The following is a 107,193-nucleotide window of genomic DNA, read 5'->3' as shown; positions in this document are numbered from 1 at the left end:
CTTGTCTTCTTTATGTAGCATGGTGGCCTCCTTTTTTTCTATTTTACTATAATTGAGGCGGATGCTGTTTGATGACACAAAAAAGAGGGGGAATCGGATGATTCTCCCTCCTTTGTCATCACTCTGAAAGCGGCCCGAAAGCCGCTTTCTATATTATTCGTCGTAGGAATCGGGAAGGTCGTTTTCGAAGAGCACCACGTCGCCCACTGCGGCCACATGGCCCAAGGAAGCCGTGGCCTCATCGAGATTTTTCGCCACGATCATCTTCTCTTCGCTGAAGCCCGCGTCCATCAGGCCCTTTTGAATGGGCGCCGTGCGCTTTTTGCCCACGAGAATGGCCACGTCGCAGACCCCTGCGATTTCCTTACCCAGTTTGTAATTTTCTTCCTCTTCCATATCGCCGAGTTCCACCATGCCCGGCGTGACGATGATCTTCTTGCCCTTTTCGAATTGACTCAGCACATCCAACGCCGCCCGTGCGCCCACGGGATTGGAGTTAAAGGCGTCGTCGATGACGATGATCCCCGTGCCCCCGTCCACGATGTTCAGGCGGTGTTCCACCGGCTCTACTTTGCCGATGCCCCTAGCCACGGCCTCAGGCTCCATGCCGAGCACGTAGCCCACGCTTGCGGCAGCGAGGAGATTGGAAATATTGTGCTTGCCTAAAAGCTTCGTTTCCGCCTTCACTTCGCCCTTGTCCTTAAAGCCCAGGGTGAAGGAGCTGCCCCGTTCGTGAACGGCAATGTCCTTGGCATAGACGTCGAGCTTTTCGATGGCTTCCATGCCGTAGCGAATGGTGCGTTTTTTCGTCTTGTCCGCCAAGGGCTTCACGTAGTCGTTGTCGTAATTAAAAATGGCGATGTCGTCGTCGGCCAAGGCTTCGATGAGCTCGTACTTGGTCTTTTGAATGTTTTCGATGGTCTTAAACAGATGCATGTGGGTGGGCCCGATGGCGGTAATGATCCCGATGGAAGGCTGCACCAGCTCCGCCACTTCGGCAATTTCCCCGGGCTCTTTGGCGCCCAGCTCGGCGAGGAAGATCTCGTCTTTCTCGTCCAATTCGTTGTTGATGACCTTGGAAAGGCCCATGGGCGTGTTGTAAGAAGAGGGCGTGTTTTGCACGACAAAGGCCTCTTCAAGGACGGTGGAGGTGATGAATTTCGTGGAAGTCTTGCCGAAACTTCCCGTAATGCCCACGACCTGCAGGCCCTTTTCCTTCAGATCCCGCACCTTTTTCTGCGCCGCGTCGTAAAAGCCCTGATTGATCTTCATTTCCTTGGGATAATTGATCCGATTGGCATAAATCAATATCACGTATTGGAAATAGTAAATCCCCATGCAGATGAGGGCGAAGACCACCGTCGCCAAGGTCGGCGATGCGCCGTAAGCGGCCACGGAGGCGAGAAGGGCCACGAGAAGGAGCAGGCGATTCAATAAGCGGTGCACATTGAAGAGCCGCGTGGCCCGATCCGTCATTACCAGAGGCGTCTTTTCCGAGGTAGGGGCGTAGCGGAAGGCTTTAATCTTGTCGCCGTTTGCGCGGATCCACGCCTTGTACTCCCCTTCGTTGTAGCCTTCCAACTGAAGCATGTGCAGGGGATAGAGGGCCCGCTCGTTAAACACCTTGTAGAGCGCGAAGCTCAGGGCCAGGTAAATGGCGAAAAACATCACGAAAGAAACTGAATGATACATAGAGACTCCTTATAAAAATGAACGCAACACGGCGTCGAATTGGCCGTAGGCGTCGAGATAACTGTAGTGCCCGCCTTTTAGGACCACGAGGCCCGCTTCGGGAATTTTTTCTTCAAACACCTTCCCCATGGACAGGGGCGTGGCGTCGTCTTCGTCGCCCCAGATCAACAGAGTGTCCGCCTGAATCTTCGGGAAGTATTCTTCCGTGGACTCGTTTACCACCTTCACGAAGACCTTGCGCATAATCCCATCCGCCGCTTTGTAGTCGTCGGAACCGAATTTCTTGTAAAAACGCGCCATGGCCGCATCCGTATCCTGCCAGAAAAACAGCAGTTTGTAGAGCTTCTTCAAAAACTTAAAGGTGTAAACCTTCCTATAATAAGTAAAGGACCGCTTGGGCAGCACGCCCGAGGCGTCCACCAATACCAGCTTGTCCACCTTTTCGGGATAGAGGGCGGCGAAGACGGTCAATGTCTTTCCGCCGAAGGAATGGCCGACGCAGGTGGCCCGGGCGATACCGTAGTAATCGTAGATCTTCTTCAACAGATCCACGTAATCGTCGCCGCCGATCACCTCATCCGGTTCGTCGCTATCCCCGTGGCCCAAGCTGTCGTAGGCGATGACCCGGTAGCGATCCTTCAGGCTGCCCACAATGGGCACGACCGATTCGATGTTTGCGCCCCAGCCGTGCAAGACAAAGGCCACATTATCTCCCACCTTCGTGTCCAGGACGGCAATCTTTTTCCCGTCGATAACGATAAATTCTTTCTCCATGGCTTCCCCCTTAAAAACTGATTATACCATAGGAGCCGCCGCGGGCCGAGGCCGTCGACGCATTTTTATAAAATTGCGGTCCTTGAAACCCTTTGCTTAATACATATTGTATACAGTAGTGAAAATTGTAGACATTGTTTTTTCCTGATGTTATGATTGTATTCAAAGAAATGTCTCTTAAGGAGGTTACAGAATGGAATTTTTATCTTTAAAAGACCACGTTTATAATTTTATTGCCGAACAGATCCGTCTCGGCAAACTAAACTCCAACGAAAAAGTAAACGAACAAGACATATGCCAGCAATTAAACATCTCCCGTACGCCGGTTCGCGAAGCGTTGATTCAATTAGCCGCCGACGGCTTCTTGGACTCCGCTCCCCGCAGAGGCTTTCGGGTAAAGCCCCTCACGAGAAAAGAAAGCGAAGACATCTACCGCATTCTCGCGCCCTTGGATGCCCTGGCCGCGAAGCTCGCCGCCAACTACCTAACCCCGGAAGATTTAAAATCCATGGACGATTTAGTTGAGCTTATGGACTTTCACATCGATCGCTTCCAATTCGACGAGTATTTTATTTTGCAAGAGCGCTTCCACGATATCTACATCGAAAAGTCCCACAACGAAACCCTGATTAACACCATCGACCGACTCCAACGGCGCTTCATTCGCCAAGGCCACGACATGGGCAGCAACGAAGAGTTTCAAAAGCTTTTGCACGACACCAATCAACAACACTCCCACATTACGGATCTTTTCCGAGAAAACAAAATTGAAGAGCTGGAAGATTTCCTCGCCCACACCCATTGGACCTATCACTTTTCCGAAGTGGGTCAGACAGCCACAGACGACTAAGTAAAATACAGGGCGAGTCCCTGTATTTTTTTATGGAGGATGACATGACCATTTACATGAACACCATCGCCTACGATTCGCCGGCCCACGAGGCAGCCATCGCCCTGAGAAAACACATCCTTTTTAATCCCTACGACGAAGCCTTCGACGACGCCCGAAAAACCTGGGACCGGGACAAGATCCTCTACGGCCTTTTCGACGACGACGATTTAATCGGCGCCGCCGTGACGAAAACGACGGAGGAAGGCCTCCACGTGGAGGAAATTCTCGTGGCCTACGACAAACAGCGCCAAGGTCTGGGTAAGCAGATGCTGGCCTTTTTGGAAAACCGCCTGGAAAAAGATCAGGTCCTCACCGCCGAAGGCCCCCTCTCCGCCCGCGCCTTCTACGAAGCCTGCGGCTTTCAACCGAAATCCAAATACCGCGGCCCGAAAGACCGTATGCGTTTGGATTTCGAGAAAAAGGTGACGGGAAAGACGAAAAATCCCATTCCCCTTTTCGAGCATCGCCAAAACCTGCCCCTCATGTATTTCACCATGGGCACGAGAGATTTCGAACTGATTCCCGTGATTCGCAACCACTTCCCCAAGGAGCACCTTTTCGTCGTCGATCTGTTAAGAGACGACGCCCCCTGGCTGGATCTTGCCAAAGAAACCAAGCGCCGCACGGGGAAATACACCTTTATCGCCCCGGCCCTCTACGGCAAACGCGCCTTTCGCCCGCTCGACGACTTCGACCTACCGGCGAAATGTGCCGCCGAAGCCGATCGCCTGAGCAAGAGCAAAACCGCCCTTTTAATCGGCACCGCCGATGAATTTTCCGCCAATGCTTATCGGGCGGTCTTCGACTCCCAAAGCGCATCCCTCTCCACGGTGGAAATGGTTCTGGAAGCGGAAGATCTGCGGGGGGCCCACAATCTGGATGCGGATTTCTACAACAGCTTCGCCGAAAAAATCGACGCCTTAAAGGAAAATCCCTTCGACACCCTGGCCGTCATCGACGTGCCCTTCTCCACCCAGGCCGACGCCATGGAAAAGTTTTTAGAAGAAACCCTTGCGAGAAAGCTCGCAAAAATCGACGTCTTCGACCTCTTCGTCACAGGCCTTCGTCGCGATTTGTTGGAGAGAAACCTTTTGCGCCACGACGCCACGCCGGGACAGCTGGTGATCTTCTCCGAAACGCCGGATCGGGCGCGGGCGGAACTAAAACGCGTCCACCCGACGGAATTGAGCGCGAAAATCGAGACCATTCGATGATTCTCTTGATTCTCGCCGATCTAGATAACGCCATCGCAAAAGACGGCGAGCAGATCACCTTTATCCCGGAAGATCTGGCCCGCTTCAAGGCCCGCACCACAGGCCAAGTGATCCTTATGGGCAGAAAGACTTTGGAAAATGCGGGAAAGCTTCCCCATCGCATCACCGGCGTCATGACGCGGAAAAATTTGTCCGACGAAGAAGATGTCTTTTACTTTTCCTCGGAAGAAGAGCTGGACGAAAAACTCGAGGCCTGCGGCGACAGAAAAATCTATCTCGTCGGCGGCGCCGGGATCATTAAAGCCCTCTTTCACCGCATCGAAGAGGCCTACATCACGCGGGTCAATTACCGCTCCGGTGGCGATGTAAAGATCCCCTCCTTGGAAGATGATTTCGATTTGGTGGAGACCACACCCATCACCGAAAAGGCCGCAGAAGAACATTGGATACGGAAAAAATAAACGCAAGAAAGGCAGAGAACCGAATCGTTCCCTGCCTCTTTTTATGCTTCGCAACATCCCTCCCGAATCGAATCATAAAAGACCGTCCTGTCGATCATTTTTGTATTCCATTATAAAAATACAGGTAAAAGCGTTTAAAACTATTCGGTTTTCCAGTATACTTAGATATGAATTAGGAGGTATACATACGATGAAAGAATACTCTGTCCGCGAACTGGTGTTCACGGCCCTATTTATCGCCCTGGTCTACGTCTTTACGTGGCTCGTGAAAATCCAATTGCCCTTCGCCCCCAACGGCGGCCTGATCCACCTGGGGAATGTGCCCTTTTTTATCGCCTGCATCTTTTTTTCCAAGCGGGTGGGCATGCTTTCAGGCGCACTAGGCATGGGCCTCTTCGATCTGACCAGCGGTTGGGTGGCTTGGTCGCCGATGACGGTGATCTCCGCACTGATTATGGGTTATATTATGGCCACCTTAAACACACGGGACTTCCGCTTAAGCCGCTACGTCCTCGCCGCCGTTTTGGTCACCGTCGTGAAAGTGCTCACCTACTACATCGGCGAAGCCATCATGTTCAAATCCCTCTTGGTCCCCTTGGCCAATATTCCGGGAAATGTGCTGCAAATCACCGTTTCCGCCATTATCGTCGGCGTCCTTATTCCGCCCATGAGCCGAATCTTAAAAGACGTCAAGCTGTAATTTCATCCATCGAATAAGGCAGAGAACGTAATCGTTCCCTGCCTCTTTTTATTCCCCCTTCTTTTTTCTATCTACGATCCCGCTTAGAAGCAGAAGCACAGCGAGAAACGAAAATCTACAAATCGCGCACCCGATCAACTAAGGTCTTTTTGCTTTTGCTTTCGTAATAAGCCAACACAAAAACCACCCCGATTAAGGCGTTTACGCCATGCACAAGGAATAATGGCCACCACGTACTCTGAACGTCAAGCCACATCGCCTGCTTCATCGCACGTTTTAGTAGAGAATTGCCCACACAGGCCATGAAGAAAGATGCCATAAAAAAGCTGCAAACAGAATAGATAGCTGTCTTCGCCGCCAAATAGACCTTGAGCTTTTTTCGGGTCATTCCTACGGCTTCCAAAATCGCCAAATTACGCCGGCTTTTCAGTACCTCTGTGGCAATGATGTTGATAAAATTTAAGATGGAGATGAGGAAAAGAACGAAAGCAAGACTGTAACCGGCAAGCTCGATTAAATGCTTCGTGTCTTCAAATGACTTTTCTTGCTTCGCTCTGGAATCGTAAGAAAAATCCGCTTTCTTCTCCATTTTATCCAATGCGTCATCAAAGTCTTTTTTCGACTGCTTCTCAATGTCAAATCCGTAAGACATCAAACTTGAATCCTTCATCCATGCCCTATAGCTTTTTGGAGCGATGTATAAATATACGCGATCACGCGCAGGATTCGTTTCACTCACGGGGAGATCTTTCTCTTTCCCCACTTCCATGAAATAACGTAGCCCGTTGGAAAAGTTATAGGGAATTTTTCCCATGACCGTCAATACCCTCTCTTCGCCCTTTACCGTCACATGGATTTTTTCTCCAACGGAAAAGGGGCTTTCGCCGCCTTGCTCAATCCCGAGAATAACGCTGTCTCCCTCATTCCAGCTTTTTTCATCGAAGTGACCTTCCAAAAAGGACTGTTTTTTCACTAAATACGGATCCATGCCGAAGAGTACGGAAAAAACAGTTTCTCCCTTTATATTTACCTCCGGATAGGCACTCTCGTAACCTGCCCCGTAAATGCCTCCGCCGCCGACAAATCCGGGCTGTAGCTCAATTTTCCTGCAATACTCCGGGTCCAACGCTGCGTCCATACCAAGATACTCGTACCGAAAATAGGCGGGGCTCGCCACATTGTAGTCGGTCGTAATCGTATCGGAGAGGCCTTTTTTTATGTCCATATTTGTCGTATAGGTCAATACAGATGTAAAGATGATTGATGCCAATGCCATGGACAATACCACGGATGTAAATCGCCCTTTTCTATGAAAGACTTCCCGAACAGCCAAACGTACGAGCGAAAAACTGTGACGGCTTTTATAATTTCCCATGACCGTATCAGTATACTGCGCCCCGTGAATCGGAGGAACTTTCTCCGCCAAACGCGCCGGCCTGAAGATGGAGAGATATACAGTACACACGGTGACGACGGCGGAAACAATGCCCACGCCTGCGAAAAACGCAACATCGGGTCGAACGTTCGCCAGCATCGCATTTTGTTCAAAGAGGCGATTTAAAATCATCGCACTGATTGCAAATCCTCCGAATTCACCGACGATCGTCGCGGGCAAATCGAGCATCAGGCCTTGAAAATATAAGAGCTGCCTCGTCTGCTTTTTCGTCATTCCCAAGGTTTTTAACAAACCGATCAGGCGCACGTCTTCGGCAACGGATAACTCAAATACTGTGTGGATAATGAGATAGGCGGATAAAAAAATCAAAGACACCATGGCGAGCGCAGGCAGAAAAATCGTGTAGTCAAAATTTTCATCGTTTGAAAAATAGGCGACATTGACGCCTAAACGCAGAGTCTTTTCCCCCGCCGCTCCGGGACTTCCGCCGATCTCATAGCCGGCATCCTTGGCGATGGCACTCAATTGCCGTCGAATACGCCAGGAATGCTTTAAACGAACTTCCATTTCCTGATTATTTGAAGGAATCCCTTGCTCGTCGGCGTAGGCTTTCGATACATAGATTTGCCCGACACCCACATTGGATTCCACAGGACTTTTGTACGTTCCAACGATGACAAAATCATCGTTTTTTCGAGCCAATACTTCCGAAGAAGAACGATCGATCACATGATAGGCCACGTGGATTTTCTCACCGATCTGTCCTTTGTATCCCATCTTCTCCACGGCTTGTTTTTCAACAACGATTTCGTTCTTTTTTCTCGGTAAATGACCGTCCATGTCCTCCATAAGTGCCCACTGAAAGCCCTTTTCATCCAAGTAGCTTATTTCCAAAGGGATCTTCTGATCTTGCGAGACACCAATGAATTGCCTCACGGCGTAGTCGACGATACGCGAATCTCGGGCCAAGGTGCGAATGGCTTTGTCATCGACCTCTTTAAAGCTGCCATGACTTGTGGTGCCAATGGTGCGCATGGTTTGAATTTCCATGCTCTTCACGATGCCAAAAACGATTGAAAAAACAGCTGTAAATAGAAGGGCGCTTAAGGCAATGGATAGGAAGAGGACCCGTCTGCGCCCGGCATTTTCCCTTAGCCGACTAATCGCAATTTTTCTCAGCCACATCCGATTCTTTACCCGCATGGCTTCACACCAACTTCCCATCGGCGACGCGAAGGATTTTACCGGCTCGTTGCGCCACGTCGTCGTCATGTGTAATCATGACGATGGTATGCCCCATCTCGCGATTTATGCTTTGAAACAAGGCCACCACTTCCGCCGAGGATTTCGAATCTAAATTGCCGGTGGGCTCATCCGCCAAAATAAGCGCCGGTTTTCTCACCAATGCCCTGGCGATGGCCACCCGCTGCTGTTGACCACCGGAAAGGGCATTGGGCATTTTATCCAACTGTTCTTCCAAACCTAAACGAGAAACGATGCCTTGCATATAATCCAAGGAAGGCTTTTCGCCGTCTAAACCGAATGGCAAAAGGATGTTTTCATAAACCGTGAGCATGGGAAGTAAATTATATGCCTGAAAGACGAAGCCCACGTGTCTCCGCCTAAAAATTGTTCGCTCATCCTCTTTTAATGCATAGAGGTCCACCCCGTCGATGACGACCTTCCCCTCCGTGGGCATATCCAGGCCGCCTATTAAGTGCAACAAGGTTGATTTTCCCGAACCCGATGCTCCAACTACGGCGACGAAATCGCCACTGTCAATTTGAAAGGACACATCGTCCAGTGCCTTCACGGTGACATTTTCTCCTTCGTAATATCTTTTTAAGTTTTCGACAATTAACATAGCTTCACCTCCCTCTCAGTGTACCAAAGGGATCTTACAAAGGTTTTGCACGCGCTCTTACGATTTTGTAAGAAGGGAAAAGCTTAAAAAGGAATTGTCACTTGAAAGCAAATACGGTTCTCTTCGCACAAGGCTTTCACCGAACCGCCTTCTTGCTCCACAATCTCCCGGGCAATAAACAGACCAAGCCCCAATCCCGGCTTACCAATGGCATTTTTTCCGCGATAAAAACGTGTAAACAGCACTGCCGGGTCTTCATCCGCCATCATTGCCTCATTTTCAACGGTCAAGTGATAGGATAACGTTGTGGGATAGAGGTTTATCCGCACCGAACTACCCTCGGGCGCATATTTTACGGCATTCTCCACCAGATTATGGATCGCTTCTTTCATCCATCGCGCATCCAATTCGACCTTTACATTTTCCAAGGCAAGATCAAAGTCCACCCCTTTCTCCTCTGCCTGTGCTTGAAGCCCCATACATACCTCGCGAACCATCGCATCCATATGGACCGGCTGTTTCTGCAATTTAATCATGCCGCCTTCCAAGCGAGAAGATTTCATTAAATTATCGATTAAGAACTTCAGTTTATGTAATTCTTCATCCATTACGGACAGATATTGGCTTTCGACCTCTTTCTTCAGAAGCTCGTTATAGAGCATTAAATTGGCCAGCGGTGTCTTGGTCTGATGGGAAATATCGGCAACAAGTCTTTCGGTCTTTTCTTTTTCTTCGGCGAGTTTTCTCTCCCGAACGTGATTGGCGCGCAGATAAGCTGCAAGCTTGGATTGTGCCTTGGATCGTTCCTTTTCATCGAATGCGGGCGACTCTTCCACGCCTTCTTCTAAAGCCTCAATCCACCGAGAAAAAGCGCGAAACTCTCGCCGCACACGCCAATCGTCGAAAGCAAAGCACGCGAGAAATAGAATCAAAATACAAATTAGAAAGACCATCGGTAACCTACTCCGAACACCGTTTCAATAGGTTCATGGGGTTTTAGTTTTCCTCGAAGACGACTTATATTGACCGCCAAGGTATTTCCGTCCACAAAATCCCCATCCGCTCCCCAAACTTTATTCATCAATGCCTCTTTGGTAAGAATGCCGCCATCGGATGCCACGAGAAAATAGAGAATGCGCGCTTCGATGGGTGTAAGAACCAATCTCTGCCCCTCATTGGAATAAAGATGCTTCGAAAAATCGAAAGAGAACGGTCCTTTTCCAAAAACCGTCTTCTTCATGCCTTCATCCTTATTTACCCAATGATTGATTTTCGCCTGTAAAATCCCCAGCGAAAAAGGCTTCGTCAAATAATCGTCGGCACCCAATTTTATCGCGGAAATGATATGCGTCTCCATGTCGATGGCAGATACGATAAGCACGGGCACTTGAGAGCGAAGGCGAATTTCTCTGAGAAAATCCAATCCATCCCCGTCAGGCAAATTCAAATCCAAAAGCACTAAATCTGCCCGATCCACCAGACTTCGCCCCTCTGCCAGCGTGGCGGCGGATAGAATCTCCCCCTCATCTGCCAGTGCAATGGCCAGTCCCTTATTTAAGTGTTTGTCGTCTTCTATAATTAAAATCTTTTTCATTCACTCTCTCCTTGTGCCCATATTATAGCAAATGCCTTTTCTGTCCTCGGCTTTTTCTTGCGCAATTTATACACAAAAAGCCCCTATTCCATATAGAATAAGGGCTTTTTCTTACACATTCATCGCCGGTCCATGGTATTCGTTGCTTCCGAAGGCGGGGAAGAGCAAGAAGAAGGGGAAGAAGATGGCGAGAACGGCGAGGAGTGTGCTGCACTCAAAGTATTTCATCATTTTGTAATTGAGGACGGCGGCGTAAACGACATTGACGACGGGCACGGCGAAGAGCAGGGTGTACCAGTAGCTGTCGAAGACGATTTTCGACGCCACGGCCAAATTCACCACGGGAATAATGGCAAGAATACCGGCGTATCTCGCTTTGGAGAAGAGTTTCCACCAGGCGATGGCGGTGATGATGCCGATGCCGGCGAAGAGCGCCGTATTCGACGAGGAGTTCGCGAATTGTTCCATATTGTTCATGATTTCATCCTTTATTTTAAGAGATCTTTGATCACGTCGGATAAGAGCCGGCGCTCTCGTAGGGTAATGCCTTCGATTTTTTGATCGGCGGTGAGGGGCGGCGTGTAGATGGTTTCAAAGCCCATGCGCACGGCCTCTTTGATGCGGCTCGTCATGGCCGGCACTTGTTTCAGCTCGCCGGTAAGGCCCACATCGCCGATAAATAACACATTGGCCGGGATGGGGCGATTGGCCACCGCCGATGCGATGGAAAGGAGGGTGCCTAAATTGGCGGCGCCTTCTTTTAGTCGCAGATTCCCCGTGGTCTTCACCACGACGTTTTTGTCGTAGAGGCCCATGCCGCCCCGCTCTTCCAAAATGGAGAGGAGGACGCCGAGCTGTTCTCTGCGCAAACATTCGGAGATACGCTGGGGATAGGGGGTGAAGCTTTTCGACACCAGGCTTTCGACTTCCACGATCATGCTTCTGGTGCCTTCCCGTACGATGCACATGGCGCTGCCCGGCACTTCGCTCCCCGTCGCCCGCGCGGTCATAAAGTGGGCGGAGGGATTGTCGATGGAGACCATGCCCGCCTCGGTCATTTTGAAAAAGCCCATTTCTCCCGTGGAGCCGAAGCGATTTTTCGTGGCCTGAAGGATGCGCAGCTCGTCTTGCATTTCGTGGTCGATGAACAGCACCGTGTCCACTAAATGCTCCAAGGCCCGCACGCCGGCGAGAGAATCCTGCTTCGTGAGCTGGCCCACGATAAATACGGCCTTCGGGTTTTTCGCGTTTTTCGCCAGGTCCACCAGGCGATTGGCGCACTCCATTGTTTGGGTGGGGGTGCCGGCCCGGGCGGGAAATTCCTCCAAGGTGAAGGTCTGGATGCTGTCCAAAATAATGATGTCGGCGTCCACATCGTCGATCCAGTGGCACACATCGTCCATGGAGGTGCCGGAATAGATCCAGATGTTTTCGGCGATGGCCGGGGCGATGCGCTCCGCACGCATTTTGATCTGGCTCTCGCTCTCTTCCCCGGAGGCGTAGAGCACCCGGTGGCCCTCCTCGGCCAGGGCGTTTGCGATTTGAAAGAGGATGGTGGATTTTCCGGCGCCGGGTTTCGCCGCCAGTATGCTCACCCCGTCTTCCACGATGCCGCCGCCCATGACCCGGTCGAATTCTTCCATGCCGCTTTTCAGTCGCCGCTTGTTTTCGCCGGATACATCTTTCAGCCGCCGGGCTGTGCGATGGGCTTTCGTCCGCCCGCCGGATTTCTTTTCCTCCGACACTTCCTCGAAGGTGTTCCACTCGCCGCAGTTCGGGCACTTGCTGAAGTAGCCGGCGCTTTTGTAGCCGCAGCTCGTGCAGCAATAGGCCTTATGCTTCATTGCCTACGGTCTCCGCCACTTTTTCTTCTTCGAAGGTGAGTCCGCCCTCTTCCACGTCGATGTGAATGGCCTTTTCCTTATGCACCTTGCCGGAGAGGATCTCGTCGGCCAGACGATCTTCGATATTCTTGCGAATGGAGCGCACCAAGGGACGGGCGCCGTATTCTTCGTCGAAGCCCTCCTTGCCGATGTAGTCCACCACGGCGTCGGCGAAGGTGACGGAAAAGTCGTTATCTTCCAGGCGGGTTTGAAGGTCACGAAGCATAAGCTTCACGATTTCTTTCACCTGTTCTTTTTCCAGATACTTGAAGACGATGATTTCGTCGATGCGGTTCAAAAATTCCGGACGGAAGGTTTCCTTCAGGCGGCCCTGAATGGTTTCCACCATTTTGTCGTAGCCCTTCACGTTGCCTTCATCCGGCGCGCCGAAGCCCATGGTGTTTTGCTTTTTCAGCAAGGTGGCGCCCACATTGCTGGTCATAATCAAGACGGTGTTTTTGAAATCAACCGTGCGACCCTGACCGTCGGTGAGGCGGCCGTCGTCTAAAATTTGAAGGAGGATGTTAAACACGTCGGGATGGGCCTTTTCGATTTCATCGAAGAGCACGACGGAGTAGGGCTTTCTGCGCACAGCTTCCGTGAGCTGGCCCCCTTCGTCGTAGCCCACATAGCCCGGAGGCGAGCCGACCAATCGGGAGACGCTGTGTTTTTCCATGTACTCGCTCATGTCCACGCGAATCATGGCGCTCTCATCCCCGAAGAGGGACTTCGCCAAGCTCTTGGCCAAATAAGTCTTGCCCACGCCGGTGGGGCCGACGAAGATAAAGCTGCCGATGGGTTTGTCGGCGCTCTTCAACCCCACGCGGGCCCGCTTAATGGCCCGGGAGACGGCTTCCACCGCTTGGGGTTGGCCGATGACTTGGCCGTTTAACTCGTCTTCCAAATGCACCAGTCGTTCGCTTTCTTCCGCATTCATGGTGGTGACGGGCACGCCGCTCCACTTGCTCACGATTTCCGCAATTTCTTCCTCGTCCACGGTCATGTTTTGGCTGTGTTTTTCCTTGTCCCAATGCTTCTTTTCATCGTCCAGGGCTTCTTTTACCTTTTTCTCCTGATCCCGCACCTTCGCCGCTTCTTCGAAGTTTTGCGACGTGACCGCCTCTTCCTTTTCCTTGGAGAGCTTCTTCAGCTCGTCTTCCAATTCCTTTAAGGCGTTGGGGCTCTTGAAATTTTCCACCCTGAGTTTGCTCGCCGCTTCGTCGATTAAGTCGATGGCCTTGTCCGGCAGGAAGCGATCGTTAATGTAGCGATGGGAAAGTTCCGCGGCCGCCACCAGAGCTTCGTCGGTGATCTTCACATTGTGGTGGGCTTCGTACTTATCTCGAAGGCCCTTTAAAATCAGAATCGTGTCTTCCACCGAGGGCTCTTCCACCATTATGGGCATGAGCCGGCGCTCGAAGGCCGTGTCTTTTTCGATGTGCTTGCGGTACTCGTCGATGGTGGTGGCGCCGATGATTTGCAGCTCGCCCTTGGTGAGGGTGGGCTTTAAAATATTGGAGGCGTCCATGGCCCCTTCCGCGCCGCCGGCCCCGATGACCACGTGAATTTCGTCGATAAAGAGAATCACATCTTCCCGGTCTTCCACTTCGGCGATGACATCTTTCAGCCGCTCTTCGAAGTCGCCTCGGTACTTGGCCCCGGCGATTAAAGCGGAGACATCCAGGGTGTAGATCTCCTTGTCCTTAATAATCTCCGGCACATTGCCTTCCACGATGCGCTGGGCCAGGCCTTCGGCGATGGCGGTTTTCCCCACGCCGGGCTCCCCGATTAAGACAGGATTGTTTTTCGTGCGGCGCACCAAGACTTGAATGATGCGCTCGATTTCGTCTTTTCTTCCGATCACGGGATCGATATTTCCCTGGCGGGCCCGGTCGTTCAAATTGTAGCCGAACTCTTCCAAGGCGCTTTCCGTTTCCAAGGCCTCGGCGTCGGGGTTTTTCCCTTCCACCTTTCGAATGGCCATGTAGATGCTTCGCTCCAAGACCGTAATGTCGATGCCTAAATTTCTAAGGGCCAACACGGCCACGCCCTTACCTTCCCGCAAGATGGCGAGAAGCAAGTGTTCCGTGCCGATGTAATTGTGGCCGAGCTCGTTGGCGATCTCAAGGGCCAGCTCGAAGATTTTTTTCGTGCGTGGCGTGTAGGTGAGGGAGGTTACCGTCGTATCTTCCGGCGCCACGATTTCCGCAATGGCGTCTTTCGCCCGCTCGTAGTTGACGGCCACCTGGCCTAAAATGGACGAGGCGCCTCCCGGTTCTTTTAAAATGCCGAGCAAAATGTGCTCGCTTCCTATATATGAATGGCCTTGTTCCCTGGCTTCCGACTGGGCGAAAACCATGGCCCGTTGACTTTTTTCGGTGAATTTTCCGAACATCGCCATTAAAATACCTCCTTTATAAATCGACGCACCTTGTTAGCGCGGTAAATATTGCTGCTCCTGTCGTCGAGAAAACTTTCCCGCTCCATTTGCAAATGGGCCTTGCCCATGTGGATCACCGCATCGTAAAGATCGAAATCCTGCATGGGTTTTAAGACGGACAGATCGATCCCGAGCTTCATGTGGCTCAAGTGGAGCATGGTCTCTTCGAAGGTGATGATGCGGGCGTTGCGCAAAATGCCGTAGCTGCGCCGCGCCATGTCCTCCAGCTCGATTAAGTGATCCAGATACATTTCCTTGCGCTTAATGCGCTCGAGGGCCGCCACTTCCTGAGAAATGGACTTGGCCCGCTTTAAAAATTCCTCTTCGCTGAGGCCCAATGTGCGCTCGTTTGAAAGCTGATACATGTGCCCCACGATTTTCGAGCCTTCGCCGCGCATGCCCCGAAGGACAAAGCCCATGCGGGTAATGGAGCGCTCGATTTTATCCATGCCCAAGGTGTCCAGGGCCGGGAGATGCAACATGCATCCGGCCCTGAGGCCCGTGCCCACATTGCTCGGGCAGGCTGTCAGATAGCCCAGGGTCTCGTGAAAAGACACGGGGAGCTTTTCCTCGAAGAAGCGGGCCAGTGCGGCCACGGCGTCGTATTCTTCGTCTAAATGGAAGCCCTTTTTCATGGCCTGAATCCGCAGGTGATCTTCCTCCATCATCATGACGGAGCGGTGATCGTCTGCGAGGAAATAGGCGCCGCGGTCTCTGTTTTTTAATAGGGCCATGCTGATTAAATTTTCTTCCAAATCGTAGAGATTTTTCAGGGACCCGTCTTTTAATTCGTAAAGGGTCCAAAGATCCTCGTGTTCGTGAAGGGCGCCTGTGATCTTCTCCCGAAGGTCCTCGGCCTGATCCAAGGTCATGGCGCCGGGATAGGGATAGCCCTCGATGTTTCGCGCCAGGCGAATGCGGGATGTGAGTAAAATTTGATCTTTATCCATGGCGCTCATCCTTTATGGCCTTGATTTCATCGCGCAAGATAGCCGCATCTTCGTAGCGCTCTTCCGCCACGGCGGCCTCCAGGCGTTCTTTCAAAGCCTGTTCCTTTTGAGATGCTTCCCGATCTTTTCTGAAGGCTTCGGGCATGGCCCCCTCGTGGCGTTCGGCCCCCTGCATGCGGGGCAGGAGGGCCTTGAGTTCTTCGGCGAAGGTGTCGTAGCAGCTGTCGCAGCCGAACATCCCCGTCTTTCGAAACTCTTTTAAACTGCGTCCGCACACCGGGCAGCTCCGATCGTCTTCCGCGCCCTCGTTTTTTCCGTGAAACAGAGAGAGCAGCTCCTGAATCATGGGCTGAATGTCCATGGGCGGAATTTGCGAGGACGGAAATTGCTTCGCCAAAAATTCCTGGAAGCAAGAGGGGCACACGTGCTTTTGTCCCACGTCGTTTCCTTCCACCACGGTGTAGGTTATTTTCGCTTCATTTTCATGACAGTGTTCACAAAGCATGGTGCACCTCCTTATGAAAAGATACCCAATAGGATATTTTGTAAAAGATCGGCCCGCACGCCGTTGCGCTTGTCTCCGGCCGCTGCCAAGGCCCGGTCGGAAAGGGTGAGCCCCAAGAGGTGGCGCTCATTTTCCGTCACATAGTTCATCTCCTCCAGGGTGTCCAAAATCTGATTGGCTTTGGACTGGGTAATGCTTTTGCCCACGGCTTCCGTGAGCCGGTCGTAGAACTCGGCGTCGCTCTTGATTTCCACCTGGACGATGCGAATAAAACCGCCGCCGCCCCGCCGGGACTCCACAAAAAATCCCTGCACCGGCGTAAAGCGGGTGGTGAGGACGTAATTTATTTGGCTGGGGGCACAATTAAAATGCTCCGCCAAAACATTTCGCTTTATTTCGATCTGCCCTTCCCTTTCCAGCAAAAGGGCGCGCAGATAATCTTCGATATGATTGCTAAGACGTGCCATAACTGCCTCCTATCTGTTTTCAGTATACGTTTATAGTCAAAGAATGTCAAGATCAGGAGACGCGTCGCGTTTTCTTTCGGCTTACATAAAAACGCCCTCTCGGCGAGAGGGCGTCGCGTTTATTTGTTTAACTCAGGGTCACGTACCCACCCATCCTTCGACACGTCGTATTTGTAAATGACGCTCTCGTTTAAATCCAGGTGGTAGCGGTCAATGGTGACGATATGATCCGGATAATCTTCGATCAAATCGTAGGCGTAGATGTGTTTCTCCGCCAAACCGTTGCGTTTAGGCGATAAAGATTTGATCAATTTAAAGGGCGGCTTCTTGTATTCCGCCGGCAGTTTGTTATACAACCATGCCCCGGCAATTTCATCGTCGGTCTTGGCCACATCGCCTACGATAGATACCGTGGAGGTCGCGTCGTCCCAGGAAATGTTTTGATCGAAAAGTTCCACCACGGCCCGCAGAGGAATGAAGGTTCGGTCCTCTTTAATGATGGGCTTTAATTCCAAGTTCACAACCTTGGCCCGATTCAGATACCCGTCCACATCGGTCATGGTAAAAGTATCCTTCGTCGTCGCTTCATAGAAAGCGGACACGTCCTTTTTTTCGATGACCAGCGCCCGGGGCGCGTCCGTTTTCAAAACGAGGGCTTGCTCCGGCTTGTTTGTATCGAAATTCATCTTCGTCAGCAGAATGTCGCGGCTACCTTCATTCCACAGCACTTGATAGTCCAGGGCTTCGGCGACAAAGCGCACAGGCACCATGGTGCGATCGGAGGCAATAAAGGCAGCGGGCTTCGACACCACCGGCTTTCCGTTTACCGTGAGTTTCACATCTCTTTGGGCATAAGCCATAGAAGGCAGGACCATAAGGGCCAGAGCTAAAACCAACAGATTTCTCTTTTTCATCGTCCACCTCTTTCTTTATTCCTGCATTTATACTTATATTCGGTATACCCATCGCGCACCGTTTCACGCACAAAAAAACAACTCGCCGAAGCGAGTTGTCCAATAATTTGATCGAGTTGGATCGACTACATAAAGATGCCGCCGAATTGTACAAAGAGCGGTGCGAAGACCAAGGAAACGATGGTGATCAGTTTGATCAAGATGTTCAAACTCGGACCGGACGTATCCTTGAAGGGGTCGCCGACGGTGTCGCCGGTAACGGCCGCTTTGTGTGCATCGGAGCCTTTACCGCCGTGGGCGCCGCCTTCGATGAATTTCTTGGCATTGTCCCAAGCGCCGCCGGCATTACTCATAAAGATAGCCATTAAGACGCCGGTAACCAGTGCACCTGCTTGCAAGCCGCCTAAAGCTTCCGTACCTAAGAAGAAGCCGACGACTAAGGGAACGATAACGGCGATGATGCCGGGAACGATCATTTCTCTTAATGCGGCGGTGGTAGAAATGTCGACGCATTTTGCATATTCCGGAGTCGCTTTTCCTTCCATGATGCCGGGGATGTCTTTAAATTGACGACGGACTTCTTCGATCATGGCCGTAGCCGCGTTGCCGACTGCGCTCATGGTTAAAGCGGAGAAGGCGAAGGGCAACATGCCGCCGATGAAGGTCCCTGCGATGACGCCGGGCTTGGAAATGTCGATGCCTGCAAGGCCCGTGGCTTGAATGTAGGAAACGAACAGAGAAAGTGCCGTGAGGGCTGCGGAACCGATGGCGAAGCCCTTGCCGATGGCGGCCGTGGTGTTACCGACGGAGTCTAAGGAGTCGGTAATGTCGCGGACTTCTTCGGGGAGTTCGCACATTTCGGCGATACCGCCGGCGTTGTCGGCGATGGGGCCGTAAGCGTCGACGGCGATAGTGGATGCGGTGGTAGCCAACATACCCACAGCGGCCAGTGCAATACTATACAGGCCGAAGACCGGGTTGGTGTGGCCGCCGCCTAAAGCGTATGCGGCGATGATGCCGATAGCCAATACGATGATCGGGCCTACGGTGGACATCATGCCCACGGAGAGGCCGGCGATAATGTTTGTGGATGCGCCGGTTTCGGATTCGTGTGCGATCCGTTGAACGGGCTTATATTCGTCGGCGGTGTAGTATTCGGTGATCTTGGAAATAATCAAGCCGACGCAGACGCCGATGATGACGGGCCAGAACAAGGTGAATTCGCCGAAAATCATGTTTGCGATAATGCCGGAGACGACGATGGTGACGCCGGATGCAATATAGGTGCCCATGTTCAATGCTTTTTGCGGGTTCTTGTCCCCTTTTACGAAGAACATGGAAATAATCGATGCAATAATACCGATGACGGCGATGGAAAGGCCGTATTGGATCCCCTTGTCTTGAGCAGCCAAGAAGCCTAAGGTAATAACGGAAAGAAGTGCGCCGACATAGGATTCGAACAAGTCGGCACCCATACCTGCTACGTCGCCGACATTGTCGCCGACGTTATCGGCGATAACGGCCGGGTTTCTCGGGTCGTCTTCCGGAATACCCGCTTCGACTTTACCGACCAGGTCGGCACCGACGTCTGCGGCTTTGGTGTAGATACCGCCGCCGACACGGGCGAAGAGGGCGATGGACGATGCCCCCAAGGAGAAGCCGGTGATGATTTCAGCATCGCCGAACCACAGGTAGAAGACAGAAATCCCTAAAATACCTAAACCGACGACGACAAGGCCCATAACGGCACCGCCGGAGAAGGCGATATCCAGAGCTGCCGCCATGCCCTTTTTGTGGGCGGCGTTGGCGGTACGAACATTGGCTTTGGTGGCCGTGTTCATGCCGATGTAGCCGGCGGTTACGGAGAAGATGGCGCCGACGATAAAGCAGATCGCGGTGCGCCAACCGATAGCGAATGTTAAAACAGCGGCCAATACGACGACGAAGACGACCAGCGCCTTGTATTCCCGTTGTAAAAAGGCCATGGCTCCTTCGTGGATATAGCCGGAGATTTCTTTCATCCGATCGTTACCCGGATCTTGCTTTCCTACGTAGGAAGATTTCATAAGACCGAATAAAATAGCTATAATACCGACGATGGGAGCGATGAATAAAATATTAATATCCATGATTCCTCCTGATTATTTCGTAACTGCGACGAGTAAAATAGTGGCGACAAAAAAGATTGTCGACGAAACCATCGTAATGCGCTTGAGCATTTCCTTGCGGCTGGTCCCGCGATTGGATCCCCATTCCGACGACGGCGAGCTACCGTCTAAGGTACCCAGGCCCACTTGATTGGATTCCTGTACGACGATGGCGCAAATGGTTGCGATGGCCGACAGGGCGACTATAATGCTGATAAATGTAGTCAAACTAACACCTCCTCGATCCAAACTATCTATCAATAACATTACTATCCTAACATAATCCATTCTGTAATGCAATTAGAAGCTGCCGCGAAAAGGCTTGTTTTACGCATTTTACTGGTCAGTTTCGAATTAAAAGGCTATACTTTTCTTAAAGGAGTGAAGCCATTGAATCAAACCTATCCCTATACGTCGAAACGCAGTTTAACCTACGGCCGCGCCATGGCCCTGGCATCCAATCCCTCCGCTGCCGCGGCGGGCCGAAAGATTTTAGAAGCGGGGGGCAATGCCGTGGACGCCGCCATCGCCATGGCCGCCGCCCAGGTGGTGGTCGAGCCCACCTCCAACGGCCTCGGGAGCGATCTTTTCGCCATCGTCGCCATGAACGATGCGCTCTACGGCTACAACGGCAGCGGCAAAAGCCCCGCCGCCATTTCCCTCGCCGCCATGAAAGAAAAAGGCTACGACGCCATGCCGGATTTCGGCATCGAAGCCGCAGGGGTCCCCGGCGCCGTGCGCGCCTGGGCGAACATTCACAAAAAACACGGCCGCATGCCCTTTAAAGAGGTGCTTGCCCCTGCCATAGAATACGCCGAGAAGGGTTTCGTCCTCTCCCCCACCGTGGCGCGGCTATGGGCCATGGAGCTCGAAAAAAGAAAAGCCAATCGAGGTGCGCTTTACGACGGCTTTTGGGCGCAGTTTTCCTATGAAGGGGAGGCGCCGAAGGCGGGGGATGTGATTACTTTTCCGGACATGGCCCGCACATTAAAATCCATCGCAGAAGACGGTGGGCGCGATTTCTACGAAGGGCAAATCGCCGAAAAAATCGATGCCTTTATGAAAGCCCACGGGGGCTTTATGGGCAAAAGCGATCTCGCCGCACAGGAAACATTAGAGGTAACGCCCCTCTCCCTTTCTTTTGAAGGAGCGGAAGTGTGGGAGCTGCCCCCGAACGGCCAGGGCATTTCCGTTTTGATGGCTCTTGAGATCTTAAAGCATAAGCCCACGATCCCCGACGACGGAAAAAGCGCCCACCTCATCGCCGAGGCCATCAAGCGTGCCATGACCGATGCGGCGAAATACGTGGCCGATCCCGAATACATGTCCCTCTCTCCGGAGGATCTCTTAAATCCCGAATATCTGAAAAAATCGAGCGACGCAATCGGCGATGCGGCGGAAATCGTGCGCTACGGCAATCCATTGGACCACTCCACGGTCTATTTCTGCGCGGGCGACAAGGATGGCAACATGGTCTCCATGATTCAGTCCAATTACGACGGCTTCGGCGCGGGCATCGTCGTACCGGAGACGGGAATCTCTTTAAACAACCGCCTCTTAAACTTCACTTTCGAAGAAGGCCACGACAATTGTTTGGCCGGGAGCAAGCGCCCCTACCACACGATTATCCCGGGCTTTTTGACGAAAGAGGGCAAGCCCTACGGTGCCTTCGGCGTTATGGGCGGCTTTATGCAGCCTCAGGGCCACGTGCAAACTCTCCTTCAACTCTTGCGCTACGGCCGAAATCCTCAAGCGGCTCTCGACGCGCCCCGCTTTATGTGGACGGGAGATAAAGACCTCGTCGTGGAAGAGGACTACGACGGGGATGCCGTGGAGGAATTATTTCGCCGGGGCCACCGGGTGATTCGCCCGCCCCACGATCTGGACATGGGACGGGGCCAATACATGCTCTACGACCGCGAGCGAAAAATCTACATCGGCGGCACGGAAAAGCGCTGCGACGGCACCATTTCCGTGACAGATTAATTTCTTTACACGCCTTTGTTCTGCTAATATAATAAGGATGAGAGGTGATATCATGAAAGAATGGAAAACGACGCTTTTGCTCATTGCTGAATACTTTATCGTCCTTCTCGCGGTAAACTACTTCGTTTCCAAGTGGCTCTACGGCCATTGGCAATTCAGAGATTTTTATACGAATATCTATTATTGGATCTTTTTGGGAGCCGCCTTCTTTTTCAAAATCCTCTTTTCCGCTATCCGCAACCATTTTAAGAAAAGCGACACAGGGAAAAAAAGTTAATTTGACGCATTCAAAAACCGGAGACAGTTTTTAGAGTGACCCCATAAAGTTGGACTTAATCGAGTAAGCATTTCCCTTACTCGATTTTGTTTTACATAACATTCGTTCTATGCAGATTGCATCTGTTCACGGTACTCTTTCGGACTCAAGCCTCCTAACTTTTCTTTGATTCGATCACTGTTTTATTTCTAGAGCGCAATAACCCTTCATCGCCAAAATATCTGTAATTATTCACCCATAGTCTAAGAACAGATTTTCAATTTGGTATTTCATTGCCAAGTCACGGTAACTTGACTTCCCGGATAAATATTCCTCGACAATTTTCTTTTTCAACTCATAACTGTATTTTGGCATTAAAAGACCCCCAAAGGTTGGATTTCTTGGTCCCACTTTTGGGGGTCAGCGCAAAAAGCAATGCTAGGATCGTTCTATAGGTAGCTGAAGTTTGAAACACAATGGACAGTACAGGAAAGTTTACATGATTTGGTATAGAAAATAAAGAGTATTTTCATTGCTAGGAACGTAAAGGAAATAAACATTTCCATCTTTTTTGTATTTGTAGCAGCTGGGATGGGAATCTTTTTCTATTTGAGGACCAAGAATAGGTTGAATTTTTTCCTTATAGTCTCTAAGAAAAGGAGTTTCTATTACTTGAGTTACAAATTCTTCAGGGGAGACGGGCTGAACCTTGGGATCCAAGTGTTCCGGGGTCCATTTTTTTATCTCCTCTTCTTCGTAATGGAGAAGGCTAAATCCGCTAGGTTCCCCGCCTTCTGTCCTGAAAATAACTTCTTCCTGGAATCCCTTAGGAAAAGCAAAAAAAGGATAGTTTGTCTGATAATACCTGTTTTTAGCTATATCTGTTTTTGGCCATATAAAAATGGAAAATAGGCAAGCAAAAACCAAGAAGCAAAGGATAAAAATCCAAAATCGAGATAGTTTATGTTTAGTCATCATATAAGAACCCCTCTCTTTTATATTAGTAACTTTTCCACCAGATATTATCGCTTGAATATTATATACTAAATAGTAGAAAGTTACAAAAAATGTATTTAGTCATGAAAGGAGATTTATTATGGAAAAAGTCAGAAGAAGGATCTTATCAATTTTATTAACGCTGCTGATCTTATTCTCAAATTCTGTGGTTACGTTTGCATATTCTCAAGAGGTTCCAGAACCTTTTATCAATGTAGGCACTGACAATATGTCAAACCAAGAACTCGAAATTTTAATTAAGGATATTAGAAATAGCTATTTACAAGAAGGTAAGACGATTGAGCAGGAGTTTGAAAAATATAAAACTCAGGTATTTTCTAGTGAGGAATACCCGAAACAATTGAAACGACTTTCAGATTCAGACATTGTTGAGATGATCGAAATGATTGACATAGAATTAAGCCAAGATGGTACATCAGTTGAACAGGAGTTGCAAGAATTTAAGGTCAATCTTATAAATAATACGAACCTATCTAGTACATCTATTAATCACAATATGACTAATAGATATGCTGTTAGTGCTGCGACAAATGATAACAATAAAGTTTATTTTGCCAATCCTTCTTAGCTTGACTCTCTGAACAGGTATTCTTCGACGATTTTCCTTTTTCATTCATAACTGTATTTTGCCATTAAAAGACCCCCAAAGGTTGGATTTCTTGGCCCAACTTTTGGGGGTCAGTGCATTTGTCTCCGGTTCTTTCTTTGCTCTTACCAAGTGCAAAGGCCCGTGACCTCCTGAAATTTCCATAGGGGCCGAATGAAGAAGCGTTCGTCTTTGTGCGCTTCGAAGGGCAAGGTGTACTCCCCGCCCTCGTTGGTCCAAATGCGGCGGAAGTAATCCTCCACGGCCCGATGCATGGCGGAATTGCGCGCCATTTCCACGACCACGTCCGTTTCCAAATTGTAGTTATCCAAATTGCGGCGAGTGAAATTGCCGCTCCCTAAAATTGCGAGAGGCTTTTCATCTTTGAAATCGAAAACAATCATTTTTGTATGGTATTGCTCGCCTTGGGTGTTGTACCAGCGGATCTGTGCGCTTGGTGCCTTCTCCTTCAGCTCGCTCAGTGCCGGGCGATTGGGGGCGCCGTTTTTTTCCAGACCGAAGGCGTCTTTATTTAAGTCGGCGACGATCTTCACATCCACGCCGCGATTGGCCGCCGCCTCCAAGTCCTTCAGCAGGCGAAATTCCGACAAATAGAAAATGCCGATGTTTATCTTATCGCCCTTTTCGCACTTATTGATGTTCTCCGAAATGGCGTCGTAGATCTTTCCCTCGGTAATCACCTTCAGCCGATCCGGCGACGAGACCTCCTCGGCCCTAAAATCTTTCACGACAGGGGGAAGTTCTTTATAAAAGATGCTTTCCGAGCGGATCAAATCCTCCATGGCCTTCCCGCGAAAGATCGCGGCCACATTGGAGTGGTAGGCGCTGGGATCGTGGGGATTGGCGGAGGCCACCATGGCTTCTTTTTCGGAGATCACCACTTTTCGGTGATTGCCCTTGAAATTCATAAGCTTTAAGACGGAGCGCACCGTCACCTTCTCCCCTTCTTTGGCGAAGAAATTTTTCACGCGGCCATTCCCCGCCGTGCCGAACCACTGAATGTAGGCGCGGTAGATGCCGGAAAACAGGGGATTGGAATCCCGCATGCGATTTAGATCCGTGACCACCACCTCGATGCCGGCCTCTTTCAGCCGCTTTATGTTGGCCTCTTCGTAGGCGCCGTAGAAGTTGTTAATGGGATCCGTCACAAACAAAATGGGCATATCGGGATTTTCTCTCTTCTTTTCGATTAAGAGGTCCGTCATGGCCGCCACCTGTTTCGGGCAGTCCACGTCCTGATCGCAGGTGGCGTTAAAGAGGAAAAAATCCACCATAAGAAATTCCTTGGCCTCGCGGATTATTTCCATCTCCCGATCGAAAATTTTCTGCTCGTGCACTTTCTTGCCGTCTTTTACATAGCTCAAATCGTAAATAAATTCCGCCTCCGCCGGGGCAAATTTGCCGGACACATTGGTTCCCTCGGGATTTTTCGTCGTGAAGCTATAAGCCGTGGGGATCAACCACATAAGAAGAAGAATCCACAGGACACGTTTTTTTCTCGATAATTTCTTCAAGAGGCCCCTCCTTTTTCATCATTATAACAAAAATGCACCGGCCCTCGGCGAAACAGTTTCCGCGGGGAGTCGGTGCATTCATTTATTTGCAGTGGGGATCCATGGGCGGTACCGCCGAGAGGAGCTTTTTCGTGTAGTCGTCTTGAGGATTTTCCATAATGCTGTCCCGGTCGTTGATCTCCACCAGTTGGCCGCGGTACATGACGCCGATGCGATCGGCGATGTGTTCCACCACGGCGATGTCGTGGGAGATGAAGAGGTAGCTTAGATTTCGCTCCTCCTGCAGCTCTTCCAATAAATTGATGATTTGGGCCTGAATGGACACGTCCAGTGCCGAGGTGGGCTCGTCGGCCAAGATCAATGTGGGCTCAACCACCAGGGCTCTGGCCACGCCGATGCGCTGCCGCTGGCCCCCGGAAAACTCGTGAGGGAAGCGACCGAAGTGGGCTTTGGACAGGCCGCAGAGGCTCAAGGTCTCCCGGGCTTTTTCGCGAATGTTTTCGCCGCCCAAATTCCTCAAAGGCTCCATGACGATTTCCTCGGCGGTCATTTGAGGATTCAGGGAACTGTACGGATCCTGAAAAATCATCTGCACGTCCCGGCGAATGGCCTTCAGCTCTTTGGCATCGGCCTTCAGCACGTCCCGACCCTTGTAGAGGATCTCTCCTTCGGCGTCGGGATAGAGGCCCAAGATGCAGCGGGCCAAAGTGGATTTGCCGCTGCCGCTTTCCCCGACGATGCCCAGGGTTTCCTTTTCGCCTAAGGTAAAGGACACGTCGTCGATGGCGGTAAACATCTTTCGTTCTTTGGAGAACAGGGCTTTTCTGCCCAAGGGAAATTTCTTTACTACGTGATTTAATGTTAACAGATCAGTCACAGCACGCCTCCCCTTCGTAGAGGAAACAGGCGACGCATTGGCCCGGCCTGTGTTCCCTCAAGCGCGGCACTTCTCTGCCGCAGATGTCCATGCGCTTGTCGCAGCGGGAGTAGAAGGGGCAGTGCCCTTCCATTTCCGACGGCGGCGGCACATTGCCTGGAATGTTGTAGAGTTTTTCCCCGCGGTTTTCCAGCGTGGGCCGCGCCCGCAATAGCCCGATGGTGTAGGGGTGGAGGGGTAGGTCGAAAATCGTGCAGACGTCGGATTTTTCCATGACCCTGCCCCCGTACATGACCACCACGTCATCGGCCATTTGGGCCACAACGCCTAGATCGTGGGTAATGAGCATAATGGCCGTGCCCATTTCCCGCTGAAGGCTCTCCATAAGCTCCAGCACTTCTTTTTGAATGGTGACATCCAGGGCCGTGGTGGGCTCGTCGGCGATTAAAAGTTTCGGCGAAGAGGCCAGGGCCATGGCGATCATGACCCGCTGCCGTTGGCCGCCTGAAAGTTCGTGGGGATAGGCGCGCGCCTTGTTTTCCGCGTCTTTAATTTCCACCATCTCCAGCATTTCCACGGCTTTTTTCTTCGCTTCCGCCTTGGAAAGGCCCATGATGCGGCGGTAGACTTCCTCGATTTGAAAGCCGATTTTCAGCGCCGGATTCAAACTGGTCATGGGCTCTTGGAAGATCATAGCCAGATCCCGGCTGCGGAGCATGCGCCGCTCTTCCTTTTCCATGGATAAAATGCTTTCGCCCTTGTAGAGGATGTCGCCCTCTTCGATCTTCCCGTAAGGCCTCGGCAAAAGCCCCATAAGGGACAGGGCCGTGACGCTCTTTCCGCTGCCGCTTTCTCCCACCACGGCGGTGGTGGAGCCTTCTTCGATGGAAAAGGTGACGCCGTTTACGGCGTGCACCGGGCCGGAATCGGTGAAAAAGGTCGTATGCAGATTGTTAAATTCAATGAGTTTCGACATATTAGCCCCTTTGCGTTGCATCCAGCGCGTCTCGCAAGCCGTCGCCGAAAAGATTAAGAGAAAAAATCGTGAGGGCGATGGCGAGACCCGGGAAAATGGTCATGTGCGGATAGTCTTGAATGTAGCTTCTGCCTTGGGAAAGCATGCCGCCCCATTCCGGCGTCGGCGGTTGCACGCCCAAGCCGATAAAGCTCAAGCTCGCCGCCTGCAAAATGGAGGTGCCCACGCCCAGTGTGGCCTGAACGATGATGGGACCCAAGCAGTTGGGCAGAATGTGGCGGAAGATCAGGCGGAAGTTGGAAGCGCCGCCGATTTTCGCCGCCTCCACGTATTCCTGCTCCTTCACCGAGAGCACGCTGGCTCGAACGATGCGGGCGTAATTCGTAATCCCCGACAGGGACACGGCGAGAATCAAATTGCGAATCCCCGTGCCCAGTACGGTGGAAATGGCGATGGCTAAGATCAAGGACGGGATGGAGAGAATAATATCCACGAGGCGCATAAGCACATTGTCCACGCCGCCGCCGAAAAAGCCCGCCACGGCGCCGATGACGGTGCCGAAGATCACGGAGAGGATCGTTGCGAGAAAGCCGATAAAGAGAGAAATCCGCGCCCCGTAAACCACATTGGAAAAAATGTCCCGGCCGAAATTATCCGTGCCGAAGAAATGTTGGCTCGAGGGCGACTGGAAGCGGTTGGCGAGATTTTGTTCGTAGGGCACCTGGGTGGCGATGAGGGGCGCAAAAATTGCCACGGCAATCATCACCGCGATAATCACAAAGCCCATGACGGCCATTTTATTTTTCTTAAACAGGCGAAGGAGGTCGTAGAACCTGGATTGTTTGGAAATCATAGGGCCTCCTTATTGGTACTGGCTGCGCACGCGGGGATCTAAAAAGCCGTAGAGAATGTCCACGATGAGATTGAGCACGCAGTAGGAAAGGGAAATCAAAAGCACCGCCCCTAAAATCATGGGGTAGTCCATGGCGGAAATACTTTGCACCATGTGGCGGCCGATGCCCGGGATGGAGAAGATGGTTTCCGTTAGTACGCTGCCGCCGATCAGGGAGCCGGTCAAAAGCCCGGCGCTGGTGAGCACGGGAATCATGGCGTTTTTCAAGGCGTGAACGAAGAGAATGTAGCGTTCCCTGAGCCCCTTGGAGCGGGCCGTGCGAATGTAATCCCTGCTCAGCACCTCCAACATGGAGGAGCGGGTTTGACGCATGATGACGGCCATGGATTGAAAGCCGAGAGCGAAGCCCGGCAAAATCAAATGTTTAAAGGAGCGTAGCCCCGAGGAGGGCAGCCAACCTAATTTTACGGAAAACAGGAGAATGAATAGCATTCCCGACCAGAAGATGGGCATGGAGAGGCCGATCATGCCGAAAAACATGGAGATCTTGTCGATCCATGAATACTTATACACGGCGCTTAAGACGCCGAATAAAATCCCGAAGATCACGGCCACGGCCAGAGAAAAGACCGTGAGCTTTACCGTGGCGGGAAAGTATTCCCGCAAGGTATCTCCCACGTCGGCGCCGGAGAGGTAGCTCTTGCCCAAATCCCCGTGAAGGGCGCCTTTCATGTAGCGGCCGTACTGTACGATAAAGGGATCGTTCAGCCCGAGCTTTTCCCGGTAGGCCTCGATGGCTTCCGGCGGCGCCTGTTGTCCCAACTTTGCCACTGCCGCGTCGCCGGGGGTCAGGTACAGGAGGCCGAAGATGATGAAGCTGACGCCCAACATGGTGGGCACCATGAGTAGGAGTCGTCGAAGGATAAATTTGCTCATGCTCTCCTCTTTCCATTCATTTATGTAATAAAGACTCCCGAAGGAGCCTTTATCGTCGTGGTTTATTCAAACGTAATGTGGTAAAACTCGTTGCTGCCGCAGGGATCGGGCTCGAAGTTTTTAATATACTTTTGCGCGCCGATAATTTGCTCGCCGTAAAGGGCAAAGATGGCAGGATGTTCTTTAACAACCAGTTCTTGCGCTTCTTTGTAGACCGCCGCCCGTTCATTTTCAGGCGCCCGGAGACCCTTTTCGATTAAAGCGTCAAGTTCCGGATTGCCGTAGAACATAAAGTTCGGGCCCACGCCTTTTTTCGCCGTGGCGTAGGTGGCGTAGAGAGGATAGTGGGGATCCACAATGGAAGGCGACCAACTCATAATGAACATATCGTGTTCGTGATCGGCCTTGCCCAGAGCGGACATGTAGGCGTTCCATTCCATGGCGTTGATTTCGACCTTCAGGCCGACTTCAGCCAATTGCGATTGAATGATCGTGGCCATGTCCTTGCGATCTTGTTGGTCGTGAACGTAGAGTTTGATCGTATCCCCTTCCTTGACCCCGGCTTCTTTCAAGAGGGCCTTGGCCTTTTCGATGTCACGCTTTTCGGGCTTAATGGAATCAGAAATGGAGTAGGGAATGTTCGGGTTCACAGGTCCCGTAGCGATCTTGCCGTGGCCCATGTATACGGCGTCGATAATGGCCTGCATATCCAAGGCGTAGGTCATGGCTTCTCTGGCCTTCGGATCCTTGAAAATGCCCCGATCCATGGTGAGGCCGATAAAGTGAACGGAGTTGTCCAGCTTCGTGTAGAGGGCGAGATCTTCATTTTCTTCCACTTTGGATGCGTCGTTGGGAGCAACTTCCATGGCGATGTCCGCCTGGCCGCTGTCCAATTCGATGACGCGGTTGGCGTCTTCCGGAATAATGCGGAAGACCATTTTCGTGAAGGCCGGCTTTTCGCCCCAGTAGTTTTCATTGTAGCTGAGGGCGGTGTTGTCCAGCTTCTTCCAGTCGTCAAGCTTAAAGGGGCCGGTGCCCACGGGATTGGTTCCGAGCGCTTCCGGATCTTTTTCCGTGGTGGTCTTATCGACCATGGATGCAGCCGGGTGGGACAGAGCCGCCGTGAAGGTGGCATCCGGTGCCTTCAGTTTGAATTTAATGACGTGGGGATCCGATGTGTCGTAGCTGTTCGGATCGATTTGGCCGAAAATATAACCGTAGGCGTCCGATTGGGCCACGCGGTTTAAGGTGTAGGCCACGTCTTCGGAGGTGAAGTCCTCGCCGTTCGAAAACTTCACGCCTTCTTTCAGCTTGATCACGTAAGTGACGTCGTCGGGCTGTTCGATGGATTCCGCCAGGCGATTTTCCATGGTGCCGTCAGGCTTACGAACCACCAGAGGATCGTAAATTTGCTTAATAATGTTTTCGGCGTAAATACTGTTTTGAATGGTCGGATCCATGGACTCGGCATCGGAGGCTTGGGCGATGACCAAGGTATCTTTGTCTTTTTCCGCCGTCTTCGTGCCGCCGCTACCGCCGCCACAGGCCGTGAGCAGCATGGTCATAGCCAGGGCAACTGCCACAAATTTTTTCTTCATAAGCGATCACTTCCCTTTCATCATGGTTTCGTTAAGACTGTACATGGTTTGAGTGAAGTATACCCGAAAGAAAAGTTAGGGAATCAAAATTTCTATTATATCTCTTCACTTTCCACGCGGGAAATGACGGCGCCGAGGTTTCTGAATTTCTCTTCGATGTCTTCGTAGCCCCGATCGATGTGGTAGATGTCGTGAATATGGGTCTTGCCTTCCGCCACGAGGCCCACGAGGATCAGTGCCGCACCGGCGCGCAAATCGCTGGCGCGGACGTGGGCGCCGTGAAGACGCTTCGGACCGATGACCACGGCGCTTCGGCCGTCGATTTTTATATCGGCCCCCATTTTTTCAAATTCTTCCACGTGCATAAAGCGGTTTTCAAACACCGTTTCGATGGCCACATTGCTGCCCTTGCACTGAGTCATATAGGCCATAAACTGGGCCTGCATGTCCGTGGGAAAGCCGGGATAGGGCAGGGTCTTAATGTCGATGGCCTCGGGAAGGGACCGACCGATGACACGGACGTTCTCCCCTTCTTCGATGACTTGGGCGCCGGATTCCTTGAGCTTGGCGATGACGGGCTTAATGTGATTGGTAATGACATTTTCCACGAGCACATCGCCGCCGGTAATGGCCGCCGCCACCATAAAGGTGCCCGCTTCGATGCGGTCGGGAATAATGGCGTGGCGGGCGCCGCCCAAGCGGTCCACGCCGACGATGCGAATGGTGGAGGTGCCGGCGCCGGTAACTTTCGCCCCGAGCTTTCGAAGGAAATTGGAAAGATCCACGATCTCCGGCTCCTTGGCCGCATTGTCGATGATCGTTTCACCCTTGGCCAAGACCGCCGCCATCATAATATTTTCTGTAGCTCCCACGGAGGGGAAGTCCAGATAGATCTTTTCGCCGACGAGTTCGTCGCAGGAGGCCGTAATGTTTCCGATGTCTTCGTAAATCTCCGCCCCCAATGCGCGGAAGCCCTTTAAGTGGTAGTCGATGGGCCTCGCGCCGATGGAGCATCCCCCCGGGAGGGAGTTTTCCGTCTTGCCCATGCGGGCGAGCAGTGGCCCCATGACGAGAAAAGAGGCCCGCATTTTATTCATCAATTCAAAAGGCGTCTTGTATTCCTTCAGATGCGCGGAATTTATCTTGAGCTTGCCTTTGCCCAAGACCTCCACTTCGCTGCCCAGGGCCTCCAGCACCTGACACATAATGTGCACGTCCTGAAGCTCAGGCACTTCTTCTAAATAAATGTCCTCCGTACCCAAAAGGCAGGCGGCCAAAATAGGCAGAGCCGCATTTTTCGCTCCGCTGATGCGCACGCGCCCCTTGAGGGCGGGACTTTTTTCCACGACGATTTTTTCCAAAAATATTCTCCCCTTACTTCTGCTGATTTATTTATAGGACCTACGTCCTCTATATACAAATAGAACGCCGGGAGCATACACTCCGAGCGTTCTTATTGTATCATATTTAAAGCCGTCGCAAACCACGGTTTGCGGCTTTTGTCCTTAAATCCCTCGGCGAATCACTTCCGTCTTGTAGCCGTCGGGATCCGTGACGAAAAAGTAGCGGGGCGCTTCGCCGGGCAGGCCCATGAGTTCCGTGACATCGAAGCCTTCCGCCTTCATGCGGGCATGGTCCGCCTCCAGATCGTCGCTTTCCACGGCCACGTGGCCGTAGCCGTCGCCGATGTCGTAGGCGCCGTGGCCGATGTTGTAGGTGAGCTCAAGCTCCGCCTTGTCCCCTTCAAGGGCCAAATACACCAGCTTAAAGCCGTCGGCGGAGTGGTCTTTTTCCCGCATCACCTTATAGCCCAGGGCCTTTTCGTAAAAGGCGATGGAAGCCTCCAGATCCTTTACCCGTATGCAGGTATGGGCGTAATTCACGATCTCACCCTTTCGATTTTGTCCACGTAAACGCCCTTGTCCACGATGGGATCGTATTCGATTTTGTGGAGGCTCGCTTTTCGCACGGCCACCACTTCACCGGTGATCTCTTCGATGGTATAACCCAGAGAAGGTTGATGGGCGATAAATAAAATGGGCTCGTCGGTAATATAGGTCTTCATGTTTCTCCAGCGGGTGGCGTCTTTGTAGCTCACGATCTTCACGTCGTGAACGCCCAGTTTTTCCGCCATGACTTCCGCCGTTTGAACGGCGCGCTTGTATTCCGAGGCGATGATTTTTTGAGGCAGGGGCCATTCCCGTCTCAAAAAGGCTTCCGCCGTGTCTTCCGCTTGAAAAATCCCTTCTTTGGTCAAGGCGCGCTCTTCGTCGCGGGAAGCCACATCTTCCGCCTTGCCGTGTCGCATTAAATATAAAATCATAATGTCCTCTTATCTAAACAGATTTTTTCCCTCGTAGCGGGCCAGTTCGCCCAGTTCATCTTCGATGCGAAGGAGTTGATTGTACTTGGCGACGCGATCGGTTCTCGCCGGCGCGCCGGTTTTAATTTGTCCCGTGTTTAAAGCGACGGCCAAATCGGCAATGGTGGCATCTTCCGTTTCGCCGCTTCGGTGACTGATTATCGCCGTCATGGAAGCTCTGTGGGCCATGTTCACGGCGTCGATGGTTTCGCTCAGGCTGCCGATTTGATTGAGCTTGATCAAAATGGAATTGCCCACGCCTTCTTCGATGCCCCGCGCCAGGCGTTTCACATTGGTGACGAACAAGTCGTCGCCCACCAATTGAATCTTCTCGCCCAGACGTTCGGTGAGCATTTTCCAGCCCTCCCAATCGTCTTCGTCCAGCCCGTCTTCGATGCTCTTCACGGGGAAGCGGCTCGTTATATCTTCGTACCAGGCCACCATTTCTTCCGCCGTGAGCTCCTTGCCTTCGCCCTTTAAGACGTAGACCTTTTTGTCTTTATCGTACATTTCCGATGCAGCCACATCCAGGGCAAAGACGATGTCTTCTCCCGGCACGAGACCCGCTTCTTTTACGGCTTCGACGATGAGTTCCAAAGCTTCCACATTGCTCTTTAAGTCGGGGGCGAAGCCGCCTTCGTCGCCGACGCCGGTGGATAGGCCCTTGGATTTAATGACCTTTTTCAGGTGGTGGTACACTTCAGCGCCCATGCGCAGGCCTTCTTTAAAGCTTTCAGCGCCTACGGGCATAATCATAAATTCCTGAATGTCCACATTGTTATCGGCGTGTTCCCCGCCATTTAAAATATTCATCATGGGCACGGGCAAGGTGCGTGCGCCGACGCCGCCGATGTATTGATACAGGGGTAGGCCCAATTCGTCTGCGGCGGCCTTGGCCACGGCGAGAGACACGCCTAAAATGGCATTGGCCCCGAGATTCGCCTTGTTTTCCGTGCCGTCCAAGTCCAAGAGGGCTTCGTCGATGCCCAATTGATCCAAGACGTCGTAGTCGAGAATTTCCTGTGCGATGACTTCGTTCACGTGGGTCACGGCGTTTTCCACGCCCTTGCCCATGTAGCGATCGTCGCCGTCGCGCAATTCAATGGCTTCGTAGGCGCCGGTGCTGGCGCCGGAGGGAACGATGGCCCGGCCGAAACCGCCGGCCGCCGTGTACACTTCCACTTCCACCGTAGGGTTTCCGCGGCTGTCTAAAACTTCGCGACCATAAACTTCAATAATGCTGCTCATATTTGCTCCTTATTTCCATAAACTGCGGCCGGTCATGGCCTCGGGTTGTTTTATATTCAGCTCCTCCAACATGGTGGGGGCGATGTCGGCGAGGACGCCGTCATTCAGTTCGCGTTCAAATCCCACGGGAATGAGGAACACGGGATTGGTGGTGTGGGAGGTGACGGGATTTCCCGCCCCGTCCTTCATCACGTCGCAATTGCCGTGATCCGCCGTAATCAAAGCCCGCCCGCCTTTTTTGCCAATAGCTTCCACCACGGATTCCAGACATTTGTCCACCACGCCCACGGCTTGAATGGCCGCGTCGAGATTTCCCGTGTGGCCAACCATGTCGGGATTGGCGTAGTTTACGATGTAAACATCGGCCAAATCTTTTTCGATGGCGTTGATTAAATGAGTACTCACCAGCTCCGCCCGCATCCCCGGTTCCAGATCGTAGGTGGCGACTTTCGGCGAGGGAATTAAAATGCGGTACTCCCCTTTCAGGGGATTTTCCCTGCCGCCGTTTAAAAAGAAGGTGACGTGGGCGTATTTTTCCGTCTCGGCGATGCGCAGTTGCTTCAGCCCTTCCCGCGACAGAACTTCGCCGAAGGTGTCTTTAATTTCTTCCTTGGGATAGATCACGTGGGTGTTGGGGATCGTGTCGTCGTAGTCGATCATGGTGACCACGTGCATGTGAGGATAGATCTTTCGCTCGAATTGGTCGAAGGCCTCGTCGGCAAAGGTGCGCACGATTTCTCTGGCCCGGTCCGGGCGGAAATTGTAGAACAGGAACACGTCGCCGTCTTCCATGCGGCCCACGGCCTTGCCGTCCCGCTCAAGATAAGCGGGCTCGAAAAATTCGTCGGTGTTGTCCGCCGCGTAGGACAGGGCGAAGACCGAATCAACATCGGCATAGGCGCGGCCCGCGCCCGATGTAAAGAGGTCGTAGGCTTTTTCCACCCGTTCCCAGCGATTGTCTCGGTCCATGGCGTAGTAGCGGCCCACGAGGCTCACCAGCTCCCCGGCGCCCCATTCATCCAGCTTGGCCTGAAGGGCCTTTACTTCTTCCCACGCCGCCGTAGGGGCCACGTCACGGCCGTCTAAGATCGCGTGGATATAGATTTTTTCCACACCCGCCGCCTTCGCCAATTGAATCAGAGCGTAGAGATGGTCCCGATGGGAGTGCACGCCGCCGTCGGAAAGCAGGCCCACCAAATGCAGGGCGCCCGCCTTCGCCTTTTCAAAGGCTTCTTTCAGCACCACGTTTTCGGCCAAGGTGCCGTCCTTCGCATCTTTCGTAATGCGGGTGAGCTCCTGATACACGATGCGGCCGGCGCCGATGTTCGTGTGGCCCACTTCGGAATTGCCCATTTGCCCCGCGGGGAGCCCCACGGCTTCGCCGGATGCCTCGAGCTTGCCGTAGCCTTTTTCCATGAGGTCGTCTAAAAAGGGCGTCTCAGCCATGTAAAAAGCATTGTTCGGCCCCGCGTCGGCGAGGCCCAAGCCGTCCAATATGGCCAAAAGCATGGGCTTAGGCATGGGACGCCTCCCGAACGATGGCCTTAAATTCGTCGGCCTTTAAGCTGGCGCCGCCGACGAGAACGCCGTCGATGTTTTCCTTCGCCACGAAGCCCGCCACATTGGACGACTTCACGCTTCCGCCGTAGAGAATCCGCACATCGTCGCGAATGGCGGGATCCAGAGCGGCCCGCACCTCGCCGATCACTGCGTCGGCATCGGCGGCATCGGCGGTCTTGCCCGTGCCGATGGCCCAAATGGGCTCGTAGGCCATAGTAATTTTATCTAAATCTTTAATTCCCGCAAGAGAAGCTTGTACTTGTTTCTTCAAAAAGTCGATTCGCTCACCGGATCCGTAAACTTCTTCGCTTTCGCCGAAGCAGATAATAGGAAGAAGGCCCGCCTCCAATGCGCGGGCGGCTTTTTTCGCCACGGTGGCGTCTTCTTCGCCGCGGCCCCGGCATTCGCTGTGGCCCACGATGACGTAGTCCACGGAAAGATCCGCGAGCATTTCCGCCGCGATCTCCCCGGTGTGGGCGCCGTAAGTGTCTTCGGAGACATTTTGCGCGCCGATGAATACCTCGGTTCCATTAAGTGCCCTCGCCACCCGGTCGATGTGGGTAAAGGGCGGGGCCACGAGCACGTCAACGGAATTTGTGTCCACGTCCCGAAGGGCTTCGGCCAAAGCTTCGCCTTCGCTTACCGTGGTGTTCATTTTCCAGTTTCCCGCAATTAACAAGCGTCTCATCTTACACCTCTTCCATGACGGCGATGGCGGGAAGGATTTTTCCTTCCAAAAATTCCAAGCTGGCGCCGCCGCCGGAGGAAATGTGGCTCATCTTATCTTCCAGGCCCGCCTGCTTAATGGCCGCCGCGGAATCGCCGCCGCCGATGACCACTTCGGCATCCAGATCGCCGAGAATTTTCGCCAGGGCCACGGTTCCCTTGTCGAAGGGCGCCGTTTCAAAGACCCCGGCCGGCCCGTTCCACACGACGGACTTGGCGGTTTTCAATCCTTCGCCGTAGGCCTTCACCGTTTCTTCGCCGATATCCAAAGCCATTTCGTCGGCCTTAATATCATCTAAAGATGCGGTGCGGGCGGTCTTCGGTTGGTCGATGCCCTTGGCAACGACCAAATCCACGGGGAGATTCAACGCCACGCCTTTTTTCTCGGCCTTGGCCATGAGTTCCTTGGCGTGATCCACTTCGTCGGCTTCCACGAGGGATGCGCCCATGTCGTGGCCCTTCGCCAAGAGGAAGGTATTGGCCATGGCGCCGACGATAAAGATTTCGTCCACCACATTCATTAAATTGTCGATGACGGAAATCTTATCGCTCACCTTCGCGCCGCCTAAGATGGCCATAAAGGGACGCTTGGGTTTTTCGATTAAATCGGAAAGCACCCGCACTTCCTTGCCCATTAAAAAGCCCAGTGCGGCGGGCAATTTCTTCACGATGCCCACATTGGATGCGTGGGCGCGATGGGCCGTGCCGAAGGCGTCGTTGACGTAGCAGTCGGCGAGAGAGGCCAGCTCTTCGGAAAAGCCATCGTCGTTTTTCTTTTCTTCATTTCTGAAGCGCAGATTTTCCAAAAGACCGATCTCACCCGGCTTCAATTCCCGGGCCATGCGGTGCACATTTTCGTCCACCACGGCGCCGGAGAACATGGGAATGATCTTGTGATCCAACACTTTTTCCGCCGCCTTCAACACGGGCTCCATGGAAAAAGCTTCGTCGTAGGTGCCCTTGGGGCGGCCTCGGTGGCTCATTAAAATCACCGCTGCGCCATTTTCCAACAGGTAGTCGATGGTGGGGCGGGCCGCTTCGATGCGGGTCACGTCCGTCACCTTGCCGTCTTTTACCGGCACATTAAAATCCACGCGCACCAAGACGCGCTTGCCCTGAACGTCCAATTGTTTTAAGTCCATAATTCCTCCAAAAAAATCGAGCCCCCGAAGAGCTCGACTTCCTATTACATCTTTTCTGCAACTAAGCTTGCCAAGTCGATGACTCTTTGGCTATAACCCCATTCATTGTCGTACCAGGAGAAGAGCTTCACGAAATTGCCGTGGGCCAAGGTAAGGGACGCGTCGAAAATCGAAGCGTGGGGATTGGCGATAATGTCGGAGGAGACGATGGGCTCTTCCGTGTATTCCAAAATTCCCTTCATGGGGCCTTCCGCCGCCTTCTTAATGGCCGCGTTGATTTCTTCTACCGTGGCGGGTTTTTTCAGTTCAAAAACCATGTCCGTAATGGATCCCGTGGGCACGGGCACGCGAAGGGCGTGGCCGTCAAGTTTGCCTGCAAGTTCCGGCAAGACCTGTGCCACGGCTTTGGCCGCGCCGGTGGAGGTGGGAATGATATTTTCCGCCGCCGCACGGGCTCTGCGCCAGTCTTTTTTGTGTTTTGCGTCGTGGATCTTTTGGTCGTTGGTATAGGCGTGGACCGTGGTCATCATGCCCTTTTCAATGCCGAAGGTATCCAGTATAATCTTTGTCACCGGTGCCATGCAGTTGGTGGTGCAGGACGCGTTGGACAGGAAGTGGTGTTTTTCGTTGTCATACAGATCGCTGTTGACGCCCATGACGATGGTAATGTCTTCGCCCTTGGTCGGTGCCGAGACGACGACCTTCTTTGCGCCGGCCTTAAAGTGTTTTTCCGCGCCTTCGCGGTCTTTAAACGCGCCGGTGGTGTCGATGACGATGTCCACCTTGTTTTCTTTCCAAGGAATGTTTTCAGGATCCCGTTCGTCGGAAATAATAATGTCTTTGCCGTCGATGTTAAAGCCCTTGTCCGTGACCTTCACGGTGCCGGGGTAGTTGCGGTAAATGGTGTCGTGGCGGAACAGATGGGCCATGAGCTCCCAGTCCCCACTGGCATTTAATTGAACCAACTCGAAGGGCAGGTCGTCTCGTAAGCAAATTCCGCGAACCACGTCGCGGCCGATGCGGCCAAACCCATTAACACCTACACGAATAGTCATTTTATCCTCCTTGTATCGATTGTTACCGAATGTTATCTGTTTAAATGATACCCAAAGGCGGGGATAATCACCGCCTTCGGTCATAAAAATCCATCCGTTTCATCATATCAGAAACTGCTCTTCATTGCGATATGCAATGGAAAATAGAAAGGACAAATTATGCTCTTCGTCCTCCAGGGCCCCTCCGGATCGGGAAAAACCACCCAGGCCAAGCGGCTTGCCCGGGAAAAAAACTTTGAAAAGATCATTACCGCCACCACCCGCCCGCCTCGGGCGGGAGAAATCCACGGCCGGGACTACTATTTTCTCGACGAAAAAACCTACGATGCCCGCCTGAAAAAGGGCGAGCTCTTGGCCCCTACCGCCATTCACGGCGCACGCTACGGCATCCCGAAGGCGGATCTCCTTTCGATTATCGGGAGCCATATGCGTCACGCCGTCGTGGTGTTAGACGACAAGGGGGCGGAGGAGCTTCGCGCCGAAGGGGCTTATGTCATCGGCCTTCGCCTGGATGAGGCCACCCGTCACGCCCGCCTCGTGAAGCGCCGGGAAGAAGATCGCTTCGACAAAGAACACTTCGATCTTCAATGCGACGCCACCCTCGACGCCTCGGGAAGCGAGGAAGCGATGTTCAGCGAATTGGTCGGAATCATAGAAAAAGCCATTCGGGAAAGAAAAAAGTAGCGCCCTTTCGAAAAAATTTTCGTTTCACCGAATTTTTCTTCTTTTTTTCCTCCGCTTTATGAAATTTTTGATAGAATGGGCTGGGGTGACATTATGAATTACTTATACGTGTTCGCAGCTGCATTCTTGTTTTCGTCCATGGAGGTCGCCATTAAATTTACCGGCGGCGCCTTTAATCCCGTCCAATTAAATTTCATCCGCTTTCTGGTGGCGGGGATACTGCTTTATCCCATTAGCCGCAAAGAGCTTTCAACGCTTACATACAAATTGGTGAAGAAAGACTACCTCCACTTCGCCTTTACGGGCTTTTTGTGCATCGTCGTGTCCATGACCTTCTACACCTTGTCCGTTTCCTTCCTCGACGCCCACGTGGCCGGCGTGCTCTTTTGCGCCAACACCTTTTTCTCCATGCTCCTGGCCCATTTCTTTACGTCGGAGAAAATGAACCAGCCCATGCTCTTCGCCGTGGGCCTTTCCTTCGTGGGCTTTCTCGTGCTCGTTAATCCCGCCCACTTCAAGGGCTCCCTCCTGGGCGTCGTCATCGTGTTGATCTCCGCCCTGAGCTTTTCCTTCTACGCCTTGGTGGGAAAAATCCTCTACAAAGACGCCCCCTTTAAGGCGCCCACCATTACCTCCCGCTCCTTCCTCTTCGGCGTGGCGGAGCTTTTCATCTTGATCATGGTCTCTCGCACCGCCCCGGTGGCCGGCGCGCTGAAATCCGCGGGTCTCGATGTCTTTGCGAATATTCCCATTCTGAGCGGCATCGCCTCGGACAACATCCTGATCCTTCTCTACATTTCCGTCTTCGTTACGGGCCTGGGCTTTGCCAGCCACCTTTTCGCCGTGGAAACCAATCCCGTGGCCGTGTCCTCCCTGGTCTTTTTCGTAAAACCCGTTCTCTCCCCGATTATGGCGGCGATCTTTCTCGGAGACATTATTTACAAACACGAAATCTTCGGCATCCTCCTCATCGCCGCGGCATCGAGCCTGATTATTTACGAACAGCACCGCCGGGAGCAAAAAGTCCTCGCGGAAAAATAATTGCATACAGCCTTTCGGGGCACGAAAAAACGGAGGCGCGAACCTCCGCTTTTTATTGCCCTTATTTGGCGATTTCTACCGTGGAAAGAATTTCCGGCAATTGATTCCGTGCGTCATTGTAGGCCTTTTGTAATTCCTTGTTTTCCAAACTGGTTTGCACATCGGAAGCGCAGATAAAGATCAGATACTTATCCCCGATCCGTCCCACAACGTAAGAGGGAATATCGCCTTCCGGTCTGTCGGCGATGTCGAAGCAGCCTAGCCAACCGATGATCTCGTCGAAAGCGTGGTTCTTCTTTTCGTACAGGCTCTTTCTCAAAAAGCCGTCATCCATTTTTTCTTCCTTGTACATGAACACGTCTTTCTTGTCTTCGGGAATGGTAACAGTGACGTTTTTATAGACCTGAATTTTTTCGCCCTTCACCTTTTTGCCGATGTCCATGTCGCCGAAAAGAGCCGTGCGATTCTTTTCGTCCCATTGAACCTTCACACCGAGTGCTTCCGAGACGAAGCGCATGGGAAGATAGGTGCGGTTTTTAGAAATCCGCGGCACCGTGTCCATGGTCTTCTTCACGCCGTTGACCGTGTAGGCTTTCTTGCCGATGGTCATGACCACCACGTTCTTGCCGTGGGTCAAGGTGACTTCTCGGGTCTTTTCGTTCCAGTCCGCTTTTCCGCCGAGCCCTTCGGCGACGACGCGAACGGGAAGGGTCACGCGATTGTCCTTCATTTCCACGCCGGTGAAGCTTTCGTACATGGCGGCTTGTTTACCCTTAATGTACACGTCGATGGGATATTCGTCGTCGTCATCCGGCCCGTTGGCAAAGGCCAAGGCGGGAATAAAGCACAGAGCCAGCAAAATAAGTACAAATTTTTTCATATTTTCTCCTTTCTACAACTGCATCTACATTAGTATTGTACCCCCCCGATAAAAATACAACCGTTTGCCTTCTTTTCTACGCTAAATGAATGGTGGCCTCGCTGAAAAGGGCGGCCTTGCCACGCAGGGTGATGCGATCGCCTTTCAAGGTGGCGAAGATTTCTCCTCCCCGTTCCGACGCCTGATAAGCTTTTAATTCGTCTTTTTTCAATACATCGGACCAGTAGGGCAGAATGTGGCAGTGCCCGGAGCCGCAGACGGGATCTTCCGCCACCTTCAACTTTGGCGCAAAGCTGCGGGAAACGCAGTCGTAATCTTTTCCCCCTGCACTTACGTGAAGGAGCAAGCCGTCCAGTTCCATGATCTTTGCCTGATCCGGATCCATGGTGCGCACCAGATTTTCGTCTTCGATGACGCACAAAAGGTCGCGCCCCATAAAGGCGGCAATGGGCTTTGCACCGATGACATCGGCCATGGCGTCCGTGACCTCCACGGGTTTCATATCATAGGCAGGGAAATCCATGGCGTAAAGATCCCCTTCTTTCGTTACCGTCAGGGTGCCGCTTAAAGTTTCAAATGAAACCACGTCAAGTCCCGGCTCGATGAAATTCATAATGACATAGGCGGTGCCCAAGGTGGCGTGGCCGCAGAGGTCGATTTCGCCGCCGGGCGTAAACCAACGCAGGCGGTAATTTTCTCCTTCTTTCACCGCAAAGGCGGTTTCCGACAGATTATTTTCTTTCGTGATTTTTTGTAAGAGAGCGTCGTCAAGCCACTCGTCCATGACGCAAACGGCGGCGGGGTTTCCGCCAAACACCTGATCGGTGAATGCGTCGACGACGTATTGTTTTAATGTCTTTTTCATAAGGCTCCTTTCATTCATTTTCATACTGCATTTCTGTTTCATTGTACCAAATAATTTTATGCGATACGCAAAAAACAGATTGTCAACGGCCTTTCGTCGGCGTATAGTATTTCCCGGAGATCGTATTTTTTTAAACGATACTCGCCCTTTCGAGGGCAGGAAGACGCAGCGGATTTTCCGCCGACAATTTTATAAGGAGAATTATGCAAGTAGAAATGTTACAGGGGAAAATTCACCGGGCGACGGTGACCCAAGCTGAACTTAACTATGTGGGAAGCATTACCATCGATGAGGCGCTTCTGGAGGCCTCGGGCATTAGAGAGTATCAGAAGGTGCAAGTGGTGGACATCGACAACGGATCCCGTTTGGAGACCTACACCATTGCCGGCGAACGCAACAGCGGCGTGATTTGTTTAAACGGCGCCGCCGCGCGATTGGTCTCTGTGGGAGACAAGGTAATTATTATGAGTTACGCCGCCTACGAAGCGGAAGAGCTTACGGACTACGCGCCGAAAGTGGTCTTCGTGGACGAAAACAACGGCGTCAAGCAAATCGCGACCTACGAAAAACACGGCACCTTGTCTTAAAGGAATTGATAATAAGGGCGAATGATCTTTTGCCCACGAAAAAACCCGCCGCGAGGCGGGTTTCAATATAGTGATGAAGGAAGGCTTCCCCTTCCTTCTTTTTTTGTGCATATCCTTAGGACAGGATCAGGTTTTGAATGTCTTCTTCCACGGTCCCGTTGGGGGCGATGTTGAAGTTTTCAACCAACACCTTCACCACATTTTCGCTTAAGAAGGCGGGGAGCGTCGGCCCAAGGTGAATGTTTTTCACGCCCAGAGACAAGAGGGCCAGAAGGACGATGACGGCCTTTTGTTCATACCAGGCGATGTTATAGACGATGGGCAGTTCGTTAATGTCCGCGAGTCCGAAGATTTCCTGCAGCTTCATGGCGATGACGGCCAGGGAATAGGAGTCGTTGCATTGGCCGGCGTCCAGAACCCGGGGAATGCCGCCGATGTCGCCCATGTGCAATTTGTTGTAGCGGTACTTGGCGCAGCCCGCCGTTAAGATTACCGTATCTTCCGGCAGGGCCTTGGCAAATTCCTCGTAGTAATTGCGGTCTTTTTGCCGTCCGTCGCAGCCGCCCATGACCACGAATTTTTTAATGGCGCCGCTCTTTACCGCATCCACGACCTTATCCGCGAGGGCGAAGACTTGATTGTGGGCGAAGCCGCCGACGATGGTGCCTTCTTCGATTTTTTCAGGCGCTTTGCATCCCTTGGCCTGTTCGATGAGGGCGCTGAAATCCTTGTGGCCCTTGTCGTCTTCGTTGATAAATTTCGCGCCGGGATAGCTGGCCACGCCGGTGGTGTAGAGGCGATCCAAGTAGCTGTCGTCTTTCGGGGGCACGATGCAATTGGTGGTCATGAGAATCGGGCCGTTGAAGGAGGCGAATTCTTCTTTTTGATGCCACCAGCTGCCGCCGTAATTGCCCACGAAGTGATCGTATTTTTTAAATGCGGGATAGTAATTGGCCGGGAGCATTTCCGAATGGGTGTAGACGTCCACGCCGGTGCCCGAAGTTTGCTCCAGGAGCGCTTCCATGTCCTTTAAGTCGTGGCCGGAAATTAAAATCCCGGGATTGTTCCGCGGCTCCAGAGACACTTCCGTGATTTCCGGATGGCCGTACTTCGTCGTGTTGGCTTCATCCAATAAAGCCATGGCCTTTACGCCGTTTTCGCCGGTCTTTAAGGTGAGGGCCACGAGATCGTCCACCGTTAAGCTGTCGTCGGTGATCTTCTCCAGCGCCTCCGCCATAAATGCGTGGACCTCGTCGTCTCTGAAGCCCAGCACATTGGCGTGGCGGGTGTAGGCGGCGGTGCCCTTTAAGCCGTAGGTAATGAGCTCTCTTAAAGAGCGAATATCTTCGTCTTTCGTGGCGAGGACGCCGATGGCATCGGCCTTCGCCGCTTCCGTAAGTCCTTCCCGTACGTCGAATGCAGCTTCGGCGGGGAGATCACTCATCCCTTGGGCCAATTCCTTTTTCATATCCAGGGTCTTTACGATGTACTCTTCCACCGTCTTCGCATTGAAATTCGCGTTGGTAATGGTGGTAAAGAGATTGTCGGCGATGCGGTCTTGCACGGCGATTTTCTTATCGCCTAAATCCCCCTTGCGATTCGCCACTTGGGCCAGGCCCTTGGTGACGTAAATGAGCAGATCCTGCAGATCCGCTACGTCCTTGGTCTTTCCGCAAACCCCTTTGATCGTACAGCCTTTATTGCCGGCTGTTTCCTGACATTGAAAACAAAACATGTGCTACCTCCTGTTTCTTCTTTGCTTTATCGTAGTTTCAGTATAGACCTCGGCGGAATAAATAGACGTAACTTTTGTTACGCCTGAGCAATTAAAATAATAAACTTTCCAAATTTTCCGGATCGAAGGACACCTTCCTCCCATTCAAGTCGATCAAGCCCTCCCGGTGCATTTTCATGAGCGTGCGGGACAGAGACGGCCGGGGCACGGCCAGGTAATCGGCCAGGGCCTCCCGGTTCATGAGCTCGAAATCTTCGCCCGAGGGATTCACGAAGAGCAGGTGGCGGGCGATCTTTTTTTCCATGCTCCCCGCCGAAAGCACCACCATTTTTTGATTGAGAAAATAAGCCTTCTTCGCCAGCACCGCGAGCATATTGGCCACCAATTGCTGTGCCACGGCGCCCCTCGCGGGATCGAAGGCTTCTTTCGGCACAAAAAGCAGGCGGCTGTCCTCCACAGCGCGGCAGGCGAAATCGTAGGGCCTGTCCTCTAAAAAGAGATACACCTCGCCGAAGACCGTATCCTTTTCCCGAAAGCGATTCACCATTTGCCGCTTGCCGGAAAAATCGTTTTTCTCCACTTCCACGGCCCCGTCGAGGAGGATAAAAAGCCCCTTCGCCTCGTCGCCTTCGCGAAAAATATAGGATGTAGCGGGAATTTTTTTCTCCCTTGCGCCGCAATTTTTTAAAAAATCGCTGAGCGCCTTCTCATTTACGCCTAAAAAGAGATTGTTTTTATCGGCCACGCCCTTCACCTCGTCTCATCCGGCGCAGGCGAAAACTCGTATCGTGCACGGCTCGGGACAGATCGGCCCCGGTAAAAAAGCGCCGACGGGACGAAAGCCTCGCCCGTTGAATCCTTCGGGAAAGATACAGGGGTCTGCGCCTGTTTGAAAGGCTACGCAAAAAGGCCGCCGCCATGGCCGCCGACGCCTTTTTCCCGAGAAGAGGCAAGACCTTTTCCTGCTCCCGCTTCTTAAATCGGCGCACCGCTTCTTCCGCTTCGAAGGATTTTTTTAATCCCTTGTTATCATTTATACTACGGTTGTTCAATGAATGTTTTCTCATACAGCCCTCCCGGAACAGATATCTTTCTATAAAAATAACCGAAAACGCCAGTTCTTAAACTATTTGCCGAAAAAATAGATGTAATTTGCTAAATTGAAGTCACTCCTTTCGTAATTATCTTTTATATGGTATATTGTCTTTAGCAGAAAACGTTACCCGATTGATTAATGTTTTCTCGCTGCGATTCTTTAAGAAAGGAAGAAACTATGGATTGGAAGAAGCATCACAGGATTCTCATTATTACCGGCCATTTCGGCAGCGGTAAAACGGAAATGTCCATCAACTTGGCCCTCAAATTACGCGAGGACAACGAAGAGGTGGCGGTCGTGGATTTAGATATTATTAATACCTATTTCCGGATCAGAGACAAGGACGATCTCATGAATGAAAAGGGGATCCGCACCCTCTCGACCGGCGTCAAAGCAAGAGCCGTGGATATTCCCGCGCTGGATCCGGCGATCGACGCGATTCTTTTGGACAAAAGCACGCGGGTCATCGTCGACGTCGGCGGAAATCCCTCCGGTGCTCGCGCCCTCGCACGCTATCGCCCCACTTTGGAAGAAACGGGTTATGAACAAATCTTTGTCATTAACTCCAACCGCCCGGAAACGAAAACACCTGAGCAAGTCATCAAATTTATGGAAGACACCCAGGCGACGAGCGGAACACAAATTACCGGTTTGTTTAACACCACCCACTTCCTGAAACACACCACGGCCGACGACGTCATCGAAGGCCTGAAGTTGGCCGAAGCGGTCAGCGATCAAACGGGCTTGCCCCTCTTGGGCACGGTCTGCATGAGCAATTTGGTCGACGAGGTCAAAGCGCGTACGAACGATCTGTATATTCTTCCCATCGATCTCTATTTCCGAGATCAATGGATGCTATAAGGAGGAAAACCAATGGCAAAAGGAAAAGTCACTTTCGATCAAGAGTACTGCAAGGGTTGCGCCCTATGCGTCTCTGTCTGCCCCAAGGACGTCTTGGCTCTTAAAACCGACGAATTAAACCCGAAGGGCTACAGACCTGCCTACGCAAAAAACCCGGATGATTGTATCGCATGCACATCCTGTGCGATCATCTGCCCCGACTCTGTCATCAGCGTCTACCGCATCGAAGAGTGAAAGGAGTCTCACATGTCTGAAAAAATTCTAATCAAAGGTAACGAAGCTGTCGGCGCGGCACTTATCGCTGCCGGTTGCAAAACATATTTTGGCTACCCCATCACACCTCAATCCGAAGTTCCCGAATACTTAGCAAGAGAACTGCCGAAGATCGGCGGTACTTTCCTGCAAGCCGAATCGGAAGTTGCAGCTATTAACATGCTCTACGGCTCCGCCGGTACCGGTACCCGCGTAGCAACCAGTTCCTCTTCCCCCGGGGTATCCCTTATGCAAGAAGGCATCAGCTACATCGCTGCTTGCGAACTTCCCTGCATGATCATCAACATGATGCGTGGCGGCCCGGGCCTCGGCTCCATCCAACCGTCTCAAACCGACTATTTCCAATCCACACGCGGCGGTGGTAACGGCGACTATCGTACCTTAACCTTAGCACCGGCATCCATCCAAGAAATGGTCGACTTAATCCACTTAGGCTTCGACTTAGCTGACCAATACCGTACCCCGGTCATCATGTGCGGCGACGGTATGCTCGGCCAAATGATGGAACCCATCGAATTCAAAGAATTCGAAACCAAGACCTTCGACAAATCCGACTGGGCAGCCACCGGTACCGAAGGCAAACGGGAACCCCACATCATCAACTCCCTCTTCCTCTCTCCCGAAGAATTAGAGGCACAAAACATTAAGTTAATCAAAAAATACAAAACCATCGTTGAAAACGAAAAACGCGCCGAAGTCGTCGACGTCGAAGATGCTGACATCGTCTTCACCGCATTCGGTACTACCAGCCGTATTTGTAAGTCCGCAGGCGAACTCTTAAAAGCCAAAGGCTACAAAGTCGGTTACGTGCGCCCCATTACCCTCTGGCCTTTCCCCGATATGGCTTACGACAAGATCAACGACAAATGTAAGGTCATCTTAGACGTGGAATTAAACCAAGGTCAAATGGTCGAAGACGTACGTCTCGCCGTTCTCGGTAGAATCCCCGTTGAATTCTACGGACGCCAAGGCGGTATGATCCCCACGGCTGAAGAAATCGCAGACGTAGCTTTAAAGTTATTGGAGGCGTAAAATGGAAAAACTCATCTACACGAAAAGCAAAGCATTAACCGATGTCCCCACACACTACTGCCCCGGCTGTACCCACGGCGTCATCCACAAACTCGTGGCTGAATGCTTGGAAGAATTAGGCCTTACCGGCAACACCATCGGTATCGCACCGGTAGGTTGTGCCGTACTCGCATACAAATACTTCAACTGCGACATGTACGAAGCAGCCCACGGCCGTGCACCGGCTGTCGCTACCGGGATTAAACGCTCCACTCCGGACAAATTCGTCTTCACCTACCAAGGCGACGGCGACTTGGCATCCATCGGTTCCGGCGAAATCGTTCAAGCGGCTCACCGCGGCGAAAAGATTTCCACCATCTTCGTTAACAACGCCATCTACGGTATGACCGGCGGCCAAATGGCCCCCACGACCCTGATCGGCCAAAAGACCACCACTTCTCCCACCGGTCGTCAAGTTGACTGGTCCGGACGCCCCATTCGCATTGCCGAAATGCTCGCTACCATCGACGGCGCAAAATTCGTCGAACGTGTTGCAGTTAACACACCGGCAAACATCCGCAAAGCGAAAAAAGCCATCAAACGCTGCTTCGAAATTCAATTAGAAGGCAAAGGCTTCGGTATCGTCGAAGTACTTTCCGCTTGCCCGACCAACTGGGGTTACCCGCCGGCAGAAGCGTTGAAATGGTTAGAAGAAAACATGATTCCCTACTATCCTTTAGGAAATCTGCGTAACGGGGAGGATCTATAATGACTACAAACAGAGTAATTGTATCCGGCTTCGGCGGCCAAGGCGTTATGGGTATCGGCCAATTATTGACCTATGCCGGCATGTTCGATAACAAACACGTATCCTGGTTACCTTCCTACGGTCCCGCTATGCGTGGCGGCGCTGCAAACTGCTCCGTCATTATCTCCGACGAACCCATCGGCGCACCGAACATCTCTACCGCCGATGCAGCCATCGTTATGAACGAACCTTCTCTGGATAAATTCGAATCCTATGTCGCACCGGGCGGCCACATTTTCATTAACAGCTCCCTGGTCAGCAAGGACACCTCCAGAAAAGACATCACTTCTCACCACCTGCCCGTCAACCAACTGACCGAAGAATACGGCAACCCGAGAGTTCTGAACATGATCATGATCGGCGCATTTAACACGGTACTGAACATGGTTAGCCAAGAAGCCCTTGAAAAAGCCGTTGACAAACTCTACGGCAAAAAAGGCGAAAAGATCATGAAGATGAACTTAGACGCTCTGAAATTCGGCGAAAACAAAATGAAGGAGATCCTCAATGCGTAATGAAGTTGAAATCTTAAGACAAGCCATGCTCAACGAAGTGGAAGGCGCTGAATTCTACAAACTGTCTGCAGACAAATTCGCTCCCTCTTCGACGAAAGACGCACTTTTAGACTTGGCACGCCAAGAAGAAGATCACATCGAATATTTAAAGAGCCTTTCCGAAAAGCTCATCGACGACTCCAGAAGCATTAACTTCGATCCCGAAACCCTGAAAAAAGAAGTTCCCTCTCCGGGCATCTTCAAATGGGACAAGGTAGACGAAGACATGGTTCGCCTGGCAGTTACCGTCTTCTCCGTAGGCCTGAACATGGAAAAAGATTCCGTGAAGTTCTACACCGAAGCAAAAGAAAAAGTTGAAAGCGAAGAATCCAAAAAGCTTTTCGACATCTTAGCGAAATGGGAAGAAAGCCACGTCGAAACCCTTCAAAAACAATACGACATCTACCAACAAGAATGGTGGAACATGCAAAACTTTGAACCCTTCTAGAGAGAAGAGTTTCCTTACGAAAGAGCCCGCTTCGGCGGGCTTTTTTCGTGGGGAAAATCCCGAGCTCGTGCTTTTACGGAAGGGCCGACTTTTAACGGCGGCGGATTTTCGTGGTACAATACAAATAAGACCACTCGTTCATGTATTGAACGCACACCGAAGCCATTGAAACAAGCAAATGAGAGATGAACATGAATCAAAGAGACCCCATTCAAGCATTTATCGAAAACTATCCCGTCCCCGAAGCCTATACGAGCCGCATCCCCGACCCCCGCTTCCGCTACCACGGCGAGGAAATCCTCAAGGCCGCCACCGCCGCTATTTTATCCGGAAAAAATTTGCTCCTCGTCGGCGAAAAGTCCACGGGCAAAAACGTGCTGGCGGAAAATTTGGCCAAACTCTTTCAGCGGCCCCTGTGGAACGTATCCCTGCACATGAGCATCGACGCCGCGGCCCTCATCGGCGACGACAGCTTAAGAGACGGCAATGTCTTCTTTCGGGAAGGCCCCATTACCATGGCGTCGAAAGTCGGGGGCTTCGCCGTCCTCGATGAAATCAACATGGCGAAAAACGAAGCCCTGGCCGTGCTCCACTCCACCTTGGACTACCGCCGCATCATCGATATGCCCGGCTACGACCTCATTAAGATCCACCCGGCCACCCGCTTCATCGCCACCATGAACGAAGGCTACGAAGGCACCCGGGACTTAAACGAAGCCCTGCTCTCCCGCTTCGTCGTGTTGAAAATGCCCGCCATGGCCGAGAATGATCTCAAGCAACTGATCGAGGAGACCTACCCGAATCTGAAGCCCGCCTTCGTTCGCGACCTGGCCCGCCTCGTAGCGGATATGGACAAAAAAGCCGCCGCCAACGAAATCGCCCGCCACGCCGTGGACATTCGCGGCCTCTTCGATGCCCTGGATCTCGTAAAAGAAGGCCTGGAGCTGAACGACGCCCTCGCCATGACCTTGTCAAACAAGCTCTTCGATCCCTTCGAAGAAGCGCTCCTCGCCGATCTCTTCAAGGCCCGCTTCAAAGCCCCCTTGTATCTCGCCGATCTCACGGACTGACCCATGAAAAGCCACGGAAAAAACAGAATCGACAATCTCCAGTGGGCCGGGGCGGAAAACTACGGCTTCTCCCCCGTCCTCTACGGAGAAGATCTGGCGGGCAATCCGGATTTCTACTTAAACCTCATCCTGGGCCTCGCCGCAAAATACTTCGGCGCCGACACCTTGGAGCGCCTCTTCTCCTCTTGGTCCGGCCAAATGCAGCGGGAGAAATACGATCTCTTCGCCCTCTACCTTTTGGAAGAATGGGTTTATGGCCGCGAAGTCGATGAGCGCCCGGTGCTGTCGGATCTCAGGATCGACTTCGCCCGCCGCTTCTTAGACGACGCCCACGACCTGCGCCGGCGCACCCTGGCCCTTCGCGTGCCCCTTTTCTACGCCATGGAAATGAAGCGCACCCACGACATCCTGGGCCGCCCTTACAAAAAGCTCAACAAAAAAGAGGCGGCCATCTACGATGCTCTTCGCCTCCCCGAGGACACGACGGCGGAAAACCTCGTGGCCCGTGTGCCGGATCTCTTCGCCCGCTATCTGCACTACCGAGAACACACCCGGCGCCTGCCGCCTTGGCTTCCCGCCATCCATCTCTTTTCTATCCCCGGCTACATCTCCATCGAGCGCTCCAATGTGCCCGCCATGTTTCACAGAGAGGGCGAGGGCGGCGACATGCCCGTCGTCTTCAATTTCCTTCGCCGCATGAAAAAAGACCGGGAAGAGGAAATCGAAAAAACCTTCGGCAAAAACCTCTTCTCCGACGAAAAGAGCTTGGCACTGAACCGAGCCATTTGCACGGAAGGCCACAGAAAATCCCGCATCTACTTTACCCGGGGCATCGACGAGAAAGACAAGAGCGCGGATCAGGATTTAAACGCCCGCACCGTGCGCCGCCACCTCATGAAATTTCAGGAAAACAAAAACAGCTACAACCGCGCCATCAGCGACTTGACCCGGGCCTTTAAGTTGAAACTGGCCTCTGTCACCACCTTAGACGGCGAAGTAGCCCGCCGCGGCAAGCTCATTTCCCGCCGCGCCTTTCGCGCCGAAATCTCCAACCGCGCCGCCATCTTCGAGCGGAAAAACATGCACCCGGGGCCGAGCTTTCGCGTGGATCTCATCCTCGACGCCTCCGCCTCCCTCCTCGCTATCGAATCGACTATCGCCATCGAAGCCTACATTCTCTCCAAATCACTGGAAAACAACGGCATTCAAAACCGCATCCTCTGCTACCAAACGGTGGAGGACACCACCGTCATTACCATCTTGAAAGACTACGACGACGATGCCGACATGAAAAAAATCTTCCGCTACAAATCCATGGGCTGGAATCGGGACGGCCTCTTCTTCAAGGCCTACCCCGTCCTTCTCGACACCAAAGCGCCGCAGCTTTCCATCGTCCTCACCGACGCCAATCCCTGCGACTTTCATCCCCTTACGGGAAAGGGCCTGCGCCTGAACAAATCCTATTTCGAAGGGCCAGCCCTCGACGACACCGCCCGCTACCTGGACGCCCTGGCGCGAAAAAACGTGAAAATCCTCGCCCTCTTAAACAGCGATCACGTGGACAACGCGGAAAAACTCTATCGCCACCGCTTCGTGAAGATCCAAAAAATCGAACAGATCGCCCACGTGGCGGGCAAGTGGATCCAAAAAGAACTGGTGAAAATGAATTAGCAGATACGCAAAAAGGCGCCGAAATCGGCGCCTTCTTCCTATGGCGAAACAACCGAGTCCACGTCTCGGCTGCCTTCTTATTCTGTTATCGGATAATTAAATTCATACAATTGATCGCAAGGAGTTTCTATAATGATTCAATTGCTACTTCACTTCATTTTTACTTTTTACGCTCCAAAAGCCATCTTTTGCACTCCCTACATACTCAATTACATTCTCATCTGTTAATTTCTTCAGATCCCTTTTTATCGTAATTAATGAAACCGAAAACAGCTCCGACAACTCGAGAGAGGTGATTTCAGACTTATTCCTCATCATCTCAACGATTTTTTCACGCCGTTCGTCGGGTTTTAAGCGTTTGCTTCTGTTTTGAGTGTCATTTTGGGTGTCATTTTGGGTGTCATTTTCGGTATCATAATTTAAATTCTTTAGGATGGTTCTAAATGAGGATTCCGTCGATCGAAATAGCGGTATAAACTTGCTTTGATAGCCCTCCTCCAATTCATAGGCTTCCACAATCTTGCGAAGTCCGGAGCCGCGCCGTTCCATTAAGCCCATTCTCGAAAATAAATCCGCTAAGATTGGATTCCTTCGAATGGAAGATACATCCAAAGGGTCCAGCTCTTGAATAAAACTACCATCACACATTCCGCCCGGAGAATATATTTCTAATCTATCATCGTAAATATCCACGTGGACTTCACTTCCAACCACCGAATAATCCCTATGAATAAGGGCATTCACCAGCGCTTCTTGCACCGCCCTTTCAGGGTAATCGGGGTACTCAACACGATAAACGGGCCCCTTCTTCCACATCTTTTTTGAATTTCTTTTCACAAAATCCATCGACGCCTTTAAAAGGTAGATGATATTGCCTTCGAATTCTTCATCATCAAAAGCATCCATTCGTCCATTTGCCTTTGTAAGCCCGTTCCAACGTGTGCAAAATACCCTTGATTGATAAACTTGATATCCATCGGCAAACAACGCACCTGCGTTAGTAAGTTTGTCCTCATCATTGACTAAACCAAAAGATTTCAAATCTCTTTCGACAAGCTCCCGGTTCACCCTTTCTTTATACTCTAGAGAAAGCTCTCTAAAAGTCACATCATCTAATTTTTCTTTCGATTCTAAAGAGTCATAACTGATATGCTCGCCTTTCAACGAAAGATTAAATAAATCAATTCGATCCGCAGGGATACTTTGATTGCCCACCCTTTTGTAAGCTGTCCTCGTACCACCATCTAAAACAAAATAGGGCGTATTTTTTCCGGGAAAGATCGTTAGAACCAGAATAAATTTTCCATTTATCTCTTTTATTTCCATGTCAAAATCGGGAACAGAATCCATTTTAGTTTTAATAATCTCACTAATGTTTTCAGAGTCTTTTTTGTAGTCTTCAAGCCCGAGAACGACATTGTCTTCTTTAACTCCAAAGAATAATTTTCCTCCACGACTATTGGCGAAAGCTGATACAGATTTTAACCAAGACTTTGGTTTGTTCGTTTCCAACTTTTCTTTTTTATCATACAAATTTGTTTCTCCCGGATAATCTTTCAGATTCAAAGTAGTCCCCCTCTCAGCGATTATATTTTATTATATCATGTTCCTCGGTTTGCCATTCTCCCATAAATTCAACAAAAAAGCCCGCATCAGCGAGCTTTCGTGAGTCATTTACTTTGTGAAGAACCGCCTTCTTTAAAAAGATCCATCCCGTTCAGCACAATTGAAACTATGGTCAGAATCCACAGGGCGCGGCTCAAGGTGGGCATGGTGTCCATAAGCCCGCCCCAATCGCCACGGGCGACTCGGGCGGCGCCGTCACCGTAAAAAGCGCAGAGGGCCAGGGCCGTGAGGGACAAGCTCGCCCAACGAAAGATTTCCCGATGCTTGTCGAGCTTTACGAGATTGAATAGGGCGAACGCCGCGGCGCCGACGCCGAACACGAGCCACATCTTTTACTCCTTCCCTTCCGTCATCTGTGCCTTTGCCATTTTCTCCAGAGCATCCACATCCCCTTCCCGCACCACCGTCTGCGGTATATCCATTGCGAAAAATTCATCCTTCGGCTTTTGCGCCTCGCCCTTTTCGTTCACTCTATTTTCTGAAGTCAGGTCGACGGTATAGGCAGTCACATTCAAGCCTTCTTCATCCATAATCCCCTGAGCCCGTTGCAACACGGCCATGGCCGCTTTCGCCGCAACCTCGTCCCCCACGCCCTTTATCTGCGCTTGCAGCTTAAAGGGCAAATGCTTCATGTCCACGGGCTGATCCACCGTCAAATAGTCCCTGGGATCCACCTTGTCCCAAAAAGATAAGGTAATCTGATAGGGAAAGTCGTAGGCCTTCTCCAGCCCGCGTCCGTATTTGCGAATGGCATCGTCAAAGCGCATCATCGTGTTGTCGATGCGAAAGTCGTATGTATCCCTTTGCAGGCGGCCGAAGGAATCGAAACACAACTCAAAGGCCGAATCCACGCTGTTCTTATCTTGCAAATGCACGACGTACTCGGGAAGCTTAAAGTTATAAACCGCCTTTTCGCGAGACAAATCCAAATCGCCGTACTTTTCTGCGATCACTTTATCTGCCCCGCGCTCCGCCAAAGCCTTCGAAATAGGATTGCCGAAGATCGCGTTCACCGCCGCAAGAACAAGGAGAACAAAAATACCAATGGCGATCTTTTTACCACTTAATTTCATCGCAAGCCTCCCAAAAAACTTCCCAAAAGGGCCAAGGCGCCGTAAATCGCCACGTAAATCAAGGCCGATTCATTGTAAAAAATCCAAATCGACGGCAAGAAACACAAACACACCGCCAAAGGATAGAGCACATGAAAGCCCCGCATCCTGCCGTACGCAAAGGAAATGGCGAGGCAAAGGACGGGCATGGCGAAAAGCAAAACCATCATCGCCCCCGCCGTGTTCCTCATGCAAAGAGGCATAAGATAAAATACCGCGAGGATTCCCATAAGAAAGGGAACCATATTTTTAAAAACCTTCATAGCGCCTCCGAAACCTGAAAAAACTCTCTTTTCAACATTATACCCGCCGGAGAAAATCAATGGATCGATCCCACGCGATTCTTAGACGAAATACCCACATTGTAAAGGAATTGTCGCCCAAGGAAAAAGGCACCGCCTCCGGTGCCCTTTGCGAAATTGTTCGATAATTAGTTCTGCACAATATGTCTGATTGATTTCTCCGCTGAATCATATCTTCAAAATTTAACTTACGCCACATTGCCGTTTAAGGCTTTTACAATGTCCACGATGGAATTTAACTTCTCCCGCTCGTCTTTAAACAGCCGCGTGATGGATCCTAAGCTCTTAAAGGGTTCTTCGCTGAAGCCCATAAGACTCAAATATCCGTTGTGTTCGAAATATTCCATAATCATGCGCACAAACTGCCCTTGATCGAAACTAAGCTCGTATCGGTTCAGAAAATCGGCAAAGGCTCTTTGCACCGCTTCCGGAGACAAGCCGTTGATCTCTCGAATCAACTTTAAAATGGCCTTCTCGCCAAAGGTGTCGTCGTACTCCTTCTTCGTGCCCAAATCGTGCCATAGGATGGATTCCAAATGAGCCATGTCTTCGACGCTGAGCGGATCGTTGTTGTAGACCTTATTTAAAACAGCATCGTCCTTCACCCGGCTTCGAATGTGTTCCTCCACTCGGGCACGGTAATTTTCGAATTGGCCGACATTGCTAATAGAGCCGCCTTCATTCACAGTGAGAACATCGTCGGTGAAATCGCCGAACTTGCTACGAGTCGCCGGACGAGCCGGCAATAGGGACATCAGGTGTCGAAGCTCCGCCCGCATTTCTTCGATCATGAGCGGCGTGGCGTGAACCCAAAAATCTTCGGAGGCCAATTGATTTAGCTCAAAGGCCCGCGCCTCAATGGCAGGCAGATCCCGCTGCTTCTCCAACAGCGCCAAAGCCCAAGCCCGCACCTTTTCCATCGACCGTTCGTCGCTCTCACCCATGGCCCTCGCTCCGGCCAGTGTGTACATAGCCAAATCAAAGCGCTGAATTTTTTCGTCGTCGGTAATGGCATGAATAAGCGGAGCCAGTCGATCCTCCAACGTGTTTAAATCCCCGCGGGACATGCCCTTCCACGCCGCCTCATTTCCGAAGTAGTACACATAATTTAACTGCTCCCGCACCGCCACAAGCTCCGTGTTGAGCTTGCCGATGGCCGTTTTCCACTCGTCCGCCAACGCAACACGCCACCGACTGTACTCTTCGCCTTTGAAGGGCCCAGCCTCTAAAGCGTAAATCAAATGGGCCTTCGCCATGTAAATTCGCTCGGTGAGCGATCGGGTGATGGTCTCCGTCGAAGGCTTCGACGGCACACTAAATCGCTCCATATTTCCGCCGTAATCCAAAATCAAAAATGAAACCTTGTCCTCGCCCGGGCCGAACAAATCGGGGCAGAGCCGCGTTCCCCGCCCGACCATTTGCCAAAACATAGTCTTGGACAAGACCTTCTTGAAAAACACCAGATTCACCACTTCCGGCACATCGATTCCCGTGTCTAACATATTGACGGAAATCGCGATGCGCGGCATTTTTTCCTTGACGGAAAAGCGGTCGATGAGATCCTGGGCATACTGCACCGCGTGGGTGATCACATCGGCGTAGTCCGATCCCTTTTCCGGATAGAGCACATCGAATCGCTCCTTGATCAATTCCGCGTGGCGCTGATTGGCGGCGAAAATAATCGTCTTGCCGATTTCATTGCCCGTGCCGTCGCGAACGCCCCGCTCCATCAGCTCGTTAATCACAATATCCACGGTGTTTACATTAAAAAACCATTTGTTAATGGCACTTCCCGGCACCGTGTCCTCCCCGGCCTCCACGGCAAAGAGCTTTTCAAAACGCGCCTGCTCCTCCGGGCTCAGTTGATCGTAGTGAATCCCTTCTTCGGGAAATTTCAGCTTCACTTCCCGGGTGCGGTAATCCACCAAATAACCATTCTTTACCGCCTCGCCCATTTCGTAATAAAAGGTGGGATCTCCGACTTCCAAGCCGAAAATATCGTAGGTATTGCGGTCCAAATCCTCCCGCGGCGTGGCCGTCAGGCCCACGATCTTCGCGTCAAAGTAATCGAATATGGTCTTGTAGCGCTCGTAAATGGAGCGATGGGCTTCGTCGATAATAATCAAATCGAAATAGCCCACGGTGAAAAAGCGCTCCTTGCCCTCTAAGCGCATGCGGTCCATGGCGTTGATCATGGCGGGGTAAGTGGAAAAAAGCATGCGCGCCGTGGCGAGCTCCTCGGGGCGGGTTTTCCCCTCGCCCACCGATGCAATGGACAGATCCGGCAGCAATTGTCCGAAGGTCCTCATGGCCTGCTTCACCAAAGCCACGCGATCCGCCAAAAACAAAATCCGCGTCGCCCGATTGGCCCCCATCATCATGTCCACAATGCTCGCCGCCGTACGCGTTTTGCCCGTTCCCGTGGCCATGACCAAAAGCGCCGCCGGGTAATTGGCTTCGAAGCGCTCCATCACCGCCTTCACCGCCATAATCTGATACGGCCTGCCGGCAATGGAAGCCTTCGGCTGATCCACCGTCAAGGAGCGGGAAAGCCCCCGCCGATTCATGAGCCGCTCCAAATCCCGCCGACTGTAAAAGCCCGACACCCGCCGCTCGGCGCCGTCGTCGGTAAAGCGAATTTCAAAGCCGTTGGTCGTGAAGTAGAAAGGCCGGCGGCCGTAGCGCGCCTCCATGCACTCGGCGTAAAGACGGGCCTGATGCCTGCCATCGCCGGGGCTCTTCGCCGTTTTCTTCGCCTCAACCACGGCCAAAGGCTGCCCGTTTGTGCCATAAAGCACGTAATCCACATAGCCCTTGCCCGTGGAATTGGGCATCCCCGATACTTCCACCTCCGCTTCGGCATTTTTCCCTACGACCCAACCGGCCAGGGCCAGGTCCACGTCGATAAGCTCCTTGCGCGTCTGTGCCTCGGACACGTGATCCACCCGAAACGCTCCCTTGGCTTCGGCGGCAGCCCGCTTCTTCGTGAGGCGTGCCTGCATGGCGTCGTCAGTGGCTTCCCGCTGCTCGACAAGGGGCACATCGTCCTCTTCGGGGATGGGCTGCCCTTTTCCCTTCAGCACCACTTGATCCGCCGAAGGAATCAAATTTTCATCGAAAATCCGGGCCTCGTAGCGGGCGCCGTAGCAGTAATCGATCCACTGAATAAAGGCAAAAAGATTGCGCAGCGCCACCACGGCCTTGGTCTTTGAAATGATCTTGCCCGTGTGGGTGGCCAAGTTCCCCAACTTGATCACGTAAACGATTAAAGGCTCTAAATCCGCGTCGATGATGTTTAAAAAATCCACATGCCGCGTCAAGGTGCTTAAATTGTCCCGATAGGGAATGGATAGATCCCGATCCACCTTGTAAACCCACTTGACCGCAAGCTCCAGGGCGCGCCGAGTTGCCGCCGCGCAATTCACCGTGGAAATGAGCATGGAGCGCTCCGCATCCACCGCCGCCCGGGCGAAGTCGCTGTAATCCGATTGGGAAAGTAAAAAGTCGAAATTGCCGGCCATGGCCGCCTCCTTTCAATTAAGATTGGTTTAAATGCCCCGAAAAAGCCGCCTGCATGAGGGCGTCAAATAAAGTTTCCAGCTCCGAAAGGGATGCGCGGAGGGATTCCTTTTGCGCTTCGATGGTCGTGGCGACATCGGCGAAATGATTTTGCACGGCGATGGGGGGAAGGGTGATTTCGTAATCTTCCAAAAAACTTTTCGGAATCCGCTTTTGACCTGCCGAACCTGTCATCTGCATCTCGCCATAGGCGTTGAATCGCTTCGACCGCGTTACATAGAAAAGCCAGATCGGATTCAAATGAGATAAGTCTTTTGCTCTCAAAACATGGAATTCCGTTGTCCCGAATCCAATCCCATTGACCAGATCCTTCATCAATGCGCCCTTGCCGTTTTCAAAACAAGGCGTTATTTTTGCGACGACGACATCTCCATCTTTAAAGTAAGTAAAACCTTTATAGACCTCGCCCAGGGTTCTTTCTTGGGATAAATTTAGTTCGCCGGTCTCCGAAACATCTTCCATCGGCACGAAGGACACGGCGGTATTCGGGTCTAATTCTTTTACCTCTGATTTCTGAGGGTTAATTTTCGCCAGCTCCTTTAGCTTGACCTTTTCCCCTCCCGCTTTTTCTAATTCATTAAACACATTACCCACCAAGGCCTTCAGTTCCGCCAATCCCTCTTGGATTTCTCGCTCCAAGCCGTCGATTCGGGCCAGGATTTCTTCCGGGGGATCGTAGTCCACGGCTTCGTACTCAATTTCCTTGTACTTGTTAATGGAAAGGTCGTAGTCGTTTTCGGCGATTTCCTCTTTCGGCACCATAAAGGATTTGCCCGTGCGAGGCTTGTCTTTTTGATCCTCCATGGTTTTAAAGCATTGGATGATGTCGGGAATGTCGTTTTCTTCCACCGGGCTTCGATTGTCGTTTAAGCTGTAGCCGTCGGCGGTCATGTCGTAAAACCACACGTCCTCCGTGCCGCCAATGCCCGTTTTCGTAAAGAGCAGAATCCCCGTAGACACCCCGGCGTAGGGTTTAAATACGCCGCTGGGCATGGAGATCACGCCTTGAAGCCGGTGGTGCTCCACCAATTCTTTGCGCAGATTTTTGTGGGCCTTGGAGGAGCCGAAGAGCACGCCGTCGGGCACGATGACCGCCGCCCGTCCCCCGATTTGCAGCATTTCGAGAATCAGCTGCACAAAGAGTAGCTCGGTCTTTTTCGTTTTTATATTGGCCAAGAGATCCGGCGCCACGGATTCGCTGTCCAAGCTCCCTTTAAAGGGCGGGTTGGCAAGAATCAGGTTGTACACGCCTCGATCCGTGTTGTCCCGAGAAAGGGAATCCCGGTAGGCGATTTGAGGATCTTTCACGCGGTGGAGCATCATGTTCATGGCACCGATGCGAAGCATGGTGGTATCCATGTCATAGCCGTGAAACATACTGTGATGGTAGTGCCGCGCCTTGTCCTTGTCGTAAAAGAGTTCACGCTCATTCTTCCGCAGGTAGTTGGCGCAGGATGCCAAAAATCCCGCGGTGCCGGCGGCGGGATCGCAGATCACATCCGTGGGACGCGGCGCCATTAAATCCACCATCATGTCGATGATGTGGCGAGGCGTGCGGAATTGGCCGTTGGTGCCGGAGGTTTGTAGTTTCGATAAGAGGTATTCGTAAATATCGCCCTTCATGTCCGCGTTGTCTACGTCCAGCCGGTCCATGGCGTCCACCACCCGCTGCAAGGTGGCAGGTTTGTTAATGAGGAAGCGGGCATCTTTCATGTAGCGGGAAAAAGCCGTGTCGCCTTCGTCGCCCTGAAGGTTTTGAATAAAGGGGAAGATTTCTTCGCTGACGAGGCGAAACATATCTGCCGCCGGGAAATTTTTAAACTTATTCCAACGGTAGTGCTGTTTGTCGGCGGGAAAGATGCTGTGCACTTCCAGGCCCAGGAGCTCTCCGTCTTCTTCCTTTGCCAGTTCGATTTCGTCCAGATTTTTCATAAAGAGCAAATAAGTGATTTGTTCGATATTGGTTAAGGGATTGGTGGAACCTTCCGTCCAAAGGGTGGTCCAAATCCCGTCGATTCTGTTGCGCGTTTCGCCTGTGAGCATGGCTTTCTCCCCTTTCTTTATCTTTTTATCATATCATAGGATGAATACGTTTTTCCACGCTCTCGCCCCACAAAAAAAGTCCACCGGGTTTCCCCGATGGATGCTTATTCCTCCCTTACCCGGTAGATGAAATCGCCGCGGTAAAAGATGTCCATGTTGATTTCCAAAGCCTCGTCGTCGCGGCTCAGGTAGCCGGTGATGAAGCAGATTTTGTGGCCGTGGTAGGTGCTCATGATGTCTATGGCTTTGAATTTTGAATCAAAGGCGGTGAGGAAGGTTGTGAGGGTCATTTTTTCGCCGACGAAGCTGCCCACATTGCCCGCTAAGACGTTTTTGTATTCCAAAATCGTCACGTAGGAATCTTCGAAAGACACGCCGGTGATGACGACCTCTCCGTCCACCATGGTATCGGCCTGTATATCGACAAAGCCGTATTGGGGAAGGAGGCGCAGCTCTTCCATTTCGTAATCGTAGTCCATGGCGATGATGTGGGCGTCGTGGAGGCTGAAGCGATCGCCTGTTTCATGTTTTCTCTTGTAATCTATCATGTCATCTCCTTTATTGTCCATACCGCTCGGGCGAATAGGCGCATCGCCCACACAGGCCTTGTTTGCGCCCGTTGATTTCATCGGCTATGCCCGTGTCCCTCTTTTTCTTTCGCCACGTAAAACAGCCACAGAGGCGTTCTCCGTGGCTGTATTCCTTACAGATCTCTGATGCCCACCAGTTCCGATTTCACCAAGAGGCGCTTGTTGTTTTTCGGATAGGGGTGGCAGCTCATGAGGTAGAGCTTGGTCTTGTCTTCTTCGCGAATGAAGCGGCTCCAGTCGTCGGGCTCCACCACCTCGTCTCCGTAGACTTTATAGTAAAGGACCTGTTTGCGGGTGGTGATTTTTATTTCGTCGCCGGGCTCCAGTTTGTTGATGTGCAAAAAGAAATCCAGGCCCTTGCCCGATCCCCGATGGCCGGCCAGGACGGTGATGGTGTTTTTCTCCGTGCTCGGCGGATCCGTGGTTTTCACCACACCGGCCCCGAGGAGGAGATTTTTTTTGCTCGTGTTGTCGAAAATGGGGAGCACCACGTCGATTTTGTCGATGCGGATCACGCCCAAGGCGTTTTCGTAGGTGATGGCGTCTTCCTGAAGGGATTTCGCCGCGCCTTTCTCGGCTGCCGCCGGCTTTTTGGCGGCGGCTTTTTTCTTGCTCGCCTCTTTCAGCATGGCTTCTTCCATGGCCAGGGCGATTTTTTTCTGCTTTTCGTTTTTCAAATGCACCTTCACGGGAATCGCCGCCCCGATAAGGAGAAGGGAAATCCCCAGAAGTATCAGGAATTTCCCTTGTCTGTTTTTGTGTTTACTTGACTTCATCGACGGATTCTCTCCGCTTTTTAAGGCCGATGCCGAGGATTACCGCGCCCACTGCGGCGAGGCCCACGGCGTAGAACACGGGGCTGATGCCGTCGCCGGTCTTGGGCAGACGGCCGTTGCTCGGAGCGGCGGTGGTGGTGCCGGTCGTCGTGCGCGTGCCCGTGGCGGAGATGGGATCGCCGTAGACGACGATTCTGCCGTCTTTTGCGGTGACGGTGTCACCGGATTGGAGCTTGCCCAGGGTGATGCTGCCGTCGCGATTCACTCCAAAGTTAAAGTCGCGGGCCAGTTGATAGCCTTGGGGCGCCGTCTTCGTGTGGAAGCGGTAGCTGCCTTGTTGCAATTGGGTCTTGTAGCCCGTGGTGGAAGTGGTCCAGCTTTCCAGCAATTTGCCGTTTTGGTAAATTTCCACGACAGCGCCTTCGAGGAGGGTGCCGTCTTTTTTCGCCACGTCGAATTCTACCCAGTGGTTTTTGGCTTCGGGTTTCGTGTCGGTGGTCGGTTTCTTTTGATTGTTTTGTCCCGGTTTTTCCTCGGGCTTCTTGTTGGGATCTTCCTCGAGCTTGCCGCCCGATTCGCCGACGCAGATGTGGCCGCCTTCTTTCAGTTTCACGTTTTCGCCTAATTGAATGCCGCGAAGGACGATGGATCCGTCGGTTTTCACTTCGAATTCAAAGTCTTTGGCGATTTTGTGGCCCAAGACGACAGCGGCTTCGTGGTATCTGTAGACGCCGGCTTCCAGTTCCAGCTTGTGGTGATCGGATCCGCTCTTCCAGGAGGCGATTTTGGTTCCGTCTTTGTAGATTTCGATTTCGGCTCCGAGAAGGAGCTTGCCGAGGGAATCGACTCTCGAGAACGTGACGACGCGCTTAGCGCTTTTGCTGACCAAGGTCAGTTCTTGATAGGGCCCCAAGTTGGTAAGGCCAGATGATGGCGAAATGACTTTTCCGTCTTTCATCGTGAATTGAATTGGCTCTGCCGCCTCATAGCCGTAGCGCACATTGGTTTGGGAGAAAACATAGGCACCGTCGGGAAGCTCGGATAAATTCACCCCGATGGCCCTTTCGCCACTGACCAAACTGATGACTTTGCCGTTATTGCCTTGAATCTTTAGTTCCAGCCCGACAATGCCCTTGCCGTTGCTGTCTTTCAGGCCGAAGAAAACTTGAGGTTCCACGGGCTCTGCCTTTAAGAACAGGGTATAGTTGCCGTCTTTGGTTTCCAGATATTCTTTATCGGCTTCGGCAGGTACGACTTTACCATCATCTTTGATTTCAAATTTGATGGTGTCTTTTCCAAACTTATAGCCCTCGGGCAATTTGGTTACGGTCAGTTCATATTCGCCCTTATCCCGCGGCAATTCAACAGGCTGATCCTTCGTTACAAATGTTTTTTCAAACGTCTTGCCGTCTTGTTTTATTGTGACATTTGCTCCGGCCAAATCCTTGTTGTCGATGCCGCGAAGGCTGAAGAAGAGTTTACCCGTTTCTTTTTTAGCTTCAAGGAATAGACATTGGTCATTGCCAATCATCTTTAGTTGTTTGGGCTCGGGGTTGATTTTTCCGTGCTCATCAATCGTAAACTCAATGGGATCGGCTTTCTCGTAGCCTTCAGGTGCTTCACTTTGTAAAAGTACATAGTCTCCGGGACGCAATTCATAGAAACCGAATCCCGATTCGCTTGACCATTGATGTATAACTTTTTCACTGTCTTTATCCATGATTTGCAACACCGCACCGGTTACGTTGTTTCCGAGTTTCTCTTTTATACCGAAGAAAGTTTTACCATCCTGTCTTTCAGCTTCCAAAACCAGGACCTTTTTCTCGTCGATTACCTTCACATGATCATCGGCTCCTGTTATCGTTCCTTTGTCAGTAACTTCAAAATTAACAGGCTTTGCAGGCTTGTAGCCCGGAGTTACTGAACTATTTACAAATATATATTTCCCGGCGGGCAAGCTGACTTCGATTGCCGATTGTCCACTCGTCCAAGGAGCAACGATGTCATGATCCCCGCTTTCTTTAACGATGCGCAATCCTGCTCCGTCAATATTCTTGCCTGACTCGTCGAGGAGACTGAAAAGATTTTTGAACTTCTCTTTCTCTTTCGGGTCCGCGCCCTGTGCTGCGCCTTCACCAGAGCGTGCCTGTGCACTTCCCGCCGTTCTATTTTTTTCCCGGCTACCCTCTGTAGATCTCATCGATTTAGAGGGACGCAGGTTTTCAATAAACGCGACTATCCCGGACTTCTCTTTCTTCGACTCTTCCACGGACACAGCCGCCGTCTTATTTGGCGATGCCTTCGCCGGCTTGGCCGCCATCGTCGGGGCCACGGTGGCAAAAACAAAAGTCATGGCTAACAGTAGAGCTGTTAATTTTCTCTTCATTTCGTCACTCCTTCTAAAACAACTAAGGCTCGAGGTCGCAGGGTCGAAACGATTTCCACGCGCGCAGCGCTATGTATCGGTTTCCCTCCGGGTCCCTACCAATCGAAAAGGACTATCCTTCTATAATCAAATAAAGCCTTTTACCAAATTCATCTCGGTTTCTCCTATTATATCACGATTTATTTATCTTATGTGTATAAATGCCATATTCCCTCCCTAATCGGCGCACCATTTTCCGCTTCCCGGCGGCAATTTTTGCAATCGGCTCCCCTTTTCTTTTCGGGCATAAAAAAACGCACCTTTTCAGGTGCGCAATCTGGTGGACAGTACTGGACTTGAACCAGCGACCCCTACGATGTCAACGTAGTGCTCTACCAACTGAGCTAACTCTCCAAACCGTTTCGGTAACTATTAGTATACCAAGCTTTTACGAAAATGGCAAGAGAATTTTACAGGGCGCAGTTTTTCGTGGGCCGTTGCGGCGCGAAAGCACCGGCCTTTATTCGGCGGCGCCCACGCAGCGATCGTTGTCCATGATAAAAGGCGGCGCCACGTCGGGATCCCGATCTTCTTTGAATTTATCGGCTAAATAGGCGTAGCAGGCGGCTTTCGTAGGAAATTTCAGGGCTTGGTAGGGCTCTTCGAAGGAAATTTTTTCCACAAAGATGTAGCCGTCTCGGTCTTTTACGAGGACGCCGACGTGGCCGATAAACAGGTAATTGCCGTCCAGATTGTCGTGGAGCACCACGGACACCATGGAGGCGTCGGCGGGAAAGGTGATTTGAGACAGAAATTTTTCCATGACGCGGCCCTGATGGGCGGCATCTCGGCTGTCGTCGGTCTTCACGCGGCTGAACAGGCGCCTGAAGGCGGCGGTTTCCCCGTCGGCGAGCAGAGGACGGGCGGCCAGGGCTTCATTGTCCATAAAAAGCATGGCGTCGTCTACGGCGAGGCCCTCGGGTACGACCAGGCCGTCTTTTAAGAGGAGAAAGGCGTTGATCCGACAATTGGTGTCGGGTGCTTTCGCCTTGCTTTTGTCCCGCGCGTCGATGATTTTTCCCACGTCGTAGACCGGGGCGCCCTTATTGCCGAAAGCGGCGGGCAAAAGGGCTTCCCCTACGGAGGCGTTGTAGTCGCGAACCAGATCGAAAAAGCGGTCCACGTCCTTCGGGTTTAAAGGGCCCTTTAAGGCGTCTTGCACCTGTCGGGCATCCGCCGGCTCAACTAAATTGGATGTGGGCGCAAAGGCGGCCCGGCGCCCTTCGGGGGCGTCCGCCTTATTGCCGGCAGGCTGATTTCGGCAGGCGGCGAGGGCCACAAGGCACAGCCCCAACAAAATGATTTTTCTTCGCTTCATAATTCATTCCCTACTTTTCTTTTCGGTTTTTGTCGAGCCGAAGCGAGTTGCTCCGAACGGCTTCCGTTCTCCGCGCCTTCGCGGGCTCTTTTTCCACCCATGATCATACCCGTTTTTTCCCCACAAAAAAAGCCCCTACCCATGGGGTAAGAGCTTTTTGAAACGAAATGATTAGTCGATTTCTTCCTTGGCGGCTTTGACTTTTTTGTATTGTTCGATTAATTTCGGCAAAATCTTGTGTAAGTCGCCAACGATACCTAAGTCAGCTACATCAAAGATCGGTGCTGCGTCGCTCTTGTTAATAGCGATGATGAGGCCCGATTCTTCCATCCCTGCCAAGTGTTGGATGGCTCCGGAAATACCGAGAGCGAAGTAGATGTCGGGGCGAACGGTTTTACCCGTTTGACCGACTTGACGTGCTTTTTCGATCCAGCCTGCGTCGACGGAAGCACGAGAGGAGGAAATTTCACCTTCCATGGCTTCTGCCAATTCAGCCAACAAGTCGAAACCTTCCGGTCCACCGAGACCGCGACCGCCGGAAACCAGGATTCTGGCTTCGGTAATGTCGAGTTTCTTCTTTTCTTCTTTTGCTACTTCGATGATCTTGACGTTCATGTCGGCATCCGTTAAACCGACATCTTCCATAATGACTTCGCCCTTGCGATCGTTGTCGTTTTCCATGGGGGTCATAACGCCGGGGCGAACCGTAGCCATTTGAGGACGGAAGTTTTGGCATACGATGGTAGCCATTAAGTTACCGCCGAATGCGGGACGGGTCATGCGAAGCAATCTGGTTTCAGAGTCGATTTCAAGACCTGTACAGTCGGCCGTCAAACCGGTGTGGATACGAGCGGCCAAACGGGGTGCCAAGTCACGACCGATGGAGGTAGCGCCGAAGAGCACGATTTCCGGGTCGTATCTTTCAACGATGGTGTAAATGGACTTTGCGTAGGGCTCGGTCACATATTCCTTTACTAAGGGATGATCGACGACGATAACCTTGTCGGCACCGTGGTGGATCAAAACGTCGGCTTTTGCCTTGACGTTTTCGCCTAATAAGATGGCGTAAACTTCTTGGCCAAGGTCGTCGGCTAATTCTCTGGCCTTACCAATCAGTTCCGTCGATACTTTTTGTAATTCTCCATCTCGCTGTTCAGCGATGACAAATACATTTTTACTCATTTCTTTCACGCTCCTTGTTTGGCCAATGTTAAATCAAGTACTTTTCTTCCAACTTGGAGATGATGGCGTGTGCTGCCTCTTCGGGCGAGAGATCGCGGAGAACTTCGCCGGCGCCCTTGCCTTGTTTTGCTTCGGACTTAACAACCTTCGTCGGGGAGCCCTTCAAACCTAAGTTGGACACATCTACATTGTCTTTTACATCATCTAAAGACCAAACAGTTACGTCTTTTTCGTATGCATCATAGACGCCGGAAACGGTCATGTAGCGCGGTTCGGCAAGTTCAGCCAACGCGGTGATGACACAGGGAGTCTTGATTTCGATTAAGTGGTAGCGGTCTTCGAATTGACGTTTTACACGGATGGTGTTTTCGTCAACAACTTCTAAACCTTCGGCATAAGATACTTGAGGCAGACCCAAGTGTTCAGCCATTTGCGGACCGACTTGCGCCGTGTCGCCGTCGATTGCTTGACGTCCGGCGAGGATCAAGTCGAAGTCGCCGATGGTCTTTAAGCCGGCAGCGATGGTTTGGCTGGTAGCCCACGTATCGGCACCACCGAATGCGCGGTCGGATAAGAGGATCGCGTCATCGGCACCCATAGCTAAAGCTTCTCTTAAGAGATCTTCCGCTTGCGGGGGTCCCATGGAAAGAACCGTTACCGTGGTGCCCGGGTTTTCGTCCTTAATACGCAAAGCCATTTCGATGGCGGCCTTGTCGTCGGGGTTGATAATGCTCGGAACACCGTCTCTGATCAGTGTATTCGTCTTCGGATCCAAACGGACTTCCGTTGTATCCGGTACCTGTTTTGCACAGACAATAATTTTCATGGTAAACGCCTCCTGTTATTTAACACCCATCCAGCCAGCAATAACCATACGCATAACTTCCGAAGTACCTTCGTAGATTTCGGTAATCTTCGCGTCGCGCATCATACGTTCAACCGGGTAGTCCTTAATGTAGCCGTAACCGCCGAGAAGTTGAACCGCTCTGTTGGTAAGTTCCGATGCCGTTTCAGCAGCAAACAATTTTGCCATAGCTGCATAGTGGCCGTAGGGAATCTTCTTGCCTTTTGCATCGGCTGCGCGGTAAACCAAAAGTCTGGCTGCATCGGCCTTGGTTTGCATGTTGGCCAAGGTGAATTGCGTGTTTTGGAATTGAGATAACCGCTTACCGAATTGCGATCTTTCCTTCGTGTATTGAACCGCTTCGTCGATGGCGCCTTGAGCGATACCTGCTGCTTGGGAAGCGATACCGATACGGCCGCCGTCTAAGGTCTTCATAGCAACGGCAAAGCCCTTGCCTTCTTTACCTAAGAGATTTTCCTTGGGAATGCGGCAATCTTCCATAATCAATTCGCAAGTGGAAGAAGCGCGGATACCCATCTTGTTTTCAGCTTCACCGACGCGGAAGCCCGGTGCGTCGCGGTCAACGATAAAGGCGGAAATGCCGTGGTTGCCCTTGCTGCGGTCGGTCATCGCGAAAATAACGAATACATCGGCGATACCGGCGTTGGTGATAAAGATCTTGGTTCCGTTTAATACCCATTCGTCGCCGTCTAATACAGCAATGGTTTGTTGGCCCGAAGCATCGGTACCTGCGTTCGGTTCGGTCAAACCGAAAGCGCCCAATTTCTTCCCGCTCAATAAGTCGGGTAAGTATTTCATCTTTTGTTCTTCCGTACCGTTTTCGTAAATCGGTGCACAGCACAGAGAAGTATGTGCAGATACGATAACGCCCGTGCTCGCGCACTTCTTGGAAAGTTCTTCAACGAGCATGGAGTATGCGAGGTAATCGCCGCCTTGTCCGCCGTATTCCTTCGGGAACGGAACGCCGAAGAATCCGGCCTTTGCCATCTTCTTGATGTTTTCCATGGGCGGTTCGCCGGTCTCGTCAATGTCACCGGCGATGGGTTCTACTTCTGTTTCAGCAAACTCCCGATAGAGTTGGCGCAACAGTAGATGTTGTTTGTCCATAATAAAATCCATATTCAAATCCCCCTTGTTTCGACAAGATTTGTACAAGAACATCGTACATAGGCAGTGTGTGAACCATTTCGTTTGAAAGATGTCCTCGGACACCGCTTACCTCTATTATAAACGATATTTTAACAATGTTAAGCCCTTTTTGTCAGATTTTTCACTTTTATTTTTTTCTTCCCCTTCGAAAAACCGTGTAACCCTTGCAAATACAGGCTTTCCGCCGAAAAAATAATTTAAAAAAAGATTCGAAAATTTTACCGAAAAAACCGAAAGACTGCCCCCAACCCACTTTTCACTCCCGAAGAAGCCCTCTGAAAACATTTCGATGGACAAAAATTTTTCAAATTCACGGGCGAAAATAAAAGCATTTCCATGTGAAAAAACCATGAATGCCATCCACCGAAACCCATCCCCTTTCTTCATTAATAAAAGGCCGAAAACGCCCGGCGAAAATAAACTTATTTCGGCGGAAAAAAACGGAGCGGTCGGCATCTGTTCTTAGAAAAAACCCGCAACGAAATGCCCGCGGAAAAAAGCACACAAAAAAGGAACCGAGCCTGCGCTCGATTCCTTATGCTTCGAAAAACCGAATATCGCTTCATCGTTGATCAAGGAGACGAGAGAACACCGCCGACGCTTCTTCCGACCGGCCGACGTCCAAATCCCCGATCCCTTCTCTCAAGAGATCCAAAAGCGCCTCTTTCGATAAACTCGCCGCATCCGGCGAGGGCTCCGGCAATACAACCGAAAAAGGAAGCCCGCGCTTTAATATAATTTGCCGATAAAAAAGTTCGATGGCGGCAGAAGGCGCCAAGCCGATTTCCTTTAAAATGGCTTCCGCTTCGCTCTTTACTTCGGGCACCATGCGCACATTGACATTCGCCGATTTTGCCATAATCACCCCCCCTTATTTTCAGTATAGTCCCTGTGTATTTACAATGTCAACACAATCGTTTCTTATCCGTGCACCACCCGGGAGAAGAGCACACAAAAAAGGAACCGAGCCTGCGCTCGATTCCTTTTCAATGGCCTTAGCGATTTGCTGAAGCCTGTTTCCAGGTTTGATTCAACATAACCCATGTTTCGTCTACCTTGCCTTTTTCGGTGCGGTAGAAGGTGTGGGTGTTGGATGCTTCGATGATTTCGTAATATGCCCAGTGGCTTGCATTGACATCGCTGAAGGGAACGATGTGCGTCATGACATCGCGCAAGCCCGTAAGGCCGACACTGCGGTCATACAGCTTGTTAAATACCTTAACAGCTTCGGCGCGAGTGATGTGGTTGTTCGGGCGGAAGGTACCGTCCGGATAACCGTTGATGCGTCCGTTGGCATAGGCTTGGTTGATCGCCGCTTCGGCCCAGTGGCCTTTTGCATCGGCGAAGGGTGCCATGCCCATGTTTGCCTTGTCGATGGCCTTGATCATTTGTGCAAATTCCGCACGAGTGATCTTGCCGTCGGGGCGGAAGGTGCCGTCGGGATAACCCTTCATATAACCGGCGTTCACAACCGCGTTAATCACTGCGTTGTACCAGCCGCTGCGTACGTCGATGAAGCCGGGTCGTGCACTGTTGGAAAGATCCAAACCTTGCAAACGAGCCAGCATGGCTGCCGCTTCGGCACGGGTCATATTGCCTTCGGGCTTGAAGCTATTGTCTTCGTAGCCGTAGATATACAGCTTGTGAATCGCTGTTTCGTGTTTTTGATCCTTCGTGTCGACCTTGTTGTCAGTGGAAGACCAACCCGGATTCACCGGAACGAACCAGTGGCTGTTGCCGGAGTTGCCGGAGTTGCTTCCGTTGTCGTCTCTATTTGCTCTGTGGCCAACGACGGGAACTTCGATTACCTTCCGGCCGAACGGCAGGTCGGAATCCTTAATGGTCACGGTAATCGGACCGTCCACATTCGTGCCCGGCGTGACGAACACATTGCCGTTTTCGTCGATCTTAGCAGGTACATTCTTACCGTCTTCGTCCTTGGCGGTTACCTTCGTATCCTTATCGGGATTCTTGACGTCAATGCCCGTATCTTGGGAATCATTGGTCGGTTTGACGGGGTTAATCTTTCTGTCGTCAATAGTGGTCTTGCCGGTGGGCGGTTGACCTTCTTGGTTGACTAAATCGTCACCATCGATCGTATCCTTGGAACCGTCCGGGTAGGTGATGGTTGCGGTGCCGTCGTCGCCTACGGTGATTTCGGTGCCGGCGGGTAAGGTGCTCTTACCTTGATCGTCTTTGTTGGCATCTTCGATGGCTTTCTTAACGGCGTCTTTTTCGTCTTGCGTTAAGTTCTTTTTGTCTACAACCGGGGTCTTGTCTGCCGGGATCTTCGGATCGATGGTGTCGGCTTGCGTCGGTGTTTTTTCTTCGACGAGCTTATCGCCTGCGATCGTATCTTTGGATTTGTCCGGGTAGGTGATGGTTGCGGTGCCGTCGTCGCCTACGGTGATTTCGGTGCCGGCGGGTAAGGTGCTCTTACCTTGATCGTCTTTGTTGGCATCTTCGATGGCTTTCTTAACGGCGTCTTTTTCGTCTTGCGTTAAGTTCTTTTTGTCTACAACCGGGGTCTTGTCTGCCGGGATCTTCGGATCGATGGTGTCGGCTTGCGAAAGCTGTTCCTCTGTCCACACTGCGTAAACAACCAAATGTCTTTCTACCGGTGTTTCAGCAGTGAATTTTTCAGTATTTGCAGTCAGTTTATCAAAGTCAGCTGCTGTTGTAACAGTCTTATCTCCAAGTGCGGTTTTTCCTGCTTCGGTTACCCAGCCGAGGAATGTTTTTCCGGTGGCTGTCGGGTTCGCAGGGAATTCATCGCCGGTATTTTCAGCTACATTTGCGCCTTCGAAGCCGTTGGCTGTGTAGCCTTTTTCTTCGTAGAATCTGACGTTGTCCGGCACGATTTTAACTTCTTGCTTTTTGTCTCCTGCAAATGCACCGTCCGTTGCATTAAATAGGACTCTTGCTTTAACTCTGTTTTCTAACCAGTCTGATGCCACTGATGATCCATCAGATGTGTTAGCTAGGAATCTCATGTCCTTGTAAAGCTTGAATGTTTCCCCTGTAACCGGAGCTGATCTTTCCGGATTAAATTGCTTTAAGAATACTTCATATGGGAAGGCATTGTAATTTTTATCATATACTTTTACTTCTTTGGTAGCATCTTTTGTGAGGTTTCCATCTTTGCCGTATTCATTTTCAGCTGCATTTGCCTTAGCTACATAGCGATTACCGTCTTTGTCTACATAAAGTACCCTTACATTACCCCCGTCATATCTAGAAAAACCTTGGACACTTTCAGTATCGTGTTTGAAAGCTTCTTCTGTAGTTGGTAATGATCTTGGGTCTCTGTAGATTTGGTTGATCTTTTGATTGTCTTTTAGTCCTTCTTCAGACATAGCATAGTCATTTGTGAACATTTCTTGGTAAGGACGGTAGAGTGATTTCTTTAGAGTCAGTAAAGACATATTGTCCATTAAGTCAAGCCATGCCAAGTCTGTGTAGTTGTCAACTCTGTCGAACTTTTCAAATGTCATAGAGGCTGTTTCGCCTTCTTGAAGTTCGCCCTTAGAGTTGTAGGACTCGATAATTAAATTTGTACCCGGTTCTACCTTGCCTAGATCGATTTGGAAGTTACCTTGGGCGGGTGTAACAGCCGTGTTAGGAGCACCTGTAATCATATTTTTATCTGTTGCTTCCCAATTTACAATGCCCTTGCCAACTATTTTAAATTCAAAGGAAGTTTCTTCAGTTTTTCCTTTAGGAGTATATCTAACCTTGTAATATCCCCTATCTTTATTGTAGTCCTTATAGATATGGGTTGTTAATATTCTTCTTTTATTTGTTCCAAGGCCTCCTTCACCAAGACTTAGGACAGGCTTAGATTTATCTCTTTCTGTACCTGTTTCTAGGTTGTAGAAGTTTACAGATACATTTTCTTTTCCATAGTCTTGTAGAAGTATCCTAACCTTATCACCTTTTTTGATGGTGGCTCCTTCTCTTAGAGTATAGGTATATTGGCCTGTTATTGCTTCTTTGGTGATTTGGTCAAGTCCACCTATACCTGCAGCATCACCGTTGTAATAACCTTGAGGTCTTCTTACTAAGGCATCATTCGGGTCGCCTACTTGGAATAATACTCCGTCATTCTTAATATCTACTCCGGTATCTATTATTGGTGACTTGTATCCTTTTGGTAAGACCATGTCCTTATCAAAGGTTCTTTCGTAAACTGCCCAACCATTGGGGTTTGAGTCTACCCATCCGGACATAATAGGGAAGTCTACCTTGTTTTTGCCTGAGCTCTTGAAAGTATCGGCAAATTTATTCTTGTCTACCATATAATCTACAGTTGTTATATAACCTTCTGAATAATTTAGAATTGCCCAGAAGTTGTCGTTATGAACTCTAACAACTTTTTCAGTATTTTTGTTTTGATATTTAGATGATGCTAAAACGACATAGGCAAATTTCTTGTTGCCATTTTCGTCAAGCTTGTAGTTTATATTTTCTTTTTTGATACCAACATTTACGACTTTATCACCTGCTTTTTTTCTTGACCAATTAAGAACATTGGTATAGGCAATATTGCCATTCTTGTCAGGTTTTAGATAATCAACAAAGCTTGCATCAAAAATTTGAACATAAGCTGCCGGTTTTCCCTCTTGCTCATCTTTCGGATCTCCTACTGAACGTTGTGCTTGGTATTGAGTACTTAAGACAGCAAGTGATGCCAAGTCTTCTTCCTTATAATTGTTATAGATATACGCCAATTCCTTATTTTCAGTTGGATTAGCTACAAATGAAGAGAAGAATCCATTTTGAAGGGCATAAGGAAGGGATTGAGCCTTACCACCCTTGTAAAATGCCATATCAATGTCATTGGCTAATGGGATTGTCGTACTCTTTGTATAGGTAGTGTAGTCCATGGATGAGCCTTTTGGAGCCATGGCATAAATTCTTTTGAACTTATCGTCCATAAGTCTCATTTGTACAGAGTAGTTTTCTTCTCCCAAAGCTTTTATCGTTGTCCCGTCTTTTAAGACAAGATGGATTGGTAGGTTACGTCTAGATTGAGCCTTAGCACCTGTCATTAAGCCAAGGTCTAGCCATTTCTCATTTTTTCCCTTAGCATCAGAAAATTTGTATTGTTTTGCATCCATTCCTTCTGCGTAGGATGCATTCCAATCAATTTGATTGAAAAGTTTGCTGTCAAACTTCAGAACCATCCTGTACCATACACCTGAAACAGCTTGAGTTTTTTCTTTATAAAGAAGCTTGATAACATCTCTACCATTTGCATTGGTATAGGTGCCGTCATAGTTGAGGTCAGTGATTTGTGTCGGTTCAGTTGTTCTAACCCTAACAAGTCTTTGACCTCCTGCAATGTCTACAGGCCAGTTTCTTTCGTCACCTTTTCCTGCCTCTTCATCCCAGTTAGTTTTTGGTTTTCTATTTTCCGGAAGCGCTGCTTCTACACCGGTTTTTTCTGTCGGTGCAGGCGTCGGCTCCCCTTGTGCAAATGCGCCATAGGGGATCATGGTAAATACCATGACGAAGGCCAGTGCCCAAGCGATGGCTCGGGTAGCAAAGGTTTTCTTGCTCTGCATGATTTCTCCTTTCCACTTAATTTCTTCTCGTACCGTTTGTGAAGTCCGTCTTTCGACTTTTTACGCAACCGTTTTCTTTTTATGAACGCTTCGGCATGGGCCGAATCCTTCACAGCATTCTATTCACTCGGATTGCATCACTCCTTCTGACAAAAGGCTTTTGCCCTTTACTTGTGCACAGAATCTTACAACCTAAGTGTAACACTGTTGACATTTAATTTCCATAGAAAGGCTTCTTTCTTCTCGAATATTTCTGAGTTATTTTTAGTAATATAAGCTGCCCTCGAAATCTCTTTTCTTTAAATGGATACGACATGAACAGGGTTGCCGGCGTCTTCGATGAGCTTCACCAAGTCCTCGGCTTTAAGCCACACGGTGGCGGTGTTGTCGTTGGGGTGGATGCCGATGATGCCGCCGTTTTTGGTGAATTGTTTGTCCAGGTAGAAGTGCACGGCGTGTTCGGCGTCGTTTAGGAGGCCGAAGGGGCTCACGGCGCCGGGTTCCAGATCGAGTTTGTCTTTCAGGTCCTGTTCTTTTCCGAAGGAAAGGCGGCGGGTGTTGTGTTTTTCTTTAAATTGTTTCAGGTCCACGCGCTTGTCGCCGAAGACGGTGATGAGGTAGTAGTTTTTCTTTTTATCGTCGCGAACGAAGAGGTTTTTGGCGTCGCGGCCCGGGTAGAGGAGATCCACTTTGCTCAGCTCTTCCATGTTCATGACGGCTTCGTGTTCGGTGACTTCGTAGGGGATGTTTTTCTCGTCCAGGAAGTCGTAGATGGCTTGTTTGTTCATGATTTCCTCCTTTGTTTTTATATACCCGACTTCGGCCGGCACCACGTTTTTATTTCGCAGCGGCGGGAATCGGGTATAATTTGATTATATCTATAAAGGCAATTAAAGGAGGATGTATGGATAATTTTGTTTTTTCGGTACCGACGACGATTTTTTTCGGAACGGGTCAGGCCCGGGCTTTTGCCGAGGCGGTGAAGTCTTACGGGGAGAAGGCGCTGATTGTCTTCGGCGGCGGCTCGATTAAGAAGAACGGCATTTACGAGGAGATCACCACGGCCCTTCACGCCGCCGGGGTGAAGACGGTGGACCACGGAGGCATCGAGCCGAACCCCCGGGTTGAAAGTGTGCGTGCGGGGATCGACCTGGTGAAGAAGGAAGGGGTGGATGTGATCGTGCCCGTGGGCGGCGGCTCCACCATCGACGCGGCGAAGCTGATCGCGGCGGGGGCGCTGACTGCGGCGGATCCCTGGAAGATCGTGATCGGCGAGGCGAAGGTGACGGGTGCGCTTCCCATTTGCACGGTGCTCACGTTGGCGGCCACGGGTTCTGAAATGGATCAGGGATCGGTGATTACGAATCCCGAGACGAAGGAGAAGCTGGGCTGGGGCAGTCCGAAGGTGCTTCCCAAGGCGAGTATGTTGAATCCTGCCTACACGGTGTCGGTGAATGCTTACCACACGGCGGCGGGCACGGCGGACATTATGAGCCACACCATGGAAAATTATTTCACCGTGGACGACAGTGCCTTTGTGCAGGATTCCATGGCGGAAGGGGTATTGCGCACCTGCCGCCACGCCGGTCCCGCGGCGTTAAAGGACGGCGAGGATTTGGAGGCACGGGCCAATTTAATGTGGGCGTCGAGCTGGGCGATTAACGGGCTTCTTCGCAAGGGCAAGCCCCAGGCCTGGAGCGTGCACCCCATGGAACACGAGCTTTCGGCTTTCTACGACATTACCCACGGGGTGGGTCTCGCGATTTTAACGCCGCGCTGGCTTCGCCACGTGTTGAGTGCCAAGACGGCGCCGAAGATCGCCCGTTTCGGCCGCCGGGTCTTCGATATTCGTTCGGAAGACGATGTGGATGCGGCGAATGAGGCCATCGAGGCCCTCTACGATTTCTTCGTGTCCATGGGGATTCCCATGAGTTTGAAGGAAGTGGGCATCGGCGAGGAACATTTGGCGGAAATGGCCAAGGCCTGTGCCGACCATGCCGGCGGCGTGGTCCGCGGCTTTGTGGATCTACACGAGGACGATATTTTGGCCATTTACAAGGCTTGTTTATAAGCATAAAAAGAAAGCTGCTCGGGATGGGCAGCTTTTTTGGTGGGAATGGTGTTTCAGGCTTTATTTTTCAAGAGCCGCTTTTAATTCTTCGCCTAAAAATAAAAAGCCCTCTCCATGGTCCGCATGCAGGAAGTCTACATTAAGCGTGGAGAGGTTCTGTCAGGTTTATTATAGCAAAGTTTCGCGACCTCATGTTAAACTCTTGCATTTTTTCAATGGTTGGATTCCGTTCGCTATTTCTAAACCAAAAAGCGGTTATTTCCATTTTGGAAACAACCACTTTTATTTTTCAAGGTCGGCTTTCAATTCATCCACGGTCCTGTAAGCAGGGACGTCTTCGTCGGCGGCGATTCTTCTTCCCTCTTTTATTGCGGAAAGGGTCTCTTCATTTGTTCGATTTAAACTTCTATTGGAGGAATCAAAGCGATCGCCCGGGTGAATCGAGCGTTCGAATTCTTTTTTCTTTTCATCGTTTTGTTTTATCATCGTCTCACTCCTTTCAATTCTCCTTATTCATCGTATTTGCATTCGTATCTATTTTCAAAGCATTAAAGTTTAAAGGAGTATCCTATCGAGTAGATTTTGTTTTCAATAACATTTTTTGAACTATTGCATTTTTTGCAACAGTTGGATTTCTCGTCTGCGAACCAAAAAGCGGTTATTTCCATTTTGGAAACAACCACTTTTCCACATAAAAACCGCGGCTTTTTGCCGCGGCTTTTTATTTTCTGTAACTCTTTGCTTTTTCCAATCGCTTCAAGATTTCGTCTTTGCCTAAGAGGTAGATGATGTTGGAAAGTTCCGGGCCGTGGACGTTGCCGGTCATGGCGGCACGGGCGGGCATGTAGAGGTTTTTGCCTTTCACGCCGCTTTTCTTTTGCACTTGCTTCATGAGCTTGCCCGCATCTTCCAAGGAGATGGCGTCCATGTCATTCAGGATTTCTTCCAGGGCGTCGATGACCGCCGGGGCGGATTCGGAATTAATTTGTTCCAGGGCGTCTTCTTCGGTGACTTCGTAGTCGTCGTAGAGGAAGCCGCAGGCCTCGGGGACTTGTTCCAGGCGATCCAGACCGTCTTGAATGGTTTCCATTAAGACGCGGTAGTGTTCAGGGTCTTTTTCCGCGTCGGCTTTTGTAAAGAGGCCGGCTTTTTCGATGTAGGGCATGGCCATGTCGAGAAGTTCGTCGGCGGAAAGTTCTTTCATGTAGTGGCTGTTGATCCAGTCCAGTTTCTTCACGTCGAAGACGCCGCCGGTTCTCGCGATGCGCTTGGTGTCGAAGGCTTCGATGAGTTCGTCCATGGAGAAGATTTCCTGATTGTCTTCCGGGGACCAGCCCACGAGGGCCAGGTAGTTGACCAGGCCTTCGGGGAGGTAGCCGTGGCCTTTAAAGTCTTCCACGGACACGTCGCCTTGGCGCTTGGAGAGTTTTTTGTGGTCTTTGTTTAAGACGCCGGGGAGGTGAATGTAGGTGGGCACGTCCCAACCCAGGGCTTGGTACAGGTACACGTGCTTGGGCGTGGAGGGCAGCCATTCTTCTCCGCGGATGATGTGGGTGATGCCCATGAGGTGGTCGTCCACGACGACGGCCATGTGGTAGGTGGGGAAGCCGTCGCTTTTCATGAGGACCTGATCGTCCATTTCGTTGGTGTTAATGGTGATTTTTCCCCGGGCTTCGTCTTCGAAGGTGATGTCTTCGTCGTGGGGCAGCTTTAATCGCACGACGTATTCTTCGCCCTTGGCGATGCGCTCTTTGGCTTCATCCAGGGAAATGGAGCGGCAGAGGCCGTCGTAGCGGGGCACTTGGCCTTTGATTTTTTGGCCTTCGCGCAGATTGTCCAGCCGCTCTTTGGTGCAGAAGCAGTAGTAAGCGTGGCCGGATTCCAGGAGCTGATCCACGTACTTTTTGTAGATATCCAGTCGCTTGGATTGGATGTAGGGGCCGCAGTCGCCTTCTTCCATGACTTTTCCGTCTTTCATCATGACGCCTTCGTCGATTTCAAGGCCCGCCCAGTTCAGGGAGCGGATCAGGTTTTCGATGGCGCCTTCCACGAAGCGGGTTCTATCCGTGTCTTCGATGCGGAGCAGGAATTTTCCGCCTTTTTGTTTTGCGTAAAGGTAGTTGTAGACGGCGGTTCTCAGCCCGCCGATGTGCAAGTAGCCCGTGGGTGATGGGGCAAAGCGCACCCGTACATTGTCCATGGTTCCTCCTTATTTTTCCATTAGTTCAAATGCGTGAAGTATACGGTCGGTCTCCCAAGTGTTTACGATCAACTCTTCGGGATAGTCCAGCTCGTCTATAAGGGCTTTCGCCAAATCGAAATTGCCTACGTCCACGTCCATGTGGGCGTCGCTTCCCACGATGATTTTCATGTTTTTTTCTTTTCCGAGCCCCAGGAGCACGCGCAGGTTTTCCTCTGCGCCGATGCGAGGGCCGTTTTTCTTCAGCGACGAATTGTTCAGCTCACAAAACAGGTCCCGCTCCACGATAAAATCGCTGAGGCGCTCGTAATCCAAGGGGAAACGGGCGTCGTCGGGATGGCCGACGATTTTTACCTGCGGGTGTTTGCAGGCGTTGATCACGGCGTCGGTATTTTCTTCTTTACTCGACGGGGTGAAGCACTGTTTGTGCAGGCTCACGATGGCGTAGTCCAATTTTTTCCGGTCCGGATGGATGTCGATGGTGCCGTCGACGTCGACGATGTTGGCTTCGACGCCGCAAAGGACCACCACGCCGTCCAGCACGCGGGGCACGGCACGGTAGTTGTCGAATACGGCGTTGTTTTCCACGCCGGCCATGGCCATGGCGTGGTCGCTGGTGCCGATGATTCGAAGGCCTCGCGCCCGGGCCCAAGCGACGTTTTCTCTCAGCGTCGAATAGGCGTGTCCGGAGGCGATGGTATGGGTGTGGAGATCAATTGATAGTTCCATAGTGCCTCCTTTCTTAACGTTTCTATTATAGCACAGGGGATTCTCGGGAACAAAAAGCAAAAAAAGAAGCCCGCGGGCTTCTCTTTATTGAGGTTGGCCCGTGGCTTCCAGGATGTCGTAGTAGCTCCACATTTTTTTGTTGACATCTTTAAAGGGATTGTTGCCGTAGGTATCCAAAAAGTCTTTGTCGGGCTTGCGCTCCAGGGCTTTGTTCAGTGCCGCGCAGACTTCCTGGCGGGTGATTTTCGCCGAGGGATTGAAGCGGCCTTTTCCGTTTCCGTTCATGAGCCCCGCCTGCCCGACGGCGCCGATGTAGCCTTTGGCCCAATGGTTTTTCTTTACATCGGTAAAGGAATTGCCTTCCGTGGGTTCCAGGCCGGCGTAGGCGGCGAGGATGCGGGCGAATTCCGCCCGGGTAATGGATTGATGGGGCTTGAAGCTGCCATCTTGGTAGCCGGAGATGAAGCCGCGCTTTTCCATAAAGCCCACAGATGCGGCGAACCACTGGCTGTCGTCCACGTCTTTAAAGGACGTGTAGCCGGCCACGGGTTTGTTGCCGTTGGCGATGCGGGCGATGACGGATGACACTTCCGCCCGTGTCATGGCTTTTGTCGGCTTGAATGTGCCGTTGGGGTAGCCGGTGACAAAGGGAGGCCGGGCCACTTTCATGGCTTCGGAAAGACTGCTCTCCGCATTGGCGATGTCCGTCATGCCGGCATCTTCTTTGGCCAGGATAAATTGCCCGGTGGCCACGGCGGCGTTGACCTGGAGCTGATCCACTTTCTCACGCCCGTGCATGTTCACGGAGGTGAGGACGCGGAGGTAGTCGTCGATTTTTTTCTTGTCGCCTGTGTAGGGGGCGGCGTCTGCTCCGCCCGCACCTTCGCCGACGGTGGCCATGACTTCTTCCTCGCCTGCTTTGGTGGTGAAGAGAAAGCGCAGGGCCGTGCCCACGGGCTGGGGATTGATGACGACGCTGAAGCGGCCGTCGTTGTCTGCGAGGCCGCGGCCGATCAGGGTCTTGCCCCGATAGACGCGCACGCCGGCGCGGGCCGTGGCGGTGCCGGTCAGGGTGTTTGCGCCTTCGGCGATGGGATCCACCGTGGATTTTTTCCCGCTCGGCGCGACCGGGGCGCCTTTGCCCGTGTCGCTGGTGACGTCTTTTTGCACGCTATGGTTTTTGCCTTGTTTATCCACCGTGGCGATGACGTAGGACATGGTGACTTGGTCCACGTTTTTTACGCCTTTTTTAAATTTGCCGCTCATTTTCAGGGTGAAGTCGCGACTCGCCAAGGCCTTCACGTCGGGGATGACCAAGGTGACGATTTCTTGCTTGGAGCTGTCGGTTTTTGTGGACATGAGGCGGTAGTCGTTGTCGGTGAGGCCGCCGACGAAGGTGGCTTTGTCGATGTGGATGGTTTTATCCACGAGAAAAGACAGGGAAAATGTCTTTAGATTGCTCTGGTAGTCGCTCGGCAGGGTAATGTTCAGTTCCATGCCGTAGGGGTCCGATGCCTTTTGCTTATAGGTCGCCGGAAGGTTCAGTCGGCTCTGAATATCTTCCGCGGCGTAGACCGCCGTGGACGTAAAGATCAGCAATAGGGCCAAAAGGGTGCACATTCTGCGTTTCATAAAATCCCTCCTTCCGTCTATTATAAACGATACAAAGTTCCCTCGCCGTTACGTTTTCATAACAGTTTTCCTTATTTTCCGCAGAATTAGAAAAAACCCCGCGCTGCGAGGTTCGTTTCTAATGATTTAATGCATCGGCGATGCGCTCAAGGGCATCCTCGGCGGGAAGTTTTTCCATGTCGCCGCCTCGGCGCTTTAATTCCACCACGCCCTCTGCGGCATCTTTTCCCACGGTGAGTTGCAGGGGAATGCCCAAGAGGTCGCGGTCTTTAAATTTCACGCCGGCGCGCTCGTTGCGGTCGTCGAGAAGAACGGCGACGCCTTTTTCTCCAAGGGCGCGGTAAATTTCTTCCGCCAATTGCATCTGCTCTTCTTTTTTTACATTGGCCACGGTGACGGCCACGTCGTAGGGCCCCAGGTGAAGGGGGAAGTTCGGTCCGTCGTCGTCCCGATGGTTTTCCAAAACCGCCGCCATCAATGCGCCGGTGCGCCAGGTGACGCCACCTGAAATATAGGGGGCTTCCTTGCCTTCGTCGTTTAAAAAGCCCAGCTTCATGACGTCGGAAAAGGCCGCGCTCGGCTTTTTGATCCGCGCCACTTCAAAGGCCTCGCGGAAGGTGTAGGGCTCGCCGGCCGGGGAGACGTCGCCTTCCGCGACATCGAGAAGGTCGTCGGCCACTTCGCCTTCGAAGTCCCTGCCGTAGTTGATGTTTTTAATGTGGTAGTTTTCTTTGTTGGCGCCCACCACCACATTGTCCATGGCGGTGACGGCGCGGTCCACGATGATCCGCGCCTTTTCCCCGAGGCCCACGGGCCCGGTAAATCCGGGGAAGGTGCCCAGCGCGAGAATGGTCGCTTCATCGAGCATGTCGATTTTATCCCCGCTCACGCCTAAGTATTTTTCAAGCTTCTTTTGATTCAGCTCCCGGTCCCCGGGCACGAAAACAAAGACGGGCTCGCCGTCGACGCGAAGGTCCACGGCCTTGGTGCAGCGGGCAGGCTCGATCCCGAGCATGTCGCTTAAATCTTTTATGGTGCGGGCATCGGGGGTGTAGACATCCTCCGCTTCTTTCGGCGCTTCGCCTTCGGGCAGCCGATAGCGAATGGGGGCCTCACCCGCGATGTAAGCGGATTCGCCGTCGAGGGCCAGCACCTCTTTGTAGCCCTCCGCCAAAGCGTAGTACACGAGGGCGCCCGGCGTATCCACGGCCCGGTAGTCGATCCCCAGATCGTTTAAAATATTTTCGGCGCGCCTTTTTTCTTCGCCGAAAAAGTCCTCGGCTTCGTCCATGTCCCTATCGAAGCGCATGCCGTCCACGACAAAATAGGCCCGGGCATCGGCAAGGCCTGCTGCGGGCTTTTGCACGTCTTCGTAGCGCGTGGCCTTTTCGTAGAGAAAGAGAGGCAGCTGCTTGTAGCTTTTTAATTCGCCGCCTGCGAGGCCCAAAAAGGCTTCCTCCGATTCCGGGGAAAGGGCGGCCTGTCGATTGGTGCGATCCGCCACTTTGTACATGCCTGCGCCGTAGCTTTCCCAGCGGCCGCTTTCTTCCCACAGGGCGCGGGGTTGAAGGGGGCTCAGGAGAAGTTTTAGGCCATCTTTAAAAAAGTCTTTTTCAAGCCGCGCCTCCAGGGCCTCTTTCAGCTCGAGGCCGTAGGGCAAGAGAGTAAAAAGGCCCACGCCGATTTCTCGCGCCATGCCACTTCGCAGCATCCACTTGTGGGCTTCGGTGCGGGCGTCCGCCGGGGCTTCCCGCAAGGTGGGCAGGTAGTACTGTGACAGTTTCATGGGAGTCTCCTATTCCGCTTGGCGAATGCAGTTTCTCACGGCTTCCATAAAGCCGTAGGATGCCTCCGTGGCGCCGGAGACCGTGTCCACATCCGCCGATTGTTTCCGAATGACATTGCTTTCGAGTCGATCGAAGGCGTCTTCCACGACGCCGACATTTTCCTCGTGTTCCACGACGCTGACCCGGTCGATGAAGCCGTCGCGCACCCGCATTTCGACGGAAATATCCCCGACCATGCCCCGTCCCGTGGAGACGTAGCTGCCGTCTTTTAATAAATGTCTGCCTTCCTGCCTTAATTCCACCGGCTCCGATTTATTTTCTTCGGCGACGGGCTCTTCGGCGCTGTAACTGAGGGAGCTGCCGCAGCCGGTGAGCGCAAGGCAAAGGGCCAAACTCATGGCGAGTTTTTTCAATGGAAATGCTCCTTATCTATATGAATCAATCAAATTATCTACTATTTCCATTATAACCGATTTTCTACCATATATGGTGGTCAACAGACGACGAACCACTATTTTTTGTCATTTAAATCCACGACGCTTTGGCGCTTGATGATTTCCACGGGCAGAAGGATCATTTCCTCGCTCTTGTCCGTGTTTTTCTTATCCAGCATTTTGAAAAGCTTGCGAATGGCCACGGCGCCGATGTCGTAATAGGGCTCTTTGACCGTGGTGAGCTTGGGCCGATAGATATCCGACAAGGTGCTTCCGCCGAAGCCCGCGAAGGACATGTCTTCGGGGATCTTCATGCCGTGGTCCCGCATGACGTTCATCAGGTGAACGGCCATGAGATCCTGGCTGCAGAAGAGCACGGAATACTTGCCCTTTCTGAAGTCGTCTTCGTGTTCTTCGAAAAGCTCCAAGGCGTCGGCTTCGGTGAGGCCTTCACAGTAGAGGGTGGAGGGCTTCAGGCCCGCCGCCCGCATGGCGTCGCGGTAGCCGCGAATCTTGTATTTTTCGTTGGTGCGGTCCATGTCTCTTCGCATGGCCACGTAGCCGATGGACTTGTGGCCCATATTGATCAGGTAGTCGGTCATATTGTAGGAGGCGGCCTTGTTGTTAATGGTGACGGTGGGCGCCTCGTCTACATTGTAGAAGCGGTTGATGACCACGCAGGGAATTTTAAATTCGTCCAGCTTGTAGAGGAGCTTTTGATTTAAAATTTCCGAAATAATGATGATCCCTTCCACTTGTTTTTGGCTGAAGAGATTGGCAAATTTGATTTCCACTTCCGGATCGTCGTAGGACGATGAGAGCAGAATGTCGTAATTGTACATGCGGCCGATTTCTTCCACACCGCGCAACACTTGGGAGACGTATTGGTTCCCCACGTCGGAGACGATGACGCCGATGATGTTGCTCTTTTTCGTGACCAGGCTTCGGGCCACTTCGTTGGGCTTGTAATCCAATACGCTGATGGCGTGGAGCACCCGCCGGCGCGCCTCGGGACTCACGGGTTTGGAGTCGTTGATGACGCGGGATACGGTCGAGATGGACACGTCCGCCATTTTTGCTACGTCTTTAATGGTCGATGCCATACTTACCTCCTATTTGTAATCAGTTGAATGGCGCCCGGCACCACTTCGATGGTTTGCGGCAGTCGGGGGCCTTTTTCGCCGTCGATGTCCACGTGCATGGACTTATCCGCCTCGACGGTGATCTTTTTTCCGTGGCGATAGATGAAGTGATCGTGGTCGATGTGTTTTCCCAGGCCGATGGTGCGGAAAAGCTCCAAAAGTTTGGAGATGGTCATCTCTTCGATGACCGCGAGCTCCAGTAGGCCGTCGGTGACGTCGGCTTCCGGGGAGATCTTCGAAAAACCGCCGACGCTGTTGGAATTGGACACCATGACCATCATGGCCTTGGTGTCGATGCTCTCGCCGTCGCAGTCGATATGGACGTCGAAGCCGCTTTTTAAAAAGTCTTTCTCGCGAAACATGCGAAAGCCCTCGGCGTAGTAGGCGAGTCGGCCCACGGCGGACTTGGCCTCGTCGGGCACTTTGTAGCCGATTTCCGAAAATACGCCCACGGCGCAGACATTAATAAAGGCGCTGTCGCCGCAGAGGCCGATGTCCACGGCGCATGTTTCTCCATCCGCGATCATGGCGTAAAAATCGTAGGGATCTTTCGGCATGCCCATGGATTCGGCGAAGTCGTTGACCGTGCCCGCCGGATAAATGGCGAGAGGCGTGGTTCGCTTCGCTTCATACATTCCGGAGACCACTTCGTTCACCGTGCCGTCGCCGCCTACGGAGATGATGCAGTCTTCCCCGTCGTCGGTGGCGGCGAATGCCCGGGCGTCCCCTGCTTTTTGCGTAAAATTAAGTAACACGGACGTTCCCTTTGATGCAAAGGGGGCGATTAGTTTTTTTATAATTTCAATGGCCCCTTCCCGGCCGCTGGAAGGGTTGGCGATAATCTTGATTTTTTCCATTTAAACCTCCGCCTTTATTATACGCTATGGGGAACGATCTCACAAAGAGGAATCTTGCTTTTTCCTTCCCTTTTGTTCGGAAAATTTTCCCGAAGGGCGCGGGAAATAACGTGCTTTTTACCGAGAAACGGGCTTTTTTATCGGAATGGATTCCGTTTTTGCCGCAAATCCCTCGCCATGCAGGAAAAAGAGTTTATTTTTCCCCGCAAAATTCGCGGAACACATCGGCAAGCGTTTCTTTTCTTTCCCGGTCGATGATTTTTTAAGGGACGCTTTTTTACACAGCCTTTATTTTTTTCTAACGCCCTTCATTTATACTTGAGGCGTCGTTTCGGGCAAGAAAAAAGAAGCGGCATAAAACCGCTTCTCTCGTTTTGTCTTACCGCGTGCGCAACACGTCTCTCAATGCTTCCAATACTTCTCGCATAATATAGAAGTAATCCACCACATTGTTGGCGTTGAAGGAGATGGTCTTGGCCGTGTCCGAAATGGAATCGGAAACCACCTCGGCGGTGTTTTTCAGCTTCAGGGACGTTTGATCCACGGTGCGCGCCACATTGTCGACGGTGCCCGTGACATCCCCGACGGTGGAGGCGATCTTTTCCACTTCCGGTTTCACGACTTCCACCATTTCCGTGGCGTCGGTGGTGAGGCGGGAGGCGTTGGATGAGATAATGGTGACATTATCGGTGATCGTCGGGAGCTTTTGCATGGTGTCGTCGATGACGGCTTCGTGGGCCTCCAATTTGGTTTTGACGACCTTCAAAATGCCGGCGACGTTTTTCAGGGTGATCATTAAAAAGACCAGGGCCCCGATTCCCGCAAGGTAGAGTAGAAAGCGCAAGAGGTCGTGCAAATTAATCATGGTGTCCATTGTGACCTCCGTGTTCTACTTGTCTTTTTTTTCGTCTTTGATGACCTTTTTGGATTTCTTTTCTGCGTCTTCTGCCGCTTTGGCGATTTTATCGGCGCTTTCTTCCACTTGTTCTTTCGCTTCTTTCGCTTGTGCTTTGGTTTCTTCGCCGACTTCTTTGGCGGCGGCGCCGACGGCTTTAGCGGATTCTTTCAATTCGCCCTTCACATTGGCACCTTCTTCGCGAACGATTTGGCCGATGGCTTTTGCCTTGGCTTTTGCGATTTCAGCGTCGTCGCGCACTTCGTCGGCCTTGATAGCGGCGCGAAGTTTTAAATCGTCGTAGGTGTCTTGAACGGCTTGTTGGGCTTCGTAGGCGCGAATGGATAATTCATCGGCCGTGTCCAGAGCCATGTCTTTGGCGTTTTCAGCCAATTCTTTCGAGCGATCGGCGATGTCTTCGCGGGTCTTTTTGCCGCTTTGGGGAGCGAGCAAGAGGCCTGCTGCGGCGCCGACGGCGGCACCTAAGGCGAATTTCTTAGCCCGTTCTTCTCGTAAGTAGCGTTCACGTTCTCTTCTCATAAAATCAAAAATCATAGTCAACCTCCAGTTTTTAAGTTAGTATTGTAATGGTACCCATGCAGGGTGTAAAGTATGCAATTTATCGGAAATTTCTCATATAGACGGAAAGGAGACTCCCTTTGCTCATCGACTCCCACAGCCACTCCCGCTTTTCCTTCGACTCCGAAGCGGACTGCGAGGAAAATATTCTCGCCGCCATCCGATCGGGCCTCGGCGGCCTGGCCTTTACCGATCACATCGACCGGGTGGACGGCCCATTGGATTTTTGTTTCGACTTCGACGACTACATCCGCACCCTTCTTCCCTTAAAATCCCGCTACGAGGACCGGTTGCTCGTTTTAATCGGCGCGGAAATGGGATTGAACCTCGCGAAAAATGATTGGATCGAGCCGGCCATGGCGGACGATCGCTTCGATTACTTTATCGGCTCCCTCCACACGGTGGACAACGAGGACGTGGCCTCGACTTTATACACCTACAAGGGGGATCTGAAGCCTTTTTATAAAAACTACTACGACGCCATGGCGGAAGCCGCCGCGAACACGAAGGGCTATCACATTCTCGGCCACATGGATTACTTGGACCGCTACGTGCAGGACAAGGGAGCGATTCCGCCCTTCGCCTTTTACAGGAATCAGGTGGCGGCGGTGCTGGAGCATTTGATTCAAAAGGATTTGGTCCTCGAATACAATACGGCGGGCAAGTACAAGGGACTCTCCTACGGCAATCCCAAGGAAGAAATCCTCCGCCTCTACCGGGATCTCGGGGGCGAGCGGATCTGCCTTTCGTCCGACGGCCATAAATCGGCACACATCGGCCGGGATTTCGAATCGGCGAAAAATCTTCTGATTCATTTGGGCTTTACCTGCGCCACCTATTTCGAAAAGAAGGTGCCGAAGGAAGTGCCCCTGGCGGATTAAGTTTATCTCTTTTTTACAAAAAGGCCACGGCGAGGAAACATTTCTCCGTTATACTGGTTGTGGAAATCAGGAAAGACCGATGGCCTATTTCTAAGTTTTCATTTCTCACTCCCTTTATGAAGGCGGCGCGACGCGTCGCCTTTTTATTTGCCAATATGGACAATAAAATATACAATCTACTTTGAAAACGCTCTACCATTTTAAATCAGAAAAAGGTATACTGGTACTTAACGATTATATGGTTCGAGAAACGGCATTGTCGTTTTTGTAACGGAATAGAGGAGGTTGTATGAGTAGTATCGCGTATCAATTATTGGAAAGCCATTTGCTGGAAGGAACCCTTTCTCCCGGCGAAGAGATTAAATTGAAAATCGATCAAACCCTGACCCAAGACTCCACGGGCACCATGGTGTATTTGCAATTGGAAGCCATGGGCATCGACGACATTCAAACGGAGCTCTCCGTGGCCTACATCGACCACAATATGCTGCAAACGGGCTTTGAAAATCCCGACGATCACGAGTTTATTCAGTCGGCCGCGGCGAAATACGGCCTCGTCTTTTCAAAACCCGGCGGCGGCATTTGCCACCAAGTGCAACTGGAGCAGTTTGCCGCACCGGGCAAGACTTTGGTGGGCAGCGACTCCCACACGCCCACGGCCGGCGGCCTCGGGGCCCTCGCCATCGGTGCCGGGGGATTGGATGTGGCCGTGGCCATGGCCAGCGGCTTCTACTTCCTGAAAGTGCCCAAGGTGTTGAACGTGCGCCTCAGCGGAAAATTAAAGCCCGGCGTCAACGGCAAGGACGTAATCCTGGCCATTTTAGGGAAAAAGACCGTAAAGGGCGGCACGGGCTACATCGTGGAATACTCCGGCGACGGCGTAAAGAATCTTTCCGTCACGGATCGTGCCACCATTTGCAATATGGGGGCGGAACTCGGCGCCACCACTTCCGTCTTCCCCTCCGACGACGTGACCCGGGCCTTTTTGAAGCGCCACGGCCGCGAAGAAGCCTACGTGCCTCTCACCGCGTCGGATGATGCCGTCTACGACGAAGTGCTGGACATCGACCTTTCCGCCATCGAGCCCGCCGTGGCCAAGCCCCACTTGCCCGACCAATACGAAAAGGTGAAGGATCTGGGCAAAGTGAAGGTGGATCAAGTGGCCATCGGCAGCTGCACCAATTCCTCTTACACGGACATGATGAAGGTGGCGCAGATCTTAAAGGGCAAAAAAGTGCACGAAGACGTGAGTTTGGTCATCTCTCCGGGGAGCGCCACCATCTTAAACGCCCTGTCGAAAAACGGCGCACTGGCCATTATGATCGAAGCCGGCGCCCGCATTTTGGAAAGCGCCTGCGGCCCCTGCATCGGCATGGGCCAGGCACCGAAGTCCGGCGCCGTGAGCCTGCGGTCCTTTAACCGAAACTTTAAAGGGCGCAGCGGCACGAAGGATGCGAAGATCTATCTCACCGGCCCGGAAACCTGCGCCGCCTCCGCCATCGCCGGCTACATTACCACGCCGGATTCGGTGGATGCAGTTGAAGAACCGGATCACTACGAGCACGCCACCAATTACCTGATCTATCCCAAGGAAAAAGCCCTTCGCCCGAAAGACGTGAAGATGGGACCGAACATCAAGCCCTTCCCCATGGCACACCCCTTGGAAGACGGTTTTGAAAAGACCATTCTCTTGAAGGCCTCGGACAATGTGACCACCGACGACATCTGCCCCTCCACGGCAAAGCTTCTGCCCTACCGGAGCAATATTCCCGAGCTTTCCAAGCACGCCTTCTCCACTTTGGTGGACGACTTTAAGGCCCGGGCGGAAAAACACGGTGGCGGCATCGTCGTCGGCGGCGACAATTACGGCCAAGGCTCCAGCCGGGAACACGCGGCCCTCTTGCCCCTGTATTTAGGTGTGGAAGCCATCGTGGCGAAAAGCTTCGCCCGCATCCACCGCTCCAATTTAATCAATATGGGCATTCTTCCCCTGGTCTTTAAAGATCCCGCCGATTACGACAAATTAAAAGAGGGCGAGGTCATCTCCATGAAAGACTTAAAAGTCTCCGTGGAAAGCGGCGAATTTATCTTAACCGCCGGCGGCGAGGACATTCCCCTCGTCGGCGACTTCAGCGAACGGGAAAAGGCCATGCTCTTGGAAGGCGGCTATTTAAACTACACGAAAAACAGGAGGGCATAATGAAGACAGTAACCTTAATCCCCGGCGACGGCATCGGCCCGGAAATCGCCGCGGCGGTAAAGCAGGTGTTCGAGGCCCTGAAGGTGCCCGTGGTTTTTGAAGAGGTGAACGCGGGCAAGGCGGTCTTTGAAAAAGAAGGCACCTACCTGCCCGACGCCCTCTTCGAATCCCTCGAGCGAAATAAAATCGCATTAAAGGGCCCCATTACCACCCCCATCGGCCACGGCTTCAGAAGCCTGAATGTGGAGCTTCGGAAGAAATACGATCTCTACCAAAACATTCGCCCCATTAAGCCCGCCGCCGATCTTCCCATGAAGTTCGACGACGTGGACATGGTTCTCTTTCGTGAAAACACGGAAGATCTCTACGCCGGCGTGGAGGAAGTAATCTCCGAAAACGAGGCCCACTCCATTAAAATCATCACCCGGGACAAATCCGAGCGGATCATTCGCGCGGCCTTCGACTTCGCCGCGGCCAACGGACGCCGCTCCGTCACCGTCGTAACAAAGGCTAATATTATGAAGGCCACGGACGGTTTGTTCCTCGACGTGGCTCGGGAGGTGGCCAAGGACTACGACGTGCCCATGAAGGAAATCCTCGTGGACAATATGGCCATGCAGATGGTCATGAATCCCGGCCAGTTTGATGTTATCGTCACGGAAAACCTTTACGGCGACATTCTCTCCGACTTAGGCGCCGGCCTCATCGGCGGTTTGGGCATGATTCCCGGCATGAACAAGGGCAAGGACATTGCCATTTACGAATCCGTCCACGGCTCGGCACCGGACATTCAGGGCAAGGGCATCGCCAATCCCACGGCCATGCTCCTCACATCCTGTTTAATGCTCGACGACATGGGCGAAGGAGCGTCGGCTGAAAAGATTCGCCGCGCCGTTTACGACGTCTTATCCGATCCCGATACCCGCACGGCGGATCTCGGCGGCAAGCTGAGCACCGAAGACTATGTACGGGCTTTAATAGAAAGAGTAGGTGCGTGATGCTCAATCAAAAAATGGACCACCGCCTGGACGAATTGGCGGAAAAGATCACGAAACGGGACACGATCAATCGTGAGCTCTACGCCAAATACGATGTGAAACACGGCCTGCGTGACGCCGACGGCACCGGCGTCCTCGTGGGCATTACCCGCATCGGTTACGTCACGGGCTACGAAAAAGTCGACGGCAAAAAAGTCCCCATGGAAGGGGACCTGCTCTATCGGGGCTACTCCGTGAAGGACATGGTGAAGGATTTTAAAAATACCAATCGCTTCGGCTACGAAGAAGTGGCCTACACCTTGCTATTCGGCAATCTCCCCTCGAAAAAAGATTTGAATTTCTTTAAGGGCCTCCTTCGGGAAGAGCGGAATCTGCCGAGAAATTACTTAGAAGACACGATCCTGAAAGTGCCCGGCCGCGACGTCATGAATAAAATGATGCGCTCCACTTTGTGTCTGTATTCCTACGACGCGGACCCCGACGGCACCTCCACGGCCAATGTGCTCCGCCAAAGCGTGAGCCTTCTCGCCAAGACGCCGCTGATTATGGCCTACAATTACCAGGCCAAGAAACACTACATCGACGGGGACAGCTTGGTCATCCACTACCCGGACAGCGACATGTCCACGGCGGAAATGATTCTGTCTCTGATCCGAAAAAATTCCGACTACACCGACGCCGAGGCCAAAATTTTAGACTTGATGCTCGTGCTTCACGCGGAACACGGGGGCGGGAACAACTCCACCTTCGCCACCCACGTGGTCTCCTCTTCGGGGACGGACACGTACAGCGCCATCGTCACGGCCCTGGGCTCCTTGAAGGGGCCTCGCCACGGGGGCGCCAATCTCATGTGCTCCGCCATGCTCGATGACATCGCATCCAATGTGCGGGACATTCACAATGAAAACGACATCGAAGATTACCTGCGCCGGATTTTAGGCGGCCAGGCCTTCGACGAAAAGGGCCTGATCTACGGGATCGGACACGCCGTCTACACCTTGAGCGACCCGCGGGCCGAGCTCTTGAAGATTCAGGCTAAGGCCCTGGCCGAAGAAAAAGGCTACAGCGATCAATACAATTTCATTCGCCTGGTGGAAGACATCGGCGGCCGCCTTTTGCAGGAGCGAAACGGCACGAGCTATCCCCTCACCGCCAATATCGACTTGTACTCGGGCCTGGTGTATCAAATGCTGGGGATTCCACGGGATCTCTACACGCCCCTTTTCGCCACCGCCCGCATGGCCGGCTGGTGCGCCCACCGTTTGGAACAAGTCCAAGACAAGAAGATCATTCGCCCGGCCTACGTCCACTTAAATTCCAGGAAAAAATACCTGTCCATGGACGACCGCACAAATTGAACGCGTCCCCTCGCAACATCGAGGGGATTTTTTCTTTTCTTAAATAGTCAAATGACGTACAAAACAAATACATGAGCAGTCGAGAATTTTATAGACAAAAAAAGTCACGAGGCATACAATTGTTTTGATAAGACGTATCATTCAACGAAGGAGGTTCTCGTGATTACCATCAACCATCTACATAAAAGTTACGGCACGAAAAACCAGCGGCTCCATGTTTTAAAAGACCTGTCCTTTACCCTGCCCGAAGGCTGCCTGGCTTGCCTCTTGGGGCCCTCGGGCTCGGGCAAGTCCACCCTCCTAACTATTTTAGGCGGCATCGAAACCATGGACGAAGGGGAAATCATCGTCGACAACACGTCCCTCGCCCATTTAAACAAAAAAGAGCTGGAGCTCTACCGCAGAAAAAAGCTGGGCTTCGTCTTTCAATTTTATAATCTCGTCGACAATTTAACGGTGGGCGAAAACATCCGCACCGGGGCCTACCTTTCCGACGATCCCCTTAATGTGGAGGACTTGGCCGCGGATTTAGGCATCGCCGATCAGCTGCGAAAATTTCCCTCGGAGATTTCCGGCGGTCAGGCCCAGCGGGTGTCCATCGGCCGGGCCATGGCGAAAAAGCCCTCTCTTTTAATTTGCGACGAACCCACCGGCGCGCTGGATTACGAAAGCGCCGAGGCGGTGTTGCATTTAATCGAAGCGCTGAACCGAAAATACAAGACCACGGTGATTATCGCCACCCACAACGAGGCCATAGCCTCCATGTGCCACGTGATCTTGCGCCTTCACGACGGCAGCTTAAAATCTTACGAAGAGAATAAACACATACTCTCCGCCGAGGAGGTGCAGTGGTAATGAAAAATCCCCTTCACCGGCGGATTCTGCGCCTGTTTTTAAAAAAGCCCGGCACCTACTTGCCTCTTTTCTTCGTTTCCTTTCTGACCGTGGCCTTCACCTCCTCTTTTTTCATCAGCCAAAATTCCATTAAGCCTCTGTATTACAAGGGCTTAGCGGAAAACAAGGTGGAAGACGGGCAATTTCTCATGGCGGATCACCTGTCCCCCTCGGCGAAGGAATCTATTGAAAAAAGGGATTTGTTTCTCGCGGAAAACTTTTATAAAGAAGTGATCTTTCGCATTCCCGGCGACGGGGATCATCGAGAGAAAATTCTGCGCACCTTCGTCAATCGCGATGCGATCAACACCGCCGCCATTCACACCGGCCGCCTGCCGGAGAAAAAGGGCGAAATCGCCGTGGCTGCCAATTTAGCCAAGGCCAGCGCGCTTCACGTTGGCAATGTGCTAAAAATAAAGGGGGAGGATTACAAAATCACGGGCCTTGTGGCCACCCCGGATTACTCCACAATTTTAAAAAGCCAAGGAGATTTGGCCATGGACACGAAGCATTTTTCCATCGCTTTCGTCACCAAAGAGGCCTTTGATTCCCTGAATGAAAAGACCAACTACCTCTATTCTTACAGAAATCACCGGCGCCTTTCGGAACATGAGGCGCGGGACAAATTCGAAGACATTCTCGCCGACGCACAAACCTCCGGCCCCATTCTCGGCGCCACCACCACCTACGATAATCGTTGCGTGCAATACTTTATCGACGACATGGGCGGCGACGTGCCCATGATGGTGATTACCATGGTGCTTCTCTTTGTTTCTCTGGGATTTATCAGCGCCCTGCAAACCCGCGGCCTCTTGCAGGAAGAAGCCCCGGTGATCGGCACCCTCCTCGCCATGGGCTACGAGACAAAAAGCCTTATGCGTCACTACAGCCTGATTCCCACTTGCCTGATGATTTTGGCCGGTCTTTCGGGAAACGCGCTCGCCTACGTGAAAGGCTACACACTCTACGCCGATCTCTACTACACATCCTATAATCTGCCGCCCTTTGTGCCCGTTTTGTCCCTTCGGGCCTTCGCCCTCACCACCCTCATCCCCTTGGGCATTGTGTGGCTTGTGAATCGCCTGCTTCTGATGCGCTACTTCCGCCTGTCGCCGCTTCGCTTTCTGCGAAGGGAATTTCACCGCAAGAAGCGAAAAAGTGCGCCGACCCTCGAGGGTTTTTCCCTTAAGCGGGCGGCGCAGCTCCGAATCTTGGCGGAAAATCGCCTAAATATCCTCGCCCTCTTCTTCGGCATGTTCATCGGCAATGTGCTTCTGCTCTTTTCCATGGCCCTGGGCCCCATGTTTGACGACTACACGGATTCCATACGAAACGACTTGAAGTACAATTACACCTACATGGTGAAGGCGCCGGATCCCGACATTCACGCCGACAAGGGCCTAAGCCTTTCTGTGGATTACAAAAAGGGCAACGAAAAAAGTGATCTGAATCTGTTGGGCCCGGACAAGAACACGGCCTATAAAAAAGATCTGCCGACAACCATGGGGGCAAAAGACGTGGTGATCTCCACCGGCCTTGCCCACCGGGATAAGTTAAAACCGGGAGATAAAATCGCCGTCAAACTTCCCCAATGGAAAAACTACAAACAATTAAACGTCGTCGCCATTGCCCATGACATTCACTCGATTCAGGCACTGATGCCCATGGCAGCCATGAATGAATTGATCGACAAGGACGAGGAGAATTTCAATCTCTATTGGTCCCAAAAGCCCATCAAAGTAAAAGACGACCGCCTCATCACCACAATCGACCGGGCAAAAACCGGCGCCTACTTAGAGGCCTTTTTGGAAAACTTTGACGGATCCATGCGCTCCATTCGGGTCATGGCCATGATTTTCTACTTCACCTTGGTCTACACCGTAAGCAAATTAATTCTGGATAAATCCCAAAAAGACATTTGTTACCTAAAAATATTCGGCTACAATGACGGGGAAGTGGCGTCAATCTATCTCATGGGCATGGCAGTGGCCATGGCCCTCTTCTACCCTCTGAGCCTGCCTCTATTCGACCGCCTCATGCGCTACCTTTTCACCCTGGCGATTTCAAAGGTCTCCGTCTACATCGATCCCCACTTCGCCCCGAAAAGCTACGCCGCTATTTACGCCTTGGACCTCGCCGTCTTTGCTGCGGCCCAGGCCTTGGGGCGCCGAAAAATCAAGGCCTTGAATATGGTAAAGGAATTGAAAAAAGTAAGCGGCTGATGTGCTCGGCGTACCGGGAAGTTTTAACAAGAAAAAAGAAGGGAAAATCTAAGGATTGTCCCTTCTTCCATTGCTCCAAAGCCCCTGCGGGGGCTTTTTATTGTTTCACTTTTTCAGCCGACGAACGGAAATATTATTCGTCCCAGTCGATGACCTGATAGCCCTCGAGATCCGGCGCCTCTTTCATGGTCGTGCCGAAGGATGCGTCTTCATAGACATAGGCATCGTCGGGGATCTGCGCTTCTTCCTCGTCGCGCCACGCTTCGTAGGCCTTGATCTCATTATCCAGCTTTTTAAATACATACATCAACACGCCCACGTCGTCGGCAAAGCCGATGGCGAATAGAAAATCCGGCAGAATATCCATGGGATTCACCAGATACATGAGCCCTGCCACGATGAGAAAGAGGTTGCGCTTCTTCAGGCCTCGGTAGCGGCCGGTGACGGTGTCTTTTGCAAGCTTCCAGAGGAGCAGGCCCTCTCTTCGCACCTCGGCCATTTTGCCCTCGCCTTTTAAAATGGAAAAGCTTTCCTTGGCGAGCTTTTCCATGCGGTCGGGATCGGAGACGACTTTTTTTGCCCGGGGCAGGTATTTAAAAAGGACCTTGGCCCAATTCATTCCTTACACCAGCTTTCGTCATAGGGATCTTCGCGCCACAGGTTCAGACGGGCTTCTTCTTCTTCGCTTAAATCGCCGCGGGCCACGGCCACTTCCGCCAGTTCCGGGAAGGTGGCGAGGGAGGCGTGTTTAAAGCCCGATGCCGCGAAGTTTTCTTCCGCCGCCTTTAATTCGTAGCTGAAAATGGAAATAATGCCCACCACATCGAGCCCTTCGGCTTCGCAGGCCTTGGCGGCGTCGATGGAGCTGCCCCCTGTGGAGAAGAGATCTTCCACCACCACGACCTTCTCTCCTTCTTTAAAGGCCCCTTCGATTCGCTTGTTCTTGCCGTGATCCTTGGCCTTGGAGCGAATAAAGCCCGAAGGCATATCCAAGATCCAGGAAATGTAGGAGGCGTGGGGGATCCCCGCCGTGGCCGTGCCGAGAACGGCTTCCGCTTCGGGGAATTCGCGCTTCACCAAATCCGCCAGGGCTTCTTCGATGACCTTTCTCGCCTCGGGATAGGAGAGGATCAGGCGATTGTCGCAGTAAATGGGGCTCTTAATCCCCGATGCCCAGGTAAAGGGCGCGTTCGGCGACAAACTCACGGCGCCGATATCCAGTAAATGTTCGCATACGGCTTTCATTGGCTACCTCCTAAAAATTCTTCCTTAATGGCTTTGTATGCCGCCACGGGATCCTTGGCCTGTGTAATGGGCCGGCCCACGACGATGTAGTCGACGCCCATATCCCGGGCGTCGGCCGGGGTGACCACCCGCTTTTGATCCCCGACACTTGCTCCCGCCGGGCGAATCCCCGGGCAGACCAAGGGGAAGGATTGACGAATGTGTTCCCTTAAATACTTTCCTTCCATGGCCGAGGACACGACGCCGTCGGCGCCGCTCTGAAGGGCCAAATGGGCCAAGTGGTACACCGCATCTTCCGCCGAGCGGTTTTCACCTAAGAGGGCTTCTTTTCTGCCTACATCGGAAAAAGACGTGAGCACCGTCACCGCCAGGAGAATGGGCGGGCGCTTCATGTCCTTCACTGCTTCTCTCGCCCGCATAAACATTTCCCGGCCGCCGGAGGCGTGGAGGGTGAGCATGTCGGCCCCGAGGCCCTTCAACGAGCGCACGGCCCCCGCCACGGTGTTGGGAATGTCGTGGAGCTTTAAATCCAAAAAGATCTTATACCCTTTACTCTTCAGCTCCAGCACGAAATCCGGTCCGGCAGCGTAGAACAATTCCATGCCCACTTTCACGAAGGGCTTCCTGGCTTCGCCGTCGAAGCGGGCCAAAAATTCCCGTGCCACATTGGCCGAGGGAAAATCCAAGGCGACGATGACGTCTTTTTCCATAGTCAACTCCTTTATAGTCAATCCGTGCAATTTGTTTTCCAACATAGTATATACCGAAAAAGGGAAAAAAGAAATGAAAGCCCCCGCGGGAGCGGCTTTTCCTTAATCGCCGCCCTTTTCAATCCGAAGGAGGCACAGGGCCAAGGTCATGAGCCCGAGAAGGAGCCCGAAGGCGCCGTAAACGGGCGCGGCGCGGATCACGCCGAGGGACCATAGCCCGGCCAGGCAGTAGGCATACATGGCCGTCCAAAAAACAAAGAGCACCCAATCCTTCTCTCCCCGAAAGGAAAGATTTTTCCTCGCGCCCGCCAGGGTCATGATCAGCTTAATAAATACGCCGCACCAAATAATGATAAAGGCCACACAGCTGAACCACTCGTCGGTCAGGCCGTCAAGAAAGAGGGCTGCGGCGGAGAGGATTCCCACGACGGCCACGGCCGCCGCGCCGATGAGCAGGCTGATGAAAATTTCTTTTATGGCCGAGGAGGGCGCGCGCTTTCGGCGAAGCTCTGTCATGTAGACCAGTGCCGGGGTTTCGAACATGTAGCCGAGAAAATTCACCCACACGACGCTCATAAAGAGATGATGGGTGACGGCCAAATTAATCGGCCTGCCGTCCCAGATCCAGAAGCCGCCGTCCAGGCGAATGGCCGCCACGTCCAGCAAAAGGTCCATGGAGACCACGAGCCAGCCGGCGAAGAGGGCGGTCATGAAGGGGCCGAAGGGAAATTTTTTCGCGATGCGCCGGGCGCAGACGGCGACGCCGCCCCACATAAGGCCGCCGAAAAAGGGAAATTGATAGGGTGCGGGACCGACCTGAATGTAAAAGGCGTGGCTGTAATGGTAGATGTCCGTCAGGCGAACGGCCAAGAGCTCCAAGGCGAAGCCCGCCAAGGCGGCGGCGAGAAACAGGCCCCCTTCTTCCCTGTCTCTCTTGCGCACCATGTCGAAAACAAGCATGGCCGTAATGATGTAGCACATGATCTCAAAGCCGTGGATCCAAACCATGCTTCCCCCTTTCTAAACAGAGAGGAGCCCGAGATGCCGGACTCCTCACAGATTCACAGAAACCAATGCTTCCCTATTTGAATTTTTCGATTTCGTCTACGATGGCGCTCAAGGAATCCACCGTGTAGTCTTCGATGCGGCCCTTGTCGGCGCATTGGGCGAGCTTCGGATCGATGGGCAAAGCGCCCAGGTAGGGAATGCCCTTTTCCTCGGCGATGGCGGCGGTTTTGCTGACGCCGAAAATATCGTAGCGCACGCCGGTGTCCGGGGCGATGAAGTACTGCATGTTTTCCACAATGCCGATGACGGGCAGGCCCATCATCTTCGCCATTTTAATGGCCTTTTCCACGATCATGGACACCAAATCCTGTGGCGAGGTCACGATGACGATGCCGTCCACGGTCATGGTTTGAAAGACGGTGAGGGCCACGTCGCCGGTGCCCGGAGGCATGTCGATAAAGAGGTAATCTTTCTTGCCCCAGTTCACGTCGCTCCAGAAGGTGGTGAGCATATTGCCCACAACCGGAGCCCGCCACAAGACGGGGTCCGTGGGGCTTTCCAGAATGGAATTGACGCTCATAATGTCGATGCCCGTGGAGGTCCTCAAGGGGCGAATGCCCTTTTCCGTTTGAAAGACCGTGCCGTCGGTGCCGAAAATTTTCGGAACGGAGGGGCCCAAGATGTCCGCGTCCAAGACGCCGACTTCTTTGTTTCTGCGCTTCATTTCCGATGCCAAGAGGCCGGTGACCATGGATTTACCCACGCCGCCCTTGCCGCTTAAGACGGCGATGGTTTTTCCGATGGAGGAATGTGCGTTCAGCGGTTTTTTCAGTGATTGTTTCTTTTCCATGGGCTACACTAATTTCGACATGACGGAGTTGACTTTTTGATCCAAGCTGGCCTTTTTGTCTCTGCGGTCGTCGATTTTGACCACGGAGTAGACCCGGTCGGCCCCGGCTTCAAAGACGGCTTCCTGCATTTTCCGCACGCAGGCGAAGAGCTCGTCGATGTCCCCCTCCAGGACGGTGCCCATGGGGTTTAAGCGGATTTCCACTTTGTCGTTGTCTTTTACCGCATCGTAGGCCGCCGCAACAAAGGGGCTGCACGATGTCTTTTGGGTTCCGATGGGAACGAGGGTTAATTCTACTACTGCCATAATGACCTCCTGAAATAATTTTCGGCAATGGCGCAAAAAGTGCTCACGCCGTAAACCATGCTGTCTTCGTTAAATACTGCGTGTTGATTGTGGAGGGGATACGCTTCCCCGGAATCAGGCCTCGTGCCCGACATCATCATCGCCGCGGGCAATTCCCTCGCAATGTAGGAGAAGTCTTCCGACGCCTGCACGGGCTCGGCTTCTCTTACGGGAATGCCCGCCGCCTCTGCCGCTTCTTTTGCCAAAGCCGCCAGGTCGGGGTCGTTGTTTACGATGTAGGCTTGGGAGAGAAATTCCACTTCCGCCGCGCCCCGATAGGTTTCGGCTATACCTTTCACTACTTCCGCTAAGCGCTTTTTCACATAGGCGTGGGTGTCTTCGCTGAAGCTGCGCAAGGTGCCTTCGATGATGGCCACATCGGGAATGCTGTTGGGCGCATCCCCGGCCTCGAAGTGGCCCGTGGTAATGACCGCCGAGCGATCGAAGGCCACTTCTCTCGCCACGATCTCCGGCAGAGCCGTGACGATGGCGGCGCCGATGTAGGTGGCGTCCACGCCGAGTTGGGGCATGGCGCCGTGAGCGCTCTTTCCCCTGACGGTGATGCGGAAATTGTTGTTCGTCGTCGTCATAATGCCCGGCTTAATGTAGAGAGCCGGCGCGTCCATGGTGTTGACGTGAATCATAAAGGCCGCTTCCGGCGCGGGATTTTCCAAGAGGCCGACGTCGATTAGAGCCTTGGCCCCGGCGAGAATTTCCTCCGCCGGTTGAAAGACCAATTTCACCGTGCCCTTCAGTTCGCTTTCGCGGGCCTTTAAAAGCTTCGCCGCCCCGAGGAGCATGGCCGTGTGCATGTCGTGGCCGCACATGTGCATGTTTTCCTCGGATTGAAAGTCCACGCCGCTTGCTTCCTTGCCGGGAATGGCGTCCATGTCCGCCCGAAAGAGGATCACGGGCTCGCCCCGGCCCACGGTGGCGACGACGCCCACCTCCGCCAAGCGATAAGGCGCGTAGCCGAAGGATGTCAGCTTCTCTTCCACAAAGGCCGCCGTGTTTTCCACACAAAATCCCACCTCCGCATGGGCGTGAATGTGCCTGCGCCAGGCGACGATGTCTTTTTCAATGGCCTTTGCCTGTTCTAACCAATTCAAAGCATGAATCGCTTCCTTCCCTAACTTTTCAAAAATCGAATGATGTCCCAAATGACGATCTCGCTTGCACTTTCGTGGAGCAGGTCGTGTTTCATGTGAGGATAAATTTTGTTTTCGTAATCTTCATACCCTAATTTGTAGAAAGTTTTCGCCGTATCCGCCAATCCTTTGGCGCCGCCGGTGAGGGGATCTTCCGTGCCGTTTAGGGCCAGCACTTTCAGATCGGGATTTTTCACGGCGTAGCGGCCGTAATCTTTTAATCGGGAGGCGCTGTCCCAAATGGCCATGGCGCCGCCGTTTAAATAGTAATTCACCAATTTGTCGTCGCCTCTGAAGGCCTGCAAAAAGTCGGGATTGTTGCTGATGGTGTCCAGGGCCGCCTTGGTCTTTGAATCCATCATGCGGATCAGGGCGCCGCGGCGCTTGGGGCTGGTGTAGAAGCTTTCCACATTGCCGAAAAACAGGCCCACGCCGGCTTGTGGCGGGTAGCACACAAGGCCCGTTAAGATCAATTTGTCGATGGCATCGTCGTGGGCCATGATGTAGTTCCGCGCGATGAGGGAGCCGAAGGAGTGGCCGAACATGGCCAGGGGAAGGCCCGGGTAGCGATTTTTAAAAAACAGAGTGAGGGCGTATTGATCCGCCACGATGTCGTCGATGGATGAGATATAGGCCCGGGGGTGATCCGCCGAGACGGAATCGCCGTGGCCCCGATTGTCGGATAGGAGCACGGTAAAGCCCGCCCGCGCCAGGCGGTAGGCGAAGGCTTTGTAATAGCCGGAGTGCTCCTGAGCTCCGTGGACGATTTGCACGAGGCCCACGGGATTCTCGGCTTCGATAATGGTAAAGGCCAATGGCAGACCGTCCACGGGAGATTTGTACACGCCGGTGATGATGCCGTCTTCGTGATCGTAAAGGGCCAGGCGATGAATGGGCCCCGAGGCTTCCCACCGGGCCAGTTTGCGGGCAGTATTCTTCTCCCGAGCTTTGGCCGAAAGCTGGGGCACGATGGAGGCGCCCAAAAGAAGGCCTGCTGCCGCCGGCCAAGGGCTGCGTTTTTTCATGGAATCCTCCTTTATCTCTTACAGATCTTCCGTGGTAAAAAATGCGCTGACGGCGTCGTAGAAATCCGACACGTCGTCCACGTGCACCACTTCGTGGATGCCGTGCATGGCCCAGGTGGCGATGCCGATGTCGATGGCTTCCATGTCCACGTGGCGCAGGCTCAAGGGCCCGATGGTGGAGCCGCCCCGTTGGCCGTGGGGATTGGCGAAGGTCTGCACCTCGAGGCCCGCCCGCTTCATCATGCGCTTAAATCTGGCGCTGCTGTGGCCTTGGGTGGCGTAGCTTCTGCTGGCGGAAAGCTTCACCGTGACGCCGCCGCCTAATACAGGCGATGCGGAAGGATTGGCCTTGTCCCGATAGTTCGGATGATCTCCGTGGGCCATGTCGCAGGAGAGGAGGAAGCTTCTCGCCAGGGCGCGGAAGTAGGCCTCGTCGCCTAAATCGCCGACGATGCGGCGAAGCACATTGGGAAGGAAGCTGCTGTCGCCGCCGCTTTGGGTGAGGCTGCCGATTTCTTCCTGATCGGCCAAATAAACCACTTGGGTGAGGTTCTCGTTCACGTCGCCGGATAGAGCCATAAAGGCCGGGTAGGCCGTGGCTAAATTATCCAGCCGCGGCGAGGAAAGCCACTTTTTGTCGGCGCCCACGAGGGTGCTGTCCCCCCAGGGATAAAAGTATAAATCATAATCCAGCACATCTTCTTCATTCACATCGGCAAGGACCGCCAAATCCTTTAAGAAGCCGCCGTCGTCCCAGGATTTTGCGCCGAGGGGCACCAAATCCTTCCCCGCCTTAAAGATGTGGCCGTTGTTCACGTCCTTGTGCAGGTGGGGCGCCAGATGGGGAATGGTGGCCACGGGCTCGCGGAAATCCACGGGAATGCTCTTGACGCCCGCCTCCCTATCCACGATGACACGGCCCGCTAAAGACAGGGGGCGGTCGAACCAGTCGGCGTTAATGATGGCGCCGTAAGGTTCCACGTCCATTCGTACGCAGTCCTTTTCGCCGCGCACGCCGCCGGGCAAGAGGCGCAGGGCCGGGCTGTCCGTGTGGCTGATCACCGTGCGAAAGGCCATGGTCTCGGGATCTCTCTTTCCCATGGAAAAGAGGAGAATCGCTCCGTCTTCGTTCACCACGTAATACTTGCCGCCTTCTTTTAAATCCCAGGCGTCTTCGCGGTCGAGGCGCACAAAGCCCGCCGCCGCCATTTGTATATGCTCCACCACTTGGTAGGAAGTGGGGCTTAAATCCACGAAAGACTGTAAATCCTTACTATTCATAACTGCTCCTTTCAGTACAATTCACTCCTATTAGTATAACAGAATTCATTTCATCCCTTGTATCTTTCTTCTTCTCCGGGGTATATACTTATTAGAAAAGGAGGCATGTATTTTATGGATTCCGCTGGGCAGATCCTGCCCGAATTACTTCTCATTATCCTACTCACGGCGGCTAACGCTTTTTTCACCGCCACGGAAATCGCCCTGGTCTCCGCCAATCGGGAGCGCATAAGCAATTTGGCGGAAGAAGGCGACAAGCGGGCGCAAAAGGTTTTGGCCCTTACGAAAAATCAATCCCGCTTCCTCTCCACGGTGCAAACGGGAACGACATTGGCGAGCTTTTTCGCCGCGGCACTTGGCGCCAAGGCCTTTGTGCCTCTTCTTTCCGCGCTCTTTTTATCCGCCGAGATTTCTTTTTCCGACACCTTGGCCTTTGTTCTCGTGATCTTTCTTCTCTCCTACATCAGCCTGGTCTTCGGCGTCTTGGTGCCCAAGCGCATCGCCCTGCAAAAGGCCGAGCAAACGGCCCTGAAAAACGCCGGGGCCGCCACGGTATTTTCCAAACTCATGGCGCCTTTTGTGAAGCTCATCGCCTTTACCACCACCCTGATCTTAAAGGCCTCGGGCAATTACTCCAAGGATGTGGAGAAAAATATCAGCGAAGAGGAAATAAAATCCTACCTGCGCGTCGGCCAACAACACGGGGTCATTAACGAATCCGGCGAAGTCATGATGGTGAACATTATGGACTTCGACGACAAACTGGCCTACGAGATCATGACGCCACGCACGGCCCTCTATATGCTGGACTACGACGAATTCGACACGGGAAAAATCCGGGAAATGCTCGAGTCCGGTTACAGCCGCGTGCCCGTCTATCGGGACAGCCCCGACCACATCGTGGGCACCATCTACATTAAAGACCTCTTCGTGGAATACGCCAAGCGCAGCTACCGCTCCATCGACATCGAGTCGGTGATGAAAAAGCCCTACTTCGTTCCCGAAACAAAAAACATCGACCGCCTCTTGCAGGAGCTGCAGTCCACGAAAAATTATCTGGCCATATTAATCGACGAATACGGCGGCTTGTCGGGCATGGTCACCATCGAAGACATCGTGGAAGAGATCGTCGGCGAAATCGAAGACGAATACGACCACGATTTGAAGCAGATTTTAAAAATTAACGACTACACCTATGTGGCCGACGGCATGGCGGAATTGGATACGATTAACGAGCAGCTGGATCTTGAGCTGGAAAGCGAAAACCACGAAACCATCTCCGGCCTTACCATCGAGCTTTTGGGCTTTATTCCGGAAGCCGGGGACACGAAGAAACACAAGGTCCTCTACGGCAATTCCGTGAAGCTTACCACTTTGGGCGTGACGGACAAGCGCATCGCCCGGGTGGAAATACAACTCTTGGATCGAAAGGCGGAGAAAACTGAGGAGAAATAAAAGGAGGCCTGCATGAAGAAAAAAGCATTTGCGGCGCTGATTTTATCGGTCCTTCTCTTCCTGCCCCGAGCGGGTTTCGCCGAAGAAGAGCCGAAAAAGGACCCGAGCCCCGCGGAAAAAATTCAGACGCTCTGCGAAGCGGGCCTTATCGTCGGCGACGAAAAAGGCGATCTCGCCTTGGCCCGCCCCATTACCCGCGCCGAATTTTCCAAGGTCCTGGCCTGCGCTTTAAATCTTCAAGAGCAGGCGGCGTCCCTTGAAAAAGAAGCCTCGCCCTTTAAAGACGTGGCCGAGACCCACTGGGCCAAGGGCTACATCCACGCCCTCACCTTCGCCCAAGGAGAGCGACCCCTGCCCGTAATTCAAGGCTACCGAGACGGCAGCTTCCTGCCGGATAAGCCCGTAAGCGGCGCCGAAGCGTCGAAAATCGCCGTGATCCTCGCCGATAAATCCCTTACCGCCGAGGAAGCCGCCAACTTCGGCTGGCCGGACAGCTGGATCTACCGGGCCATGGCCTTTTCCCTTCCCGTGGCCGACGGCCCTTACAACGCCCCCGCCACCCGCGAAGCCGTGTTTCTCACCCTTTACGACATTCTCTACACCCGGCCCGATTACGATACGGAAATCGGCCGCTTCCTCTACTTAACCGACGGGTTCAATCGCCGCCGCACCTTCGATCACGGGGCCTTTCAACAGGCTTTCTTAAACCGCCTCAACGAGGCCCGCAGGAAAAATCATCTGCGGCCCTTGGTTCTCGACAAGAGCCTGGAGGCCGGCGCCTACGCCCGGGCCAAGGAGCTCGCCCTTTACGGCAATATGCGAATCGACGGCGAGCGCCACGTGCGGCCGGACAAGCGGCCTTACTACACGGCCTACGATTATTTGAGCCATAAAAAGCCCGCCTACTTCATCGGGGAAAACCTCATTCAATATCCCCTGCCGAAGACGGGCGCCGGCGGGGGCGCCGTCCTTCTTACGGATCCCGAAGTCCTAGCCGAGGAATGTTTCAAGGCCTGGGAGAAGAGCCCCGGCCATCGGGACAATATGCTCTCCCCCATGTACAGAAAGATGAACATTCAGGTCTACACCGGCCCCACCATTCGAGACGAAGACGATGCGGGCGCAGGCATCCTCGTCGGCGCCCTGGGACTGAGCCGCGGCAATTGATCGAAAGATTTTCGCGGCAAAATGACGGGAATAAATTTTGAAAAACGAACGAAAAAACCGATGCGTGAACGCAATTTCCGTTGCTCTTCCCGTAAAAAATATTGTATAATAGATAAGAGATATCACTCCCTATAATGAGGGACGCGGCATTTACAAGGAGGCTGTTATGAATAGTGTCGTTCTTTTGACGGGCTTTATCGCTGTCATCATTGTCATCTTCCTTATCGTCCTTCTCCTTCGCCGCCTCTAGGTAAATAAGGGAGATCGAAAAGAGCGGAGGGATAATTCTCGAAACTGTTCGACTCAATACAATTACTTATTTCATCTAAGGAGGAACAAGCATGTTACAAGGTCTCGGTTTGCTCGTGGTCATCGGCCAATTCGCCTTTGCCATCGCTCTTTTCGTTCTCATCGTCCTCTTGATTCGCCGCCTCTTGGCCGACGAACGGGACCGAAAAGAGCGCATCGAAAAAGAACATAGAGAAGACAAGTAATTTGCGAACAAACGCCTTTCGGGGCGTTTTTTCTTGCAAAAATTTCCACAAAAAAAATCGAGCAAGCTCAAGCTTACCCGATTTCTTTGAACGCGATAAAGGCTTAGTGGCCTTCGTTGTAATAGTCGTTGCGCTTCATGTCTTGGAACACCACGTGGACGTGTTCCCGGGGCGTGTCCGCCAATTCGTGAATCGTGTCCGTGATTTCCTTGGCGATCTTTGCCTTCACTTCGTCGGAACGACCTTCGATTAATTCGACGTGAACGATGGGCATGTGCTACCTCCTTTGTCCTCTGCAATCTGTCTTTAATTATTATAAAACTGCATGATCCGCCCTTCAAGTCGGGCAAATACATTTTTCCTCCACAACACATCGATCAAGTTGCCGGCAAGTTAATTTTTTCATGTGATTTTATCACAACCGCTTAATTCCAACACTTCCTGAACTTCGATCATTAATGTTTCTCAAAAAAGCAAGTTGCCGGCAAGTTAAACTTAACAGACAATACTACTTTTTTATCTTCTCAAATAAAAAAGTGCACCCGTAGGTGCACCCAGAGTGATGACAAAGGGAGGGAGAATCATCCGATTCACCCTTCCTTTTTTTGTGTCATCAAACAGCATTCGCCTCAATTATAGTAAAATAGAGAAAAAAGGAGGCCGCCATGCTACACAAAGAAGACAAGAAAAAAGTAGAACAAATTCAAATGATTGCTCTGGACCAACTCGTGCCGGCAGATCATCTTTTGCGAAAAATTGACCGTTACGTGGACTTCGACTTCATCTATGACCTGGTGGAAGACCTTTACTGTCTAGACAACGGCCGACCCAGCATCGACCCCGTGGTTCTCATTAAACTCGT

Annotated in this window: 101 protein-coding genes and 1 tRNA gene; 29 read left to right on the top strand and 73 right to left on the bottom strand. The window is 52.2% G+C overall.

The annotated features are described in order from the left end of the window. Positions 1 to 153: 153 nt before the first annotated feature. Both DG046_RS06315 and DG046_RS06310 read right to left on the bottom strand, forming a co-directional pair. A complete protein-coding gene (locus DG046_RS06315) occupies positions 154 to 1,692 on the bottom strand; it encodes a UDP-N-acetylmuramoyl-tripeptide--D-alanyl-D-alanine ligase (RefSeq protein ID WP_417878340.1) in 1,539 nt (512 codons plus the stop codon). Between the two features lie 9 nt (positions 1,693 to 1,701). Further along, positions 1,702 to 2,466, bottom strand: a complete 765-nt coding sequence (locus DG046_RS06310; RefSeq protein ID WP_108831653.1) for an alpha/beta fold hydrolase — start codon at positions 2,464 to 2,466, stop codon at positions 1,702 to 1,704. Positions 2,467 to 2,659: 193 nt separating this feature from the next. Here DG046_RS06310 and DG046_RS06305 point away from each other — a divergent pair, with 193 nt between their 5' ends. The 4 genes from DG046_RS06305 to DG046_RS06290 all read left to right on the top strand — a co-directional run bounded on the left by DG046_RS06305 (position 2,660) and on the right by DG046_RS06290 (position 5,733). Further along, positions 2,660 to 3,316 carry a GntR family transcriptional regulator gene (locus tag DG046_RS06305; protein WP_108831652.1) on the top strand — a complete coding sequence of 219 codons (657 nt, stop codon included), beginning with the start codon at positions 2,660 to 2,662 and terminating at the stop codon, positions 3,314 to 3,316. Between the two features lie 44 nt (positions 3,317 to 3,360). Beyond that, positions 3,361 to 4,572: a GNAT family N-acetyltransferase gene (locus DG046_RS06300; RefSeq protein ID WP_159082081.1), complete on the top strand. Its 1,212-nt coding sequence runs from the start codon at positions 3,361 to 3,363 to the stop codon at positions 4,570 to 4,572. Continuing rightward, positions 4,569 to 5,033, top strand: coding sequence for a dihydrofolate reductase (locus DG046_RS06295; RefSeq protein WP_108831650.1), 465 nt, complete (start codon positions 4,569 to 4,571; stop codon positions 5,031 to 5,033). The genes DG046_RS06300 and DG046_RS06295 overlap by 4 nt, the downstream gene beginning before the upstream one ends. A gap of 190 nt (positions 5,034 to 5,223) precedes the next feature. Then, a complete protein-coding gene (locus DG046_RS06290) occupies positions 5,224 to 5,733 on the top strand; it encodes an ECF transporter S component (RefSeq protein ID WP_108831649.1) in 510 nt (169 codons plus the stop codon). A 115-nt stretch (positions 5,734 to 5,848) separates the two neighbouring features. On the opposite strand, the gene DG046_RS06285 is transcribed toward DG046_RS06290, so the two are convergent. The 13 genes from DG046_RS06285 to secG form a co-directional block, all read right to left on the bottom strand. Beyond that, positions 5,849 to 8,401, bottom strand: a complete 2,553-nt coding sequence (locus DG046_RS06285) for an ABC transporter permease (protein ID WP_108831648.1) — start codon at positions 8,399 to 8,401, stop codon at positions 5,849 to 5,851. Further along, positions 8,337 to 8,993, bottom strand: coding sequence for an ABC transporter ATP-binding protein (locus DG046_RS06280; protein ID WP_108831647.1), 657 nt, complete (start codon positions 8,991 to 8,993; stop codon positions 8,337 to 8,339). Before DG046_RS06280 ends, DG046_RS06285 begins: the two co-directional genes overlap by 65 nt. A gap of 83 nt (positions 8,994 to 9,076) precedes the next feature. Next, entirely contained in the window at positions 9,077 to 9,946 is an 870-nt protein-coding gene (locus DG046_RS06275) for a sensor histidine kinase (protein WP_108831646.1), read from the bottom strand. Next, a complete protein-coding gene (locus tag DG046_RS06270) occupies positions 9,934 to 10,587 on the bottom strand; it encodes a response regulator transcription factor (protein WP_108831645.1) in 654 nt (217 codons plus the stop codon). Before DG046_RS06270 ends, DG046_RS06275 begins: the two co-directional genes overlap by 13 nt. A gap of 111 nt (positions 10,588 to 10,698) precedes the next feature. Continuing rightward, complete coding sequence (locus DG046_RS06265; RefSeq protein WP_108831644.1) at positions 10,699 to 11,064, bottom strand: DUF5684 domain-containing protein; 366 nt, start codon at positions 11,062 to 11,064, stop codon at positions 10,699 to 10,701. An 11-nt stretch (positions 11,065 to 11,075) separates the two neighbouring features. Then, positions 11,076 to 12,431, bottom strand: a complete 1,356-nt coding sequence (locus DG046_RS06260) for a DNA repair protein RadA (protein WP_108831643.1) — start codon at positions 12,429 to 12,431, stop codon at positions 11,076 to 11,078. Continuing rightward, the gene (locus DG046_RS06255) at positions 12,421 to 14,871 is read right to left on the bottom strand and encodes an ATP-dependent Clp protease ATP-binding subunit (RefSeq protein ID WP_108831642.1); all 2,451 of its coding nucleotides are present in this window, start codon (positions 14,869 to 14,871) and stop codon (positions 12,421 to 12,423) included. The genes DG046_RS06260 and DG046_RS06255 overlap by 11 nt, the downstream gene beginning before the upstream one ends. Further along, positions 14,871 to 15,860: a hypothetical protein gene (locus DG046_RS06250; RefSeq protein WP_159082080.1), complete on the bottom strand. Its 990-nt coding sequence runs from the start codon at positions 15,858 to 15,860 to the stop codon at positions 14,871 to 14,873. The genes DG046_RS06255 and DG046_RS06250 overlap by 1 nt, the downstream gene beginning before the upstream one ends. Continuing rightward, complete coding sequence (locus tag DG046_RS06245; protein WP_108831640.1) at positions 15,853 to 16,365, bottom strand: UvrB/UvrC motif-containing protein; 513 nt, start codon at positions 16,363 to 16,365, stop codon at positions 15,853 to 15,855. Before DG046_RS06245 ends, DG046_RS06250 begins: the two co-directional genes overlap by 8 nt. An 11-nt stretch (positions 16,366 to 16,376) precedes the next feature. Further along, positions 16,377 to 16,832 (bottom strand): CtsR family transcriptional regulator, encoded by a 456-nt coding sequence (locus DG046_RS06240; protein ID WP_108831639.1) that lies wholly within the window; start codon positions 16,830 to 16,832, stop codon positions 16,377 to 16,379. Between the two features lie 119 nt (positions 16,833 to 16,951). Continuing rightward, entirely contained in the window at positions 16,952 to 17,746 is a 795-nt protein-coding gene (locus tag DG046_RS06235; RefSeq protein ID WP_108831638.1) for a copper amine oxidase N-terminal domain-containing protein, read from the bottom strand. Positions 17,747 to 17,871: 125 nt separating this feature from the next. Beyond that, positions 17,872 to 19,869: a sodium-translocating pyrophosphatase gene (locus DG046_RS06230; RefSeq protein ID WP_108831662.1), complete on the bottom strand. Its 1,998-nt coding sequence runs from the start codon at positions 19,867 to 19,869 to the stop codon at positions 17,872 to 17,874. An 18-nt stretch (positions 19,870 to 19,887) separates the two neighbouring features. Further along, a complete protein-coding gene (gene secG / locus DG046_RS06225) occupies positions 19,888 to 20,121 on the bottom strand; it encodes a preprotein translocase subunit SecG (RefSeq protein WP_108831637.1) in 234 nt (77 codons plus the stop codon). Positions 20,122 to 20,283: 162 nt separating this feature from the next. Here secG and DG046_RS06220 point away from each other — a divergent pair, with 162 nt between their 5' ends. After that, the gene (locus DG046_RS06220; protein ID WP_234411474.1) at positions 20,284 to 21,879 is read left to right on the top strand and encodes a gamma-glutamyltransferase family protein; all 1,596 of its coding nucleotides are present in this window, start codon (positions 20,284 to 20,286) and stop codon (positions 21,877 to 21,879) included. A gap of 52 nt (positions 21,880 to 21,931) precedes the next feature. Continuing rightward, entirely contained in the window at positions 21,932 to 22,156 is a 225-nt protein-coding gene (locus tag DG046_RS06215; protein ID WP_108831636.1) for a hypothetical protein, read from the top strand. Between the two features lie 474 nt (positions 22,157 to 22,630). Here DG046_RS06215 and DG046_RS06205 read toward each other — a convergent pair whose 3' ends face one another. Continuing rightward, on the bottom strand, positions 22,631 to 23,113 hold the full coding sequence (locus DG046_RS06205) for a hypothetical protein (RefSeq protein WP_108831634.1): 483 nt from the start codon (positions 23,111 to 23,113) through the stop codon (positions 22,631 to 22,633). Between the two features lie 118 nt (positions 23,114 to 23,231). Here DG046_RS06205 and DG046_RS06200 point away from each other — a divergent pair, with 118 nt between their 5' ends. Beyond that, complete coding sequence (locus DG046_RS06200; protein WP_108831633.1) at positions 23,232 to 23,720, top strand: hypothetical protein; 489 nt, start codon at positions 23,232 to 23,234, stop codon at positions 23,718 to 23,720. A 143-nt stretch (positions 23,721 to 23,863) separates the two neighbouring features. Here the strand turns inward: DG046_RS06200 and DG046_RS06195 are convergent, their stop codons facing one another. The 14 genes from DG046_RS06195 to gap all read right to left on the bottom strand — a co-directional run bounded on the left by DG046_RS06195 (position 23,864) and on the right by gap (position 38,606). Continuing rightward, positions 23,864 to 25,273, bottom strand: coding sequence for a phospholipase D family protein (locus DG046_RS06195; RefSeq protein ID WP_234411473.1), 1,410 nt, complete (start codon positions 25,271 to 25,273; stop codon positions 23,864 to 23,866). Positions 25,274 to 25,355: 82 nt separating this feature from the next. Continuing rightward, the gene (locus DG046_RS06190; protein ID WP_234411472.1) at positions 25,356 to 26,150 is read right to left on the bottom strand and encodes an ATP-binding cassette domain-containing protein; all 795 of its coding nucleotides are present in this window, start codon (positions 26,148 to 26,150) and stop codon (positions 25,356 to 25,358) included. Beyond that, positions 26,143 to 27,126, bottom strand: coding sequence for an ABC transporter ATP-binding protein (locus tag DG046_RS06185; RefSeq protein WP_108831632.1), 984 nt, complete (start codon positions 27,124 to 27,126; stop codon positions 26,143 to 26,145). Before DG046_RS06185 ends, DG046_RS06190 begins: the two co-directional genes overlap by 8 nt. 1 nt (position 27,127) lies before the next feature. After that, positions 27,128 to 27,979 carry a nickel transporter permease gene (gene nikC, locus DG046_RS06180; RefSeq protein WP_108831631.1) on the bottom strand — a complete coding sequence of 284 codons (852 nt, stop codon included), beginning with the start codon at positions 27,977 to 27,979 and terminating at the stop codon, positions 27,128 to 27,130. 9 nt (positions 27,980 to 27,988) lie between these two features. Continuing rightward, positions 27,989 to 28,915, bottom strand: a complete 927-nt coding sequence (locus DG046_RS06175) for an ABC transporter permease (protein ID WP_108831630.1) — start codon at positions 28,913 to 28,915, stop codon at positions 27,989 to 27,991. 62 nt (positions 28,916 to 28,977) lie between these two features. After that, entirely contained in the window at positions 28,978 to 30,513 is a 1,536-nt protein-coding gene (locus DG046_RS06170) for an ABC transporter substrate-binding protein (protein ID WP_108831629.1), read from the bottom strand. Between the two features lie 95 nt (positions 30,514 to 30,608). Next, positions 30,609 to 31,874 (bottom strand): UDP-N-acetylglucosamine 1-carboxyvinyltransferase, encoded by a 1,266-nt coding sequence (gene murA / locus DG046_RS06165; protein WP_108831628.1) that lies wholly within the window; start codon positions 31,872 to 31,874, stop codon positions 30,609 to 30,611. A 144-nt stretch (positions 31,875 to 32,018) separates the two neighbouring features. Continuing rightward, a complete protein-coding gene (gene gloA / locus DG046_RS06160) occupies positions 32,019 to 32,396 on the bottom strand; it encodes a lactoylglutathione lyase (RefSeq protein ID WP_108831627.1) in 378 nt (125 codons plus the stop codon). Beyond that, positions 32,393 to 32,836, bottom strand: a complete 444-nt coding sequence (locus DG046_RS06155) for a SixA phosphatase family protein (RefSeq protein WP_108831626.1) — start codon at positions 32,834 to 32,836, stop codon at positions 32,393 to 32,395. Before DG046_RS06155 ends, gloA begins: the two co-directional genes overlap by 4 nt. A 9-nt stretch (positions 32,837 to 32,845) precedes the next feature. Then, a complete protein-coding gene (eno, locus tag DG046_RS06150; RefSeq protein ID WP_108831625.1) occupies positions 32,846 to 34,123 on the bottom strand; it encodes a phosphopyruvate hydratase in 1,278 nt (425 codons plus the stop codon). A 9-nt stretch (positions 34,124 to 34,132) separates the two neighbouring features. After that, positions 34,133 to 35,644 (bottom strand): 2,3-bisphosphoglycerate-independent phosphoglycerate mutase, encoded by a 1,512-nt coding sequence (gene gpmI, locus DG046_RS06145; RefSeq protein ID WP_108831624.1) that lies wholly within the window; start codon positions 35,642 to 35,644, stop codon positions 34,133 to 34,135. Beyond that, on the bottom strand, positions 35,637 to 36,371 hold the full coding sequence (gene tpiA / locus DG046_RS06140) for a triose-phosphate isomerase (RefSeq protein ID WP_108831623.1): 735 nt from the start codon (positions 36,369 to 36,371) through the stop codon (positions 35,637 to 35,639). Before tpiA ends, gpmI begins: the two co-directional genes overlap by 8 nt. Position 36,372: 1 nt before the next feature. Next, entirely contained in the window at positions 36,373 to 37,551 is a 1,179-nt protein-coding gene (locus tag DG046_RS06135) for a phosphoglycerate kinase (protein ID WP_108831622.1), read from the bottom strand. 44 nt (positions 37,552 to 37,595) lie between these two features. Continuing rightward, positions 37,596 to 38,606 carry a type I glyceraldehyde-3-phosphate dehydrogenase gene (gene gap, locus DG046_RS06130; protein ID WP_108831621.1) on the bottom strand — a complete coding sequence of 337 codons (1,011 nt, stop codon included), beginning with the start codon at positions 38,604 to 38,606 and terminating at the stop codon, positions 37,596 to 37,598. 159 nt (positions 38,607 to 38,765) lie between these two features. On the opposite strand from gap, the gene DG046_RS06125 reads away from it, so the two are divergent. Next, a complete protein-coding gene (locus DG046_RS06125; RefSeq protein ID WP_108831620.1) occupies positions 38,766 to 39,290 on the top strand; it encodes an AAA family ATPase in 525 nt (174 codons plus the stop codon). 93 nt (positions 39,291 to 39,383) lie between these two features. Further along, positions 39,384 to 40,331, top strand: a complete 948-nt coding sequence (locus tag DG046_RS06120) for a DMT family transporter (protein WP_108831619.1) — start codon at positions 39,384 to 39,386, stop codon at positions 40,329 to 40,331. A gap of 61 nt (positions 40,332 to 40,392) precedes the next feature. On the opposite strand, the gene DG046_RS06115 is transcribed toward DG046_RS06120, so the two are convergent. Further along, positions 40,393 to 41,211, bottom strand: a complete 819-nt coding sequence (locus tag DG046_RS06115) for a copper amine oxidase N-terminal domain-containing protein (RefSeq protein ID WP_108831618.1) — start codon at positions 41,209 to 41,211, stop codon at positions 40,393 to 40,395. A gap of 76 nt (positions 41,212 to 41,287) precedes the next feature. After that, entirely contained in the window at positions 41,288 to 42,076 is a 789-nt protein-coding gene (locus DG046_RS06110) for a PhzF family phenazine biosynthesis protein (RefSeq protein WP_108831617.1), read from the bottom strand. 203 nt (positions 42,077 to 42,279) lie between these two features. On the opposite strand from DG046_RS06110, the gene panD reads away from it, so the two are divergent. Further along, positions 42,280 to 42,663: an aspartate 1-decarboxylase gene (panD, locus tag DG046_RS06105; RefSeq protein ID WP_108831616.1), complete on the top strand. Its 384-nt coding sequence runs from the start codon at positions 42,280 to 42,282 to the stop codon at positions 42,661 to 42,663. A 115-nt stretch (positions 42,664 to 42,778) separates the two neighbouring features. Here the strand turns inward: panD and hcp are convergent, their stop codons facing one another. The 3 genes from hcp to DG046_RS06090 all read right to left on the bottom strand — a co-directional run bounded on the left by hcp (position 42,779) and on the right by DG046_RS06090 (position 45,465). Then, a complete protein-coding gene (hcp, locus tag DG046_RS06100; RefSeq protein WP_108831615.1) occupies positions 42,779 to 44,398 on the bottom strand; it encodes a hydroxylamine reductase in 1,620 nt (539 codons plus the stop codon). A gap of 91 nt (positions 44,399 to 44,489) precedes the next feature. Further along, on the bottom strand, positions 44,490 to 45,143 hold the full coding sequence (locus DG046_RS06095; RefSeq protein ID WP_159082079.1) for a Crp/Fnr family transcriptional regulator: 654 nt from the start codon (positions 45,141 to 45,143) through the stop codon (positions 44,490 to 44,492). Continuing rightward, a complete protein-coding gene (locus DG046_RS06090) occupies positions 45,133 to 45,465 on the bottom strand; it encodes a hypothetical protein (RefSeq protein ID WP_108831613.1) in 333 nt (110 codons plus the stop codon). The genes DG046_RS06095 and DG046_RS06090 overlap by 11 nt, the downstream gene beginning before the upstream one ends. Before the next feature lie 206 nt (positions 45,466 to 45,671). On the opposite strand from DG046_RS06090, the gene DG046_RS06085 reads away from it, so the two are divergent. The 8 genes from DG046_RS06085 (at position 45,672) to DG046_RS06050 (ending at position 52,190) form a co-directional block, all read left to right on the top strand. Then, positions 45,672 to 46,355 (top strand): nucleotide-binding protein, encoded by a 684-nt coding sequence (locus DG046_RS06085; RefSeq protein ID WP_108831612.1) that lies wholly within the window; start codon positions 45,672 to 45,674, stop codon positions 46,353 to 46,355. Between the two features lie 12 nt (positions 46,356 to 46,367). Further along, positions 46,368 to 46,589: a 4Fe-4S dicluster domain-containing protein gene (locus DG046_RS06080; protein ID WP_108831611.1), complete on the top strand. Its 222-nt coding sequence runs from the start codon at positions 46,368 to 46,370 to the stop codon at positions 46,587 to 46,589. A gap of 12 nt (positions 46,590 to 46,601) precedes the next feature. Next, complete coding sequence (locus tag DG046_RS06075; protein ID WP_108831610.1) at positions 46,602 to 47,660, top strand: 3-methyl-2-oxobutanoate dehydrogenase subunit VorB; 1,059 nt, start codon at positions 46,602 to 46,604, stop codon at positions 47,658 to 47,660. A 1-nt stretch (position 47,661) separates the two neighbouring features. Next, positions 47,662 to 48,408 carry a thiamine pyrophosphate-dependent enzyme gene (locus tag DG046_RS06070; RefSeq protein WP_108831609.1) on the top strand — a complete coding sequence of 249 codons (747 nt, stop codon included), beginning with the start codon at positions 47,662 to 47,664 and terminating at the stop codon, positions 48,406 to 48,408. Beyond that, entirely contained in the window at positions 48,408 to 48,962 is a 555-nt protein-coding gene (locus DG046_RS06065; protein WP_108831608.1) for a 2-oxoacid:acceptor oxidoreductase family protein, read from the top strand. Before DG046_RS06070 ends, DG046_RS06065 begins: the two co-directional genes overlap by 1 nt. Beyond that, positions 48,955 to 49,449 carry a ferritin-like domain-containing protein gene (locus DG046_RS06060; RefSeq protein WP_108831607.1) on the top strand — a complete coding sequence of 165 codons (495 nt, stop codon included), beginning with the start codon at positions 48,955 to 48,957 and terminating at the stop codon, positions 49,447 to 49,449. The genes DG046_RS06065 and DG046_RS06060 overlap by 8 nt, the downstream gene beginning before the upstream one ends. 191 nt (positions 49,450 to 49,640) lie before the next feature. After that, complete coding sequence (locus DG046_RS06055; RefSeq protein ID WP_108831606.1) at positions 49,641 to 50,519, top strand: AAA family ATPase; 879 nt, start codon at positions 49,641 to 49,643, stop codon at positions 50,517 to 50,519. Positions 50,520 to 50,522: 3 nt separating this feature from the next. After that, positions 50,523 to 52,190, top strand: coding sequence for a hypothetical protein (locus tag DG046_RS06050; protein ID WP_108831605.1), 1,668 nt, complete (start codon positions 50,523 to 50,525; stop codon positions 52,188 to 52,190). Positions 52,191 to 52,334: 144 nt separating this feature from the next. Here the strand turns inward: DG046_RS06050 and DG046_RS06045 are convergent, their stop codons facing one another. The 18 genes from DG046_RS06045 to DG046_RS05960 all read right to left on the bottom strand — a co-directional run bounded on the left by DG046_RS06045 (position 52,335) and on the right by DG046_RS05960 (position 75,512). Continuing rightward, on the bottom strand, positions 52,335 to 53,756 hold the full coding sequence (locus DG046_RS06045) for an AlbA family DNA-binding domain-containing protein (protein ID WP_108831604.1): 1,422 nt from the start codon (positions 53,754 to 53,756) through the stop codon (positions 52,335 to 52,337). A gap of 104 nt (positions 53,757 to 53,860) precedes the next feature. Then, positions 53,861 to 54,145, bottom strand: a complete 285-nt coding sequence (locus tag DG046_RS06040; RefSeq protein WP_108831603.1) for a hypothetical protein — start codon at positions 54,143 to 54,145, stop codon at positions 53,861 to 53,863. A gap of 3 nt (positions 54,146 to 54,148) precedes the next feature. Next, positions 54,149 to 54,889: a YfjL-like protein gene (locus DG046_RS06035; RefSeq protein ID WP_108831602.1), complete on the bottom strand. Its 741-nt coding sequence runs from the start codon at positions 54,887 to 54,889 to the stop codon at positions 54,149 to 54,151. Then, positions 54,886 to 55,191, bottom strand: a complete 306-nt coding sequence (locus DG046_RS06030) for a hypothetical protein (protein WP_108831601.1) — start codon at positions 55,189 to 55,191, stop codon at positions 54,886 to 54,888. The genes DG046_RS06035 and DG046_RS06030 overlap by 4 nt, the downstream gene beginning before the upstream one ends. Before the next feature lie 227 nt (positions 55,192 to 55,418). Beyond that, positions 55,419 to 58,751, bottom strand: a complete 3,333-nt coding sequence (locus DG046_RS06025) for a DEAD/DEAH box helicase family protein (RefSeq protein ID WP_108831600.1) — start codon at positions 58,749 to 58,751, stop codon at positions 55,419 to 55,421. Positions 58,752 to 58,767: 16 nt separating this feature from the next. Continuing rightward, positions 58,768 to 60,852, bottom strand: coding sequence for an N-6 DNA methylase (locus DG046_RS06020; protein WP_159082078.1), 2,085 nt, complete (start codon positions 60,850 to 60,852; stop codon positions 58,768 to 58,770). Positions 60,853 to 60,956: 104 nt separating this feature from the next. Further along, positions 60,957 to 61,400 (bottom strand): hypothetical protein, encoded by a 444-nt coding sequence (locus DG046_RS06015; protein ID WP_159082077.1) that lies wholly within the window; start codon positions 61,398 to 61,400, stop codon positions 60,957 to 60,959. Between the two features lie 155 nt (positions 61,401 to 61,555). Further along, on the bottom strand, positions 61,556 to 62,218 hold the full coding sequence (locus tag DG046_RS06010; RefSeq protein WP_234411471.1) for a class C sortase: 663 nt from the start codon (positions 62,216 to 62,218) through the stop codon (positions 61,556 to 61,558). Continuing rightward, the gene (locus tag DG046_RS06005; protein WP_108831598.1) at positions 62,205 to 64,604 is read right to left on the bottom strand and encodes an MSCRAMM family protein; all 2,400 of its coding nucleotides are present in this window, start codon (positions 64,602 to 64,604) and stop codon (positions 62,205 to 62,207) included. The genes DG046_RS06010 and DG046_RS06005 overlap by 14 nt, the downstream gene beginning before the upstream one ends. Before the next feature lie 317 nt (positions 64,605 to 64,921). Continuing rightward, a tRNA-Val gene (locus tag DG046_RS06000) sits at positions 64,922 to 64,997 on the bottom strand. A gap of 106 nt (positions 64,998 to 65,103) precedes the next feature. Then, positions 65,104 to 65,961 carry a DUF4300 family protein gene (locus tag DG046_RS05995; protein WP_108831597.1) on the bottom strand — a complete coding sequence of 286 codons (858 nt, stop codon included), beginning with the start codon at positions 65,959 to 65,961 and terminating at the stop codon, positions 65,104 to 65,106. A 171-nt stretch (positions 65,962 to 66,132) separates the two neighbouring features. Beyond that, positions 66,133 to 67,143 (bottom strand): electron transfer flavoprotein subunit alpha/FixB family protein, encoded by a 1,011-nt coding sequence (locus tag DG046_RS05990; protein WP_108831596.1) that lies wholly within the window; start codon positions 67,141 to 67,143, stop codon positions 66,133 to 66,135. A gap of 28 nt (positions 67,144 to 67,171) precedes the next feature. Beyond that, on the bottom strand, positions 67,172 to 67,969 hold the full coding sequence (locus tag DG046_RS05985) for an electron transfer flavoprotein subunit beta/FixA family protein (protein ID WP_108831595.1): 798 nt from the start codon (positions 67,967 to 67,969) through the stop codon (positions 67,172 to 67,174). Between the two features lie 15 nt (positions 67,970 to 67,984). Continuing rightward, a complete protein-coding gene (locus DG046_RS05980; RefSeq protein WP_108831594.1) occupies positions 67,985 to 69,127 on the bottom strand; it encodes an acyl-CoA dehydrogenase in 1,143 nt (380 codons plus the stop codon). A 105-nt stretch (positions 69,128 to 69,232) separates the two neighbouring features. Continuing rightward, positions 69,233 to 69,517, bottom strand: coding sequence for a hypothetical protein (locus DG046_RS05975; RefSeq protein ID WP_159082076.1), 285 nt, complete (start codon positions 69,515 to 69,517; stop codon positions 69,233 to 69,235). Between the two features lie 202 nt (positions 69,518 to 69,719). Further along, positions 69,720 to 70,016 (bottom strand): type II toxin-antitoxin system RelB/DinJ family antitoxin, encoded by a 297-nt coding sequence (locus DG046_RS05970; RefSeq protein ID WP_234411470.1) that lies wholly within the window; start codon positions 70,014 to 70,016, stop codon positions 69,720 to 69,722. Positions 70,017 to 70,152: 136 nt separating this feature from the next. Next, on the bottom strand, positions 70,153 to 74,724 hold the full coding sequence (locus DG046_RS09830; protein ID WP_234411469.1) for an S-layer homology domain-containing protein: 4,572 nt from the start codon (positions 74,722 to 74,724) through the stop codon (positions 70,153 to 70,155). A gap of 299 nt (positions 74,725 to 75,023) precedes the next feature. After that, positions 75,024 to 75,512, bottom strand: a complete 489-nt coding sequence (locus tag DG046_RS05960; protein ID WP_108831592.1) for a prolyl-tRNA synthetase associated domain-containing protein — start codon at positions 75,510 to 75,512, stop codon at positions 75,024 to 75,026. A gap of 116 nt (positions 75,513 to 75,628) precedes the next feature. Between DG046_RS05960 and DG046_RS05955 the strand changes: the two genes are divergently transcribed. Further along, the gene (locus DG046_RS05955; protein ID WP_108831591.1) at positions 75,629 to 76,795 is read left to right on the top strand and encodes an iron-containing alcohol dehydrogenase; all 1,167 of its coding nucleotides are present in this window, start codon (positions 75,629 to 75,631) and stop codon (positions 76,793 to 76,795) included. 282 nt (positions 76,796 to 77,077) lie between these two features. On the opposite strand, the gene DG046_RS05950 is transcribed toward DG046_RS05955, so the two are convergent. The 10 genes from DG046_RS05950 to DG046_RS05900 form a co-directional block, all read right to left on the bottom strand. Continuing rightward, the gene (locus DG046_RS05950; protein ID WP_108831590.1) at positions 77,078 to 77,281 is read right to left on the bottom strand and encodes a hypothetical protein; all 204 of its coding nucleotides are present in this window, start codon (positions 77,279 to 77,281) and stop codon (positions 77,078 to 77,080) included. A 235-nt stretch (positions 77,282 to 77,516) separates the two neighbouring features. Beyond that, positions 77,517 to 78,995, bottom strand: coding sequence for a glutamate--tRNA ligase (gene gltX, locus DG046_RS05945; protein WP_108831589.1), 1,479 nt, complete (start codon positions 78,993 to 78,995; stop codon positions 77,517 to 77,519). A 9-nt stretch (positions 78,996 to 79,004) separates the two neighbouring features. Continuing rightward, positions 79,005 to 79,724: a phosphatase gene (locus DG046_RS05940; RefSeq protein ID WP_108831588.1), complete on the bottom strand. Its 720-nt coding sequence runs from the start codon at positions 79,722 to 79,724 to the stop codon at positions 79,005 to 79,007. Positions 79,725 to 79,808: 84 nt separating this feature from the next. Further along, complete coding sequence (locus DG046_RS05935) at positions 79,809 to 81,356, bottom strand: S-layer homology domain-containing protein (RefSeq protein ID WP_108831587.1); 1,548 nt, start codon at positions 81,354 to 81,356, stop codon at positions 79,809 to 79,811. A gap of 118 nt (positions 81,357 to 81,474) precedes the next feature. Next, positions 81,475 to 83,142, bottom strand: a complete 1,668-nt coding sequence (proS, locus tag DG046_RS05930; protein WP_108831586.1) for a proline--tRNA ligase — start codon at positions 83,140 to 83,142, stop codon at positions 81,475 to 81,477. A gap of 9 nt (positions 83,143 to 83,151) precedes the next feature. Then, positions 83,152 to 83,556: an FMN-binding protein gene (locus tag DG046_RS05925; RefSeq protein WP_108831585.1), complete on the bottom strand. Its 405-nt coding sequence runs from the start codon at positions 83,554 to 83,556 to the stop codon at positions 83,152 to 83,154. 98 nt (positions 83,557 to 83,654) lie between these two features. After that, positions 83,655 to 84,680: a LacI family DNA-binding transcriptional regulator gene (locus DG046_RS05920; protein ID WP_108831584.1), complete on the bottom strand. Its 1,026-nt coding sequence runs from the start codon at positions 84,678 to 84,680 to the stop codon at positions 83,655 to 83,657. A gap of 2 nt (positions 84,681 to 84,682) precedes the next feature. Continuing rightward, positions 84,683 to 85,576, bottom strand: coding sequence for a diacylglycerol/lipid kinase family protein (locus DG046_RS05915; RefSeq protein ID WP_108831583.1), 894 nt, complete (start codon positions 85,574 to 85,576; stop codon positions 84,683 to 84,685). A 379-nt stretch (positions 85,577 to 85,955) separates the two neighbouring features. After that, positions 85,956 to 86,450 carry a hypothetical protein gene (locus DG046_RS05905; RefSeq protein ID WP_108831581.1) on the bottom strand — a complete coding sequence of 165 codons (495 nt, stop codon included), beginning with the start codon at positions 86,448 to 86,450 and terminating at the stop codon, positions 85,956 to 85,958. Positions 86,451 to 86,465: 15 nt separating this feature from the next. After that, a complete protein-coding gene (locus DG046_RS05900) occupies positions 86,466 to 87,026 on the bottom strand; it encodes a YtxH domain-containing protein (protein WP_108831580.1) in 561 nt (186 codons plus the stop codon). Positions 87,027 to 87,130: 104 nt separating this feature from the next. Here DG046_RS05900 and DG046_RS05895 point away from each other — a divergent pair, with 104 nt between their 5' ends. The 6 genes from DG046_RS05895 (at position 87,131) to DG046_RS05870 (ending at position 95,603) form a co-directional block, all read left to right on the top strand. After that, complete coding sequence (locus tag DG046_RS05895; protein WP_108831579.1) at positions 87,131 to 87,931, top strand: histidinol-phosphatase HisJ family protein; 801 nt, start codon at positions 87,131 to 87,133, stop codon at positions 87,929 to 87,931. Positions 87,932 to 88,220: 289 nt separating this feature from the next. After that, positions 88,221 to 90,131, top strand: a complete 1,911-nt coding sequence (locus DG046_RS05890) for an aconitate hydratase (RefSeq protein WP_108831578.1) — start codon at positions 88,221 to 88,223, stop codon at positions 90,129 to 90,131. Further along, on the top strand, positions 90,131 to 91,129 hold the full coding sequence (locus DG046_RS05885) for an isocitrate/isopropylmalate dehydrogenase family protein (RefSeq protein ID WP_108831577.1): 999 nt from the start codon (positions 90,131 to 90,133) through the stop codon (positions 91,127 to 91,129). The genes DG046_RS05890 and DG046_RS05885 overlap by 1 nt, the downstream gene beginning before the upstream one ends. Next, a complete protein-coding gene (locus tag DG046_RS05880) occupies positions 91,129 to 92,487 on the top strand; it encodes a citrate synthase (RefSeq protein ID WP_108831576.1) in 1,359 nt (452 codons plus the stop codon). Before DG046_RS05885 ends, DG046_RS05880 begins: the two co-directional genes overlap by 1 nt. A 159-nt stretch (positions 92,488 to 92,646) precedes the next feature. After that, entirely contained in the window at positions 92,647 to 93,342 is a 696-nt protein-coding gene (locus tag DG046_RS05875; RefSeq protein WP_108831575.1) for an ABC transporter ATP-binding protein, read from the top strand. Next, a complete protein-coding gene (locus tag DG046_RS05870) occupies positions 93,342 to 95,603 on the top strand; it encodes an FtsX-like permease family protein (RefSeq protein WP_108831574.1) in 2,262 nt (753 codons plus the stop codon). Before DG046_RS05875 ends, DG046_RS05870 begins: the two co-directional genes overlap by 1 nt. 133 nt (positions 95,604 to 95,736) lie before the next feature. Here the strand turns inward: DG046_RS05870 and DG046_RS05865 are convergent, their stop codons facing one another. From DG046_RS05865 to DG046_RS05825, 9 genes are all read right to left on the bottom strand, one after another. After that, complete coding sequence (locus DG046_RS05865) at positions 95,737 to 96,222, bottom strand: YkvA family protein (RefSeq protein ID WP_234411468.1); 486 nt, start codon at positions 96,220 to 96,222, stop codon at positions 95,737 to 95,739. Then, positions 96,219 to 96,848 (bottom strand): orotate phosphoribosyltransferase, encoded by a 630-nt coding sequence (gene pyrE, locus DG046_RS05860; protein WP_108831573.1) that lies wholly within the window; start codon positions 96,846 to 96,848, stop codon positions 96,219 to 96,221. Before pyrE ends, DG046_RS05865 begins: the two co-directional genes overlap by 4 nt. Continuing rightward, entirely contained in the window at positions 96,845 to 97,558 is a 714-nt protein-coding gene (gene pyrF / locus DG046_RS05855) for an orotidine-5'-phosphate decarboxylase (protein ID WP_108831572.1), read from the bottom strand. The genes pyrE and pyrF overlap by 4 nt, the downstream gene beginning before the upstream one ends. A gap of 102 nt (positions 97,559 to 97,660) precedes the next feature. Then, the gene (locus DG046_RS05850; RefSeq protein WP_108831571.1) at positions 97,661 to 98,566 is read right to left on the bottom strand and encodes a DUF422 domain-containing protein; all 906 of its coding nucleotides are present in this window, start codon (positions 98,564 to 98,566) and stop codon (positions 97,661 to 97,663) included. Between the two features lie 73 nt (positions 98,567 to 98,639). Next, positions 98,640 to 99,416, bottom strand: a complete 777-nt coding sequence (locus tag DG046_RS05845; RefSeq protein ID WP_108831570.1) for an Mrp/NBP35 family ATP-binding protein — start codon at positions 99,414 to 99,416, stop codon at positions 98,640 to 98,642. Positions 99,417 to 99,419: 3 nt separating this feature from the next. Continuing rightward, the gene (locus DG046_RS05840) at positions 99,420 to 99,722 is read right to left on the bottom strand and encodes an MTH1187 family thiamine-binding protein (RefSeq protein WP_108831569.1); all 303 of its coding nucleotides are present in this window, start codon (positions 99,720 to 99,722) and stop codon (positions 99,420 to 99,422) included. After that, entirely contained in the window at positions 99,713 to 100,870 is a 1,158-nt protein-coding gene (locus tag DG046_RS05835) for a M20 metallopeptidase family protein (protein ID WP_159082075.1), read from the bottom strand. The genes DG046_RS05840 and DG046_RS05835 overlap by 10 nt, the downstream gene beginning before the upstream one ends. 20 nt (positions 100,871 to 100,890) lie before the next feature. After that, a complete protein-coding gene (locus tag DG046_RS05830; RefSeq protein WP_108831567.1) occupies positions 100,891 to 101,934 on the bottom strand; it encodes an alpha/beta fold hydrolase in 1,044 nt (347 codons plus the stop codon). Positions 101,935 to 101,952: 18 nt separating this feature from the next. Beyond that, complete coding sequence (locus DG046_RS05825) at positions 101,953 to 103,215, bottom strand: M18 family aminopeptidase (RefSeq protein ID WP_108831566.1); 1,263 nt, start codon at positions 103,213 to 103,215, stop codon at positions 101,953 to 101,955. A gap of 114 nt (positions 103,216 to 103,329) precedes the next feature. On the opposite strand from DG046_RS05825, the gene DG046_RS05820 reads away from it, so the two are divergent. The 3 genes from DG046_RS05820 to DG046_RS09660 all read left to right on the top strand — a co-directional run bounded on the left by DG046_RS05820 (position 103,330) and on the right by DG046_RS09660 (position 106,331). Beyond that, a complete protein-coding gene (locus DG046_RS05820) occupies positions 103,330 to 104,670 on the top strand; it encodes a hemolysin family protein (RefSeq protein WP_108831565.1) in 1,341 nt (446 codons plus the stop codon). Between the two features lie 12 nt (positions 104,671 to 104,682). Then, complete coding sequence (locus DG046_RS05815; RefSeq protein WP_108831564.1) at positions 104,683 to 105,837, top strand: CAP and S-layer homology domain-containing protein; 1,155 nt, start codon at positions 104,683 to 104,685, stop codon at positions 105,835 to 105,837. A gap of 341 nt (positions 105,838 to 106,178) precedes the next feature. Further along, positions 106,179 to 106,331, top strand: coding sequence for a hypothetical protein (locus tag DG046_RS09660; RefSeq protein WP_159082074.1), 153 nt, complete (start codon positions 106,179 to 106,181; stop codon positions 106,329 to 106,331). Positions 106,332 to 106,434: 103 nt separating this feature from the next. Here the strand turns inward: DG046_RS09660 and DG046_RS05810 are convergent, their stop codons facing one another. Beyond that, positions 106,435 to 106,605, bottom strand: a complete 171-nt coding sequence (locus DG046_RS05810) for a 2-hydroxymuconate tautomerase (protein WP_108831563.1) — start codon at positions 106,603 to 106,605, stop codon at positions 106,435 to 106,437. A 391-nt stretch (positions 106,606 to 106,996) separates the two neighbouring features. On the opposite strand from DG046_RS05810, the gene DG046_RS05805 reads away from it, so the two are divergent. Beyond that, the coding region (locus DG046_RS05805; protein ID WP_470207167.1) for a transposase at positions 106,997 to 107,193 on the top strand (197 nt) is incomplete at its 3' end.

Origin of the sequence: Aedoeadaptatus coli (genome assembly GCF_900343085.1) — a bacterium.
GTDB classification, from domain to species: Bacteria; Bacillota; Clostridia; order Tissierellales; family Peptoniphilaceae; genus Aedoeadaptatus; species Aedoeadaptatus coli.
Note: the sequence above shows the minus strand (reverse complement) of the source record. Positions and strands in the feature narration are given on the sequence as shown.

Coding starts and splice junctions, on each gene's coding strand:
- DG046_RS05825 (WP_108831566.1), bottom strand. CDS start 103,215: ATGAATAGTAAGGATTTACAGTCTTTCGTGGATTTAAGCCCCACTTCC.
- DG046_RS06035 (WP_108831602.1), bottom strand. CDS start 54,889: ATGAAATTAAGTGGTAAAAAGATCGCCATTGGTATTTTTGTTCTCCTT.
- DG046_RS05960 (WP_108831592.1), bottom strand. CDS start 75,512: ATGAACAAACAAGCCATCTACGACTTCCTGGACGAGAAAAACATCCCC.
- DG046_RS05820 (WP_108831565.1), top strand. CDS start 103,330: ATGGATTCCGCTGGGCAGATCCTGCCCGAATTACTTCTCATTATCCTA.
- DG046_RS06280 (WP_108831647.1), bottom strand. CDS start 8,993: ATGTTAATTGTCGAAAACTTAAAAAGATATTACGAAGGAGAAAATGTC.
- DG046_RS05815 (WP_108831564.1), top strand. CDS start 104,683: ATGAAGAAAAAAGCATTTGCGGCGCTGATTTTATCGGTCCTTCTCTTC.
- DG046_RS06200 (WP_108831633.1), top strand. CDS start 23,232: ATGGAAAAAGTCAGAAGAAGGATCTTATCAATTTTATTAACGCTGCTG.
- DG046_RS06030 (WP_108831601.1), bottom strand. CDS start 55,191: ATGAAGGTTTTTAAAAATATGGTTCCCTTTCTTATGGGAATCCTCGCG.
- DG046_RS06205 (WP_108831634.1), bottom strand. CDS start 23,113: ATGATGACTAAACATAAACTATCTCGATTTTGGATTTTTATCCTTTGC.
- DG046_RS05850 (WP_108831571.1), bottom strand. CDS start 98,566: ATGGTTTGGATCCACGGCTTTGAGATCATGTGCTACATCATTACGGCC.
- DG046_RS05920 (WP_108831584.1), bottom strand. CDS start 84,680: ATGGCATCGACCATTAAAGACGTAGCAAAAATGGCGGACGTGTCCATC.
- DG046_RS06085 (WP_108831612.1), top strand. CDS start 45,672: ATGGATTGGAAGAAGCATCACAGGATTCTCATTATTACCGGCCATTTC.
- DG046_RS06005 (WP_108831598.1), bottom strand. CDS start 64,604: ATGAAGAGAAAATTAACAGCTCTACTGTTAGCCATGACTTTTGTTTTT.
- DG046_RS05915 (WP_108831583.1), bottom strand. CDS start 85,576: ATGGAAAAAATCAAGATTATCGCCAACCCTTCCAGCGGCCGGGAAGGG.
- hcp (WP_108831615.1), bottom strand. CDS start 44,398: ATGTTTTGTTTTCAATGTCAGGAAACAGCCGGCAATAAAGGCTGTACG.
- DG046_RS05865 (WP_234411468.1), bottom strand. CDS start 96,222: ATGAATTGGGCCAAGGTCCTTTTTAAATACCTGCCCCGGGCAAAAAAA.
- gap (WP_108831621.1), bottom strand. CDS start 38,606: ATGACTATTCGTGTAGGTGTTAATGGGTTTGGCCGCATCGGCCGCGAC.
- DG046_RS06245 (WP_108831640.1), bottom strand. CDS start 16,365: ATGCTTTGTGAACACTGTCATGAAAATGAAGCGAAAATAACCTACACC.
- DG046_RS06315 (WP_417878340.1), bottom strand. CDS start 1,692: ATGTATCATTCAGTTTCTTTCGTGATGTTTTTCGCCATTTACCTGGCC.
- DG046_RS05950 (WP_108831590.1), bottom strand. CDS start 77,281: ATGATAAAACAAAACGATGAAAAGAAAAAAGAATTCGAACGCTCGATT.
- DG046_RS06080 (WP_108831611.1), top strand. CDS start 46,368: ATGGCAAAAGGAAAAGTCACTTTCGATCAAGAGTACTGCAAGGGTTGC.
- DG046_RS09660 (WP_159082074.1), top strand. CDS start 106,179: ATGTTACAAGGTCTCGGTTTGCTCGTGGTCATCGGCCAATTCGCCTTT.
- DG046_RS05995 (WP_108831597.1), bottom strand. CDS start 65,961: ATGAAGCGAAGAAAAATCATTTTGTTGGGGCTGTGCCTTGTGGCCCTC.
- DG046_RS06275 (WP_108831646.1), bottom strand. CDS start 9,946: ATGGTCTTTCTAATTTGTATTTTGATTCTATTTCTCGCGTGCTTTGCT.
- DG046_RS06265 (WP_108831644.1), bottom strand. CDS start 11,064: ATGAACAATATGGAACAATTCGCGAACTCCTCGTCGAATACGGCGCTC.
- DG046_RS06305 (WP_108831652.1), top strand. CDS start 2,660: ATGGAATTTTTATCTTTAAAAGACCACGTTTATAATTTTATTGCCGAA.
- DG046_RS06235 (WP_108831638.1), bottom strand. CDS start 17,746: ATGAAAAAGAGAAATCTGTTGGTTTTAGCTCTGGCCCTTATGGTCCTG.
- DG046_RS06120 (WP_108831619.1), top strand. CDS start 39,384: ATGAATTACTTATACGTGTTCGCAGCTGCATTCTTGTTTTCGTCCATG.
- DG046_RS06050 (WP_108831605.1), top strand. CDS start 50,523: ATGAAAAGCCACGGAAAAAACAGAATCGACAATCTCCAGTGGGCCGGG.
- DG046_RS06185 (WP_108831632.1), bottom strand. CDS start 27,126: ATGTCGAAACTCATTGAATTTAACAATCTGCATACGACCTTTTTCACC.
- DG046_RS06090 (WP_108831613.1), bottom strand. CDS start 45,465: ATGAGAAAACATTCATTGAACAACCGTAGTATAAATGATAACAAGGGA.
- DG046_RS05830 (WP_108831567.1), bottom strand. CDS start 101,934: ATGAAAAAACGCAGCCCTTGGCCGGCGGCAGCAGGCCTTCTTTTGGGC.
- gpmI (WP_108831624.1), bottom strand. CDS start 35,644: ATGCCTAAGCCCATGCTTTTGGCCATATTGGACGGCTTGGGCCTCGCC.
- DG046_RS06155 (WP_108831626.1), bottom strand. CDS start 32,836: ATGATTTTATATTTAATGCGACACGGCAAGGCGGAAGATGTGGCTTCC.
- DG046_RS05975 (WP_159082076.1), bottom strand. CDS start 69,517: ATGGCATTCATGGTTTTTTCACATGGAAATGCTTTTATTTTCGCCCGT.
- DG046_RS06270 (WP_108831645.1), bottom strand. CDS start 10,587: ATGAAAAAGATTTTAATTATAGAAGACGACAAACACTTAAATAAGGGA.
- DG046_RS05840 (WP_108831569.1), bottom strand. CDS start 99,722: ATGGCAGTAGTAGAATTAACCCTCGTTCCCATCGGAACCCAAAAGACA.
- DG046_RS06215 (WP_108831636.1), top strand. CDS start 21,932: ATGAAAGAATGGAAAACGACGCTTTTGCTCATTGCTGAATACTTTATC.
- DG046_RS05885 (WP_108831577.1), top strand. CDS start 90,131: ATGAAGACAGTAACCTTAATCCCCGGCGACGGCATCGGCCCGGAAATC.
- DG046_RS06310 (WP_108831653.1), bottom strand. CDS start 2,466: ATGGAGAAAGAATTTATCGTTATCGACGGGAAAAAGATTGCCGTCCTG.
- DG046_RS05905 (WP_108831581.1), bottom strand. CDS start 86,450: ATGGACACCATGATTAATTTGCACGACCTCTTGCGCTTTCTACTCTAC.
- DG046_RS06060 (WP_108831607.1), top strand. CDS start 48,955: ATGCGTAATGAAGTTGAAATCTTAAGACAAGCCATGCTCAACGAAGTG.
- pyrE (WP_108831573.1), bottom strand. CDS start 96,848: ATGAAAGCCGTATGCGAACATTTACTGGATATCGGCGCCGTGAGTTTG.
- DG046_RS06025 (WP_108831600.1), bottom strand. CDS start 58,751: ATGGCCGGCAATTTCGACTTTTTACTTTCCCAATCGGATTACAGCGAC.
- DG046_RS05890 (WP_108831578.1), top strand. CDS start 88,221: ATGAGTAGTATCGCGTATCAATTATTGGAAAGCCATTTGCTGGAAGGA.
- DG046_RS05810 (WP_108831563.1), bottom strand. CDS start 106,605: ATGCCCATCGTTCACGTCGAATTAATCGAAGGTCGTTCCGACGAAGTG.
- DG046_RS05935 (WP_108831587.1), bottom strand. CDS start 81,356: ATGAAACGCAGAATGTGCACCCTTTTGGCCCTATTGCTGATCTTTACG.
- proS (WP_108831586.1), bottom strand. CDS start 83,142: ATGAAACTGTCACAGTACTACCTGCCCACCTTGCGGGAAGCCCCGGCG.
- DG046_RS06065 (WP_108831608.1), top strand. CDS start 48,408: ATGACTACAAACAGAGTAATTGTATCCGGCTTCGGCGGCCAAGGCGTT.
- DG046_RS06020 (WP_159082078.1), bottom strand. CDS start 60,852: ATGCTCACAGGCGAAACGCGCAACAGAATCGACGGGATTTGGACCACC.
- DG046_RS05955 (WP_108831591.1), top strand. CDS start 75,629: ATGGATAATTTTGTTTTTTCGGTACCGACGACGATTTTTTTCGGAACG.
- DG046_RS06075 (WP_108831610.1), top strand. CDS start 46,602: ATGTCTGAAAAAATTCTAATCAAAGGTAACGAAGCTGTCGGCGCGGCA.
- DG046_RS05880 (WP_108831576.1), top strand. CDS start 91,129: ATGCTCAATCAAAAAATGGACCACCGCCTGGACGAATTGGCGGAAAAG.
- DG046_RS06055 (WP_108831606.1), top strand. CDS start 49,641: ATGAATCAAAGAGACCCCATTCAAGCATTTATCGAAAACTATCCCGTC.
- DG046_RS05870 (WP_108831574.1), top strand. CDS start 93,342: ATGAAAAATCCCCTTCACCGGCGGATTCTGCGCCTGTTTTTAAAAAAG.
- eno (WP_108831625.1), bottom strand. CDS start 34,123: ATGAGCAGCATTATTGAAGTTTATGGTCGCGAAGTTTTAGACAGCCGC.
- DG046_RS06290 (WP_108831649.1), top strand. CDS start 5,224: ATGAAAGAATACTCTGTCCGCGAACTGGTGTTCACGGCCCTATTTATC.
- gltX (WP_108831589.1), bottom strand. CDS start 78,995: ATGGACAATGTACGGGTGCGCTTTGCCCCATCACCCACGGGCTACTTG.
- DG046_RS06015 (WP_159082077.1), bottom strand. CDS start 61,400: ATGATAGATTACAAGAGAAAACATGAAACAGGCGATCGCTTCAGCCTC.
- DG046_RS06260 (WP_108831643.1), bottom strand. CDS start 12,431: ATGAAGCATAAGGCCTATTGCTGCACGAGCTGCGGCTACAAAAGCGCC.
- DG046_RS09830 (WP_234411469.1), bottom strand. CDS start 74,724: ATGCAGAGCAAGAAAACCTTTGCTACCCGAGCCATCGCTTGGGCACTG.
- DG046_RS06175 (WP_108831630.1), bottom strand. CDS start 28,915: ATGAGCAAATTTATCCTTCGACGACTCCTACTCATGGTGCCCACCATG.
- DG046_RS06255 (WP_108831642.1), bottom strand. CDS start 14,871: ATGGCGATGTTCGGAAAATTCACCGAAAAAAGTCAACGGGCCATGGTT.
- DG046_RS05970 (WP_234411470.1), bottom strand. CDS start 70,016: ATGGCAAAATCGGCGAATGTCAATGTGCGCATGGTGCCCGAAGTAAAG.
- pyrF (WP_108831572.1), bottom strand. CDS start 97,558: ATGGAAAAAGACGTCATCGTCGCCTTGGATTTTCCCTCGGCCAATGTG.
- DG046_RS06300 (WP_159082081.1), top strand. CDS start 3,361: ATGACCATTTACATGAACACCATCGCCTACGATTCGCCGGCCCACGAG.
- DG046_RS06010 (WP_234411471.1), bottom strand. CDS start 62,218: ATGAAGTCAAGTAAACACAAAAACAGACAAGGGAAATTCCTGATACTT.
- tpiA (WP_108831623.1), bottom strand. CDS start 36,371: ATGAGACGCTTGTTAATTGCGGGAAACTGGAAAATGAACACCACGGTA.
- DG046_RS06295 (WP_108831650.1), top strand. CDS start 4,569: ATGATTCTCTTGATTCTCGCCGATCTAGATAACGCCATCGCAAAAGAC.
- DG046_RS06125 (WP_108831620.1), top strand. CDS start 38,766: ATGCTCTTCGTCCTCCAGGGCCCCTCCGGATCGGGAAAAACCACCCAG.
- DG046_RS06240 (WP_108831639.1), bottom strand. CDS start 16,832: ATGGCACGTCTTAGCAATCATATCGAAGATTATCTGCGCGCCCTTTTG.
- nikC (WP_108831631.1), bottom strand. CDS start 27,979: ATGATTTCCAAACAATCCAGGTTCTACGACCTCCTTCGCCTGTTTAAG.
- DG046_RS06250 (WP_159082080.1), bottom strand. CDS start 15,860: ATGGATAAAGATCAAATTTTACTCACATCCCGCATTCGCCTGGCGCGA.
- DG046_RS06070 (WP_108831609.1), top strand. CDS start 47,662: ATGGAAAAACTCATCTACACGAAAAGCAAAGCATTAACCGATGTCCCC.
- DG046_RS06040 (WP_108831603.1), bottom strand. CDS start 54,145: ATGTGGCTCGTGTTCGGCGTCGGCGCCGCGGCGTTCGCCCTATTCAAT.
- DG046_RS06135 (WP_108831622.1), bottom strand. CDS start 37,551: ATGGACTTAAAACAATTGGACGTTCAGGGCAAGCGCGTCTTGGTGCGC.
- DG046_RS06285 (WP_108831648.1), bottom strand. CDS start 8,401: ATGACGACGACGTGGCGCAACGAGCCGGTAAAATCCTTCGCGTCGCCG.
- DG046_RS05980 (WP_108831594.1), bottom strand. CDS start 69,127: ATGGATTTTATTATGGACAAACAACATCTACTGTTGCGCCAACTCTAT.
- DG046_RS06110 (WP_108831617.1), bottom strand. CDS start 42,076: ATGAAAAAGACATTAAAACAATACGTCGTCGACGCATTCACCGATCAG.
- DG046_RS05990 (WP_108831596.1), bottom strand. CDS start 67,143: ATGAGTAAAAATGTATTTGTCATCGCTGAACAGCGAGATGGAGAATTA.
- DG046_RS05900 (WP_108831580.1), bottom strand. CDS start 87,026: ATGATTTTTGATTTTATGAGAAGAGAACGTGAACGCTACTTACGAGAA.
- panD (WP_108831616.1), top strand. CDS start 42,280: ATGCAAGTAGAAATGTTACAGGGGAAAATTCACCGGGCGACGGTGACC.
- DG046_RS05940 (WP_108831588.1), bottom strand. CDS start 79,724: ATGGAACTATCAATTGATCTCCACACCCATACCATCGCCTCCGGACAC.
- DG046_RS06115 (WP_108831618.1), bottom strand. CDS start 41,211: ATGAAAAAATTTGTACTTATTTTGCTGGCTCTGTGCTTTATTCCCGCC.
- DG046_RS05985 (WP_108831595.1), bottom strand. CDS start 67,969: ATGAAAATTATTGTCTGTGCAAAACAGGTACCGGATACAACGGAAGTC.
- DG046_RS06170 (WP_108831629.1), bottom strand. CDS start 30,513: ATGAAGAAAAAATTTGTGGCAGTTGCCCTGGCTATGACCATGCTGCTC.
- DG046_RS05845 (WP_108831570.1), bottom strand. CDS start 99,416: ATGGAAAAGAAACAATCACTGAAAAAACCGCTGAACGCACATTCCTCC.